The 113,623-nt window shown below is 62.1% G+C and carries 107 protein-coding genes and 1 pseudogene (2 of these 108 only partly in view); 36 read left to right on the top strand and 72 right to left on the bottom strand.

All coding sequences use genetic code 11. The features are described 5' to 3' along the window. Together P3T24_RS03990 and glnT are read right to left on the bottom strand one after the other, a co-directional pair. On the bottom strand, positions 1-501 hold the 5' portion of the coding sequence (locus tag P3T24_RS03990; protein WP_429432614.1) for a class II glutamine amidotransferase. 408 nt of this gene lie to the left of the window's left edge; only the first 501 of its 909 coding nucleotides appear in the window; it begins with the start codon at positions 499-501; its stop codon lies beyond the left edge, outside the window. Positions 502-512: 11 nt separating this feature from the next. Continuing rightward, on the bottom strand, positions 513-1,901 hold the full coding sequence (gene glnT / locus P3T24_RS03985; RefSeq protein WP_429432611.1) for a type III glutamate--ammonia ligase: 1,389 nt from the start codon (positions 1,899-1,901) through the stop codon (positions 513-515). Positions 1,902-2,125: 224 nt separating this feature from the next. Between glnT and P3T24_RS03980 the strand changes: the two genes are divergently transcribed. After that, positions 2,126-2,728: a helix-turn-helix domain-containing protein gene (locus tag P3T24_RS03980; RefSeq protein WP_074268613.1), complete on the top strand. Its 603-nt coding sequence runs from the start codon at positions 2,126-2,128 to the stop codon at positions 2,726-2,728. A gap of 270 nt (positions 2,729-2,998) precedes the next feature. Here the strand turns inward: P3T24_RS03980 and P3T24_RS03975 are convergent, their stop codons facing one another. Then, positions 2,999-3,964 (bottom strand): LysR family transcriptional regulator, encoded by a 966-nt coding sequence (locus tag P3T24_RS03975; RefSeq protein ID WP_429432608.1) that lies wholly within the window; start codon positions 3,962-3,964, stop codon positions 2,999-3,001. A 189-nt stretch (positions 3,965-4,153) separates the two neighbouring features. Here P3T24_RS03975 and P3T24_RS03970 point away from each other — a divergent pair, with 189 nt between their 5' ends. The 3 genes from P3T24_RS03970 to P3T24_RS03960 all read left to right on the top strand — a co-directional run bounded on the left by P3T24_RS03970 (position 4,154) and on the right by P3T24_RS03960 (position 8,407). Continuing rightward, the gene (locus P3T24_RS03970) at positions 4,154-5,341 is read left to right on the top strand and encodes an NAD(P)/FAD-dependent oxidoreductase (protein WP_429432606.1); all 1,188 of its coding nucleotides are present in this window, start codon (positions 4,154-4,156) and stop codon (positions 5,339-5,341) included. 249 nt (positions 5,342-5,590) lie between these two features. Then, on the top strand, positions 5,591-7,192 hold the full coding sequence (locus P3T24_RS03965) for a class I adenylate-forming enzyme family protein (RefSeq protein WP_429432603.1): 1,602 nt from the start codon (positions 5,591-5,593) through the stop codon (positions 7,190-7,192). An 18-nt stretch (positions 7,193-7,210) separates the two neighbouring features. Then, the gene (locus P3T24_RS03960) at positions 7,211-8,407 is read left to right on the top strand and encodes an FUSC family protein (RefSeq protein ID WP_429432600.1); all 1,197 of its coding nucleotides are present in this window, start codon (positions 7,211-7,213) and stop codon (positions 8,405-8,407) included. Here P3T24_RS03960 and P3T24_RS03955 read toward each other — a convergent pair. The 3 genes from P3T24_RS03955 to P3T24_RS03945 form a co-directional block, all read right to left on the bottom strand. Further along, positions 8,370-8,696 carry an HdeA/HdeB family chaperone gene (locus tag P3T24_RS03955; RefSeq protein WP_074268618.1) on the bottom strand — a complete coding sequence of 109 codons (327 nt, stop codon included), beginning with the start codon at positions 8,694-8,696 and terminating at the stop codon, positions 8,370-8,372. The two genes, P3T24_RS03960 and P3T24_RS03955, sit on opposite strands and share 38 nt — an antisense overlap. A 132-nt stretch (positions 8,697-8,828) precedes the next feature. Next, positions 8,829-9,485, bottom strand: a complete 657-nt coding sequence (locus P3T24_RS03950; protein WP_429432597.1) for a response regulator transcription factor — start codon at positions 9,483-9,485, stop codon at positions 8,829-8,831. 318 nt (positions 9,486-9,803) lie between these two features. After that, positions 9,804-11,072 carry a phthiocerol/phthiodiolone dimycocerosyl transferase family protein gene (locus P3T24_RS03945; RefSeq protein WP_429432594.1) on the bottom strand — a complete coding sequence of 423 codons (1,269 nt, stop codon included), beginning with the start codon at positions 11,070-11,072 and terminating at the stop codon, positions 9,804-9,806. A gap of 306 nt (positions 11,073-11,378) precedes the next feature. On the opposite strand from P3T24_RS03945, the gene P3T24_RS03940 reads away from it, so the two are divergent. Beyond that, on the top strand, positions 11,379-11,876 hold the full coding sequence (locus P3T24_RS03940; RefSeq protein ID WP_429432592.1) for a DUF2165 family protein: 498 nt from the start codon (positions 11,379-11,381) through the stop codon (positions 11,874-11,876). Positions 11,877-11,901: 25 nt separating this feature from the next. Here P3T24_RS03940 and P3T24_RS03935 read toward each other — a convergent pair whose 3' ends face one another. Both P3T24_RS03935 and P3T24_RS03930 read right to left on the bottom strand, forming a co-directional pair. Further along, complete coding sequence (locus P3T24_RS03935) at positions 11,902-13,440, bottom strand: DUF4387 family protein (RefSeq protein WP_429432589.1); 1,539 nt, start codon at positions 13,438-13,440, stop codon at positions 11,902-11,904. A gap of 137 nt (positions 13,441-13,577) precedes the next feature. Next, positions 13,578-14,498 carry a LysR substrate-binding domain-containing protein gene (locus tag P3T24_RS03930; protein ID WP_074268621.1) on the bottom strand — a complete coding sequence of 307 codons (921 nt, stop codon included), beginning with the start codon at positions 14,496-14,498 and terminating at the stop codon, positions 13,578-13,580. Positions 14,499-14,707: 209 nt separating this feature from the next. On the opposite strand from P3T24_RS03930, the gene P3T24_RS03925 reads away from it, so the two are divergent. Beyond that, positions 14,708-15,772, top strand: a complete 1,065-nt coding sequence (locus P3T24_RS03925; protein WP_429432587.1) for an alpha/beta hydrolase family protein — start codon at positions 14,708-14,710, stop codon at positions 15,770-15,772. A gap of 98 nt (positions 15,773-15,870) precedes the next feature. Then, a complete protein-coding gene (locus P3T24_RS03920; RefSeq protein WP_429432584.1) occupies positions 15,871-16,473 on the top strand; it encodes a hypothetical protein in 603 nt (200 codons plus the stop codon). 5 nt (positions 16,474-16,478) lie between these two features. Here P3T24_RS03920 and P3T24_RS03915 read toward each other — a convergent pair whose 3' ends face one another. The 12 genes from P3T24_RS03915 to P3T24_RS03860 all read right to left on the bottom strand — a co-directional run bounded on the left by P3T24_RS03915 (position 16,479) and on the right by P3T24_RS03860 (position 28,426). Beyond that, positions 16,479-16,736 (bottom strand): Type 1 glutamine amidotransferase-like domain-containing protein, encoded by a 258-nt coding sequence (locus P3T24_RS03915; protein ID WP_429432581.1) that lies wholly within the window; start codon positions 16,734-16,736, stop codon positions 16,479-16,481. A gap of 92 nt (positions 16,737-16,828) precedes the next feature. Continuing rightward, complete coding sequence (locus tag P3T24_RS03910) at positions 16,829-17,257, bottom strand: YybH family protein (RefSeq protein ID WP_429432579.1); 429 nt, start codon at positions 17,255-17,257, stop codon at positions 16,829-16,831. A 243-nt stretch (positions 17,258-17,500) separates the two neighbouring features. Next, positions 17,501-19,519 (bottom strand): phosphoenolpyruvate--protein phosphotransferase, encoded by a 2,019-nt coding sequence (gene ptsP / locus P3T24_RS03905; RefSeq protein ID WP_429432576.1) that lies wholly within the window; start codon positions 19,517-19,519, stop codon positions 17,501-17,503. 89 nt (positions 19,520-19,608) lie between these two features. Next, complete coding sequence (locus P3T24_RS03900) at positions 19,609-19,992, bottom strand: PTS glucitol/sorbitol transporter subunit IIA (RefSeq protein WP_074268627.1); 384 nt, start codon at positions 19,990-19,992, stop codon at positions 19,609-19,611. A 13-nt stretch (positions 19,993-20,005) separates the two neighbouring features. After that, positions 20,006-21,040: a PTS glucitol/sorbitol transporter subunit IIB gene (gene srlE / locus P3T24_RS03895; protein WP_074268628.1), complete on the bottom strand. Its 1,035-nt coding sequence runs from the start codon at positions 21,038-21,040 to the stop codon at positions 20,006-20,008. Between the two features lie 48 nt (positions 21,041-21,088). Then, on the bottom strand, positions 21,089-21,643 hold the full coding sequence (gene srlA / locus P3T24_RS03890; protein ID WP_429432573.1) for a PTS glucitol/sorbitol transporter subunit IIC: 555 nt from the start codon (positions 21,641-21,643) through the stop codon (positions 21,089-21,091). A gap of 111 nt (positions 21,644-21,754) precedes the next feature. Next, positions 21,755-22,150: a transcriptional regulator GutM gene (locus P3T24_RS03885; RefSeq protein ID WP_429432571.1), complete on the bottom strand. Its 396-nt coding sequence runs from the start codon at positions 22,148-22,150 to the stop codon at positions 21,755-21,757. 162 nt (positions 22,151-22,312) lie between these two features. After that, the gene (locus P3T24_RS03880; protein ID WP_429432568.1) at positions 22,313-23,605 is read right to left on the bottom strand and encodes an acetoin dehydrogenase dihydrolipoyllysine-residue acetyltransferase subunit; all 1,293 of its coding nucleotides are present in this window, start codon (positions 23,603-23,605) and stop codon (positions 22,313-22,315) included. Position 23,606: 1 nt separating this feature from the next. Continuing rightward, a complete protein-coding gene (locus tag P3T24_RS03875; RefSeq protein ID WP_429432565.1) occupies positions 23,607-24,653 on the bottom strand; it encodes an alpha-ketoacid dehydrogenase subunit beta in 1,047 nt (348 codons plus the stop codon). Continuing rightward, entirely contained in the window at positions 24,650-25,690 is a 1,041-nt protein-coding gene (locus P3T24_RS03870; RefSeq protein ID WP_429432562.1) for a thiamine pyrophosphate-dependent dehydrogenase E1 component subunit alpha, read from the bottom strand. Before P3T24_RS03870 ends, P3T24_RS03875 begins: the two co-directional genes overlap by 4 nt. A gap of 35 nt (positions 25,691-25,725) precedes the next feature. Further along, entirely contained in the window at positions 25,726-27,057 is a 1,332-nt protein-coding gene (locus P3T24_RS03865) for an NAD(P)H-dependent oxidoreductase (protein ID WP_429432559.1), read from the bottom strand. A 379-nt stretch (positions 27,058-27,436) separates the two neighbouring features. Continuing rightward, positions 27,437-28,426 (bottom strand): sugar-binding transcriptional regulator, encoded by a 990-nt coding sequence (locus P3T24_RS03860; protein ID WP_429410025.1) that lies wholly within the window; start codon positions 28,424-28,426, stop codon positions 27,437-27,439. A gap of 86 nt (positions 28,427-28,512) precedes the next feature. Between P3T24_RS03860 and P3T24_RS03855 the strand changes: the two genes are divergently transcribed. Next, on the top strand, positions 28,513-29,352 hold the full coding sequence (locus P3T24_RS03855; RefSeq protein ID WP_074268636.1) for a hypothetical protein: 840 nt from the start codon (positions 28,513-28,515) through the stop codon (positions 29,350-29,352). A 34-nt stretch (positions 29,353-29,386) separates the two neighbouring features. After that, a complete protein-coding gene (locus tag P3T24_RS03850) occupies positions 29,387-29,992 on the top strand; it encodes a hypothetical protein (protein WP_074268637.1) in 606 nt (201 codons plus the stop codon). A gap of 20 nt (positions 29,993-30,012) precedes the next feature. Here P3T24_RS03850 and P3T24_RS03845 read toward each other — a convergent pair whose 3' ends face one another. From P3T24_RS03845 to P3T24_RS03820, 6 genes are all read right to left on the bottom strand, one after another. Then, complete coding sequence (locus P3T24_RS03845; protein WP_429432556.1) at positions 30,013-31,971, bottom strand: hybrid sensor histidine kinase/response regulator; 1,959 nt, start codon at positions 31,969-31,971, stop codon at positions 30,013-30,015. 24 nt (positions 31,972-31,995) lie between these two features. Further along, the gene (locus tag P3T24_RS03840) at positions 31,996-33,807 is read right to left on the bottom strand and encodes an ATP-binding response regulator (RefSeq protein ID WP_429432553.1); all 1,812 of its coding nucleotides are present in this window, start codon (positions 33,805-33,807) and stop codon (positions 31,996-31,998) included. Next, the gene (locus P3T24_RS03835) at positions 33,804-34,895 is read right to left on the bottom strand and encodes an ATP-binding protein (protein ID WP_429432550.1); all 1,092 of its coding nucleotides are present in this window, start codon (positions 34,893-34,895) and stop codon (positions 33,804-33,806) included. The genes P3T24_RS03840 and P3T24_RS03835 overlap by 4 nt, the downstream gene beginning before the upstream one ends. Continuing rightward, complete coding sequence (locus tag P3T24_RS03830) at positions 34,880-35,266, bottom strand: anti-sigma regulatory factor (protein ID WP_429286171.1); 387 nt, start codon at positions 35,264-35,266, stop codon at positions 34,880-34,882. The genes P3T24_RS03835 and P3T24_RS03830 overlap by 16 nt, the downstream gene beginning before the upstream one ends. Before the next feature lie 107 nt (positions 35,267-35,373). Beyond that, on the bottom strand, positions 35,374-35,733 hold the full coding sequence (locus P3T24_RS03825) for an STAS domain-containing protein (protein ID WP_074268641.1): 360 nt from the start codon (positions 35,731-35,733) through the stop codon (positions 35,374-35,376). Positions 35,734-35,767: 34 nt separating this feature from the next. After that, positions 35,768-36,685, bottom strand: a complete 918-nt coding sequence (locus tag P3T24_RS03820) for an STAS domain-containing protein (RefSeq protein WP_429410033.1) — start codon at positions 36,683-36,685, stop codon at positions 35,768-35,770. A 376-nt stretch (positions 36,686-37,061) separates the two neighbouring features. Between P3T24_RS03820 and P3T24_RS03815 the strand changes: the two genes are divergently transcribed. Next, the gene (locus P3T24_RS03815) at positions 37,062-38,363 is read left to right on the top strand and encodes an MFS transporter (RefSeq protein ID WP_429432547.1); all 1,302 of its coding nucleotides are present in this window, start codon (positions 37,062-37,064) and stop codon (positions 38,361-38,363) included. A 61-nt stretch (positions 38,364-38,424) separates the two neighbouring features. On the opposite strand, the gene P3T24_RS03810 is transcribed toward P3T24_RS03815, so the two are convergent. Continuing rightward, positions 38,425-39,432, bottom strand: coding sequence for a helix-turn-helix domain-containing protein (locus P3T24_RS03810; RefSeq protein ID WP_429432544.1), 1,008 nt, complete (start codon positions 39,430-39,432; stop codon positions 38,425-38,427). A gap of 398 nt (positions 39,433-39,830) precedes the next feature. Next, positions 39,831-40,667 (bottom strand): CHAD domain-containing protein, encoded by an 837-nt coding sequence (locus tag P3T24_RS03805; RefSeq protein ID WP_429432542.1) that lies wholly within the window; start codon positions 40,665-40,667, stop codon positions 39,831-39,833. Positions 40,668-41,046: 379 nt separating this feature from the next. Between P3T24_RS03805 and P3T24_RS03800 the strand changes: the two genes are divergently transcribed. Further along, positions 41,047-42,756, top strand: a complete 1,710-nt coding sequence (locus P3T24_RS03800; protein WP_429432539.1) for a hybrid sensor histidine kinase/response regulator — start codon at positions 41,047-41,049, stop codon at positions 42,754-42,756. Positions 42,757-42,784: 28 nt separating this feature from the next. On the opposite strand, the gene P3T24_RS03795 is transcribed toward P3T24_RS03800, so the two are convergent. The 3 genes from P3T24_RS03795 to P3T24_RS03785 form a co-directional block, all read right to left on the bottom strand. Next, the gene (locus P3T24_RS03795; protein ID WP_429432536.1) at positions 42,785-43,678 is read right to left on the bottom strand and encodes an alpha/beta fold hydrolase; all 894 of its coding nucleotides are present in this window, start codon (positions 43,676-43,678) and stop codon (positions 42,785-42,787) included. Positions 43,679-43,805: 127 nt separating this feature from the next. After that, positions 43,806-44,234 (bottom strand): VOC family protein, encoded by a 429-nt coding sequence (locus tag P3T24_RS03790; protein WP_429432533.1) that lies wholly within the window; start codon positions 44,232-44,234, stop codon positions 43,806-43,808. Beyond that, a complete protein-coding gene (locus tag P3T24_RS03785; RefSeq protein ID WP_429432530.1) occupies positions 44,231-44,788 on the bottom strand; it encodes a helix-turn-helix domain-containing protein in 558 nt (185 codons plus the stop codon). The genes P3T24_RS03790 and P3T24_RS03785 overlap by 4 nt, the downstream gene beginning before the upstream one ends. A 181-nt stretch (positions 44,789-44,969) precedes the next feature. Between P3T24_RS03785 and P3T24_RS03780 the strand changes: the two genes are divergently transcribed. Further along, complete coding sequence (locus P3T24_RS03780; RefSeq protein WP_083611723.1) at positions 44,970-45,527, top strand: glycine zipper family protein; 558 nt, start codon at positions 44,970-44,972, stop codon at positions 45,525-45,527. 151 nt (positions 45,528-45,678) lie between these two features. After that, positions 45,679-46,185, top strand: coding sequence for a universal stress protein (locus tag P3T24_RS03775; protein WP_429432526.1), 507 nt, complete (start codon positions 45,679-45,681; stop codon positions 46,183-46,185). Positions 46,186-46,267: 82 nt separating this feature from the next. On the opposite strand, the gene P3T24_RS03770 is transcribed toward P3T24_RS03775, so the two are convergent. Beyond that, positions 46,268-47,851: a DHA2 family efflux MFS transporter permease subunit gene (locus tag P3T24_RS03770; protein ID WP_074268650.1), complete on the bottom strand. Its 1,584-nt coding sequence runs from the start codon at positions 47,849-47,851 to the stop codon at positions 46,268-46,270. 259 nt (positions 47,852-48,110) lie between these two features. Here P3T24_RS03770 and P3T24_RS03765 point away from each other — a divergent pair, with 259 nt between their 5' ends. Together P3T24_RS03765 and P3T24_RS03760 are read left to right on the top strand one after the other, a co-directional pair. Further along, a complete protein-coding gene (locus P3T24_RS03765; protein WP_429432523.1) occupies positions 48,111-49,706 on the top strand; it encodes an FAD-dependent monooxygenase in 1,596 nt (531 codons plus the stop codon). A 204-nt stretch (positions 49,707-49,910) separates the two neighbouring features. Continuing rightward, positions 49,911-50,081 (top strand): hypothetical protein, encoded by a 171-nt coding sequence (locus P3T24_RS03760; RefSeq protein ID WP_167379456.1) that lies wholly within the window; start codon positions 49,911-49,913, stop codon positions 50,079-50,081. 140 nt (positions 50,082-50,221) lie between these two features. On the opposite strand, the gene P3T24_RS03755 is transcribed toward P3T24_RS03760, so the two are convergent. From P3T24_RS03755 to P3T24_RS03725, 7 genes are all read right to left on the bottom strand, one after another. Beyond that, positions 50,222-51,784, bottom strand: coding sequence for a methyl-accepting chemotaxis protein (locus tag P3T24_RS03755; protein WP_429433241.1), 1,563 nt, complete (start codon positions 51,782-51,784; stop codon positions 50,222-50,224). Between the two features lie 279 nt (positions 51,785-52,063). Next, a complete protein-coding gene (locus tag P3T24_RS03750) occupies positions 52,064-52,606 on the bottom strand; it encodes a DUF1003 domain-containing protein (RefSeq protein ID WP_074268653.1) in 543 nt (180 codons plus the stop codon). 63 nt (positions 52,607-52,669) lie between these two features. Then, entirely contained in the window at positions 52,670-53,839 is a 1,170-nt protein-coding gene (locus tag P3T24_RS03745) for a GNAT family N-acetyltransferase (RefSeq protein ID WP_429432519.1), read from the bottom strand. A gap of 236 nt (positions 53,840-54,075) precedes the next feature. Then, a complete protein-coding gene (locus tag P3T24_RS03740; RefSeq protein WP_143787699.1) occupies positions 54,076-54,930 on the bottom strand; it encodes a methyltransferase domain-containing protein in 855 nt (284 codons plus the stop codon). Positions 54,931-55,095: 165 nt separating this feature from the next. Continuing rightward, the gene (locus tag P3T24_RS03735) at positions 55,096-55,428 is read right to left on the bottom strand and encodes a hypothetical protein (RefSeq protein WP_429432515.1); all 333 of its coding nucleotides are present in this window, start codon (positions 55,426-55,428) and stop codon (positions 55,096-55,098) included. A 101-nt stretch (positions 55,429-55,529) separates the two neighbouring features. Continuing rightward, positions 55,530-55,679: a hypothetical protein gene (locus tag P3T24_RS03730; protein ID WP_429410062.1), complete on the bottom strand. Its 150-nt coding sequence runs from the start codon at positions 55,677-55,679 to the stop codon at positions 55,530-55,532. Between the two features lie 119 nt (positions 55,680-55,798). After that, positions 55,799-56,701 carry a LysR family transcriptional regulator gene (locus P3T24_RS03725; RefSeq protein ID WP_429433239.1) on the bottom strand — a complete coding sequence of 301 codons (903 nt, stop codon included), beginning with the start codon at positions 56,699-56,701 and terminating at the stop codon, positions 55,799-55,801. A 135-nt stretch (positions 56,702-56,836) separates the two neighbouring features. On the opposite strand from P3T24_RS03725, the pseudogene P3T24_RS03720 reads away from it, so the two are divergent. Beyond that, a pseudogene (locus P3T24_RS03720) lies at positions 56,837-57,820 on the top strand (aldo/keto reductase). A gap of 74 nt (positions 57,821-57,894) precedes the next feature. Next, a complete protein-coding gene (locus P3T24_RS03715; RefSeq protein ID WP_429433237.1) occupies positions 57,895-58,293 on the top strand; it encodes a lipocalin-like domain-containing protein in 399 nt (132 codons plus the stop codon). Between the two features lie 121 nt (positions 58,294-58,414). On the opposite strand, the gene P3T24_RS03710 is transcribed toward P3T24_RS03715, so the two are convergent. After that, positions 58,415-58,780: an RcnB family protein gene (locus P3T24_RS03710; RefSeq protein ID WP_074268657.1), complete on the bottom strand. Its 366-nt coding sequence runs from the start codon at positions 58,778-58,780 to the stop codon at positions 58,415-58,417. 342 nt (positions 58,781-59,122) lie between these two features. On the opposite strand from P3T24_RS03710, the gene P3T24_RS03705 reads away from it, so the two are divergent. Beyond that, positions 59,123-60,433 (top strand): MFS transporter, encoded by a 1,311-nt coding sequence (locus P3T24_RS03705; protein WP_429432512.1) that lies wholly within the window; start codon positions 59,123-59,125, stop codon positions 60,431-60,433. Here P3T24_RS03705 and P3T24_RS03700 read toward each other — a convergent pair. The 9 genes from P3T24_RS03700 to P3T24_RS03660 all read right to left on the bottom strand — a co-directional run bounded on the left by P3T24_RS03700 (position 60,417) and on the right by P3T24_RS03660 (position 69,907). Beyond that, entirely contained in the window at positions 60,417-61,007 is a 591-nt protein-coding gene (locus tag P3T24_RS03700; RefSeq protein ID WP_429432509.1) for a LutC/YkgG family protein, read from the bottom strand. The two genes, P3T24_RS03705 and P3T24_RS03700, sit on opposite strands and share 17 nt — an antisense overlap. Continuing rightward, positions 60,994-62,385: a lactate utilization protein B gene (locus tag P3T24_RS03695; protein WP_429432507.1), complete on the bottom strand. Its 1,392-nt coding sequence runs from the start codon at positions 62,383-62,385 to the stop codon at positions 60,994-60,996. The genes P3T24_RS03700 and P3T24_RS03695 overlap by 14 nt, the downstream gene beginning before the upstream one ends. Continuing rightward, positions 62,382-63,125 (bottom strand): (Fe-S)-binding protein, encoded by a 744-nt coding sequence (locus tag P3T24_RS03690; RefSeq protein ID WP_074268660.1) that lies wholly within the window; start codon positions 63,123-63,125, stop codon positions 62,382-62,384. Before P3T24_RS03690 ends, P3T24_RS03695 begins: the two co-directional genes overlap by 4 nt. Before the next feature lie 270 nt (positions 63,126-63,395). Then, the gene (locus P3T24_RS03685) at positions 63,396-64,127 is read right to left on the bottom strand and encodes a FadR/GntR family transcriptional regulator (protein WP_429432504.1); all 732 of its coding nucleotides are present in this window, start codon (positions 64,125-64,127) and stop codon (positions 63,396-63,398) included. Between the two features lie 217 nt (positions 64,128-64,344). Next, the gene (locus tag P3T24_RS03680) at positions 64,345-65,244 is read right to left on the bottom strand and encodes a LysR family transcriptional regulator (RefSeq protein ID WP_429432501.1); all 900 of its coding nucleotides are present in this window, start codon (positions 65,242-65,244) and stop codon (positions 64,345-64,347) included. A 120-nt stretch (positions 65,245-65,364) separates the two neighbouring features. Further along, positions 65,365-66,138 (bottom strand): SDR family oxidoreductase, encoded by a 774-nt coding sequence (locus P3T24_RS03675; protein ID WP_429432498.1) that lies wholly within the window; start codon positions 66,136-66,138, stop codon positions 65,365-65,367. Positions 66,139-66,264: 126 nt separating this feature from the next. Further along, on the bottom strand, positions 66,265-66,936 hold the full coding sequence (locus P3T24_RS03670) for a lytic transglycosylase domain-containing protein (RefSeq protein ID WP_429432495.1): 672 nt from the start codon (positions 66,934-66,936) through the stop codon (positions 66,265-66,267). Positions 66,937-67,093: 157 nt separating this feature from the next. Beyond that, entirely contained in the window at positions 67,094-68,293 is a 1,200-nt protein-coding gene (locus P3T24_RS03665; RefSeq protein WP_429432493.1) for a pyridoxal phosphate-dependent aminotransferase, read from the bottom strand. Positions 68,294-68,398: 105 nt separating this feature from the next. Then, positions 68,399-69,907: an RNA polymerase factor sigma-54 gene (locus tag P3T24_RS03660; RefSeq protein ID WP_429432490.1), complete on the bottom strand. Its 1,509-nt coding sequence runs from the start codon at positions 69,905-69,907 to the stop codon at positions 68,399-68,401. 527 nt (positions 69,908-70,434) lie between these two features. Here P3T24_RS03660 and P3T24_RS03655 point away from each other — a divergent pair. Continuing rightward, positions 70,435-70,767 (top strand): BON domain-containing protein, encoded by a 333-nt coding sequence (locus P3T24_RS03655; RefSeq protein WP_074268667.1) that lies wholly within the window; start codon positions 70,435-70,437, stop codon positions 70,765-70,767. A gap of 115 nt (positions 70,768-70,882) precedes the next feature. Here the strand turns inward: P3T24_RS03655 and P3T24_RS03650 are convergent, their stop codons facing one another. The 5 genes from P3T24_RS03650 to P3T24_RS03630 all read right to left on the bottom strand — a co-directional run bounded on the left by P3T24_RS03650 (position 70,883) and on the right by P3T24_RS03630 (position 74,425). Then, positions 70,883-71,335, bottom strand: coding sequence for a PA2169 family four-helix-bundle protein (locus tag P3T24_RS03650; RefSeq protein ID WP_074268668.1), 453 nt, complete (start codon positions 71,333-71,335; stop codon positions 70,883-70,885). A gap of 764 nt (positions 71,336-72,099) precedes the next feature. Then, positions 72,100-72,681 (bottom strand): hypothetical protein, encoded by a 582-nt coding sequence (locus P3T24_RS03645; RefSeq protein WP_074268670.1) that lies wholly within the window; start codon positions 72,679-72,681, stop codon positions 72,100-72,102. A gap of 63 nt (positions 72,682-72,744) precedes the next feature. Beyond that, complete coding sequence (locus tag P3T24_RS03640) at positions 72,745-73,086, bottom strand: DUF1488 domain-containing protein (RefSeq protein ID WP_429285700.1); 342 nt, start codon at positions 73,084-73,086, stop codon at positions 72,745-72,747. 320 nt (positions 73,087-73,406) lie between these two features. Next, on the bottom strand, positions 73,407-73,958 hold the full coding sequence (locus P3T24_RS03635; protein WP_429285701.1) for a type 1 glutamine amidotransferase domain-containing protein: 552 nt from the start codon (positions 73,956-73,958) through the stop codon (positions 73,407-73,409). 116 nt (positions 73,959-74,074) lie between these two features. Beyond that, a complete protein-coding gene (locus P3T24_RS03630) occupies positions 74,075-74,425 on the bottom strand; it encodes a chemotaxis protein (RefSeq protein WP_429432486.1) in 351 nt (116 codons plus the stop codon). 300 nt (positions 74,426-74,725) lie between these two features. Here P3T24_RS03630 and P3T24_RS03625 point away from each other — a divergent pair, with 300 nt between their 5' ends. Together P3T24_RS03625 and P3T24_RS03620 are read left to right on the top strand one after the other, a co-directional pair. Next, positions 74,726-75,964 carry a DNA topoisomerase IB gene (locus P3T24_RS03625; protein WP_429432483.1) on the top strand — a complete coding sequence of 413 codons (1,239 nt, stop codon included), beginning with the start codon at positions 74,726-74,728 and terminating at the stop codon, positions 75,962-75,964. Between the two features lie 137 nt (positions 75,965-76,101). Beyond that, positions 76,102-76,776: an HAD family hydrolase gene (locus P3T24_RS03620; protein WP_074268676.1), complete on the top strand. Its 675-nt coding sequence runs from the start codon at positions 76,102-76,104 to the stop codon at positions 76,774-76,776. Positions 76,777-76,812: 36 nt separating this feature from the next. Here P3T24_RS03620 and P3T24_RS03615 read toward each other — a convergent pair whose 3' ends face one another. Further along, entirely contained in the window at positions 76,813-77,442 is a 630-nt protein-coding gene (locus P3T24_RS03615; RefSeq protein WP_429432480.1) for a hypothetical protein, read from the bottom strand. A 338-nt stretch (positions 77,443-77,780) separates the two neighbouring features. Here P3T24_RS03615 and P3T24_RS03610 point away from each other — a divergent pair, with 338 nt between their 5' ends. The 4 genes from P3T24_RS03610 to P3T24_RS03595 all read left to right on the top strand — a co-directional run bounded on the left by P3T24_RS03610 (position 77,781) and on the right by P3T24_RS03595 (position 80,835). Continuing rightward, positions 77,781-78,290: a PRC-barrel domain-containing protein gene (locus tag P3T24_RS03610; protein ID WP_074268677.1), complete on the top strand. Its 510-nt coding sequence runs from the start codon at positions 77,781-77,783 to the stop codon at positions 78,288-78,290. Between the two features lie 99 nt (positions 78,291-78,389). Continuing rightward, positions 78,390-78,788, top strand: a complete 399-nt coding sequence (locus P3T24_RS03605) for a DUF3175 domain-containing protein (RefSeq protein WP_429432477.1) — start codon at positions 78,390-78,392, stop codon at positions 78,786-78,788. Between the two features lie 83 nt (positions 78,789-78,871). After that, on the top strand, positions 78,872-80,191 hold the full coding sequence (locus P3T24_RS03600; RefSeq protein ID WP_429432475.1) for a cation:proton antiporter: 1,320 nt from the start codon (positions 78,872-78,874) through the stop codon (positions 80,189-80,191). An 83-nt stretch (positions 80,192-80,274) separates the two neighbouring features. Beyond that, positions 80,275-80,835 (top strand): FUSC family protein, encoded by a 561-nt coding sequence (locus P3T24_RS03595; protein ID WP_074269480.1) that lies wholly within the window; start codon positions 80,275-80,277, stop codon positions 80,833-80,835. Positions 80,836-80,928: 93 nt separating this feature from the next. Here P3T24_RS03595 and P3T24_RS03590 read toward each other — a convergent pair whose 3' ends face one another. Further along, positions 80,929-81,984: an aldo/keto reductase gene (locus P3T24_RS03590; RefSeq protein ID WP_074268680.1), complete on the bottom strand. Its 1,056-nt coding sequence runs from the start codon at positions 81,982-81,984 to the stop codon at positions 80,929-80,931. Positions 81,985-82,267: 283 nt separating this feature from the next. On the opposite strand from P3T24_RS03590, the gene P3T24_RS03585 reads away from it, so the two are divergent. Continuing rightward, positions 82,268-86,926: a DEAD/DEAH box helicase gene (locus tag P3T24_RS03585; protein WP_429432472.1), complete on the top strand. Its 4,659-nt coding sequence runs from the start codon at positions 82,268-82,270 to the stop codon at positions 86,924-86,926. Between the two features lie 206 nt (positions 86,927-87,132). Further along, a complete protein-coding gene (gene pdeR, locus P3T24_RS03580) occupies positions 87,133-89,136 on the top strand; it encodes a cyclic di-GMP phosphodiesterase (protein ID WP_429432469.1) in 2,004 nt (667 codons plus the stop codon). A gap of 13 nt (positions 89,137-89,149) precedes the next feature. Here the strand turns inward: pdeR and P3T24_RS03575 are convergent, their stop codons facing one another. Continuing rightward, positions 89,150-90,028: a crotonase/enoyl-CoA hydratase family protein gene (locus tag P3T24_RS03575; protein WP_074268683.1), complete on the bottom strand. Its 879-nt coding sequence runs from the start codon at positions 90,026-90,028 to the stop codon at positions 89,150-89,152. Between the two features lie 180 nt (positions 90,029-90,208). Here P3T24_RS03575 and P3T24_RS03570 point away from each other — a divergent pair, with 180 nt between their 5' ends. After that, positions 90,209-90,343 (top strand): hypothetical protein, encoded by a 135-nt coding sequence (locus tag P3T24_RS03570; RefSeq protein WP_429432467.1) that lies wholly within the window; start codon positions 90,209-90,211, stop codon positions 90,341-90,343. Positions 90,344-90,510: 167 nt separating this feature from the next. Here the strand turns inward: P3T24_RS03570 and P3T24_RS03565 are convergent, their stop codons facing one another. Both P3T24_RS03565 and P3T24_RS03560 read right to left on the bottom strand, forming a co-directional pair. Next, positions 90,511-91,614, bottom strand: coding sequence for a malate/lactate/ureidoglycolate dehydrogenase (locus P3T24_RS03565; protein WP_429432464.1), 1,104 nt, complete (start codon positions 91,612-91,614; stop codon positions 90,511-90,513). Between the two features lie 33 nt (positions 91,615-91,647). Further along, positions 91,648-93,111, bottom strand: a complete 1,464-nt coding sequence (locus P3T24_RS03560) for a M20 family metallopeptidase (RefSeq protein ID WP_429285712.1) — start codon at positions 93,109-93,111, stop codon at positions 91,648-91,650. A gap of 153 nt (positions 93,112-93,264) precedes the next feature. Between P3T24_RS03560 and P3T24_RS03555 the strand changes: the two genes are divergently transcribed. Both P3T24_RS03555 and P3T24_RS03550 read left to right on the top strand, forming a co-directional pair. Beyond that, positions 93,265-93,573, top strand: a complete 309-nt coding sequence (locus tag P3T24_RS03555; protein ID WP_429285713.1) for a superinfection immunity protein — start codon at positions 93,265-93,267, stop codon at positions 93,571-93,573. 189 nt (positions 93,574-93,762) lie between these two features. Next, positions 93,763-94,347, top strand: a complete 585-nt coding sequence (locus tag P3T24_RS03550; protein ID WP_429286173.1) for a LysE family translocator — start codon at positions 93,763-93,765, stop codon at positions 94,345-94,347. Between the two features lie 64 nt (positions 94,348-94,411). Here P3T24_RS03550 and P3T24_RS03545 read toward each other — a convergent pair whose 3' ends face one another. The 3 genes from P3T24_RS03545 to P3T24_RS03535 form a co-directional block, all read right to left on the bottom strand. After that, positions 94,412-94,702, bottom strand: a complete 291-nt coding sequence (locus P3T24_RS03545; RefSeq protein ID WP_074268688.1) for a YodC family protein — start codon at positions 94,700-94,702, stop codon at positions 94,412-94,414. Positions 94,703-95,182: 480 nt separating this feature from the next. Next, positions 95,183-96,691 carry an MFS transporter gene (locus tag P3T24_RS03540; protein ID WP_429432461.1) on the bottom strand — a complete coding sequence of 503 codons (1,509 nt, stop codon included), beginning with the start codon at positions 96,689-96,691 and terminating at the stop codon, positions 95,183-95,185. 31 nt (positions 96,692-96,722) lie between these two features. Next, positions 96,723-97,349 (bottom strand): TetR/AcrR family transcriptional regulator, encoded by a 627-nt coding sequence (locus P3T24_RS03535; RefSeq protein ID WP_429432458.1) that lies wholly within the window; start codon positions 97,347-97,349, stop codon positions 96,723-96,725. 205 nt (positions 97,350-97,554) lie between these two features. Here P3T24_RS03535 and P3T24_RS03530 point away from each other — a divergent pair, with 205 nt between their 5' ends. The 3 genes from P3T24_RS03530 to P3T24_RS03520 are packed head-to-tail and all read left to right on the top strand — an operon-like array spanning position 97,555 to position 99,607. After that, on the top strand, positions 97,555-98,148 hold the full coding sequence (locus P3T24_RS03530; protein WP_254369051.1) for a cytochrome b/b6 domain-containing protein: 594 nt from the start codon (positions 97,555-97,557) through the stop codon (positions 98,146-98,148). A 2-nt stretch (positions 98,149-98,150) separates the two neighbouring features. Beyond that, the gene (locus tag P3T24_RS03525; protein WP_074268692.1) at positions 98,151-98,942 is read left to right on the top strand and encodes a molybdopterin-dependent oxidoreductase; all 792 of its coding nucleotides are present in this window, start codon (positions 98,151-98,153) and stop codon (positions 98,940-98,942) included. A gap of 50 nt (positions 98,943-98,992) precedes the next feature. Further along, positions 98,993-99,607 (top strand): hypothetical protein, encoded by a 615-nt coding sequence (locus P3T24_RS03520; protein ID WP_074268693.1) that lies wholly within the window; start codon positions 98,993-98,995, stop codon positions 99,605-99,607. A gap of 106 nt (positions 99,608-99,713) precedes the next feature. On the opposite strand, the gene P3T24_RS03515 is transcribed toward P3T24_RS03520, so the two are convergent. After that, positions 99,714-100,139, bottom strand: a complete 426-nt coding sequence (locus P3T24_RS03515; protein ID WP_074268694.1) for an OsmC family protein — start codon at positions 100,137-100,139, stop codon at positions 99,714-99,716. Positions 100,140-100,591: 452 nt separating this feature from the next. Between P3T24_RS03515 and P3T24_RS03510 the strand changes: the two genes are divergently transcribed. Together P3T24_RS03510 and P3T24_RS03505 are read left to right on the top strand one after the other, a co-directional pair. Beyond that, the gene (locus P3T24_RS03510; RefSeq protein ID WP_429432455.1) at positions 100,592-100,963 is read left to right on the top strand and encodes a helix-turn-helix domain-containing protein; all 372 of its coding nucleotides are present in this window, start codon (positions 100,592-100,594) and stop codon (positions 100,961-100,963) included. Then, a complete protein-coding gene (locus P3T24_RS03505) occupies positions 100,963-102,261 on the top strand; it encodes a type II toxin-antitoxin system HipA family toxin (RefSeq protein WP_429432452.1) in 1,299 nt (432 codons plus the stop codon). The genes P3T24_RS03510 and P3T24_RS03505 overlap by 1 nt, the downstream gene beginning before the upstream one ends. Positions 102,262-102,286: 25 nt before the next feature. Here the strand turns inward: P3T24_RS03505 and P3T24_RS03500 are convergent, their stop codons facing one another. The 6 genes from P3T24_RS03500 to gltA all read right to left on the bottom strand — a co-directional run bounded on the left by P3T24_RS03500 (position 102,287) and on the right by gltA (position 110,354). Continuing rightward, positions 102,287-102,841, bottom strand: a complete 555-nt coding sequence (locus P3T24_RS03500) for a carboxymuconolactone decarboxylase family protein (RefSeq protein ID WP_429432449.1) — start codon at positions 102,839-102,841, stop codon at positions 102,287-102,289. Between the two features lie 36 nt (positions 102,842-102,877). Continuing rightward, positions 102,878-104,224, bottom strand: a complete 1,347-nt coding sequence (locus P3T24_RS03495; RefSeq protein WP_429432446.1) for an aspartate aminotransferase family protein — start codon at positions 104,222-104,224, stop codon at positions 102,878-102,880. Positions 104,225-104,252: 28 nt separating this feature from the next. Further along, positions 104,253-105,302 (bottom strand): C45 family autoproteolytic acyltransferase/hydolase, encoded by a 1,050-nt coding sequence (locus tag P3T24_RS03490; RefSeq protein ID WP_429432443.1) that lies wholly within the window; start codon positions 105,300-105,302, stop codon positions 104,253-104,255. Positions 105,303-105,566: 264 nt separating this feature from the next. Further along, on the bottom strand, positions 105,567-106,427 hold the full coding sequence (locus tag P3T24_RS03485) for a MurR/RpiR family transcriptional regulator (protein WP_074268700.1): 861 nt from the start codon (positions 106,425-106,427) through the stop codon (positions 105,567-105,569). A 78-nt stretch (positions 106,428-106,505) separates the two neighbouring features. Next, positions 106,506-108,779, bottom strand: coding sequence for an amylo-alpha-1,6-glucosidase (locus P3T24_RS03480; protein WP_074268701.1), 2,274 nt, complete (start codon positions 108,777-108,779; stop codon positions 106,506-106,508). A gap of 273 nt (positions 108,780-109,052) precedes the next feature. Then, complete coding sequence (gltA, locus tag P3T24_RS03475) at positions 109,053-110,354, bottom strand: citrate synthase (RefSeq protein ID WP_074268702.1); 1,302 nt, start codon at positions 110,352-110,354, stop codon at positions 109,053-109,055. Between the two features lie 383 nt (positions 110,355-110,737). Here gltA and P3T24_RS03470 point away from each other — a divergent pair, with 383 nt between their 5' ends. Continuing rightward, positions 110,738-111,139 carry a hypothetical protein gene (locus P3T24_RS03470; RefSeq protein WP_074268703.1) on the top strand — a complete coding sequence of 134 codons (402 nt, stop codon included), beginning with the start codon at positions 110,738-110,740 and terminating at the stop codon, positions 111,137-111,139. Positions 111,140-111,177: 38 nt separating this feature from the next. Here P3T24_RS03470 and P3T24_RS03465 read toward each other — a convergent pair whose 3' ends face one another. From P3T24_RS03465 to P3T24_RS03455, 3 genes are all read right to left on the bottom strand, one after another. Next, a complete protein-coding gene (locus P3T24_RS03465) occupies positions 111,178-111,978 on the bottom strand; it encodes an alpha/beta fold hydrolase (RefSeq protein ID WP_429410372.1) in 801 nt (266 codons plus the stop codon). 39 nt (positions 111,979-112,017) lie between these two features. Further along, a complete protein-coding gene (locus P3T24_RS03460; protein ID WP_429410126.1) occupies positions 112,018-113,070 on the bottom strand; it encodes a rod shape-determining protein in 1,053 nt (350 codons plus the stop codon). Between the two features lie 214 nt (positions 113,071-113,284). After that, positions 113,285-113,623: the 3' portion of an alpha/beta hydrolase gene (locus P3T24_RS03455; protein WP_074268705.1), read on the bottom strand. Its footprint extends 330 nt past the window's final position; only the last 339 of its 669 coding nucleotides appear in the window; its start codon lies off the right edge, out of view; it ends in the stop codon at positions 113,285-113,287.

Here is a 113,623-nt window from a genome sequence, read left to right as displayed (position 1 = left end):
ATGGGCGCGGTCGGGCGTTACGGCGGATTCGGTCGCCATGCGTGTGTGGCCCACCAGATGCGTGCCCGTCAGGTTCGCAAAGTCATAACGCCCTGCCACTTGCGATGGAGAGCCGATATCCTTGTACAGATCGATCGAACGGCCGCTCGAGAGCAGATACAGCTTCGGATACTGTTCGCGCAGCCACGTCTTCACGCCGTCGATATCGCCTTGCACCGTCAACACGGCGTGATTGCCTTTCGAGTCGACGCGCGCGGTGACGTCCATCGCCACGTTCAGCGCTTCCACCAGCGGCTGCCACGCGAAGTCCGAGCCCTCTTTCGTAAAGCCCGCGTAGAGGCTCAGCTTGCGCTGGCTCGCGTCGACCGGCTTGCCGAACACTGCAAGGCCCGCCGAGTCCGGTCCGCGCTCGGTCATACCGATCAGCATCGGCACCATCAGTTCGCCCAGCCGCTCGCGCAGTGCAGGCGTCTTCACCAGCAAGCCTACAATTCCGCACATCCTGGTTCTCCTTAAAAGAATTCGAGGTAGGTCTTCAGTTCCCAGTCCGACACGTGGCGCATGTATTCGAGCCACTCCATTCTTTTGAGCTTGAGAAATTCGTCGGCGACGGGGCCGAGCGCATCGCAGATCACGCGGTCGGACTCCAGTGCGTCGAGCGCCTGCTCGAGGTTTTGCGGCAGTACGCCGATGCCGTGTTCCGAGAGCTGCGCGGGCGACCACCCGTAGAGGTTCTCGTTAGCCGGCTCTCCCGCCGACATGCCGCGGTCGATGCCGTCGAGCCCTGCCGCGATGACCGCTGTGGTCGCGAGATAGGGATTACACGAGCCGTCGGGCAGCCGCAGTTCGATACGCTCGCCAGGCATGCGCACCATCGTCGAGCGATTGTTGTTTCCGTAGCTGATATAGGCCGGCGCCCACGTGGCGCCCGTCAACGAGCGGCCCACCACGAGGCGCTTGTACGAGTTCACCGTTGGATTGCACAGCGCGGTCAGCGCCGGTGCGTGCGCGAGCAGGCCCGCGGTGAACTGGTAGCCGAGCGACGAAAGTCCCATGCCGAGCTTGTCCGCCGGATCGGCGAACAGGTTGCGCTCGCCGTCGCCGATCGACATATGCATATGCATGCCGTTGCCCGGAAGGTTCGCGAATGGCTTCGGCATGAACGAGCAGATCATGCCGAGTTCATTGGCGATCTCGGAGGCCGCCATCTTGAAGAACACGTAGTGATCGCAGGACGTCAGGCAATCGGTGTACGTGTAGTTGATTTCGAACTGCCCGTTGGCGTCTTCGTGATCGATCTGATAGACGTCGATGCCTACTGCGCGCATCGATTCGGTGAGCTTTTCCAGGAAGACGCGCGTGCGCGAGAGACCCTTATAGTCGTAGCACGGCTTGGCGAGCGTATCGCTCGGATCGCACGGCTCCAGCGTGCCGGATGCCGAACGGCGCAGCAGCGAAAATTCCGGCTCCAGACCGGTGAAGAGCGTCCAGTTGCGCTCGGTCATCCGCGCAACCGCCTTCTTCAGCGTCACGCGCGAATCGTATTGCCACGCTTCGCCATTTACGTGACCGTCGCAGACGATCCGTGCCAGACCCGGCTGCCACGGCACCGGCGTGAGCGTCGCGAGGTCGCCGACGGCCATATAGTCCGGACCGTTCGGCTCGATGCCGACGCCCCAGATCGCAAACCCCGCGAACCCGGCGCCCGCGGTCAACACGCTCTTCAGATGACTGACCGGCACCGACTTCGCCTTGGCCACGCCGTGAATATCGACAAACTGCGCCAGCACGTACTTCACGCCCCGCTGCGTCAAATAAGCTTGCGCCTCGTCCGCCGAGCCGAACCGGGGCACGCATCCGAGTTCGTTGACCGGCAGCGTGGTCGCATCGTTCAGGTTCATCGCCACTCCTTGCAACAACATTGTTCGTCGATTGGAAAAGCCACACGCCACGCATGTGACCAGGCTATGCGACGCGCTTTCGAACGCCGGTTGCGACGCGCTTCAAACCTGTCTTCAGGCAAACAGCAACTTTATTGGTGAGCAACTATGATTCCCGCAGTGAAACTCTCCGCGCACGGCCAGGCGCTGCAATCTGCTACCCTTTCCCTTTTCATGAGGCCCACATGCAAACCGGTGAAGAGAACAAAACGCCGCTTGAGCGCTACCTGGGTATCACCATTCGCGAGCTACGCCAGCGCCACGGCCTGACGATCGCCCAGGTCTCCGCGCAGGCCGGTATCAGCCGCGGCATGCTCTCGAAGATCGAGAACGCACAGACCTCTGCCGGCCTCGAGGTGCTCAACCGCATCGCCCAGGCACTCGGTGTTTCGCTCTCCATGTTGTTCCGCAATTTCGACGTGCCGCAAGGCGGTGCGCAGCTCGTCAAAAAAGGCGCCGGCATGGAGGTGGTCCGCAAAGGCACCAAACGCGGTCACACCTATCACCTGCTCGCTTACGACCAGGGGCCGCGCAAACTCTTCGAACCTTTCCTGATCACGATGGAGGATGAAGCCGAGCGCTTTCCGGTATTCGAACATCCGGGCACCGAATTCATCCACATGCTCAAGGGCGTGATCGAATACCGCCACGGCCAGCAAACCTACATCCTTCATCCCGGTGACACCCTGACTTTTCAGGGCGAAATACCCCACGGTCCTGAGCGCCTGATCAAGACGCCTATTCAATTCCTGTCGATCTTCGTGTACCCGCAATCGAGTGCCGACTGACCTCCCGCCGCGTTCGGCCATGACCGATGCGCAAACCAATGCAACGTTTGTGCCATGTTTATCTGGGTGAATCAAAAGTTCCCTTTGATAAACGCCTTGGGCGCAATTGGACCTTGTCGGCGTTCAGGCCGAAACACTCGCTGGCTCGTCTGCGGTGCACGGCTTTATTGCGGCTGGTGCGACTTTGCACAAGAACGAGGTATGCGGTTAAGCTGCAGCAAAAGCAATGCTTATACAAAGCGGGATTTTGCCGCGGTCGCGGCCCCGGCTTCAGCGCAACGCGTCCTGGGGGAGGTCGGGCAGCGCACGCGCCAATGAAGGCTGGATTGCGTTGTCCAGCACGCCGCGGGTCAGCATCACGATCTCGCCCGCGAACTGATCCCACTCGCCCTGGCGGTGCAGCAAAAAGAAATCGCGCCGACCGAGGCGGCCAGGCGGCAACGGCATCACCGCGATATCGTCCAGGTAGTGACGGGCCTGCCACAAACACAAGGGTGTCGAAATCGCGAAACCCACGCGTGCCGCCACCAGACTCAGCAGCGGATCGGTGGCGTCGAACTCGTAACGTCGTGGACTGTTGATACCCAGATGCCGGGCGAAGCGCTCGATCTGCTGGCCGATCACCGAGCGCGCCGTGTAGCGGATCAACGGCATTTCCTGCGCCAGCGTGCGCCAGTCGATATTGCGGTGTGCGCTCAGATAGCTGCGCGCCACCACCACCACGAACGCCTCGGAAAACAGCGGCACTTCGACGATCCGTGCATCGCTCAGCATGGTCTGCGTGCAGATCGTGATATCCAGTTCGCGGTCGTGCAGCTGCTTGCTGAGTCCCGGCGTCAGGCCGGACCACATCGAAATCTGCCGCTCCGAATTCGACACTGCGCGGATCAACTTCGGGCCGACGGTCGCCGCGAACGAATCGACACATCCGAGCCGCACCGGCATCTTTCCCGTGTGCGACGCATCGCCGATGCGGGCGGCGACCATCTTCGCATGTTCGAGCAAGGGATCCGCCAGTTCGAGCAGCGCGCGCCCCGCCACGTTCGGCCGCGGCGGCCGGCTCTCGCGGTCGAACAGCGTCAGGCCCTGGTCGCGCTCCAACGCGGCAATCGCCTGGCTGACGGCGCTCTGGCTCACACCGAGCTGCTTCGCGGCGCCCGTCATGGAGCCGCTCTCGCACACGGCGACAAAGGCCTGCAGCGCGCGCAGATCGATCGGGGGCGGGGTTCGTGTCATGGCCTGTTCCGCTCGCATGGGTGACTGACGATGGCCCTGCACGGCACGAGAACATGGTGCCGATCTTCGCAGGCCGCTGTTCAGGACAGGATGAGCAATTGCATTAGCTCATCATAAGTTTGCCTGATACAAAATTGGCGCGCCCAGCGTTTTCCTAGAATTCGCCTTATTGCCCATTCAGATATCCACATGAGCCACTACGATTTCATCGTGATCGGCGCTGGCGTCATTGGCGCGTCGGTTGCCCATCATCTTGCGGCACTCGGGGCGCAGAGCGTGCTCGTCATCGAGCGGGGCACGATCGGCGCGGGCACCACCTCCCAGTCGTCCGGGCTGCTGCGCACGCACTATTCGGTACGCCAGAACGTGGAACTTGCGCGTTCGTCGTGGTGGGCATTCAACAATTTCGCCGAATACGTCGGCGACGACGAGGCGTCCTGCGGCCTCGTCAAATGCGGCTATCTGATCTGCGCGCCCGAGGGCGACAAGCTCGACCCGTTGCGCGCCTCGCTCGCCGCGCAGCAGGACATGGACATCGAAGTGCAGTTGCTCGACAAGGGCGAGGCGCGCGAGCGCCTGCCGATCGCGAGCTTCGACGACGCCGCGCTGATCGGCTTCGAACCGGAAGCGGGCTTTGCCGACGCCTATCTGGTCGCCACCGGCTTTGCCCGTTCGGCGCGCCGGCGCGGCGTCAAGATCATGGAAGGCGTCACGGTGACGGGACTCGTCCGCGAAGGACGCCGGATCACCGGCGTCGAGACGAGCGCAGGCAGTTTCAGTTGCGGCACGCTCATCAGCACGCAGAACATCTGGACACCGGAGCTTGCCGCCTGGATCGGCATGCCGTTACCGGTCAAGCCGGAGCGTCACACGGTGCTCGCCCTCGAATGCGAGGGTGCCGCATACTCGTTCACGATGCCGGCGTTCAAGGACCTGGGCTCGGCCGGCATGCTCTATTACCGCAGCTATGGCGGCAGCCAGATGCTCGTGTCCGAAGGTGTGGTCGGCGAAACACTAAGCTCGCCGGAGACGGAACAAGGGCAGATCTCGCTCGACTATGTCGCTGAAGTCGGCGCCCAGGTCGCCGAACGCTTTCCCGCTTACGAAGCGGCGGGGCTCGCTTCGTCGTGGACTGGCGTCTACGACGTGACGCCCGACTGGAATCCGGTATTGGGCAAGGTCGCCGATATCGAGGGGCTGGTAGTCGGCTTCGGCTTCTCCGGACACGGCTTCAAGCTCTCGCCAGGCATCGGCAAAATTCTCGCCCAGCATGCGCTCGGTCAGCCCACCGACGTTTCTCTCGCACCATACGCTCTCGACCGCTTCGCCAGCGGCGCGTTACTGGTGGGCAAGTACGGCTCCGGCGCGGTCTCCTGATCAGAAAATATAACGGACGCGGGCTAGCGACCCGTCAGTCGTCGCCCGCGGGCCGAAACGAGCGCTTCATCACGCTAACGCGTCTGCTCGAAACGCTGGTCGCAAAACGGCGGTCTGCGACAGCTTGAGCTGCGCTGCAACCCATCCCGCCGCCCATGAGCTAATTCCCCTCTCATTTTCCGAACCCACAATGCGTCACTCCACAGACTGATTCGCGTATCGAATCACACCTCACCCAGCGGAGCGATCATGGAAAGCGGCCGGAATTTATCCTTTCTCTCCTATGTTGATGTCTTGCTCGATCAACTGGAAAAACAATCTGATCGAGCGGTGTTGCGCTATCTCGATCACGACGTCACGGGCGGAACCCTGCGAAGCGCCATCTTTCGCTATGCGCGGGCGCTCGCGGCGCTGGGCGTCGACCGCGGCGCCCTGATTGCAATGCTCGCACCCAATTGCCCGGACGCGCTGGCGATTCGCTACGCAGCAAACCTCCTGGGCGCGGCTACGATGTTCCTGCCGGCGTCCGTGAATGCCGGCAAGCGCACAGCGATGCTAGCCCGCGTACGACCCACGCTCCTCGTTCTCTTCCCGGAAACCGCTCACCTTATTCCCGATCCGGTCGATGGCCACGTGGTCTTCGTCGGTGTGGGCTTTGCGTCTTCATCGCTGGACCGACTCGCGCGAGTGCAATCGGATCTGCCGCTGCGCAGACAACCGAGGCCGGATGACCTCGCGGTAGTCGTCTCTTCGGGCGGCACGACGGGGGTCCCCAAATGCAGCCGGCGGTCCTTCGCCACGTATTCGAAGATGGTCGGCACAGCCAACGACAAAGACCGGCGACAACTGGTCAATGGCCCGCTCGCCTACCTGTCGCAAGTGCTCGTCGATACCACGCTCATCGGCGGCGGTACGGTCGTGCTGAAGCCTCGCTACGATCCCGCAGAGACGCTCGCGACGATCGAATCGGAGCGCATCACCGACGTGCTGCTGGTCGAGCCTCAACTGTTCGAAACAATGGACCACCCGGACGTCTCGCGGCGCGATCTGTCGTCGCTACGCTCCATTGCGCACGTCGGCGGGTCGGCGCCTGCGGTATTGCGGCAACGTGCGATTGCGCGGCTCGGTCCGGTGCTCACCCATATGTACGGGGCGAGCGAAACCGGGCTCGTCAGCATTCTGCCGCCGTCCGCGTACGAAAAGAATCCGGACCTGCTGGATTGCGCGGGGCGTATCCGGCCTGGCGTCGAGGTGCGTTTGCGTCGCGGCGATGGAACGTTAGCGCGTGCGGGACAGTGCGGCACCATGGAAGTCAGGTCGGCCGGTATGGCGGATGGTTACTACCATCAACCCGTCGAGGAAGCACAAAAGTTTCAGGGTGGCTGGTGCCTGACCGGCGACGTCGGATTTATCGACGAGGCTGGTAATCTGCACGTCCTCGGCCGCGCGGCCGACGTCGCGGAAATCGATGGACTGACGATTGCCCCAACCCACATCGAGGATGTCCTATGCCGCTGCCCTGACATTCGCTATGCCGTAGCGCTGACCGCAAGCAATGCTGCCGGCAAATACGTCTGGAGCGCGCTGGTCGTACCGTGGGCTGCTGGGCAACTCGACGTCGCGCGATGCCTGCATCGGCTCAAAACCGAGTTCGGTGCTTTGGTCGCAAACCGGATTCGTATCGTTGTAACCGATCGCGTGCCGCTGACTGAACAGGGCAAAGTAGACCGCACCGCAATCGGGATGATCCTGCAGGAAGACCTGCGATCGGGCCGCGTCCCGTTCCGGGTAGCTCCGCTTCATACCCTGCAAGAACCGGTGGAGGATAATGAGGCGTTTCGCCTGACGTGACCCCTTGTTCATTGGAAGATGATGAGGCTCATCGGCACCCTTGCCCAACTCTGCCGCACGGCTGCCTTCGCGCTCGGGCGTGAACTGGCGGCCTGGAAGCCTTCCAGAGCGCGCGCGACGTTCGCGGCCGAAGCCGTGCTGTCCGTCGCGCTCTCTGTCGCGCTGGCCAACGCGTTGGGTCTGTCCGACACGTGGTGGGCCGCAATCAGCGGCTTCGCGGTCACGCAAACGAGCTTTGCCGGTTCCGTGCAACGTGCCGCCCACCGCATCATGGGCACGGTGATCGGCGCTGCGCTTGGAACCCTGATGGGACCGTGGATTGGGGACCGTCCGTGGCTGTTTGTGCCCGCGTTAGGACTGATGGGCGGTGTCGCGGTGTATGGGGCCAACGGGTCCAAAGCGGCCTACGCATGGATTCTGGGCGGAGTGACTGCCCTGATGGTGACGTATGAAGCACACAAATTCGAGTCCTTCCAGGCGACCGCGTTGTTTGCGGCATTGCGCGTCGCCGAGGTCGCGGTTGGGACGCTGGCTTGCCTGCTGGTAGCAAGCGTGTTCCATTTCGGGCCGAGGTGGTACCGGACGAACAGGAAACCAGTGGAGACGTCAACCGCGCGTGCCGCGGCCGAGTCCACGTCGGGCGAAGCTCCCGCTTCAGCTTCAGCTTCAACACCCCCTTTAGCATCGACACACCCAGCCCGCATGCTGCTGAGCGTGCAGGCTGCAGTGTCCATCACCATCCTTGCGTCCCTGACTTATGTTCTGCACCTCCCGGGTTTCGCGCAAGCCATGGTCACGGCGATCGCGGTCCTGATCGTGCCGCCGGGTCTGGCGGCAGACAGAACACAGCAGCCGGTCATGGAAAAGATGGTGCAACGTGTAGCCGGCTGCCTGCTGGCCGGTGTGCTGGGTGTGGCGCTGCTCCCTCTGATGCACGGGCAAGCGGTGTTGTGCATGCTCGCGCTGTCCATCGGCGTGTGGGCCGGATGCCACGTGCAGACGGGACGCGAAGGAGCAAGCTATGTAGGCCGTCAATTCACCATTGCGTTCATCATGGTGTTTATCCAGGATCACCACTGGTCGTCCGATCCGATACCCGCGCTCATGCGGCTATCGGGAATTGTCATCGGGATTGTGGTGTTGGCCGCGGTGATGCTCGGGATCAAAGGCACTCGACTTACCGATGCGCGAACAGCGAAATCTTTTTGGCCTTGATCATGGACCTGACTTTCGACATAAACGGAGCCTGCGGGTCCTTCGTGCACTCCTCGAGTACCGCCTCTCCCACTGGATGCGCCGTATCGATCACCATGGTGTCGGTTTCCCTGACACCGAGCTTGTCGACGCCGGCGACCCAGTAGATCAATGCGGGCCGGTATGCCTCGTCGACGGCGGTAAAGTCCGCACAGGTCATTTTCGCCGGGCTCACTTTGGACTCTTGCGCACTGGCTGCGAGAGGGATGGCTAAACAGATCACGACTGAGAGGATTTTTGCGGATTTCATTGGACACTCCATATATGCGTTGAATGGGCATTTCTCGTGGCGTTGCCGGATAAGGCTGATTGCCCGATACAAACTTTAAAGCCGCTGAATTAGCCCGGAATTAACACGCTATGGGTCGCAGTCCGAAGAATCTCAATGGACTACTGTCCAACCCATTCCACGCACGTTGCGGATCAGGGACTGGCCGAACTTCTTGCGCATCGCGTGAATCAGCACGTCGATGGCATTGCTTTCCACCTCTTTGCCCCATCCGTATAGCCGGTCTTCGAGCTGGCCGCGCGACAGGACCATGCCGGGCCGCTCCAGAAATGCGTGCATCAATGCGAATTCGCGCGCAGAGAGCGACGACGCTACGCCGTTGCAGCACAACAGGCGTTTGTTAAGATCGAGGTTGAGCGACTCGCCGCCGATCCGCGAGGTCGCATAGCCGGCCTTGCGACGCAATACCGCCCGGATTCGCGCAAGAAGCTCGCGGACTTCGATCAGCTTCAGTACACAATCGTCGGCACCGACATCAAGACTGCGCACACGCGTCTCCAGATCGTCCAGCGCGGTGAGAATCACCACAGGGACGTCGTTGCCCGCCGCACGCAACGAACGTAGCAGATCGAGACTGCCTGCGCCCGACAGGTCGAGATCGAGCAATACGACGGCGTAATAGGCCGTATTGATGGCCACGCTGCCGGCCTTGCCGTCGCGAACCCAGTCGACACTGCAATCCGCATCCTTCAATGCGCGAAGCAGGCTTTCGCCAATCTGAAGATCCTCTTCAACCAGTAAAACTCGCATGATGTCCCACCGTTCTGAATAGCGTTCGCTCCATTTGGGTCGCGCGCTATTGAAACTGGAAATCCCCCTGTTGATTCGCATAACGTATTGTGTTGGGCTTAAATCACCTTGAATTCACGTTTGTGAAGAGTCTTGCGCATCCCCGCGCCTGGTTTTGCCCTGGATCGAATCACGACAAGTGGTCGTCTTGATACTACGGGGCGCAGTGTGCAGGATTTTGGGGAATGGCGAAAATACCGACTGCTGATGCCAATATAAGCAGCGCATATAGCTCGCACTGCCCATGGCGATTTCCAGCCCGCGGAGCGCGGGCTGCCGCTACTGGCAAGCGGATTCCAGTCGCCTCACGACGTTTTCCGAGATCGCCCGCATGACCGCGGGGTCGATGAACTCGTCCGAGTACACGGTGCTTGCGACCAGCAATCCGTCGAAAATCGCCACCGAAACATTGGGGAAATTCTTCAGGCCACACGCATAATCAAAGCCGGTCACTTTCAGCTGCTGCGTTGGCCAACGAAATCGGATCGCCTGCATATCGGAGACATTGAGCGCAACCGGCGGTTGTTGCATTCCGCAAAACAATTTCGGGTAATTCAGGTAAGTATGAAACACTGAACCGTTGGTCGCACCCTCGTGGATATCGTTAAATACGAGTTTCGCAATGTCGAAAAATGGACGATCCAGATCAGGGATCCGTGTGATGAGTCCGGTAATAGCCGTAAACACGAGCTCCGGTGAAGCGTGCGGTTCAAGCCTGCGGCGCATATCCACGCTCGATCGCAGCAGCATCTGCCGTGGCTGCTCCCCCGCCACGTCACGAATCGCGAGGGCAAACGCCGCGAGCAGAAGCGAGTGCACCGAGGAGCCGTGTGCATGGGCTGCGGCGTGAATTCTTTGCATGGCGTCGAACTGGATCACCGTCCGCTCGAGGCGTCGCCTCGGAGGCTCTCCATCTTGCCGCACCCGTGCCCGCGGCGGGATCTTCGCAAATCGCCCCGAATGCGCAATGGGGTCGCACATACGGTCTGCAGGAAGCGCAGCCAGGCTTTGACTCACGGCCGCGTCGAGTGGGCTCGGAAAGGGCTGTGTCTCAAACGCCGGAGCTATGCCGCGCACAATGCAATCGCACATGTAAGCAAGACAGGCATGCAGTTCGACCAGCGAAGTCGCGTCTGTCACCGCATGGGTGCTCAGCATGAAGACGTCGAGCGTATCGTCGCCGGCAATGGCGTGGATAGAGTAGACTTTTTTTCGCGTATCCAACTCGGCATTCAGTAACTTCTCATACAGGACGTCGGCGGAACACCTGTCGGCAGACAACCACGATTCGACTGCCTGCCAGTTGTCCGTCCGCTCCACGAATTGCCCATCCTCGACGACCGCACGGAGAATGCCGTAGCGAGCTTCCAGACACGCTACGGCAGCGTCAAATTGCTCCCGGTTGATCGCGCCGGTGATCGTGCTCCGGCTCACCACATTAGTGTGCGTCTGCATGTAGACCATCTCCGTCGGCGAAGCGCGGCGATATATTTTTCTCGCGGCTCGTGACCGGCTTTGGTAGGTAAGTTCGCAGTTAAGGCTCTGCATGGTGAGCTCCTGGCAAAAAATCAAATGAAAATGGGGGCGGCCGCTCCGACGACGGCGGCATTTTCCTGGCCACGTCTACGCGTTCTGGACCAAGCCGTCGCTCGACGGTCTGATCACGCAGACAATCTAGGCCGCGAATATGAGGTGGGAATTAGAACGACTGGGGCCAGGTGCCGATAATTCGCCGCTAAGTGTCGACGTGAAAAATGCTGCATGCCGCCGCGTGGCTTGCGGCAGGTCTACGAGCGTTCATCAGCCGTTATAAGCTATGGCTCAACAGGACGTTTTCGCCAAAGCGAGGTCATCGTGACTATCCGTGTTTCTAAACTGCTGCTCGTGATGTCCATGGCGCTGCTCGCGTCGCTTGTGAGCTTCGGCAATCTCACCGACTACGGCAGCAACCTCGCGTTCGTGCAGCACGTCTTCCGCATGGACACAATCTTTCCTGGCAGTGCGATCGGTTATCGCGCGATAACGTCGCCAGCCATCCAGAACGCCGGCTATGTGTTGATCATTGCGCTCGAGACCGTGACTGCTGTGTGCTGCTGGATCGGCACGTTCACCATGTGGCGCGCGCGCCGCTCGGACCACAGCGCATTCAACCGGTCAAAACGTTGGGCGATTGCCGGACTCACGCTCGGGTTCCTGACGTGGCAGGTCGCGTTCATGTCGGTGGGAGGCGAATGGTTCGGAATGTGGATGTCCACTACGTGGAATGGCGAAGAAAGCGCGTTCCGGTTCTTCGCGACATTTGCGCTCGTGCTGATTTTCTTGAGTCTGCGCAACGACGATATTGCCGAATAGTCTTGCGCTGTTGTGAAGCGATCTGCTAGCTGTCTGCAAACGTTGGAATGACCAGCCGCTCCAGCATGGATTGCTGTCGAGTGCCGAATTCACCGCGTTCACCAGGCCCGAGCGAGACCGAATTGATCGGCCGCTCCACGGTAATCTTGATCGCGTTGCAGTTGTCGACGAAATAAGTGCCCACGATTGAGGTCAGCTCGACGCCGAGTTCGTCCGCCACCTTGCGCGCGCAGAAGAAATTCGAGCGCAACGCCGCCTCGTACGCGTCCTTCGATACGAACAGCAAGTCGAATGTCATCCGGTTGATCCCTGCGTTCCTGCTCCGGATCACGCGGGCGATGTCCAGCAGACGCCGGCTTCCGGACGGCATCGCTAATGGCGGCACGTCCTCGATCGCGCAGAGAGTCCTGTCGTCGAGATTTTGCGTGCCGGCCGGTTCGCCCACGTCGAAGTACGCTGCTCTAGCCTCCCCTGTCCTGCTCCATTCGCGGCCGTTTGCGCTGTAGTAGTGAACGGGAAACATGCGGTTGCGAATGACGTCCTCGTTTTGAAGAAGGTGATAAAGCGTCCATTCATATACATCGGGCGGATCGGTCGCATTGAGCTCGCGCAGCGCCCCCTTTCTCAAACCCACGCGACGCGCGCCCTCGAGCTTGATGCTCAACGGCCACGGCTTGCCGGTGCGATAAAAGCGGCTCTTGCGAATGCCCGCGCTACGCGCACCGACAGCGAAGAACTCCGTCCTGGCCATCGCGAGCACGCCTTCAGGATAGAACTGCAACTGCGGATGAGCCTGCTCATGGAGCGAATGCGCGGCGAGGGTATACGGCGTACAGGAACGGTTCTCGTCGGGCGCGATAAAGACCGCGCTGCCGTCGTCGAAAATCTCCGCCACAAGACAGTCCGATAACGAGCCGGGTTCGCAAGCCAGCGCGCCGGACTCGAGCATGTGCCCGACGTGATAGGCAAGCCCCGGCGCAATGCCGTGGCGGAGCATATCGGCTGCGAAGAGCGCCGCGCCGCACGAACGGCCCGCGAAAACATACTTCGCGCCGCCGTGCAGCGCTGCAAGTAGCGGATGGATACCCATCTGGCCGACAATCGTACTTTCGCGCAGCGACGCTTCATCGGGTGCGGGACCCGCGCCGAGCGGGCGCAATGCGCCGGCGCGCGCTTCGTCGATCAAGATAGCCGGATCCAGTTCAGACCGGATGACGGCCACTTTCGCACCACGCACGTCGAGTTCTTCGAATACCTCTTTGGCGATCCCGAGCATCCAGTCGAGATTGCGATCGCCACCAGCCATCCCGCAGCTACCGAGAATCACCGGGGCCGCGATACGTTCTGCGGCTTCGACCATCTTGCGAAAGTCGTTTTTGACCGCATCACGCTCGAAGTGTTGGCCACCGCCGGCAAGGTGGTACGGGCTCGCATCCATCGAACCGGCATCGGCGATCACGGCGTCGATACGCCCACCAGCCAGCGCCTTTTGCAGCGATTCCCGCGGGAATCCGGCGCCCAATGCGCCGCATGTGGCGACCACCCGATAGATTAATTTCGCCACACCAAACCTCACGCCATGCATCGGACGACCTCATGTCGTCTCCAGGATGCCAAGGCTCGAGTCTGAGCGTTTTTTCAAAGCGGGAAAAATACTGTCTTGCGATGCGGGTATAAGCGGCCACGATAGCTCGCGACGGATCATTCCCCGGCCGGTTCGACGCCCGGCACCGGGTGCTCGGACAGGTGCTGTTTCACAAAGCCAGCAATGAAATCGCGCACCGCTTCCCCAGCGGCTGCGAGCGGCGTCTCCGCAGAAGAAACGATGCTGGCCGTCAGCGAAACTGCGGGTTCGATGGCTTGCGCGGAAATATTAGCAGGCAGTTCGTCCGTGCCACCAAGCGGCAAGATGGTATCGCCGACACCGGCTTGTACGGCGGCGAGCATATCGGCACTCACGTCGGCTTCAGCCGCGACATGCGGTTCGATTCCCGCCTCTGCGAACAGCCGATCGAGTACAAGCCGCACGATGTTCGGCTGATGCGGCAATACGAGTGGAAGATCCGCGAGTTCGCGAAATGTGATCGATCCAGGCCTGACCGAACCGTTTGCCCGGCGCAGAAGAAAGAGCCGTCGATCGAATAGCGGCACACGGACACAACCCGCATACGGCTCACCTTCGAAGAGCACAGCGAGGTCGATGGCGTGTTCGCGAATGCTCGTAGCCAACTGAATGCTGCCGGCGGACGAAAGCTTCAGTCGCACTTTGGGTAACGCGATGCGGCATGCCGCCATGATCGGCCCCGCCAACTGCGCGGCGAGAGGAAAAGCCATGCCGATGGAAACGCACCCCTCCACTTCTTCGCCGTGTCCACGTACGACCTCAGGCAAGCGCTCGACGCGCCGCAGGATCGCACTCGCCTCCACGTAAAGCCGCTCGCCTGCGGCCGTCGCGTTCACGCCGCGCGCGCTGCGCTGCAGCAGCGATACGCCGAGCTGATCTTCGAGGTCGGCGATCTGCTGGCTCAAGGCAGGCTGGGCGACATGGGCGACCTGTGCCGCGCGCGAGAAACTGCCGGCATCGACGATTGTCACGAAATAACGCAACTGCCGGAGTTTCATCTAGCAGCACCTCGCCGGAGTGGCCGCCATGAAGGCATACGCGCCTCGCGCGTGGTTGTTCCGCATGGCCCGGAACCGCGCCGGCTCGGGTCGGAGAGTTTGCTCGTCGGCTATGAGCAGCAGATTCCTGAAAAGCAGAGCGATCGGCGCTCAACGAGTCTACAGCGTTGCCGGTCGACGTACAATCCGCGCTGTTGGCGCTTTCCTGAATGCCGACGGTTGCTGGCGCTTTGGCCGGCGGCGGTCTTTTGCATGTCGGGGTGACGTCGACGCCAACAAAGGAGACCGCCGTGAGATTAATGGCCGTGATCACCGCTCTTTTTGCCCTGGCTGCCACGCCTGCCTTCGCCGCCGATGTCGGCTTCGAGGAGGTCAAGATAGCGAACGGCGCGGAGCCGCCGCTAACGGCCGGGATCTGGTATCCGACCAGCACCCCGGCGACACCGCACGCGTTGGGCAACGTCACCCAGATTGTGGCGCCGGGCGCTCCGGTCGCGGGTCGTCGCCTGCCGCTGGTGGTGATGTCGCACGGCGGAGGCGGATGGTACGACGGCCATTACGATACGGCACTTGCTCTCGCTCATGCGGGCTTCGTGGTGGCCTCGGTCAGTCACGCCGGCGACACGTTCAATGACCAGAGCCGGGTGTTGCAATTGTGGCGCCGTCCCGCCCAGCTTCACCTGCTGGTCGACTACATGCTTGATGGGTGGCGTGGGCATGGACGGCTGAATGCGGCCCGTGTCGGCGCGTTCGGCTTTTCCAACGGCGGCTTCACCGTGCTCGTGGCCGCAGGCGGGACCCCGGACCTTACCCAGATCGCCCCGTACTGCGACGCCCACCCCGAGCATGACCTCTGCGCGACGCTGAGGCAGGCCGGCGTCGATCCCCGTCTCCAGGCAGATGTTCCGGCCGGCGCATGGGTTCACGATCCGCGCATCAAGGCCGCAGTCGTCGCGGCGCCCGCGTTCGGTTTTGCCTTCGGCCGCGCCGGGTTAAGCAGCGTGCACATCCCCGTCCAGCTCTGGCGAGCCGCCAACGATCGTCATCAGCCGCATCCCTACTACGAGGAAGCCGTACGCGCCGACCTGCCCCGGCCGCCCGAATATCACGTGGTCGCCAACGCAGGCCACTACGACTTCCTGCCACCGTGCGATGCGCGTCTGTCGCAGAAGAGGCCGGAAATCTGCGAAAGCCTGCCGGGCTTCGACCGAGCAGCGTTCCATGAACAATTCAACGCCGACGTGGTGCAGTTTTTCCAGGCAACGCTGCGCTAGTCGATTTCCTGTCTTTTGTGCACTCGCGGTGCGTCGATCCGCGAACTGTCGAGGCTCGCGCTTGTCGGAATTGCATAGACCCGTTACAGGATAAATGGATGGCGCTCTCTGTAAGGCAAATTAAAGCTCCTGCTGCGGTGGCACAGCTAGCCGTCGCGATGCTGCTCAGCGTGAGCAGCGCGTGTTTTGGCCAGGCTTCCGATACTGCCGATACCCCGGATACCGCGCCCGCAAGTGTCGACGTTGCCGCTCCCGAAGTTGCCTCTCCCGAAGTTGCCTCTCCCGAAGTTGCCTCTCCCGAAGTTGCCTCTCCGATTGCTGCCTCCGAAGTTCCCGCCGAGCCGGGATGCTCCTCGGTAGTACTCAGTTGCAATACGCCGTCGCGGCCCATTGCGCCCGAACACCAGCTGCTCGATCCCGCTACGGCGCGCGATCAGGCGCAACGTGCGCAAGCGCAGGCCGATCAAATCGCAGCCGAGCAGGCCTTGCAGCGACGCATCGAGTTCGCGCGTCTGCATCCGAACGCGATCTTTGTGTACGGCGACAAGCCAACGCCACAGGAAAGCGTATCCGATGTCTTCAATCGGACGCTCGGCGTGCCGACGACGACCCTCACCACCTCGACCTTTGACGCGACGGGTCGGAGGACAGAATGCGTGAGTGCCTGTCGTGGGCCGCTTTGCTGTGTCACGACGCCTTAGACGAGCTAAAAATCCACCACTCCGGGCGTGCTATCGCCTCCGGACGGTGGAGTCCAGTGGGGGAATTCCTCGCCGATGTTGGAGGCCATCACCATGCTCCCGGCGCTCAATCCGACGTAGACCAGATCGTGCAGCGACGGCAACAAGTCCGCTAGTTCGGACTGCTGCATCCAGTAAGACAGATACAGGGAATCCCCGCCTCCGACCAGCGCGTTGTGGATGCTCGGGTTTTTGATGCCAGCGGACGTGAGAAGAAATTTCATGATGCCTCTCCTGGCCGTTATGCATGAGTCAAGTCAGACGCTTAAGCAGGAAGCGCCCGCACGACCTGGCGCCGTCTCTCGAACATGCGCTGTCAACGCTTGAAAATAGCCTTCGTCGTATCGAAGTCGATCGGAGACGATGTGTGCTCGTGGATGATTTTCCACGCGTCGCCCTTCCGCCTGAGCGTCAAGCTCATCCGATTGTCCAGCGAGCGCAAATCCACGCCCTCGGCATTAACCGCTTTGTATGTCACGAAGGTGTGGACAACGCCGAGGTCCTGGACGACGGTCGTTTGTGTGTCGCTGAAATCCACGATAACGCGTTCCGTACCCAGCGAGTCGAACCAGGTCACCACCATTTCCCGCCAGGACGCAACGCCGGTGTACGACCATACGCCCCACATGTCGAAGACCGACACGTCCTGGTCATACAGCGCAACGAGCGAGTCGACGCTCTTCGCGAATACCGCAGCTTTGTAGTCGTCAAGAACCTGCAGGATCGGATTGTCGGCTTTGTCCACAGTATTTTCTCCCGGGTTACGTTGGTTTCAAGGTAACGACGATCGACCAACGGCAGGATCGACATCTACCGGAAAAAAATATTCGCTCGGTATTGGAAGCTGGAGGTGCATCGGGCAAATTGCCCCGCGCTCGTGGGGCTGCACGAACGGCACCTTACAGCAGGCCTGGACGTTGACGGCTCTCGAAAGAGCGATTGGATTTTTACGCCGTCACGTGCGATGGACTTTCCTTGCTCACGCGCCCTACAGTTCGCTCACGATCTTCTTCGCCCTCAACACCGACGACGGACTCATACTGAGCTCATTGACTCCCAGGCCGATCAGAACCGGAATCATCTCCGGACGCGCCGCCGCCTCACCGCACACGGCCACGCTGATGTTCGCCTTCTTCGCCGCCTCGCAGACCATGCCAATCGCACGTAGCACCGCCGGATGATCGGTCCTGTACAACGCCGCCAGATTCGGATTGACGCGATCGACGGCCATCACATACTGCGTCAGGTCGTTCGTGCCGATTGAGAAGAAGTCCACCTCGGGCGCCAGCAGGTCGGCGGTGAGCGCAGCGGCCGGCGTCTCGACCATAATGCCCAGTTCTGGCTGCGCGTAGGTCACGCCTTCCTGGGACAGCTCCTGTGCGCAGGTTGCAAGCAACGTCTTCACTGCGCGAATTTCATCGAGGTCGTCGATCATCGGCAACATCACGCGCACATTGCCCACCGCTGCTGCACGCAGCAACGCGCGCAATTGCGGCTTGAACACGTCGGGACGATCGAGGCACATGCGCACGCCACGCCAACCGAGGAACGGATTGTCCTCCTGCGGGAAGACGATGCCGGGCACCGGCTTGTCGCCGCCGACATCGAGCGTACGGATCACCACCGGACGTGGATGAAAAGCCTGCGCAAGCCGGCTATAGACGCCGTACTGCTCCTCCTCGTCGGGCAAGCTGCGGCGATCCATGAACAGCAGTTCCGTGCGGAACAGGCCCACGCCCATCGCGCCGGCTTCGAGTGCCGCGTCGATCTCCGTCAGTGAACCGAGGTTCGCGGCAATCTCGATGTGCCGGCCGTCACGCGTCACCGGAGCGACGTCGCGATACACGCTCAATGCGGCGCGCCGGTTACGGTCCTGCGAAATACGCTCGGCAAAGTCCGCCTGCAGCCCGGACGACGGATCGAACCATACGTGCCCCTGCGAGCCGTCGAGCGCGACGGATGCCGCTTCGCGCAGGCGCTCCTCCGACACCGGCAACCCCAACACTGCCGGGATGCCATGCGCACGCGCCATGATGGCAAGATGCGAAGTCGCGCTCCCCTTGATGCACACGAGACCTTTGATGTTAGCGACACAAGCGCGCGCGAAATCGAGGGCGCCCAGATCGGAGGCCAGCACGATACAGGGCTGGGTCAATGAAGCAAGGCTCACGTCATCGCGCCCGAGCAGTCGCAACGCCACCTGACGCGCAATGCCGCGGATATCGTCGGCACGGCTGCGCACATATTCATCGTCCATCGCGAGGAAAGCGGCGGAGAGTTCTTCGCCCACCTGCAGCGTCGCCGCGGCCGCATCCCAGCCTGACGTGATGCGATCCTTGACGGCGCCGGAAAACTCATCGCTTTGAGCGACGTCCGTCAATGCCTCGACGATATCGCCATGCTGGCTCATCGTTTCGAACTGCGTATCAAGTGCGGCGATCGCTTCGCGAAACGCTACGCCGAAGCGGGCCAGTTCTCCTTCCACTTCATCCGGCTCGATAAACTGCCGCGCCGCACGCAACTCTTCGGGCAAATAGACGAATGCTTCGCCGTATGCCAGACCTTCGCTCGCCGCCACGCCACGCACTGGCGGCTCGCTGACGATGGCCCCCTCCGCTACCAGCGCCTGCTTCTGCTCCTGCTGCTGCGTCTGAGCGGCTTCCGCCAGACCCCCAGCCGCTACAGGCCCGGTTGCCCCAGCCGTTTCCTCCGGGCCGCCATTCCCGTCATGCCGCGCAAGCGCCACCCCCGCGGTAGGCTCCGAGAGAAACTGCAGCAGCCGGCGCACCGCATCGCTTTCGTCCGAGCCATCGGCTCGCAGCAGAATCTGATCGTCCTGTTTGACGCCGAGCAACATGAGCTTCACCGCGCTTTTTGCATCGGCGCACGTCGAGCCGCGAAAGACCTGCAGCGAGCAAGAAAACTCTTTCGCGAGTTTGGCGAACTGCGTGGCGGGACGCGCATGCAGTCCTTCGTTCACCTTGACGACGATTGCGGTTTCTAGCATGACAGGACCTTCTCGTTCACGTAACACATCCAGCCGATTGCACCACTCTGCCTCATGACCGCGCCATTCCGGCATGACCGTCTGCAACATCAAACATCGACAATCTCGATCACGGTGCCGCTTCGGATCCACGCGAGCAATGCATCCGTGTCGACCGGTTGCGCGCAGATTTCGCCGGGACGCTCAGCGGTGCTCGAACCGTTGAAATTGATCACCACGTGACCCATCTCGTTCACCTTGTTCCATGCCGTCGGCCCCACAGCGGTGACAAACGCACTGACTTCGCCGATGCGCAACTGCGACCCCGCACGCGGCGCCTCCGGATGCAGCTGTTCGGCCCGATGCAGCACGGACACCTCGGCGAGTTCAGGCGGCGCGCCATGCGCGTAGAGAATCATCACGCCGCCTTCCAGCAGGTCCCGCACTTCAGGACCGACCTCCGAGATCACCGTCTTGTAGTAATGCATAGTCATTCCATCTCATCCGTTAAAGTGCGAAGCTCGCCGCCCAAGCGATCAGAACCGAAATGGGGCCCATGATCTGCCGGCTGATCAGGACCGCCGGCACGCCGATCCGGATCGTCTCCGGCTTGGCTTCGCCAAGCGCCATGCCGACCGGCACGAAGTCGCAGCCTACCTGGGTGTCGTAAGCGAACAGGGCCGGCAGCGCCATCTGCGGCGGAATCGTGCCGTTGCCGATGGCCGGCCCAATGATGGCCGCGCCGATCACCTGAGCGATCACCGCTCCTGGTCCAAGTATCGGAGAAAGGAACGGCAAGCCGCAAATCGCGGACAGCACGATCAGACCGACGATGTTGCCGGCGAGCGGTGACAGCAGATGGGCGAGACCCGTACCGATCCCGGTCGAATTGATGATACCGATCAGCATCGTCACAAAGGCCATGAACGGCAGCACGTTGCGGATCACCGTATCGATCGCCTTGCGCCCGCTATTGAACAGCACGTTGACGACACCGCCCATGCCGCGCCCGATCCGCGTGATGAAGCCGATCAGGCCGCGCGAGCTTTCGGCTTCGCGCGTGGCAGCGCCGACGACACCGCCACCAGCAGGCGCGGCAAACGGCGAGGTGGAGTGACTCGCGCTACGTGCGGCACTCGCGCGCGCATCGCCTGGCGCATCGTCTTCCACCGCCGTCAGGTTTTCCGGCGTGACGCCCGATACATAGGTATCCTCGGTAATGAATTGCGCCAGCGGGCCGGATTGACCCACTGAGGTCAGATTGATAGTCGGAATCTTCTTGCGCGGATAGACCCCGCAGCGTGCGGTACCGCCGCAATCGATCACCACCGCGGCCATCTCCGATTCGGGCGGCGGCGTACGGAAGCCATCGACCAGCACACCGCCCGTCATTTCGGCAAGTACCCTCGCCAGTTCAGGAATGCTGCCGCCCGTCACGGCGACAATCTTGTTGCGTTCTGCGGTGGGGTGAATCAGGAGCGGGCCACCCCAGCCGTTGGGTCCACGCTCGACCTTCACCGTTCTGTATGCTCTCGTATCCATTTCAGGTCTCCTCAGTCTCGATGTTGGATTGCCGGCGACGGCAGTGCATCACAGTTCGATGTTTTCCCGGTGAGCCAGAATCCGGGTCAACGCTTCAGTCAGGATGCCTTTCAGCAGATTCACAACGAGACCGACGATCAGGTAGAACAGCGCGAGTTTAGGAATGGAAAACGCCAATGTATGGCTTTCCGCCAGCTTGGTGAGACCAGCCGCCACGCCGAGCCAGACAAACAGCTCGCCTGGATTGCAGTGTGGAAAGAGACCGGTAATCGGATGGCACAGCGAAACAGCGGAATCGTAAAACGCGGGCTTATGCTTCTCTTCGAGAAAAACCCCAAACGTATAGGCCATCGGATTGGTCAGGAAGAACATCGCAAGCAGCGGCAACAGCGTATAGCGCGTCACGACATTCTTCGAAAAGAAGCGCGCGAGGCCTTGCACCCGCTGCTCGCCGATCAGGGCGATCAGCGTGTACACCGCGGTCAACAGCACGATCAGCGTGGGCAGGATACCCACTACGAAGCCCACAAACGTTTTACCGCCGGCATTGAAGATGCCGATGAACCCTTCTGCGACATGCGTGAGCCAATCGAGGATGAACATGGCGAATCTCCCAGATAAACCGAAACGATCGCGAAAAGCTCCGCAAGGCGTGATTCAGCGTGACCCGGCGGAACCGGAAACAACAGTTTGCTGAACTATCTAATCAGGGAATCAGGTAGACGCTTGTGCCGCGCGTTGGGCGCGCTCGAGTGCATCGGTGGCAGCCTGCGCAATGCTGCGGCGCAACTTCGAAGTCTTCAGTCGGGCGTTGAACTCGCTCGTCGACAGGCCGGCAAACCCTTCATGAGGACGGAAACGCGTGAAGACCGTGAGACCGGACATGCTGAGGAACTGGCAGACGCGCAGATCGGGGGACAGCACGACGATAGCGACCGCGCCGCGTCCGAGTTTGACCTTGCAGGCGCCGACGCCGAGAAAGCCGCTCTGCCAGCGCTTTGCAGAGTCACGGATCGCGTCGCCATAGCGGCGCATCTGAAACCATGAACCGACCAGCTGCAACGCCCAGAACACCGCCAGGGCGAGTAAGGCACCGCGCACAAAGTCCATCGTCGTCTCCTATGTCCCATGCAACATAGTTATATGTGAACATCTTGTACTTTGGATAATACAATTGTTCATCTGGAATATCATTGGGGAAAACGCCATCCATTCCCCTCTCACTCTTTCATCACGCGCCTTGCCGAACGGTTGCACAAGTCGCATGGTGCGCTATCGTATCGCGACACGCGCGCTCGTGTTCGCCGCCGTTGCAGATGCCATGTTTTGCACGACTATACGGGCCACCTGCGCCTCGGCTTCGACGTACGGTAAATGACCCACACCCGCGAACCGGTGCACCGCGATATGGCCGGGCAAGCCGTCTGCATGCCTAACCGGCAGTATCCGGTCCTGCTGTCCCCAAAGCACGCGTACGGGCATCGTCAGATCGTTGAGCAGATGCCGCAGATCCAGCATTTGGGTGCCGTCGGGAAAGAACGTATCCGCCACCACCGCGAGCCGCTCACGAACCTCGGGGCTCTCCAGTTGCTGCCACGCAGTGGCGATGAAGCCTTCGTCCAGCCGCGCCGGGTCTGCAAATAACTGCTTGAGCCATGGGACGAGACTTGCGCGCCGCGTCGCGTCAGTGAGGCCGCGCAGGAACGGGCCATTGCTCTCGGGTCCCAGACCCGCTGGAGCAAGCAGAGCCAGTGAGCGCACCTCAAGCCGTGAAGCCTTTGCCGAGGTGGCCAGGGCCAAAGCGCCACCGAAAGAATGACCGACCAGGTGACAACGCTCGATGCCTGCGTCGAGCAAGGTGTGCTCGAGCGCCGCAATCATCTCTTCCAGCGACCCCGCCGCCTCTGCCGGCGATTTGCCGTGCGCGGGCAAGTCCACCGCCAGTATGCCGGCCTCCGTCGCGCCCAGGCGCGCCACCGCCTGCGAGAACGGTCGCCAGCTGTTGGATTCCGCAGCGAAGCCGTGCAACAGCACCAGTGGATCGCCGCTTCCCTTGCGTAACGCGATGCTGTGCAGAAGGTGCGTGTGCGGTGCTCCTGTGACTGCCGGCTCTGGCATCTCCTCTAGCATGGCCGCACGCAGCACATCTTGCGCAGCCACACGTCCATGTGGCCCGGACCCCGCAATCCCCACAAGCTGCAACCCGCGTTCGCGAGCAAGGCGCCGCGCCGCCGGGGTTGCCCGCAAAGGTGCTTGCGTGCCAGCGGCAGCGACGTCGTCCTCCGCGGCCCTACCGCCATGCTCACCGTGCTCGACTAACGCCTCACCCGCCGCATAGATCCACGCTACAGCCGTACCCACCGCCACCGACTCGCCAACCGGCGTATTGATCTGACGGATGATGCCGCTTGCCGGCGCATCGATCTCCATGGTCGCCTTGCTGGTCTCGATCTCGAAGATCAGCATTCCTTCGCGTACCTCGTCGCCTTCCTTGACATGCCAGGCGGCGATCATGCCCTCGGTCATGTCCATGTCGACGCGCGGCAAGATGACTTCGGTCGGCATCTCACCCTCTCCCGCCGACGATGCGCCGCGCCGCCGCGACAATGTCGTCGACCTGCGGAACGGCGGCTTTTTCCAGCTCGGGGTTGTACGGAAGCGGACAATCGGCGCCGCCCAGCCGGATCACGGGCGCGTCCAGGTAATCGAAGGCCTCGCTTTCGCAGGCGATTGCAGCGATCTCCGCACCTATACCAAGCTGCTGCACACCCTCGTACACGCAGATCAGCCGCGAGGTCTTGCGGATGCTGGCAATGATCGCCTCGCGGTCGATCGGCCGGATACTACGCAGATCGATCACTTCGGCATCCACACCTTCCTGCTCGAGTTGCGCCGCGGCTTCCAGCGAGCGGATCGCCATGATCGAGGTCGCCACGATCGTGACGTCGCGTCCCGCGCGACGCACGGCCGCCTTGCCGATCGGCACGGTGTAGTAGCCCTCCGGCACCGGCCCCTTGCTCTTGTACAGCAGCTTGTGCTCGAAGATCATCACCGGGTCCGGGTCTTCGAGCGCGGCCAGCAACAGGCCCTTCGCATCGTGCGGGGTGCTTGGCTGGATTACCTTGAGACCAGGCACGTGAGCAAACCAGGCTTCGAGACTCTGGCTGTGCTGCGCGGCCGCACCGGTTCCCGAGCCCGCTGGAAAGCGCATCACCAGCGGCACGGAAGCCTCGCCGCCGAGCATGAAGCGCATCTTGGCCGCCTGATTGACGATCTGCTCCATCGCAAGCGTGGCGAAATCGGAGAACTGGAATTCGTAGATCGGCCGCGAGCCCGTCATGGCCGCGCCCACCGCGACGCCCGCGCCGCCCAGTTCCGAAATGGGCGTGTCCATCACCCGTTCCGCGCCGAAGCGCTGATAGAGGTCGCCCGTGACCTGAAATGCGCCGCCATAGACGCCGATGTCCTCGCCCATCAGGAACACGCGCTCGTCGCGCTCCATTGCAATGGCCATCGCTTCCTGAATCGCCTGGGCGTAGGTCAGTTCCCGCACGGCGTCGTGCGTCTGCTTCTCTTGCACCGCATGCGTGTGTTCAAGCACGTCCGCTGTCATTGCTCGCTCCCACTGGTCGACGCATACACGTAACGGGTCAGGTCGGCCCGCGCCGGCGAAGGACTGTTCTGTGCAAACTCGAGGCCAGCCTCGATCTGCGCTTCGACTTCTTCCCGCAGCGTGGCGATACTTGCGGCATCGAGCAAGCCGCACTGCAACAATTCGTTCTCGAATCGCACGATCGGATCGCGCGCGCTCCACGCGTCGATTTCCTCGCGCGTGCGGTAGCGGTTGCGGTCGCTCTTCGAGTGACCGCGTAAGCGGTAGGTCTCGCATTCGAGCAGCGTGGGGCCGTTGCCCTTGCGCGCATGAGCAACAGCTTCTTCGCTGGCGTTCAGCACCTCGACGAAGCTGTTGCCGTCGACTGTCACGCCCGGCATGTCGTAAGCGAGCGCGCGCTGTGCGATGTGCGTGACCGCCGTGGAACGTTCCACCGACATCGACATCCCGTAGCGGTTGTTTTCGCACACAAAGATCACCGGCAGCTTCCAGATCGAAGCGAAGTTCAGCGACTCGTGGAAGGCGCCCTCGTTATTGGCGCCATCGCCGAAGAAACACATCACCACGCTGTCCTTGCGCTGCCGTTTGATGGACAGCGCTGCGCCCACCGCAATCGGCATCCCGCCGCCCACGATGCCGTTCGCCCCCAGGTTGCCCTGGCTCACATCGGCGATATGCATCGAGCCGCCGCGGCCGCGGCAATAGCCGGTCTCCTTGCCGAAGAACTCCGCGAACATGCGCTTCGGGTCCGCGCCCTTGCCGATGCAATGGCCGTGGCCGCGGTGCGTGGAGGTGATGTAGTCCTTGTCCGTGAGCGGCAGCGTCGCGCCAATCGCGCTCGCCTCCTGGCCGATGGAAAGATGCATGGTGCCGTGGATCAGACCACGCATATATGCCTGCTCAGCGCTCTCTTCGAAACGCCGCACGAGAATCATCTTGCGCAAGGCTTCGCGCAGCGCCGCGGCATCGTGCCGGAACAATACCCCGCGCAGTGCCGTAGCCGGCCTCGTGGGCAATGCCTCTACAATCTCCTGCATGTCCATCCTCCTTGACGGGGCGGTGCACCCGTTCGTTACGCGACCGCGAGCGGCTTGCCGTAGACCATTTCGTCCTGCAGACGGCGCAGCGCGACGATCTGCGAATCGCTGTCCACGGCGCAGTTGCGATAGGTCAGCAGTTCGCCGCGACGAATCGGCTGCGTAACGCGGCCGTTTTCGATCAGCCCGCACGGCACGGCATGCTGCGTGCGCGCATCTCCCACGGTCATGGCCCAGGCGCGATAGGTGTATTCGCCGATCGCGTCGAGCTTCTCGCCCGGTTGCAGGTCTTTCTTGGCGACGGCGCAAACCTCGACGACCGGCACCGGCAACGGCTCCATATCGGCGCGGCGGTACAGCACCGAGCGCGCGCAGGTGAGCGGCACTTCGAGGCTGGTCAGGTGATACGGGCGGTAGAACGTGTAGTACGGCCCCGCGCCGAGCTTCAGGTCTTCCATACGTTCGCGCAGGCGTGGATGCGCCAGTTCCGCGACCACGAACACGCCGGGCGCTACGCCCTTGCCAATGGTGTAATCGACCACGCCCTTGCGCGACAGGATGCCGCCGTCCGCCACCGGGCACAGCACCTTGTGCAACTCCTCGAGCGTCGCCGACGGCCCGTGCATGCCGGGCACGTCCGGCGTGAGACCGGTGGCGTTGCCGATTGCCGCCATCTCGACGGCTGTCTTCGAACCGTCGACGAACTCCACCAGCATGCGCGGATTCATATTGCGGCGTTTGGCCTCGTCCATATAGACGTCGGGGGTCGCGTCGATATTGAGCGGGTTGTTCTTGCCCTTGCCCGCCGCGACGATCGGATAGCCGAGCGCGCTAACGAACTGGATCAGCTCGATGGTCGAGCTCGGTTCGTCGCCCGCGCCCAGCGAATACACCACGCCAAGCCGCTCCGCCTCGCGGCGCAGATAAGCGCCGATGGTCACGTCCGCTTCCACATTCATCATGACCAGGTGCTTGCCGTGCTCCATGGCAAGCAGGCCGATCTGGGCGCCGACCGCGGGCTTGCCGGTCGCATCGATCACCACGTCGATCAGGCCGCTCGTGCAGACCGCGTCGACGTCCTGCGTAATCGCAATCTCGCCGGCTTCGATTGCCTGTTCGAGCGCGCTGCGCGTGTCCACCATCCGGTACCCCGTGTCCGCACCGTTGGCGACTCGCACGGCGGCGCGCGCCGCCTCGGGCCGCAGATCGGCGATCGCGCCAATTTCCAGGCCGTGCATCTGCCGCACCTGCGTCACGATATCCGTGCCCATCTCGCCGCTGCCAATCAGACCAATGCGGATCGGACGGCCGGAGGCGGCACGCTTTTCGAGGTCGGCCGCGAGGCCGCTGGGAGTGATGTTGTGCATGGGCATAGCTCCTGAAATTCAGCGCACGAGCGCACGAAGACGTATCGGCAGGCGCCTGTGCGCCCCGAGATCGAATAGAACTTATGTATTTCACAATAGCACTTTGTTCACTCCAGGGACAAGGTCGAGTTTTGTGCAGGCGGCGTTTTCAGGCTTGGGATTTACCCGTACGCGGACGCGCGCATGCGACGCGGTGATGGCCGTTTCCAGGGTTTATCTGGAGTGTGGGAGTTCAGAGGAAAACGAACGAGCGCACGAATGGGCAGGCGAACGCTGTTTGATGCGGGGAGCGGAGAAAATGGGGCGGATGCCCGTCAGGCGGCGCGGCAAGCAGGCGGATCGGCGCACGCCAGTCCGCCCGCCTTGAGATGCGTGCCGCTCAGCCAGGACCGGCAAGCTTGAGGACGTCTTTCGCGGTGTACTCGTCCGTGATGAGGACAGTCGGCCTGATTATCTTCAGCGCGGCAGCCAATGCCGGCACCTTGCTGGCACCGCCAGCGGCCATCACGCGCACGGGTACCTTCTTGACGATATCGAGCGGCACCGACATCACGCGTTCATTGATCGGATGATCGACCAGCTTGCCGCTGGAATCGAAGAAATTGAACAGCACGTCGCCCACTGCGCCGGCCTTCAACAACGACGCGCGGTCGGCATTGGAGATGAATTTCGACACATGCGCCGTCGCATCCGCCCCCATGCCTGCGGCACCGAGCACAACTGCGTCGAGCGACTTGGCGAGTTCGAAAATATCGCCAAGGCCGCAGCGTTCGATCAGGGTCTGACGCGTGGCCGCGCTATCCACTACCAGCGGTGCGGTCATCAGGTAACAATCCGCCTGAAACAACGACGCAAAGCGCCAGGCGAATTCAGCCGGGTTGAACTTGCGCGCTTTCATGATGCCGCCGAGCAGCGACACCACGGACACGTTCTCCACCGTGCGCTCGCTCATGAAGGCGAGCGAGCTGACCAGGGTCCGGCCCCAGGCCACGCCAATGCGCATGTCAGCACGCACCAGCGACGATACATAGGCGCCGGTCGCCGCCGCGATCGGACCGGTTGCGTCGGCGCCGCGCGCCGATAGCGGCACGACGATCGCCTCGTCGATGCCGAAGCGGCTTTCGAGCAGACGCTCTGCCTCGACACACTCCGCCAGACGATCGCCGATGCTGATCTTCACTTCGTTGCGCTCGCGCGCAGCGGCCAGCAACCGCACGACGGTCACACGCCCGACGCCCAGCTTCAGGGCGATTTCGTTCTGGGTCATTTCCTCGACGAAATACATCCACGCGGCCCGCAAACGCAGACGCCGCGCGGGATTCTGTTCGTCGTTCTCGACGCTTTCCGGGGCAACACTCGCTTTCTGCAACCTCGGCTCCTAAGATGAAAAAAGGCAATCTATGCACTGAACACTTGTGCTATCTTAACTTCAAATGTTGCAACATTGAGACACCCATGGAGTCAAAATCGCCCTTGCCGCAGCATCTCAGCCGCGACATCAACCAGCTCGGGCTCGCGCTGCGCGATTGTGCGCGTCAACTGCGTTACGCGGCACGCAATGTGCCCGGACCGCTCAGAAGCGACCGGCCCGTGGCGCCGCTCGCGTCTTCCGCAACACCGCTCAAGGCGCCCTCCTATCTGTCGCTCGAATCGGTCGCCCATCTGGCGGACGATCTGATCGAAACAGCCGAGTCATTTGCGGGTCACGCTGTACCAACCTTGCAGGACCACTGGAAATCACCGGTTCTGCTGGAACCCCTCACCACTTACCTCGAGATGGCCACCGGGCCCGCAAAGACGCTGCGCAAATTTTCGATGTCGTATTACGCGGCGGCGAAACGGATGATCATGCAAAGCGGCGCAGCCGACGTGCTGATCTTCGAGCACCGCATCTGCACGACGCTCGAACGCATGGGTGCGGCGTTATCGGCGCCGCAAGCGGCCCGCGCGATGTCCTCGCGCAGCGCGCTATGCCTCGCATGCGCGCAACTCGTGTTGTCGCTGCTCGAGACGCAACCGATCCGCAGTACCCGTTTCGAAGTCCTACCGGATGTGAACGCACCGTGGTGGCTCGTCACGGAACCGAACGCCTACGTGTTCCTGATGCTGTCGTTAGTGTCGCTCGCGAAGGACACCTGTACTTCAGGCATTCCCACCGAGCCGGACGCTGCCGTGCGCTTTTTCTCCGACGTGGTGGGTGCACGCGAAACAGCGTTCAAGCAGGCACTCAAGGGCCCCGAACCGCTGCATGCGCTGAGTCACGAAATCGAGTACGCGATCGCCCATCTTTGCTGAGGCCGGCGCTGCACGTCTGCGAGGAGTTGTGCGAATGAGCCAACCGATCTGTAGCATCGAAGGACAGGAAATAGCGACGTGGAAGCGTGTGCAAAAGCTCACGCTATGCCGCCAGCTTTTGCAACGGTGCTGCGACGAGTACCGGGAACGGCACGCATTGCCGGTCGAAATCGACGACCGCAATTTCACCACGGCATTCTTTGCGTGGATCGACGTCGTCGAGCGCAGTGCAGACTATCGGCGTCAGAACGAGCAGGACTACTTCCAGTTTGTGTTCGGCGTGCTGCTGCGCGACTTGCTGCGCGAGAAAGCGATTCACCTGAAGAAAGACGCGTCGACGCAGTTACGTCCGTCGCCGGGAAACATCGCCGACTGGTGGCCGGCCGGTTACGTGCTGACCCACTTTTGCATCGGCACGCTCAAAGCCACCCTGCGTGAACAGTGCGCGGTGGAAGTGCAACCGTCCGACGCGATCTCTCACCCGGCGGTATGGCAATCGTTTCGCGAGAACATGATCGAAGAGCCGGGCCTTGCCATCGCGTTCTTCGACAAGTTCATGGGACTCGAGCCCAACTGGCGCGAGCCGACCCAGATCAATAACCGGCCGGCCGCAGCGCGACGTCCCGCGAAGATCCAGTAGCGTCTACACAAAACGAACGCTTAGGCCTCCGGCACTCCGCTTCCGGACAGACTCGAGGCCTTGGGGAAGCGAGTCTCGATCACCCGGTGGATCTCCTCCACCGCCACCGGTTTGACCAGGTGATAGTCAAAACCCGCGTCGTGGGATCGCTGACGGTCGCCCGCCTGGCCGTAACCGGTGACGGCGACTAGCAGCGCACCGGCGGTGCTATCCAGCTTGCGCATCTCCTGGGCAAGCTGAAAGCCGTCCATACCTGGCAGGCCCAGATCCAGCAATACGATCTCGGGCTTGAACTGCGCCGCGATTTCCAGCGCCTGCGTCGCCTCGTGTGCAATGCGCACGTCGTAGCCGTCCGCTTCCAGGACCATCGACAGTAAAGTCGCGGCGTCCACGCTGTCGTCCACCAGCAGCAGGCGCAACGCCGGTCCTGCGCTCGGCGCTACCGGCGATGCAGCGACGGACTCGGCCGGCAGCGCCGGCTGCCCCGACTGCACGCGGCGCGTGAGCGGCAAGCGCACCACGAACTCGCTGCCCTGCCCGGCGCCGGCCGAGAATGCCTGGATCTGGCCGCCATGCAATTCAACCAGCGTGCGCGCCAACGGCAGCCCGATACCGAGGCCACCCTCAGAGCGCTCCAGCGAGTTCTGCGATTGCACGAACAGGTCGAAGATATGCGGAATCGTCTCGGCGCTCATGCCAACCCCGTTGTCGCGAACGGTGATTTGCACGTCTTCATCTGACTCGCGCACGTCGATCAGAATTTCGCCTTCCTGCGGCGTATATTTCACCGCGTTCGAGAGGATGTTGCCGAGCACCTGCGCAATCCGCACGCCATCGCCGACGATGTAGAGCGAGTCGTCCGGCATCTCGGTCTTCACCGTATGCGCCTTTTTGGCGAGTGCGGGTGCGACGGTTTCGACGGCTGCCTCGATCGCTGCGGCGAGACTGACGTTCTCCTGGCGCAGCGTGATTTTGCCCTGCGTGATACGCGCCACATCGAGCAGGTCGTCGACGAGCCGGCTCAGGTGCCTCACCTGGCGTCCGATCACTTCGCGCATCGTTTCGAAATTCTGCGTGGTGGGCGCACGGCTCGGATCGAGCAACTCGATCGCGTTGCGGATCGGCGCAAGCGGATTGCGCAGCTCATGCGCAAGCATGGCGAGAAACTCATCCTTGCGGCGATCCGCGTCGCGCAACACCATTTCGTTGGCCTTGCGCTCGGAGATATCGTTGACCACGCCGGCTAGCCGATAGATCGAATCACGCGAATCGCGCACTGGAAAGGCGCGCTCGGCAACCCAGCGCATCGTGCCGTTGGGGCGCACTATTCGGTATTCGATCTCGTACGGCGTGCCGCTGACGAGCTCACGGTACGCCGCCTCGACCATGGCTTCGTCCTCCGGGTGAACCCTGCCTGCCCAGTGCGCCGGTCCCGGCTGCGGCAAGGTCGCCGGGTCTCCCCACAAACGATGATAAGCAGGACTGACGTAAAGCAGTTGATCCGTCGCTGGATCGAGCATCCAGAACACGTCGTCGATGTTTTCCGCCATCTGCCTGAAGCGCTCTTCGCTTTCGCGCAAGGCACCCTCCGCGCGGCGCACGCGCAGCAGCGCGCGCACATGTGCGATGAGTTCGGCGGGTTCGATAGGCTCGATCAGGTAGCTGTCCGCGCCGCCGTCGAGCCCTCTGATCCGGTCAATGCTTTGCACCGCCGCAGCAGAGGTCTGCAGCACCAGAATGGCCGCGGTCTCCGGAGAGGCCTTGATCTGCCGGCACACCTCGAAGCCATTGATGTCCGGCAGCTTGACGTCGAGCAGAACCAGGTCGGGCAGCGAGGCGCGCGCGAGTTCGAGGGCCTGAGTGCCATTGGCGGCCTCGATCACCTCGAAGCCGGCACGTGAGAGGATTCGACTCTTCGCATAGCGGGCGCCGTCGTTGTCATCGACATTGAGTATCAGGTTGGCGGTCGCGTCGTTCATGGAAGATTCTTGTCCGTGGATCGGTCAGGGGGCGCTCAGCATCGCGTCCAGCGAAGTGAGCAGTTCGTTGCCCGACAGCGGTTTAACAAAGAAAGCGTCTGCGCCAAGAGATTCGGCGCGGCCGCGCTGGTCCACATCGCTCAGAACGATCACCGGCACGTGACGCTTGCGCGAATCGCCAGCGGCTCGCACCACGCCTTCAACGCGGCCCACAACCGAGTCGTGCTCGCGCAATTCGCCTAGCCAGGACCAACCGTCTTCGCGTCCGGATTCCATATCGATCAGCACGGCGCACGCCGCCGTCATCGCCAGGGTCGACCTGGCTTCCCGCACGGTGGCCGCGTTGGCCGAGCGGTAGCGCGTGTTATGCAGGGACGCCTCATAACGCAGCCGGTCATCCTGACTGGTCGAAACAAAGAGCACCATATCGCGCCCGGTATCGGTATCGCTAGCGAGAGGCGTGCGAGGCTCCGGTCCGAGGATCTGCGGTAGACAGGCCTGAATGGTCGCCGTGAAAGTCGAGCCCTTGCCCAGCTCGCTCACCAGACCCACCGTGCCGCCTAACAGCTTGCAGAGCTTGCTACATAGCGGAAGTCCAAGCCCGGTACCTTTTACATAGGTCTGCAGCCGGTTTTCCACCTGTTCGAATTCTTCGAAAATGCTTTGCTGATGCTCGGGCGCAATACCGATGCCCGTATCCGAAACCGCGAACGTCAACAGTTTCTGATCAGCGTCGTATTGGGCTCGCACACGGACTTCGCCGTGCTCGGTAAACTTTAATGCATTGGATACAAAATTGCGGAGAATCTGCGAAACCTTGCCTTCGTCGGTGTAGACCGGCGGAATCTCATCGCATGGCTCGAACACCAGTTCGACGTCGGCGGTCGGCAAGAGCGGTCGTAGCATGCCGCGCAACGCCGAGAACAGATTAGCCACCTCAAACTCGGCCGGACGCAATTCGACCTTGCCCGCTTCGATCTTGGCGAGATCGAGCAGGTCGTCGACGGTTTCGGAAAGTTCTTCTGCCGCCTTGCGGATGAAGCGCACCTGTTTGGCCTGCTCATCCGTCAAGTCGCCGTCGGTACGGTCCATCAGCAGTTTCGACAGCGCGCGAATCGAATACAGCGGCGAGCGAAATTCATGACTCATGTTCGACAGGAAGCGCGACTTGGCGTCGTCGGCGCGCCGCAGATGGTCGGCGCGCTCGTCCAGTTCCGCGTAGAGCGCAACCACACCGCGATTGGTGTCTTCCAGTTCGCGGGTAAGTCGCGTGAGTTCTTCCTGGCGCTCCTGCAGTTCATCGAGCGCCGCGGCCAGTTCGCGACTTTGCCACTGCATTTCGTCGAACGAACCTCCCGCGCCTGACGTACCGGTTTGCTGGACGAGCACTGCAACCGCTTTGTCGACAGCGAGCGGCGCCTGCGCCGACAGGTGCTTCACCAGCGTGACGACGGCATCGCCGTCCACATCGTCAATCGAACACGCATCCATCAGCCGTTGAGCTGCAAGTACCCCAAGCGGACCCGGAACCTCGCCGGTGCCGGCGTGTTCTGCGCCGGCTGACCGTTCCAGCAGCTTTGCGACAGATATTGCGGGCGCCACCAGACGGATCAACAGCCCTGGTGGTTGAGTCGCCTTCTCAAGCAAAAATTCCGCGCGTCCGCTGGAGGTCGCGAGAAATACAACCCGTGCGACCTCGAGTACGGAGGTTGCGATGCGGATCTGGTCATGCTTTGTGAAAGCGAGCGCTTCGCTGATTTCGCGGGCACGCCGGCGCGCCGCGACTACCGAGAGTTCGCTGTCGAGCGGAAGGACATGCAGCGGCTCGGCCATCATGCGTCCCCGCTGCGCCGCGCACGCGCGACAAATACCGTCACGTCGTCACGACCGCGCGTGAAGTCGCGATAGAGCACTGCCGCAATCAATGCCGGATGACGCTGCGCCAGACCCGGATAGCGGCCCAGGTCCCAGCGCGTTGCAAGACCATCGGAATGGAGAATCAGGAGTCCGTCATAAGGCCAGTCGACCTGAAACTCCTGGGTCTTGCGTATCTGATGACCGACGATGCCCGCGTGCGACACCAGATGGCGATGACTCGACGACGTCCACACGCTCGCCGCGATGTTGCCGACTCCGCAAAAACGTGCGCTGCCGGCGGCACCTTCTCCCGCCTCGGGGGCTGGAATGCTCGCGACGCCGAGGGCGGCTCCGCGTGTAGGCCGCAGCGCTTCATGCGACGCCGCGACAATTTCTGTCACGCTCGCGGCGCCGCGTCGCGCAAACGTCTCCGTGGCGGCGAGTGCTGCTGTGTTGGCAAGCGGACCGTGCCCCAGGCCGTCGGCAACCAGCACCTGGAATTCGCCGTCCGCGTAGCCGCAAATCCACGCATCGCCGCATAGCGTTTCGCCGTGCAGCGGCAGATTGATCGCGCCGTACACAATCGGCGATGGGTTGTCTGGCACGCTCGCATCCGCCCCCGCGGCCCACATCACGATACGCAGTGCCGTACCACGGTCTGGCACGCTCCAGATGTCGAGCTCGTCGCTGAGCCGTTGAATCGCACCCATGCCGTTGCCGGGACTGCCGGCCGTCGTGTAGCCGTCGACAAAACAGGCGTGCAGATCGAGGATGCCGGGGCCGTTGTCTATCGCGAGCAGTTCAACGCCATAACGGGCAGGCAGCGGTGAGCCGGATCCGCTCTCGCGGACAATCGGCCGCACCAGCAGTTCGCCGCGTTGCGCATGTTTGAGCTGATTGGTCGCGCACTCGGTCACGATGATCGCCAGCTTGCCGAGCACTGTGTCGTCAAAGCCGACGCTATACGCCACTTCATTGATGCCACGCCGCGCAAACGAAATCGAGCTGGGATCGCTGATCTCGAACCGCCGCTGGGTCACGCTCAGCCCATTCAAAACGGTTTCCATTTGGTCACCGAAATATGTGTACCTTCGCCTGGCGCCGAACGGATATCGAACTCATCGCACAGCCGCTTGGCGCCGCCGAGGCCGAGACCCAGACCGTTGCCGGTGGTGTAGCCGTCGGACAGCGCTCGCGAAATATCTGCGATACCAGGTCCGTTGTCGATGAACTCGAGCCTCAGGCCAATACGGCCATTACGGTGCAACGTGTATAAGTGTACGTCGCCTCCCCCGCCATATATCAGCGTATTGCGTGCGAGTTCGCTGGCCGCGGTCACGAATTTCGTCTGATCGATCAGCGAAAAACCGTGGGCCACCGCCTTCTCGCGCACGAAACGCCGCAACCGCACGATCTGTTCGTCCGAGCGGATCGGCATGATCTCGTCAGGCGGCTGACCGTCAGCGCCTACCGGACCCGCAGTCTTGTCGTCGCTGAGCATGGAGGATAGTGGGCTACGCTCGGTTGTCTTGCCGGGGATCGCGCTCAAAGCGGTGATGTACCAGTCAGGAGCGCCATGCCTTTTTCAACGTTCAGCGCAGTACGCACGCCGGGGAGCGCCAGTCCGAGTTCGACCAGCGTGATCGCGACGGATGGCTGCATGCCGACCACCACGGTTTCAGCGTCGAGCACACGGGCCATCGCGGCCGTGTCGCCGATCATCCGGCCGATGAACGAATCCACCACATCCAGCGACGAAATATCGATCAGCACGCCTTTGGCGCGGTCTTTGACGATACGGCTCGTCAAATCGTCCTGCAGCGTCATGGCGAGACGATCGTGCATGTCGACCTGAATGGTGACAAGCAGGAGTTTGCCCATCCGCAGAATCGGAATGCGTTCCATTGTCGTGGTCCGGTTGAACCCGCGTGAGCCGGCGTCAGTCGCCGGCGAACTGGTTGCCGCGCAACGGACCGGGTGCGCCGGGCGCTTCGCCATGCGTGCCCGTGCCCGAGACCGACTTGCCGGTGCGGTTCAGCGCCACGACGAATGCGTCCGCGAGCGTAGCCTTGGTGATGACGTTCTGCAGATTCACCCCGAGGTGAACGATGGTCTGTGCGATCTGCGGACGGATACCGCTGATGATGCAATCCGCGCCCATCAGCCGGGCGGCGGCCACGGTCTTGAGCAGATGCTGCGCAACGAGCGTATCGACCGTGGGCACGCCGGTAATGTCGATGACCGCGATTGCCGCGCCCGTCTCGACGATCTTTTGCAGCAGACTTTCCATCACGACCTGGGTGCGCGCGGAATCGAGCGTGCCGATCAGCGGCAACGCCAGAATTCCGTCCCACAACTGCACGACCGGCGTCGACAGTTCGAGCAGTTCCTGCTGCTGACGCACGATGACCTGCTCGCGGCTGCTCTGGAAGACTTCGGTGGTGTAGAGGCCCATCGCATCGAACAGCGTGCTGATAGTCCAGGTGAGCTCGGTGAGACTGGCAGGGTCGGCCGCGAGTTCGGTACGCAAGCGGGCGAAGAGCGGTTCCTTCAGCGAGAACACGAACATGGCGGTCTCGACCGGCGTAAAGCCTTGCCGCGCGCGCTGCGTCGAAACGTCCGCGAGAAAGCCGCGCACTTCGTCCCACGCTCGAGTCTTGAAGTCCACGCGATCGGACGACTCGAGCGCCGAGCAGACGACGGCGACGAACTGTACGAACTGGTCACGCAACTGCACTTCGGTGACACCGCCGCGGCGCGAAGCAATTGCATACTGCTGCGCCACCCATTCGCCGAGCAACTCGTTTTGTCGTTCATTGAAGAGTCGGGCGAGACGCGATCCGCCAAGCGTTTCCATACAGTGTCCCCAGTCGATGATCAGCTGAAGGCGCAAGGCGCCGGCAATGTCGTTTTGCTCGCGCCCTGACCAACCGCTCAAAAGGCGCAATGGACTTTAACATGCGCCAGGGCGCCCTCACAATGGCACATGCAGATTGCTGCGAGCCTTGCTGGACAGGGCCGACGCCGATCGCAACCGGCCTTCGTGCCAGGTCGAATGTGCCTGAAGCCGAATGAACGATGGTTTAAAAGGTAACAATTACCTCGCAATTCGAGGACTCTGCCGAACTTCAAATGCGCGCCCGTGATATGTTGCGGTGCACCTTGCAGTGAGCCCGCATTTTGCGACTCGAAGCTCACGCATCCACATTGACCACTCCAGAAAAAGAATGCGCATGCCTCCTGTCGCGACAGGCGACGAACCGGACAGTAATCAGGAAGATCGCCGCGAGCTGCTCAAGGCCGTGGTCGCAGCATCGCTCGTAACCGGCTTCGAAATGTTCGATTTCACCGTTTACGGCTTCTTCGCAGCAATGATCGGAGAGCAGTTCTTTCCCGCACGAGACCCGTTGACGTCGCTATTGCTCGCAGTCGGCACGTTCGGTGTGGGCTTCTTCATGCGCCCTCTTGGCGCGATGATGATCGGCGCGTACGCGGACCGCGTGGGGCGTCGCGCCGCGATGGTCAGGACAACCTGGATGATGGCGGCAGGCACCACTGCGCTTGGACTGTGTCCGCCGTTTGCGACGATAGGCGTGGCGGCTCCGCTCATTGTCGTCGCGGGCCGTTCGCTGCAGGGTTTTGCACTAGGCGGCGATCTTGGCGTTGCCGCGAGCTTCGTGATGGAGACTGCGCCCGCAGCGCGCCGGGGCTATCTGCTCAGCTGGCAGTTCACCAGCCAGGGCGCCGCCGCATTGCTCGGAGCAAGCCTGGGAGTGCTACTCAGTCACACACTGTCTCCTACAGCGTTTACCGCGTGGGGCTGGCGTGTACCGTTCCTGATCGGCCTGCTGATCGCACCGGTCGGTTTGTACGTTCGCCTTCGGCTTCGCGAAGATCCGCCTCGTGGCGCCACGGCCGCAAACACCAGAATGCCGTTGGCGGAACTGTTTCGCGCACACGGCACAACGGTTATCCTGGCCACGCTGATGTTGATGGGGCAAACCCTGCCGGTCTACACGACCGTCTACTACATGCCAAGCTATGTGACCCGGGTGATGCATATGCCCGCCATCACCGGCTACCTGGTATCGGCGTGCTCGACCGTGCTGCTTGTCGGCATTCCTCCCTTTGCCGGGCGTCTCACCGACCGTCTGCGGCGCCGCAAGCCACTGGCGCTCATCAGCTCGGCGGGTATGGCTTTGCTGGTCTATCCCGTGTTCCTGCTGATCACCCACGCGAAAAGCGCGTTGCCTATCCTGTGCGGTGTCGGGTTGATTAGCGTCCTGCTGGCGCTGGGCGCCGGCGTGACCACCCTGCTGGTACTGGAAGCGCTTCCTGTCAAGGTGCGAGCCAGCGGCATGGCGGTTTCACATGCGCTCAATGTCGCCGTGTTTGGCGGCACCGCTCAATTCATCGTGACGGGACTGATCAAATGGACCGGCGATCCAATGTCTGCGGCATGGTATGTGGCGCCGGCGTGTGCGGTGAGCTTCTGTGCGTTGATGCTGTTCCGGGAGCGGCCGCGCGAACCCTGACCGACAGAGACGGCGCTTGCGTTGGCCGTGCACAAACCGGCCGTGCGTCAGCCAGCCGTGCCTAGGTCGCCTCTGCAGCCAAAGCCCGGAAATCCTGCGGCGCCATATCGAAGGCCCGCCGGAATGCCCGCGTAAAGTCCGAAGCGCTTTTAAAGCCCACGCCGTAGGCGATCTCCGTCACCGTCGCATGCGGGTAGCGCGTCAGATCTTCGGCTGCGCTGCGCAGCCGGAGATGACGGATATACGCGCTCAGACCGCCCTCATGTTCAAACAGGCGATACAGGCTCCTGCGCGGAAACGGCAGCGCGCCGAGCACGCTCTCGGGCGAAAGCGTCTCTTCGTAAAGGTGCGACTTGATATAGCGCCGCGCCTCATCGAACATGACCGACCGGGCCGCCGCGCGAGCATTGCCGCTCAGCCCCGCGTCCTTGCCGAACCCCGCGACGAGCAGTTGCGCTCCCGCCCGGATGGCGCTGTCCGCTTCGCCGGCACTCATGCTGCCGATGTTCTGCGCGAGCGCCGACACGTGCCTGACGATCATCCCCGCGAGCGGCGCTGCAGCGGAAAGCGTACGGCAGTGGATAGCTTCCGGATCGGGAAAGACTTCCTGCACGAGTTCGCCGGGTACAAAAAACGTCAGCACCCTGCAATCGTTGCGCTGCATGCGCACGGGCTGACCCATATCCAGTGCAACGATCCTCGCAACAGCAGGCGTCTCTTCGCGCTGCCTGGGTAGGGCGATGTTCGCGATTCCGCCCTCCAGAAATACGTGGAAGACGAAGTCACGCACGGTGTCGACCGAGATCCGGGCCAGCGAGCGATCGAGCACCATCAGATCGGAGCGGCAGTCGGTGAATACCAGATCGCCGACCTGATAACGGTCGATCGAAGCTCGGAAGGGCCTTTCAAGATCGGACCGCGAGGGCAGGACGTCAATAACATGGCCGACGCGATCGCGCCAGGCGAGCAAACGCCGCTGCGGAGGTTCCGCCTGCACATTGAAATGGCTGTACGCAATGCCCTGTTTCATCGGGCGGCGCAGATCAGCCGGATTAACGCGGGAGTTCATGTAACGCAATTCTTGTACTGGAATGGTCCCCCAGAGGTCTGCTGGGGTGGTCGCTCCTGAAATTTAACCGAAAAATTCACCTTGCATGAATTTTTCCCAAACTGGAGGACGAAAAAGAATTCGCCCGGCGTTAAAACCAGCCGGGCGAGTTGCGCAGACGATACAACCAGGCCGCCAATGCGACATATGAACTCTCTCAGGTTCTGGCATAGCCCTCGGAATGGCCAGATCCTTCGCCGACCGTAACCGGTCTGTTTTTCTTATTTTGTTTTTAATTTTTTAGACGGATTGCTCATTGGGTCTCTCCGCCCGCTCTAGCAACCGGACGCCATTCTGACCGTTTTTTACTGGCAGGCTTGACCGTGCGTGCCAGTTTTTGGGAATTTTTTACTGCCCGTTCATAGCAGCTTCGCCGCGGCGCGAACCCGGCGCTTGCGCTGCTTTTCCAGGGCCGCCAGAGCCGTAGCGACAGATCGGCTATTGCTGAACAAGTCGCGGCTACTGCTCCGTAACAGCTCTTCGCTCGCCACCACGTCGTTCAGTGCGCCGAACCGCTTCTGGAGCTTCTTCAAGCCCTTCAGCGTTTTCAACTGCCTGCTAGACAGCAACGGCTCGAAAAACTCGAGCAGGTAGCGAACCTTCTTCCCTGCCTTGCGGACGTCGTGATACGAGGTGTATTCGGCGCCCTTAGCGTCCCGGGCGCGGCGCATACGTTTGTGGAGCGATTTCTCCGCGGCCGCCACGCGCTTGCGGGCAAACTTCTTCAACGACGTGGGTTTGCGCGTTTGACGCAAGGTGTCGTTCGCATCGTTCAGGGCGTCCTGCAATTCCGAATTGATGCCGGCATGAGCCAGCCTCTCCCGGCTGTCGCTTAGCGCAGCGGCGCGTGCGGAAAGCAGGCGCTCAGTCGGCGCCCGCTTCTCGCCCAAGGCTTCATTCAGCAACTCGATCAGGATGTCCCAATCGCGGGTTCTGCCGGCCGCGCCTGCGAGAGACCTGAAACGCTCTCCCTGCCGCTCCTCGAGTTCCTCGCCAAGCAGCGGCCGGTAGGCCCAGAGCAGCGTTCGCAGGCGCCTGAGCGCAACCCGCAGCCTGTGCAGCACCTCGGCGTCGGAGTCCGAGCGCAGCGCTGCAGCAGATGAATTCGCCTCGTCAATCAACGGCCTGGCATAGTCCGAAAAATGCGCTTCAGCGGCATCGGGTTCGGCGGAGCCCGGTTCCTTATTCGTTTTCATCTCGTCTCCTGCTGGTGGCCGACCGGTTTCTTCGGTCACGGCATCCTGCATGCGGGGCACGTTTGATATCGTAAGCAACCTGCGTACCCACACGCAAGCCGCCGCAGCGAAGGCGCGCTCGCAGGCGTTCCGGGTTAACCCGTCGCGGATAACCCAATTCCTCGACGCTCGCCGTGACCAGAGTACCGACAACGTGTATGTGGACTCACGCCCGCTGCGCGCTAAAGCCTCGTACAATCTTCTTCGGATCGGTTAGCCATTCCTTGTCTTCTGCCAGACGTGCCTTTGCCGCGAGATGTCATCCTATCGTCCTGCGGGGCTTCATGCAGCCTTCCCATCGCAACAATTCACCTGCCCTTTCTCAGCGCGCCTCGATGCCATGGAAAGCAATCACAGAACCGCACAGCCGGATGAACTCCGCATGCGTTCCGCGCGGCCGGCGGACCACGCCGCGGAAAACCGTGTATTGCTGAGGCTCGCGCGCGCCCAGTCGGGATCGCGCGAGCGGCTCTTGCAGGAGATAGCCGACGCCGCCCTGTCGCTCTGCGATGCGGGTAGCGCCGGCATCAGTCTCATGGAAGGCGTCGACGCCGGGCGGCACTTTCGGTGGCTGGCCGTGGCCGGCTTATGCGTAGGCTTGCAAGGCAAAACGACAGCATGGCACGAATGTCCGTGCCGGCTGGCGGTGGAATCCGCAGAACCCCAATTATTTCTTCGCCCGCAAGATAGCTTTCCCAGCCTGCAGTTTCCCGGCGTGGAGATTGTCGAAGGACTCATCGTTCCGATTCCGACTGAGAACGGGCTCGTCGGCGCGATATGGGTGATGTCGCACACCCCGGCACGCCAGTTCGATCTCGAAGACGTGCGCCTGCTCTCGGACCTGGCGGTCTCGGCCGGTGCCGCGCTGACCACCGTGGATGCCCGTGACACCGGCGAGGAAAGCGAGCGCCGGCATAGCGAATTCATAGCGATGCTCGGACACGAGCTTAGAAACCCGATGGCGCCTATCGACAGCGCGGTCGGCGCAGCCATCAAGCTCTGTGCGGAAAACGAAAAAGCGGTTGAAGTCCTGACCATTGCGCAGCGGCAGATGAGGCATCTGCGAACGCTGGTCGACGACCTGCTCGATGCCGCGCGACTGAAGCATGGCAAGCTCGCCATCAAACATAGCGATACCACACTCAACGAAATTGCCTTCGATGCCGTGACCGCAGTCAAGCATCACATCCAGTCGCGGCGCCACTCACTCCGGTTGACCGGTCTCGAGAAGCCGGTGCCCGTCCGCGCCGATCACATCAGGCTAAGCCAGGTGCTCGGCAATCTGCTGTCCAACGCCGCGAAGTACACGCCGGTCGGCGGGACCATCGAACTGGCGGTAAAGATCGTGGCCGAAGATCGCGAACCGGAACAGAAGGACGTGGTTGTCATCGAAGTAAACGACAACGGCATTGGCATCGACAGCGCGGTCCAGCCGCACGTCTTCGAACTTTTCGCCCAGTCCGCACGCGGCAATGCCCGTTCCGAAGGTGGGCTGGGAATTGGTCTTGCCGTGGCCAAGCGCATGGTCGAACTTCACGACGGGACGATCTCGCTGCAAAGCGGAGGCAGTGGGCGGGGCACTTCGGTCACACTGCGCCTGCCCATCCTGAGCGTCCGCGACGAATCAGCGGCCACGGGCGATACGACCGAATCGCTCGGTCTCGGATCGGTGCGTCTGCTGCTCGCCGACGATAACGCGGATGCATTGCAGTCGCTCGGCATCCTGCTGGAGCTCGACGGACATCACGTCACGATGTGCGACTGCGGACGCGAAGCGGTGCGTCTGATCAAGGAAGAATTGCCCGAGGTTGCCATCATCGATGTCGGCATGCCCGGCATGGATGGCTTCGAGGTCGCCCATGCGGTACGGTCCGACAGCCAGCTCGACGACGTCCTGCTCGTGGCGTTGACCGGCTATGCCGCGGAGTCCGATAAGTCCCGGGCGTTGGCAGCGGGTTTCGACTATCACCTCACCAAGCCGTTGTCGCTCGACAAGCTGCGCTACATCCTGGCGAATCGTGCCGGCGGAAAGCTCGGCGGCATTGTCTGACCGGGCGGTATCGCGTCTTCTTCTCTCCTCAACCCGCCCACGCGTTGACGTCGAGAATTGCGCTGGCGAACGCTTCCGGCGCCTCCTGCGGGAGATTGTGACCTGCATTCGGCACGACGCGGTTCTCGTGGCGCCCGGTGAACTGCTTCAGGGACGCCTGCCCTCCTCCCTGCGGCGTAACGCCATCGGCGTCGCCCTCTAGCGTGACCGTTGGTACGGTGATCGACGGTGTGGACGATAAGCGCCGCTCCATTTCATCAAACTGGGGATCGCCATCGACGAGTCCGTAACGGTGCCGATACGAATGGATCACCACGTCGACGAAGTCCGGATTATCGAAGGCGGCCGCCGAGCGAGCGTAGGTATCGTCGTCGAAGCGCCAGGTGGGCGACCATAACGACCACAGCAGGCGGCAAAACTCGAAGCGGTTTTCGGTCAGTCCAGCCTGGCCGCGCTCGCCATGAAAGTAATACTGGTACCACAAGCGATATTCCTTTTCCGGCGTACTCGGCCGCATGGCAGCAGCGATATTCTGGATGTTGTAGCCGTTGACCGAGACAAGGCCGCGCGCTCTCGACGGATGTAGCGCCGCCACGATGCATGCGGCGCGGCCGCCCCAGTCATATCCGCCCAGCACGGCCCGTTCGATCTGAAGCGCATCGAGCAGCGCCAACAGATCCGCGCCGAGTGCGGCCTGCTGGCCCGAACGAAGTGTGGTCGAATCGAGAAAGCGCGTTGGCCCATAGCCGCGAAGATAAGGGGTGATAACGCGCGCGCCTTTGGCCGTCAGGCGTGGCGTCACTTCGTCGTACGCGTGGATATCGTAGGGAAAACCGTGCAGCAGAATAACCGGCCATCCTGCGCTATCGCCTTGTTCGTCATAGGCAATCTCGAGCAGATTGGTTGCAATGCTTTTAAGCATGACGCCTCCAGAGCGGCAAGACTAAACAATAAAGCGTTCAGCCGATTATGCCGGAGGATGCAAAGCGTCTGCGGCCAGGACGTAAGCGCGTTTCTCGCCGGACACTGAGGTCGACGCAACGACCCGGTTACGCCGATGAGGCAGCGTTCGCCGGCGCGGACTGGATCATCTTCCAGCCGTTGCCAGCGGGATCGCGGAAACCGGCATCGATGCTGCCGTAGCGCTCTATCGGTTCCTGGGTGAATTCCACGCCGCTCGCTTTCAGACGCTCATAGCTGGCGCGGCAGTCGGCCACTGCGAGGACGAGAGGCGGCATCGCCCCCTTGGCGACCATCGCGCGCAGGGTTTGCGCGGTGGCTTCGTCGTGAATCGGCGGCCCGGGCGTGAACAGCCCGAGCTGGAACGACGGCTGTTCCGGATGCTGGACCGTGAGCCAGCGATAGGAACCGTTACGCACGTCCGTGTGGACATTGAATCCGAGTTTGTCGACGTAAAACGCGAGCGCTTCGTCCTGGTTGTCGACATACAGGCCCACTACATTGATACCCTGGTTCATGACACCTCCTTGATGGATGGCCGCACTGTACCTTTGACCACGCGGCGGCGCTTCTCCAAAACTGCGATCGTCAGATCCGGGCGTTGCGCGGCCTTCACGACACAGGCAGGCATGCGGTCAAGTCCAGGCAGGTTGGCGCGGGCCTCGAGGCGCATGGCACTGGGGCTGCGTCCGGTGATGTCGTGGAATGTGCGGCCGAAAGTGCCGAGGCTCTCCCAACCTGTCGCGAAGGCAATTTCCGTGATGCTTAGCTCGGTGTCGCGCAGAAGCGTGGTCGCCTGCTCGATGCGGCGAGTCAGCAGGTAACGGTGTGGCGGAACGCCGAAGGCCTGCTTGAACGAGCGCGCGAAATGGGCTTCGGAGACGCCGCTGACCTCGGCCAGCCGCTTGACGGGCCATGCCTCGTGCGAGGCGGCATCCATGCGGTCTTTGGCGCGCAGCAGACGGCGCAGCAAGGCGGGGTCTTGCAGGGCGTTGGCGTTGACATCGACGGTGGCTGCTTCGGAGGATCGGGCGAGCGGTCCGCCGCTGTGGTCTGCCCGGTCCCTTGGCATGGCGTCTCCTTGCGCTGCGGTTGCGGTTCGAAACAACGATTATGCACGTTCAACCGTGCGTCCCCGAGTCATCGAGCAGCGCTGAGGTCCAACCCACAACACACAGCGCTCAGCATCAGCCTAATTCGCCGCTAAGTTTGCCCCCTCAAGATGGCGTCATCGAATAGAGGAGGCAAACATCATGAAGCTCGTACGAATCACTCGCCTGGCCCTGCCCGTGGGGCTCGTCGCCATTGCGCTCACCGGCTGCGCCGTTATTCCGCCGTCCGGCCCGTCAGTCGTCGCACTGCCGCCCAGCGGCAAACCGATGAACGTGTTCCAGCAGGAAGACTACACCTGCCGCGACTACGCATTCCGTTCCGACAATGCCGGCGCACCGGCCCATAGCGCAATACCGGAAGGCGTCGGCAGTACGGCCGTCGGCACCGTGGGCGGTGCGGCCGCCGGCGCGCTGCTCGGTGCAGCAGCGGGCAATGCCGGCATCGGCGCAGCAATCGGCGCGGGCGCGGGCCTGCTGTTCGGCAGTGCTGTTGGCGCAAACAACACGCAAGCCACCTCGGCCAGCCTGCAGTCGCGCTACGACGCCGCCTACGCGCAATGTATGGCGTCAAAGGGCAACACCATTTCCCAGCCGGCCGTCTATAGCACAGTGCCGGCCTACGCTCCGCCGCCTGTCGCAGTTGTGCCGGCTCCTGTTGTTTACGGCTACCCGCAACGCTACGGCTACTGGGCTTACTGAGCGGGCCTACTGAGCGGGCTTACCAGGCGAACCTGCTGAGCGCCCGCGCTAATTTCCTGCTCACTCTGCCGCGCGATGATGCGGCCATGGATCACGCAGAGCACCAACCTGTTGCCGTGCCCTGCCTGGCAAATACTTGAGGATACCTATCATGTTCAAGAAGATTCTCGTTGCAGTCAGTACAAGTTCCGCCGATAGCGTCCTGGCACCCGCCATCGAAGCCGCGCGAAAGTACGATGCGCAAGTTGTTGCACTGCACGTAGTCGATCCATCGCCCAGCTATATCGGGGGTGCGGACTGCAACTTCGGCCTGATCGTCGAGGCCATGGAAGCACACGGACACCGGGTCGTCACGCACGTCAGGAGTGTGCTGGATACTCATGCGCTGCCGGCGGAAGTCCGCATGGTGACGCTGCCGTTTTCGGGCATGACGGTGGGTCGCGCGATTGCCGCCGTCGCGGAAGAGACCGGCGCTGACCTGATTCTTCTCGGCAGGCGAAGCGCGTCGCGGTGGCACTGGCTGAGCGAAGACGTGGCAGCGGAGGTGATGCGCCACTCCAGCCAGCCAACGCAGATCGTCAGCGACAAGCCCGTGGCCAATCCGGCGCGCCGTGGCGGCAGACGCTGGATCGATGTGACGACCGCCGGCACCTGGTAAGGCGAGTACCTCACCGGTCGGTCGTCACATCTGCATCGCCGCTATTCGAAGTTTCGCACCGTGCCGCAAATCCCGGCCAGGCTCAATGCGCGGCGGACGCTTCTCCAGAGTCCGCTCCGCCCTTCGCCGGCCGGGTGATCCAGATCAGCGGGATGATGAGGATGAAAATGAACGTGGACGCATAGAAGAAGTCGTCCAGTCCCATGACCGCAGCCTGACTCGTGACCATCGATTCAAACATTGCGTGCGCGGCCCCCACGTCCAGATGTAGTTGCGATTGCAACGATGCGATGGCTGAATTGAAAACCGGATTGTCGATGTTCGCCTGCTCCATGAGTCGAACGTGATGCACGGCAGTGCGGTGGCCCCAGACCGTGCCCGCGATGGACGTGCCGACCGCGCCACAGAAAATACGCGCGAAATTGGAAAGCCCGGCCGCCGCTGGAATGCGTTCAGGCGGCAGTCCCGAGAGGATGATCGACACGAGCGGAACGAACCACAAGACGGTCGGAATGCCCTGCAGCAAAGTGGGTATCACCAGATGCCACGCGTCCACCGTACTCAGATACTGCGTGCGCATGAAAAACACGCCCGCCAGACCCACGAAAGCGATGGACACCAGCGTCCGGGCGTCCACCAGCTGCAACATGCGCCCGATAAAAGGCGAAAGCAGAACCGTGAAAATGCCGACAGGCGCGGTGACGAGACCCGCGTCGAAAGCCCGATAGCCGAGGTACTCCTGCATCCACTGCGGCAACAGCACGAGGTTGCCGAAGTACAGCGCGTAGGAGACGGAAATCGCAATCGTGCCGCTGCTGAAATTGCGCAACGCGAAGAGCCTGAGGTCGACGACCGGATGCTTCTCGGTCAGCTCCCACACGAGGAAGAACGCAAAGCTGACGAGCGCAATCAGCGCCAGCGCAACGATGAACGAAGACGAGAACCAGTCGAGGTCCCGTCCCTTGTCGAGCATCACCTGAAGCGACCCGACCCATGTGACGAGCAGCGCGAGACCGACGGTATCGATCGGCAGTTTTCTGGTCGGCGTTTCGCGCTTGCGGTAGATGAACCAGGTGGCGCTGGCGGCGATGAAACCAACCGGAATGTTGACGTAAAAGATCCAGGACCAGCTGTAGTTGTCCGTGATCCAGCCGCCCAGCACCGGCCCCGCGATCGGGCCCACGGTGGCCGTCATCGCCCAGAGGGCCAACGCCATGTTGGCCCGGGCCTTCGGGTAGGAGCTCAGCAAGACAGCCTGAGACAACGGAATGAGCGGGCCTGCCACGAGTCCCTGCAGAATCCGCGCGCCCAGCAGGAACGGCAGGTCCGGGGCGATGCCGCAGAGCCACGAGGCAAACACGAACATCAGGATCGCGCCGACGAAAAGCCGGATCTGACCAATCTGCTGCGTGAGCCACCCCGTCAGCGGAATGGACACCGCATTGGCGGCCGCGAAGATCGTGATGACCCACGTCCCTTCGTCGACGGACACCCCGAGGTTGCCCGACAGATTGGGGACCGCGACGTTCGCGATCGACGTGTCCAGAACCGTCATGAAAGTCGCCAGCGCCACGACGATCGTGGCGATCACAAGCTGGCCGCCTCGTAGTGGCGGATGTTGGACGGGTGCTGCGGGTGAGGCGGGAGGGGTCGATTCCTGCGTCATAAATCGTGGCTTGTGGTGTGGGCAAGGACGGCGAACCTGCGTATGGTACGCGCTTCCGTCACATTTATTAAATACTTACACCATTATGCGGCTTTGAAAAAGATTTGCAATCGGGCCTTTCACCAAGGCGGCATTGTTCGCGGCGTCAGCGGGTAGCGCAGGCGTGCCGTTTGCGTGGGCTGAAAACGGGCTTTACCGGATGGGTCATCCGGCATCTACTCTTGATGCCGATACCCACCAATCTCGGGAGGAATTCGCCATGGAGCAGCACACCCCTGTTTTGATCGTCGGCGCGGGGCCGACGGGATTGACACTGGCGCTGACGCTGCGTCGTTACGGCATTGCAACGCGGGTGATCGACAGGCTCGAGAAGCCTGCGGACCTGTCGAAAGCACTCGCCGTATGGCCGGCGAGCCTCGAAGTGTTGAGCAGCCTCGGCGTCGGCGCGGCGTTCGACGAGGCGGCCGTAGCGATGAGCGCGGTGACGTTCGGCGACGGCGCGCGGCGGCTTGCGCGCGTGTCGATGCACGACGGCATCGACAGCGCCCATCCCAACCCCCTTCTGCTCCCGCAGTCGCAAACCGAAGCGATCCTCACGGCGAAGTTCGTCGATATGGGCGGCGTGATCGAGCGTGGGGTGGAACTGACCGGGCTTAGCGAAGCATCCGACGCAGTGACCGCGACGCTGCGGCATGCCGATGGACGAATCGAGAACACGACTGCCTTGTGGTTGGTCGGCGCCGACGGCGCGCGCAGCGCGGTGCGGCATGCACTCGATATCGCGTTCGAGGGGGACACGGAACCCGACACCTATCTGCTGGGCGACGTGCGCATCGACGGGGTCGATCTCGACCGGCACAGCATCCACATCTGGTGGCACGGCGGCGGCACGGTCGCGCTGTTTCCGTTCGCTCATGACGTATGGCGGGTGATCAGCCGCCGCGTCGACGATGAAGCGGCGGCGCGCGGCGAAGAGCCGCCGACCCTCGATGAACTGCAGCAGAAGATCACACGCCACGGGCCGCCGGGCGCGACGTTATCGGAACCCGGCTGGCTGTCCACGTTTCGGATCAACGAGCGACTCGCGGCGCGCTATCGCACGGGTCGCGTATTTCTCGCGGGCGACGCTGCGCACATTCACAGTCCCGCAGGCGGCCAGGGCATGAACACCGGCATTCAGGACGGGGCGAACCTCGGCTGGAAGCTCGCCTACGTGCTTCAGGGACGCGGCGACGCCGCGACGCTGCTCGATAGCTACGAGGCCGAACGGCGACCGGTTGCGCGCAACGTGATCGCCAACGCGGCAAGACTGCTGCACGTCGGCATGGCGCCGCATCCGCTTGCGCGTCTCGCACGCGACGCAGCAGTGTCCGTGCTCGATCACGTGCCGGCATTGCAGGAGCGGTTGCGTACCGAGATGGCCGAAACGGAAGTGACCTATCACGACGGCCCGCTGGTTGCGCTCGCCGAAAGTGCACGTCATCCGTCGCGCGGCTTTCCCGGCACACGTGCGCTGGATCTGCACTGGGCCCATGCAGCCGATGGATCGCCGCGCACGCTATGGCCTCTGCTGGATGTACGGCACACGTTGATCGCGTTTCGCGAAGGCAGCGAAGTGTCGCGTGCCGAGACGCTGGCTGCTGCGCATGACGATGCGGTCCAGGTTGTGGCGCTCGATGCTGCTGACGACCCTTCCGGCGACGCGCGTCGACGCTACGGGTTCAAAGGCGCAGGGTGGGTGCTGATCAGGCCTGACCAGGTGGTTGCGGTACGTGGTGAGTCCGAGGACGTGGCTTCGCTAGAGCGTTATCTGAAGAACGTTGTCGGCTTGCGGGTGGGTGACGGGACACATTAGTTAGTGGCGTTGGCCGCGTTGGCGGCGTCGGCAAGAGTCCGGCTTCGGGCCTCGGCCTTCAGCTCGCCTCCTCAGGCGCGGAATCTGCTACTCAACAAACCGGCTGGTAACTCGCGCTGGCCCCATCATTCGACGACCGCACCGGGATGAAGCGCAACATGGCAGGCAGCCCGTCGCAGCCGTCGACCACAAAAGGAGAACACGATGACCCTGGTCATTTATCTAGTGGGCTGGATCGTTCTGATAGGCGGCGTCTGCTGGGCGCTCATCGCCATGCACGTCTCGCAGCACACGATCGAAATCGTCGCGGTCATCATGCTCGGCGTCGCGATCATCACGGGCGCCACCCGGACCCGCAACCGGGACCGTTCGTAGCGAGCGGTATCGCGCAGGGAGTCAACGATCGCGGCAGAGATCGCAGCGTAATCGGCAGCGGTTCAGAGGCAGAGGAGGAAGAGAAGATTGCGGGACGCCGCCATACGTCGCACTCTGCGGACGTCCTGCGTGCCGACGCTCTACGGCGCCGCGTAGGACCTCTCGCTATCGACACTGAAGACCGACACCGCATCGCGCAGCGCTTGCGCCTGCTGCGCCAACGCCTGCGCCGCAGCCGATGCCTGCTCGACGAGTGCCGCGTTTTGCTGGGTGACTTCGTCCATCTGGGTAACCGCGGTATTCACGTGCCCAATGCCGATGCTTTGCTCCTCGGACGCGGCAGCAAGCTCGTTCATGATGTCGGTCGTGCGCCCCGCGGAGGATACGATTTCATCCATCGTGCGGCCCGCGTTTTCGACCAGCTTCGATCCCGTATCGATCCTCGTCACCGATTCCGTGATCAGATCCTTGATTTCCTTCGCGGCGCTCGCGCTTCGTTGCGCGAGTGCACGGACCTCGCCGGCTACCACGGCGAACCCGCGGCCCTGTTCGCCGGCGCGCGCGGCCTCGACCGCCGCGTTGAGCGCCAGGATGTTGGTCTGGAATGCGATCCCTTCGATGACGCTAATAATCTCCGCGACCCGCGCCGAGCTTTCGGCAATCTCTTGCATGGTCGCAACGACGCGCCCAATCTCTGCACCGCCGCGTTGCGCAACGCCCGAGCCCGCGCCGGCCAGCTGGCTTGCCTGCTTGGCGTTGTCCGCGTTGTGGCGTACGGCGCTGGTCAACTGTTCCATGCTGGACGCCGTTTGCTCCAGGGAAGCGGCCTGCTCTTCCGTTCGCTGGGACAGATCGGTGTTGCCTTGCGCAATCTCGCCGGCCGCCACGGAAATGGATTCGCTCGAGCTTTTGATGCCTCGGACGATGCCCGTCAACTGCTCTTTCATGGTGGCAAGCGAATGCATCAGGCTCGTGTTGTCCCCCGCCTTCAACCGCACGGCGACGCGCAGATTGCCGGCTGCAATCGCGCTCGCCATGGCCGCGGCCTCGCCAGGTTCGCCGCCGAGTTGCCGCGCGAAGCCGCGGGCGATAAAGAGCGCCACGCCCAGCGCGACAGCAGCCGCCGCGACGATCAGACCGACCACCAGCGCGATCGCAGTGTGGTACGCCTCGTCGGCCACCTTCCCTTCTTGCGACGTGCCTTGCTCATTGATAGCGACGATCTTGTCGATGTCTTTCGCGATGGCATCGCGAACCGTCCCGGACTGTCCGGTCAGGACGCTCATGGCCTGCTGCGGATTGCCCGCTTTCGCCGCGGTCCGAACCTGCTGATCGAGGTCCATGTACTGCGACATCAGGAGCTGGATGTCCGCAAACGCCGTCTTCTCCTCCGGTTCGGAGATGAGCTTTTCGTATTCCGCACTCGCGCTGCGGAACGCCTCGATGCGCGGCGCCATCCTCGCATCCACCGCCTGCGCCTCGGCAACCTTGTCGGTTGAGGCCATGCGGAACTCGGAGAGACGGATCTGGTTCAGAGCGTTCTGCATCCGCAGACTGCTGCTAACACTGGCTGACCATTTATCGCGAAGCGCTGCGACGTGGTCATTTTCGGCGCTCACCTCGTAGAGCGAAAACGCCCCTAGCCCGATCAGCAGCAGGATAACCATTGCAAAGCCTGAAACAAGCTGCGTCACGACTCTCATGTTCTTAAGAAACGGCAAGATAACGTCCTCATTTGCTGTGACTGACAGAACCGGGCGCCGACTCGTTTCGCGGCGTCGCGACACATCCCGCAAGCAACACGTGATCAGGAGACCCGTTGCGCTACGTGGAAAACGAAGGCGACACTATTCCGGTTCCACTCAGTGCGGTGGCTCGAATTGTCAAGGTCTCCATGTTTTATCGGCAAATCGCTTCAATTCTTTAAGCGGCGACCAGTCGGCCGCCCTCGGAAAGACTTACGTGTTCTTTCCCCGCCGCGCTTACCTTGCCGACAGCACCTTCGCGTGCATTTCGATGGTCAGCGCCTCGATCCTCTGGCTCAGTTGCCGCGTGATTTCCGTGAGTTCGGTGTTCTGCTTCAACAGCGTGGCCATCTGTGAGGTGTGCTCAGCCATCTGCAGTTGCCGCTCTTCGGCGGACTTCGCGATCGCTTCCCGATGCTGGGCGTCCGCATCTGCGAGTGCCTTGTCGCGGTCGGCCTGACGCGTCTGCGCTAGCAGGATCAATGGCGCCGCGTAGGCAGATTGCAAACTGAAAGCAAGATTGAGAAGGATGAAAGGATAGACGTCGAATTTGGTAACGCCCGTCATGTTCAGGATGACCCAGATTGCGACGATCAGGGTCTGCCCGAGGAGAAACGTAGGCGTGCCGAAGAAGCGCGCGAACGCTTCGGCCTTGAGCGCAAACCAGTCGTCTCCGAAGGTCGACGTTACATGGTTGTAAGGAAGGTGAAACCGCAGATGCGGCCAACGCTCGTGTTTCGGGGACGACTTGTCGGCTTTGGCTTGATCGAATGGCGTCATGATGTTGAACTCGCTCTGGGTGGAAAACGCGTCAATCTACATGAGCGAGATGAAATTCGCCTCCTACAGTCGCTTCGTTAAAACCGCCGCTATCTTCCGATACACGCGTTCCGCCAGCGCCCATAACAACGGCAACTCGATCAACCGCCCGCGCAGATTCAGCACGAGCAGTAGCGATTCATGCCGCGTCACCCGATCGGCCCAACGCGCTTTATAGTCGCCGTGCAGCGGCCGGAAATCGAAGTCGCGGCCATTCGCGTGCGCCCATTGCGCGAGAAACTCGACGAGCAGATTCCCCACCGAAAACGTCCCGAAGGCCTCGTCATAGGTCGTGATGAAATACTCGACGGTCCGCGTGCCGACGAGGTTGACCGAAGCCGCTACCGGCCGCCCATCCACCGTCACGAATGCGACGAGCGGGACGTTAGACAGGTCTGTGCGCCGCGCCAGCGCAATGAAAAAATCGCGCACCTGATTGTCCATCAGATAGCGCGACCCGATCCCGCGCGCAACAGCCCAATTGCGTTTGTTTTCAAACAGCCACGTCAGCGTGCTTTGCGCTTCGTCGGCCGTGCGGCACCATCCGAAACTTACGTCGCCCTGCCGGCGCAGCCGCTTCACACTCGAACGCAAGGCGGAGCGCAGCGTGGCGTTGCGCGTCGCGAGGAAGTCGTCCCATGACGGATAGGCGCGCAGTCCGATCGCGTATCCTGGCAACTCGCGCCAGCGCGGTGGCAGCCGTCGCCGCACCCACGAGCCAGGTGCAACACTCAATGCGTGCTGCAATGCGCTGCCGTTTTCGACCATCGGAATTTCGAGCACATCCGCATGAATCCGCATCATCGCAGCGACCGTGGCCGGGTAGAGCTCAGTACGCCGCGTGTCTTTGATCAACGGTCCGCCGTATTCTTCGCCGCTTCCGCAACCAAGCGAATGCGCGAGCCGCAGCGCTCCTTTGCGAGTAATCGCGACCGGCCACAACGCGAGCAATTCGTGCGCGCCGTACACCATCGCGACTTCGATCACCGCACCGCTCGCCAGCGCGCGTTCAACCGCAAGCTCGCAGTATTCGAAACTACTGAACGGGGAATGCGCTTCTGCTGTCGCGGACAACGCGCACCATTGTGGCTGCAACGCGCGAAATGCAGCGAGCGTCTCGCACGATCGTACGTCGTATCGGAACGAAGCTGTTGGCGATGAGGGTTCGAGCATCGCGGCCGTGGCTGTAGACACTGGACTCCTGAATTATTTTGCAGCGCATGCCCCGTGGCGGATTTGCCGTCCTGCCATAACGGGCAATTTACGCGGAGGGGTAAAGGTGGTCTGGCGGCAGCGCATAGTGTCGAACGAAAAGCAAACTCGCGCGACCTATGGTTTCGGCCGTTTCTGGATTTTGGCGGACAAGACCTGGCGGAGCGCCGGGCAATGTGCAGGCATGGTCGCGCGCCGCGCCGAATGGCCGTTCGACGCTATTCAACGGCCGCGCTGAGTTTGTCTTTAGTCGTAATGCGACGATTGCGGTCGGCAAAAGCATCGGGCCGCGCACCGCGCACGCTTTGCCAGATGACGACGCCTTCCCGCTCCTCCGGTCCGAAACCCAGTTCGTGCTGATCGTAGTCGAACATCGTCGCAAACCAGCGCTTTAAGTGTTCCGAACCGTCGAACACATCGCCGCAGACCGGGTTGTCGTAGACGAGGAAAAGATGCTGGATTGCGCCGTTCGCGAGCGCCTCTTCGAGCTTGTGCAGCAGCGTGGTCATCAGTTCAGGGCCGAACGGATTGAACATGAACACAACTACGTTGCCAGACGGCACAGCCATGTCGGCGACATTCGCAACGACCGCGCGGATCGGCGCACGTGCCGGAAAGCGTCGCGCAATGGCGGCCGCGTTTTCGTTCGCGGTCTTCACGAGGTCGACGCTGATGTCGTAGCCCAGTACCCGCGCGAACGGATACTCGGACGCGACGATCAGTGGCCGGCCCTTGCCACAGCCGATGTCGACGAACGTATAGCCAGCGATATCGCCGAGCGTATCGAGCGCACGACGGATGATGGTCGGCTGTGAGCCCATGTAAGGACTCAGTTGATCGGCAAGGAGCGGATCGCGCTGCAACGCGAACGCGTCCACCAGGCCGCTGGTATCGATACCAAATTGCAGGTCGAAGGGATGACGGCGCAGACAGCCCGAGTACACCGCGCGCAGCAGCGGCACGCGAATGCAGATGCGGCGCAACTGTGGCGTTAGCATTGCGCGCTGCATGAAGTCGGGCAGTTTCGCTACGCCATTCAGGAATGGCTGTTTAAGCGTGCTTCTTAGAGTCATTCGGAGGCGCCGTCTGGAGTGTTCCGGGAAATCCCGGATCCTCCAGACATGATCGCGCCGTCAGGCGACAAGCTGCCGCCATAGGTTGGTTGTAATGCGACAAGACAACGTTGGCGGTCGCGGCCCGCGGAACCCGTTAGTCACGAGTCCACGGGCCGCACCGTTTCAAGGCCCGCGCACCCGGTGGAACAAATGCATCGCGAGATCTTGCAGCCATCCGGCAAGGATCACCGGCCGCTTGAAGGATCGACTTTCGATTGCGCGACCGGGACGTGAGTCAGCCGGCGAGTCTTCCACGTCAGCCTGAGTGCCCGGGCTTCCATGCGCCCAATATTCGAACGGATAGAACATCCGTGATCGCGCTATCGTCATCGCTCGCTCGGCTTCATGCCGGGCGTGGAAGTCGTTGTCGACGCTTGACCCGGCGGGACGCCGGGTCGGGTAGATCGTTTGGATGGACTCGCCGTCACGGGCGGGGGTCGATGTTTTCGTGTTCATAGATATCTCCGTTAGTAAGGTCGGAAACGGAGACGGTACAAACAAAACAGGCCTCATCCGTTTCCGGAGAGGCCTGTTGATCGACGCTTGTACCTGTAAATCTAAAGCGAACGAGCCTCCCCCAGGGTGTCCTTGCGGAAACCCTCGCCGCCTTGCAGCGCGAATGCTGGGATGAGGTTCGAGATCATGAGGCCGAGTTTCTCTTTGAATGCGTGGTCTGTCAATTGATGCATGTTGTGCTTGTGCGACATTTCAACGGATCGTGTCGGATGTCGCGAAGCGATCCGATGCGTAGGACATGAAATGCCGTTCGTCATCACCTTTGTTTCCCCGGTCAAGACTCGATATGAGCAAGCGGTAAAGCCAGAGACTATTGCGACCGGCTCGCCCACTCACGCACCGCCTGAACAAACAACCTGAGTGCGATCGGCGGATGACGATTGGCGGGATAGTAAAGACACGTCCCAGGAAACGACGGACTCCACTCAGGCAGCAGATGAACCAGATGGCCCGACGCCAGGAGCTCGGCGACCTGATACTCGGGCACCCAGGCGATCCCGATGCCGGCCAGCGCTGCTTCGACCATCAGGTTAAGGCTGCCGAGTGTCATCGGCCCGTCGACATCGATGCTCGCTGTTTTGCCACGATGCTCGAGATCCCAGCGGTACAGCGCTCCGCTCTCAAAGCGAAAGCGAATGCAACGGTGCTGCTTCAGATCGTGCGGTTCTTTTGGCGACTCATGACGCGACAGATACTCAGGCGATGCCACAGCCGCGAACCGCATGTCCGGTCCGAAGCGAATCGCGATCATGTCGCGCGGTACGTCCTGGAGCACTCGAATGCCGGCGTCGAAACCGTCCGCGACAATATCCACCAATCGCGTGTCCACCACGAACTCGACATGGATGTCTGGATAAGCCGCGAGAAACTCCGGAAGCACATGGCGCACGAGCGGCCTTGCCGCCGACTCCGATGCGCTAATCCGGATCGAGCCCGACGGACGATCGCGCGTGGAAGCAACCTCGTTCACCGCGTCTTCAAGGTCGGCGACGGCAGGACCAACGCGCCGCAGAAGTTGTTCGCCGGCTTCGGTGAGCGCGACGGACCGGGTCGTGCGATTGAACAGTCGCACGTTTATCCGCTCCTCCAGACCTCGCATTGAATGGCTCAGCGCCGACGGTGAGACTCCGAGCGCGCGCGCCGCTGCGCGGAAGCTTCGATGCTCGGCAATGGCAATGAAAGCAGTCAGCTCGGACAGGCCGGCACGCGGCATAGTTGAATTCTCCTCAATATGCTGTACAAGTCTAGCCTGATTGTTGAGCAACATACAACAGCCTAAGATACCTTCATACACCGCACCGCCCCTCGGGGCAGGCGGCCGCCCGCAATTTTCGAAGGGAGAATGGACATGCAAAAACGCACACTGGGAAACAGCGGTCTCGAGGTATCGACGCTCGGTCTCGGCTGCATGGGTTTGAGTTTTGGCTTTGGGCCAGCCACCGAAAAGTCCGCAGCCATCAAGGTGATCCAGACCGCCTTTGAACGAGGCGTCACGTTCTTCGATACCGCCGAATGCTACGGCCCGTTCACCAACGAGGAGCTGGTGGGCGAAGCTCTTGCTCCGATGCGCGACGAAGTGGTGATCGCCACGAAGTTCGGCTTTCAGGACGGCGATTCAAAGCTGCCGACCGACAGCCGGCCGGAGCGCATCCGTGCCGTGGCCGAGGCTTCGCTGAAGCGTCTGAAGACCGATCGCATCGACCTGTTCTACCAGCATCGCGTCGACCGGAACGTGCCGATCGAAGATGTGGCCGGCGCCGTCAAGGATCTGATCCAGCAGGGCAAGGTCAAGCACTTCGGCATGTCCGAAGCGGGTGCCCAATCGATCCGCCGCGCGCATGCCGTGCAACCGGTGGCCGCGTTGCAGAGCGAGTATTCGCTGTGGTGGCGCGAGCCGGAGGAAAGTGTGCTTCCGACGCTCGAGGAACTCGGGATTGGCTTTGTGCCGTTCAGCCCGCTAGGCAAGGGCTTTCTAACTGGTGCGATCAACGAGACCACCGCCTTCGACCAGGGCGACTTCCGCAACATCGTGCCGCGTTTCTCGGAAGAGAACCGTAAGGCCAATGCTCATCTGGTCGAGGTGCTCGGACAGATCGCCGACGGCAAGGGTGCGACCCGTGCGCAGATCGCGCTTGCGTGGCTGCTTGCGCAAAAACCGTAGATCGTGCCTATTCCTGGGACGACCAAACTGCATCGGCTGGAAGAGAACATCGGCGCCGCCGCGGTCGAACTGTCGGGTAACGATCTGTCGGCGATTGAAGCGGCGCTTACGCAGATCAAGGTAGTCGGGGATCGTTACCCGGCGCAAATGCAGCAGCGCGTGGATCGCTAGAGCGTCGAAGGGTTCAGCGCGCGCTGCAACGCGCTGACACAGTCAGAACCCTGCGAACCAAGGTTAGCCGTCGCATTCTCCATCACAACCCGCTTCAATTGCGCCAAAGCCGGCGGTGCATCTGCGCGCCCGGTATGCAAAACAAGGGACTGCTGCTGATCGACTCTCAGGGACACTATTCGCTGCAGATTTTCAAGGCGGAACGCCCGCAATTCGCTTCGGGCGACAAGGGCGCGGGAACACCGGCCGAGTACAAAGAGGCCGTCATGGGTTCCAGCACTCACTTCGGTACGATCAGCGTCGGCCCGGTTAATGGAACCTTGACGGTCCATGTAGAGAACGCGTCCTTTCCCAATTGGGAAGGACAGTCGCAAAAGCGAAGCTACGAACTTAAGGACGGTGAATTGAGCTACCGCGTGACACCTCGCCCGAATGGCGATGTGCCGATTTCGGTGTGGCGACGGGTGGACTGAAGGGGATCAGGCAAACAATCACAGCAGGTCTGCCGCTCGAGACAACGAACGGCAGACCTCACAACCGATAGAACGCAAACCTGTTGCCGGCATCGGCAACCATCGTTCTCAGCCCGGTCGCTTAATGCGCGTTGAGCAGGACGCTGGCAATAACGCCGGTTGCGACGGCGGCGAGCACGTAGTCGCCGTTCACACCGACCCACTGATATCCGCGCGGCGGCGCTTGCAGGCCATGGTCATGCCAGTCGTCGACCACGTAGTTACGATCGCGGTACTCCGCCGGCAACCGTTCACCCTTGTGCCAATCGTTGTGCGGAACCGGACCGCCCGGGCCGCCCATCGACGCCTCATGCGGTGCAGGTCCGCGGCCATGTCCACGCTGAACCGGGCGCTGGCCGTGATCATCATTGTGCGGCTGGGCAATAGCGGCAACGGACGTACCCAGTAACGATACGATCAAAAACGGTACGGCAAATGTCGACTTCATGGTTTCGCCTCAGAGTGAATGACGGAATAGCGGTTTGGCGCTCCAGCTCCAGACGGGGCGAAGCGCCAGTTGCGTCTTGACCCTGTCGCTATGCGAAATGGATCGTCTGGCGGTGGGGTCAACGTCGGACGCCGACAAATGATGTCATAAGAATGCATGCTGGCTCAAACCGATCGGCACATTTCGGCTGCTTCGAAGCGCGTTCTAAGAATGTTTGACATTCGACGCTACCACCGCGACCACATCAATTGTGTGAATTGCAGCAATTGCTTCGGGTACCTGACCTGGGCCAACATGTGTTGCACCAGAAACAGCACCCTTGCATGGCTCCCGACGCATACGATGAAACCGGTCAACGAATCCTGGATCCGCGACGCGGCGGCCGGTCTGCCGTCCACGCCGCCTATCGCAGCACACCCTGCCTACCCTGCAAGTACCTCCGCAACTGCAAGCACACCGGCACCCGCCGGCGGCCTGCAGGCGACCGCCATCCTGCTGTTCGGCTACGCGATTCTGATTACCGGCAATGGCCTGCTGGGCACGCTGATCTCGCTGCGGCTGATCCAGCAGCAGACGCCGTCGCTGGTGGTCGGCGTAGTGCAATCGGCTTATTACATCGGCTTCATGGTCGGCGCGCTATGGGGCGGCGGCCTGATCGGGCGGGTCGGACATCATCGCGCCTTTGTCACGTTCGCCGCGGTCTCGGCGTGCTGCGCGCTCGGTTATGCCGCGTGGAGTTCGGCCGCGACGTGGGCTGCGTTGCGCTTTGTGATGGGCTTTTGCCTCGTCGGCATTTTCACGGTGGTGGAAAACTGGCTGCATCAGTCGGCCAGTAACGCGCAGCGAGGACGGGTGTTTTCCGCGTACATGATCACGAACTATCTGGGCGTCGGCACGGGGCAGTTTCTGATCAGCCTCGCCGATCCGGCCGGCTTCGCCCTTTTCAGCCTCGTCAGCGCGCTGTTTTCCGCTTCACTGATACCGGTTGCACTGGTCGGTAACGCACCCGTGCCGACTGCTCCGATAGAGGCTCCTGAGAGCAGCGGCGGTTCGCGTCTCGCACGCGGACTCTCGGGCTTGAGCACGATCTACAGATGGGCGCCGCTCGGAGTATATGGCTGCCTCGCGGCCGGTCTGCTGAACAGCGGCTTCTACACAATGCAACCGGTGTTCATGCGCCGGCTCGGCTATTCGGTCACCGACGTCTCGCACTTCATGGGCTTCGCACTGCTCGCGGCGCTCCTGCCGCAATGGCCGGTTGCGAGGCTCGCCGATCTGTTCGACCGGCGCATCGTCATCCTGTCAATTACTGCGCTTGCTGCGGTGTGCAGCCTGCTGCTGTTCGTGCTGCCTGGCGGCACGCTGGTCGAGGTGCTTGGGTACGTGTATGTCAGCGTGGTGTTCTCGCTGTACGGCGTGGTGACGTCGTACGTCAACGACTGCATTCCGGCCGGCCAGCGTATCGCCGTCAGTGCCGGGCTGCTGCTGATCTTCTCGCTGGGCGCGAGCGTGGGGCCGACTTTGGCGTCGGCGCTCATGGGACTCGCAGGTCCAGGCGGCCTCTATCTGTTCACGTTGCTTGTGACCGGCACGCTCGCGGGCCTCGCGCTCAGCAGTTTGCGCGCGACCCCTAGCGTCAATGCGGCGCGCTGAGCCACACCACCGTCAACGACCGCACGCCTTGTGCGCCGCGAATCAGCACACCTTCGATATCGGCCGTGGCCGACGGCCCCGTTACCAGCGCCGCATATCGAGCACGCTGAAAATCCGGCCGCCGGTAGACGTCCTGCAATCCATCGATCATCTGTGCAGGGTCGAGCAGCACGACCAGATGCTGCACGATATAGCCGATCGCATTGACCACGTATTCCTGCTCGCTGAACCACACCGAGCCGGTCTCCGCGACGCCAAAGCGGGCCCGCACGACGCCCACGTCGATGTCCTGCAGCGACACCGGTGGTGTGTCGGCGCTCAACGGGCGCGTGCCCGGTACTTCGGACGTAGCCGAACACACCGAGGCCTCCGCGCCGAAACGCTCGCGGATCAACGCAAGCACGTCGGCGCCCGAAGCGGCCTCGACACACGTTCCGCCCATGCCCGCCAACGCCGCAGTGAAACGCGCCCGCAGGTCGCCGCCGGTCGATGCGAACAGCGGCACCTCGGGACGCTCGCGCGCCTCCGGCTGTGCCGCGCGTACCTTCGCGAGAAAAGCCTCACGCGTTGCCATCGCCACCTCCACGATTCTTCCGGTACCACGCGTGAAACGTCAGCTTCGGCGCTTCCGGCAATTCGCGCTGCCGGCCCCAGATATTGAGCGGGTTATACAGCACGAAATTCGGCAGCCGCCGCAATGCGCCGCCCATCGACGACACCGTCGCCCGGTACAGCGTTGGACTCGCCAGCAGACGCCCGGCCATCTTCAACACTTCCTGCTTCACGAACGGCACTTCATGGCGCTCGGTAATCACCTGCCGCCACTTGTAGATCTGTTCATGGATATTGATCTTCACCGGGCAGACGTTCGTGCAACTCCCATTGAGCGTGGAAGCAAACGGCAACGCGCTATAGCGTTTCAGGTCGTAGGTCGGGTTGATGATCGCGCCAATCGGTCCTGAATACGTACCACCGTATGAGAGACCGCCGCTGCGCCGGTACACCGGACAGGTGTTCATGCACGCACCGCAGCGGATGCATTTGAGCGAATACCAGAACTCCTGCATCGCAAGCCGCTCCGAGCGGCCATGATCGACGAGGATATAGTGCATCTCGGTACCGGGACGCGGTGCGCGGAAGTGCGACGTGTATTGCGTAATCGGCGAGCCGAGTGCGCTGCGCGAAAGCATGCGCACAAACACGCCAAGGTCCGAGACCTTCGGAATCAGTTTTTCAATGCCGATCGAGGCAATATGCAGCGGCGGCACGTTGGCCGACAGGTCCGCGTTGCCCTCGTTGGTACAGACCACCACTGTGCCCGTTTCCGCCACTGCGAAATTGCAGCCCGTCATGCCGGCCGTTTTCTCACGCACAAAATACGGCCGCGTATTCATCCGCTGGCTTTCGGCGAGGTAGTGAATATCGCTGTTCTCGGGATCGGTGCCGATCGTGCGGCCGAACAGTTGCGCGACATCGGCGCGCAGCTTGTGCACGGCGGGCACCACCATATGGCTCGGATCCTGGTGATCGAGTTGCTGGATGCGCTCACCGAGGTCCGTCTCCATCACCGTGATGCCGCGCGGCTCGAGATATTCGCGCATCGCACACTCGTCCGTGAGCATCGACTTGCTCTTGACGAGCGTCGTCATGCCGCGTCCGGACATGATCTGGTAGACCAGCTCGTTGTGCTCCTCCGCGGTTGCCGCCCAGTGCACGGTCACGCCGTTCGCTTCCGCCGCGGACGCGAACTGTTCGAGATACTCGGACAGATGCGACAGCGTATGTTCCTTGATGCCCGAGGCCAGCTCGCGCAGCGTTTCCCATTCGGCGATGTTGTGCGCCTGCGCGTCGCGCTTTTCGCGCAGATCCCAGAGGCGCTTGTCATGAAACGCCACATGCTCCGTCTTGGCGATGAAAGCGCCCGCGGCTTTTGCGTGATCGATCCGGCTCATTCGCGTGCTCCGTTCAAAACCTGCGCGATATGGATAAAACGTGCGTCCGCTTTCATCCGCTCCGCGCAACCTTGCTGGTGCATCAGGCAAGACATATCGCCAGAGACGATGTACTCCGCGCCGGCGTTCAGGTGATCGCGAACCTTGTCCTGCCCCATGCGGACCGATACCGGCTCTTCCGTCACGGAGAAGGTGCCGCCGAAGCCGCAGCATTCATCGGGACGGGCGAGCTTGACGAATTCGATGCCTTTGACGCCCTTCAGCAAGGCCAGCGGTTTTGAAAACGGCGTGCCGGCGATTTCCGAGACCGACGCCTCTTTCAGATGCCGCAACGCGCTGCAGCTGTTGTGAAGCCCTACCCGATGTGGAAACTCAGCCCACGGAAAGTCACGGGCGCCGACCACGTCGTGCAAAAACTCGACCAGTTCATAGGCGACGGCGCGTACCTTCTTCACCTCGGAGGTTTGCTCGATTGCAGTCAGATGCTCGCGCACGTGATGAATGCAGCTCGACGAAGGTCCGACGATGTAGTCGTATCCCGCGAAATTGCGCGCAAAGACCTTCTCCGCGCCGGCCGCTTCGGCCTGGGCGCCGCTGTTCGCCATCGGCTGGCCGCAGCAGGTCTGCTCCTGGGGATAGTCCACCTCGATGCCGAAGCGCTCAAGCAATTCAAGGGTGGCGATGCCTACTTCCGGATAGAACGCGTCGATAAAGCAGGGTATGAAAAGAGCGACTTTCATGGAATCGAGGGGCCGGCATATTTGAGGGGACGAAGCGCTGCGCTCCGCATGCGGGCGCATGTGCCTACTCTACTGCGGATTCCAGTCCGGCGACGTGCTGCTGGCCGCCCAAGTACGCTTTTTGTATGACTGGTCTTGTTGGTCTGACCAAGAATATAAGGAAGTTGGAGAAACGTGTCAATTTAGGCGCCAGCCTTTGGGTGCCAGCCTTGACGCGACCGCAATGGACTGGACGTACCGCGCCCTCAGCGTGAGTACCGTCCCGCGGCATCAGGATGGCTTGGCCGCCTCTTCTTCATACAGTTCGCGTACGAAAGTCAGATGGCGCTCGGCGGCCTTGCGCGCCTTCTGGGCGTCGCGTGCCATCACGGCGTCGAAGATCGCCTGATGCTGCGTCAACAGTTGACGCTCCTTGGCATCGTCGTAATCGATCAGCCGATGGTATTGCCGCATCCCTTCCCGAATCAGCGTGTGGATACCGTGGATGACATGCGCGAGCGCGACGTTATGCGTCGCATCGGCGATAGCCAGGTGAAAGGCGGCGTCCAGCTCCGGCAGGTTCGTGCGGTCGTCGGAGAGCGAGCAGGTTTTCAGTTCTTCGAAAGCGTTGCGGATCTTCTTGAGATCGGCAGCGGTGGCGCGCTCGGCTGCGTACACCGTCGCGATCGATTCAAGCCCCTGGCGCAGTTCGAGAATGTCGGCGCTGGTGCGCGGATTCTGCAGCAGCAGCTCCGCCAATGGCTTCGAGATGATCGGCGCCGTCACGTCCACCACCGTAAAACCGCCCCGCCCCGAGGTCTCGATATAGCCGTCCGCCTCCAGGCGGATCAGCGCTTCCCGCAGCGATGGACGCGATACGCCCAACTGGGTCGCCAGATCGCGCTCGGCGGGCAGGCGGTAGCCCGGCATCAACGCGCCGTCCGAGATCAGCCGTTTGATCTGGTCGGACACGACGTCGGACAGCCGTTTGCGCGTGAAGGACTGGATCGGATGAAATTGCATGGGCAAGGTCGTAGCGGTAGAGGGTATGACGCGCTGCGTTGGTGGACAAGGCCGGCCGGCGCGTCAGGGGTGGCTTCTGGAGACGGCGGCCGCAACTGCCTGGGGCAATTATAGCGTCCGCTCTTTATGGCACCTGAGAGGCCATGAGAGCGGCCGTTGCCGTTAGCACACACCGCGCTTGAATGGCGCCGGTTAAAGAACCCCGCTAAAGCACCCTTCAATCGAACCGGCTCTGCAACAGACTGATCAACCAGCTCACAAACGCTTCGACCCGATCCGCGCGGTGCCGCCAATGCGGATAGATCGCCGAGACCTGCATCGGCGCCGCGCGCCATGCGGGCAACACTTCGATCAGTTCACCCGCTTCGAGGTGCTCCTGCACGTCGTAGCGCGGAATCTGAATCAACCCCAGGCCCGACAGGCAGCAGGCGATATAGGTTTCCGCGTTGTTCACGGCAACCCGGCTGCGCATCGGCATATTGATGGTCTGCTCGCCGCTTCGATACTCCCAGGCGGCGATGCGCGCGCCGCCTGCCGACGCGTAATCGATCGCCCAGTGCTTCGGCAGATCCTCGGGTGTGTTCGGCACGCCATGCCTGGCCAGATAGGCGGGACTGGCGCAGTTGATCAGCGTCAGCGCACCAAGCGGCCGGGCGACGAGGCTCGTGCTGTCGAGCGGTCCCACGCGGATCGCGCAATCCACGCCCTCCTGAACCAGATCGATCGGCCGGTCAGTCGAGCCCAGCATCACCTGTACGTTCGGATAACGCTCGAAGAAGGCCGGTAATGCGGGCGCCACGAGCCGCCGGGCGATCCGGCTAGGCACGTCGACGCTCAAACGCCCCGCGATCTCGGTGGGCGCCTTGCGGAACAATCCGTCGATCGCATCCGCGTCCGCGAGCCAGCTACGGCTGCGTTCGAGCAGCGTCTGTCCGTCCGGGGTCAGTTGCACGAGCCGGGTGGTCCGGTGCAACAGACGCGCGCCCATGCGCTGTTCCAGTTGCTGGACGGCGAGCGAGACCGTCGCGCGTGGCAGGTTCAGCGCGTTGGCTGTCTTGATGAAACTGCGCATATCGGCGACATGCACGAAGACCCGCAGCAGGTCGACCTGATCCATTGAAGTCCGGCTCCATTTGCTTTGTCACGAACCAGACTGAAGCATGAATGCTGCATAGGCACAAGCAACGTCAAAGACTCCGGAAGCCAAGGCATAGGTCGAATGCGCCGGGCCTGACAGTTAGCGCGTCGTATAGCCGCCGTTGGCAAAGATCGTCTGCCCTGTGATCCACCAACCGTCGGTGACGAGGAATTTGACAATCGGTGCGATATCGCCGATTTCGGTCAGGCCGCTTTTCGTCGATTTGCTGAGAGCGGCGGCGGTCGCGTGATAGGCAGCGGACTCTTTTGATTCAGCCGGATAGAAAAACGGCGTATCCATCGGACCCGGGCCGATCGCGTTCACCGAGATGCCGCGCTCGCCGAACTCCTTCGAAGCAGCGCGCGTGTAGTGTTCGATCGGCGCCTTGCTGCCGGGATAGATCGAATAGAACGGCGTGTAAGCCGACAGCAGCGAGGTCACGATAGTAACGACCTTGCCGTTATCCGCCAGCTTCTTGCCCGCTTCCTGCAGAAAGAAGAACGCCGCCTTCGAGTTGACTGCGAAGATCGTGTCGTAGTCGTGCTCGGTCACTTCGACCATCGGCTTCTTGATGACCATGCCCGTGGTATTCACCGCGATATCGATCTTGCCGAACTGCTTCAGCGCTTCGTCGAACAGCCGTGTGACGTTGGCGGGCTGGGTCAGGTCGCCCTGCACCGCAATCGCTTTCGCGCCGGCGGCCTGCACGGCGGCAACGGTTTCTTCCGCGGCGCCGCGGGTCGCATCGCTGTTGTAGTGCACCGCGACCGCAGCCGCGCCACACTTGGCGAGCTCGCGGGAAATCAGCCCGCCCAGGTTCTTCGCACCGCCTCCGATCACGACCACCTTACCGTTGAGAGAGTGATCTGCCATGACATCCTCCGGGACATTGAGTGGGGAGTCACAGTATAGGAGCGGCAAGCGCCGCTATTGGCCGGTCGCGGCTGGATGGAAAGTCCAGCAAACGCGAACAATCTGCGCGAAGCAACAAGCAGCGCTTCAGCGCGGTTCGACCAGCGCGACCTTCACGAATCCATCGGGCTGCGCCTGCAATCGCGCGGAGAACTGCTGCATATGCAACGCCACGCGCCGCGCGTAGCCTTTGCCGCCGCCGCTGTAGCGCGACAAGGCCTCGTTGAGATCGCCACCCGAGGCGTCCAGATAGCCGCGCAAGATCGACGAGCCGATGGTCACGTTGACGACGGGGTCGGACAGATCCTTGCCGCCCGACACCAGTTGCGGATGCGCCGAGGGCAACACCTGCATCAGACCTTTCGCGCCGGCGGTGCTGACCGCGCGTCGGTTGAAGCCCGATTCGGTGGCGATCACGCCGAGCAGCAGCACCGGCGACATCGCAAAGCGATTCGCCGCATCGAGCACGGCTTGCGCGATGGTGGTGGATTCACCGCGCGCCACGCGAAATTGTCCCGACAGGATAGTTGCAATTTCAACCAGTGCCGATGCGTTGGAGCCGTCAGGCGGTTGGCTCGCCATGACCGGGGCAGCAACGTGCGGTGCGTCGAGCATTGGCGCATCCGTGATACGCGGCGCTTCGGCCGCCTGCATCGCGCTCGCAAATGACAGTGTCAACGCGCCGAGCGTCAGGCCCACTATTCGTGTGGCCCGTGTGGTGCGGTTTTCCCTTCCCCTGTTCGTCTGGCTGTTCTGCATATCGCCCGCTGGCTATTCGCGTGCGATGAACAATACGTGGAACGACGTATCGGGCGAACAAAAACCTGTCCGCCCGACGTAAACAGGGCATCAAAACACAGGGCATCAAAACAAGGCATCAAGATCGCAGCGCGAGAATCGCTGCGGCAAGACCGCCTCAGCCGGCGTTCAGCGCCGGTGCCCGGACCTGCAGACCCGCGACGAAGGCCGCGATCCGGTCGCAGGCTTCGGCCAGACGCGCTTCGTCGACCACAAAGCCAAGCCGCACGAAGCCGTTGGCCGTCTCGCCGAACGCGCTGGCGTCGAGCAGCGAGACACCCTGAGCGCGAAACAGTTGCCAGGTGAATTCGACCGTATCGAGACCGCAGCCGCTGACGTCGACCATCATGAACATGCCTGCTTCGGGCAACAGGCAGCGCAGTCCGTGCACTTGGCTCAAGCGCTCATACACGACGTCACGGCGGCGCCGGTAGACTTCGCGCATATCCGCGACGATCTGCGCCTTTTGCTCGAACGCCACAAGCGCGGCCTCCTGGATAAACCCAGGCAGGCCATACAGCATGCATAACGCGAGCCGCCCGAGATGCCCGATCAGCTCCGCCGGCCCGATCGCCCAGCCTACGCGCCAACCCGCCATCGCATGCGACTTCGAGAGGCTCGCGATCGTCACGGTCCGTTCGGCCATCCCTTCGAGCGAGGCGATACTGACGTGCTCGCGCTCGAAGGTGAGATCGGCATACACCTCGTCGGACACGACCCACAGATCATGCTGGCGAGCGAGTTGCGCGATGCGTTCCAGATCGGCACGCGGCATCACGACGCCGGTCGGGTTACACGGAGTGGCAAAGAAGATCGCTTTGGTGCGCGGCGTGATAGCCGCTTCGAGCGCATCGCAATCCAGATGAAAACCACGTGCCGGGTCGACGGGCACAGGCACCAGCGTAGCGCCCGAGGCCCGCACACAGGCTTCGTAGGTCAGATAGAGCGGCTCCGGCACGACCACTTCGTCGCCGGGTTCGCAAAGACACAGCGCCGCGGCGAAAATGCCGTTCTGCGCGCCGGCGCACAACATCACGTTTTCGACGCCGACGGAACGGCCAGTGGTGCGGGTGTGTTCGCGGGCAATCGCCGCCCGTAGCGGCTCACGCCCAACCACCGTGGTGTAGTGCGTGTCGCCGCCGCGCAGCGCTTCGACTGCCCTTTCGACGATCGCCTCAGGTGTCGCGAAGTCCGGATCGCCGACGCTCAGCACGATCACATCTTCGCCTCTCGCCCGCGCCTGTTGCGCGGCATGGTGAATTTCCCACGCGGACGTGCGCTTGCCCTGCAGGCGCTCGACCAGACTTGAATACTTCATCCCCACTCCTCACGGCAAAACCTGTCCGGCCATCAATGTAATGGGGAGTGGGCAAAACGTCCATCGTTGCAAACAATGTGCAAGGGAGAAGTCTGCGCGATTTGCTCAGAGCTGACGACGCAACTCAGCCGGCGGCACCTTCATCAGATGGCGGTACTTTGCCACTGTCCGCCGTGCGACCAGCACGCCCTGCTCGGCGAGCATGCGAGCCAAGGTCACATCCGACAGCGGATCGTTGGTGTTTTCCGCGGCGATCATTTCCTTGAGCAGCGCACGGACAGCCGCAGCCGAACAGGTGCCGCCACTTTCGGTGCCCAGTTCGCGCGGGAAGAAATGCTTGAATTCGAAGATGCCTCGCGGCGTCGCCATATACTTGTTGCCCGTCGCGCGCGAGATGGTGGATTCATGCAAGCCGAGTTCTTCGGCAACGTCACGCAGCACCATCGGTTTAAGCGCGATCTCGCCGTACTGGAAAAACGCCTTCTGATGCGCGACGATGCATTCGGCCACGCGTTGAATCGTATCGAAGCGCTGTTGCGCATTGCGGATCAGCCAGCGTGCCTCCTGCAGCTGCTGTGCAAGCGGCGAACGGCTTGCACCGGCTGACTGCGCGAACAGCTCGGCATACATGCGGTGAATCCGCGCGCGCGGCTGCACAGCCGGATTGATATTCACAATCCATTTGTTACGCACCTGGCGAACGATCACGTCCGGCACGACATAGTTGTCTTCCGTGCGGCCATAAAAATTACCTGGCTTTGGATCGAGTTTGCGCACGAGAGCACAAGCCACGCGCAGTTCTTCCGCCGAGCAACCAATCTGCTTTTGCAATTCGGCCTGCTCGCGGCGCGCAAGACGTTCGAGATGATGCTGGACGATCTGCAGGGCGACATCGCGACCCGGCACGTCGACGGGCATCGCATGCAGTTGTAGCTCGAGACACTCGGAGAGCGAACGTGCGCCGAGTCCCGGACGATCGAGCGACTGCACGAGGCGCAGCGCCACCAGCAATTCCTCTTCCGTCAAAGCCGGTTCGAGTTCGACGATTGCGGCCAGATCCGCGAGATCCTGGCGCAGGTAGCCGTCGTCGTCGAGCGCTTCGATCACGAACCGGGCAACTTCGCGGTCACGCTGGTCGAGGCGGTACAGCCGCAGCGCGTCGTGCAACTGTTCGCGCAGCGAAGGTTGGGAGCGGGCCCATTCGGCCGGGTCGCTGCCCTCGGAATCGCCGTTCTGGCGCGACGAGTTGCGGCTAAACGAGTCACCGGAGAATTCGCCTGAGAAGTCACCGGACGACATGTCGCCCGACGATTCATCCGACGCCATGCTCTCACGCGAATCGGCTACTGCACTGTCGAGCATCGTATCGGGCTCGCTCGCGCTGACGGTGTCGCCAGCCGCAACCGGGATGCTATCGTCGCCGGTCGAAGAGGTTGCGAGCGCAACGTCTTCCGTGTCGGTCGCGTCGTACTCGAGAAATGGATTGGTGTCGAGCGCAGTACGCAACTCCTGCTGGAACTCGAGGGACGATAACTGCAATAGCCGCACTGACTGCTGCAACCGCGGAGTCAGTGCCAGTGATTGCCTTGTGCGTAGTTCAATTGAAGGCGGCATTGTAGTCAGTCCTTGGGATAGTTCTAAAAAAGAGGCTTGGCACTACCAGAGCAACTGTCGTACCAGCTCGCGCAAACCGCTGTTTTTTCTCATCTTTGCTTTTTCACCAGGCTCAGGCAGGCCGCTTGCGGCGCCATTTTTTACAATTGGCCGGAAAAATGCGCAGCGGACGGCGACGCCTTTTACAGGCCCGCTCCGCGGGCCGCCACGCCAGTCCCGGCAGGCTTACACGCCCTCCAGGCGACCCATGTCCGCCCTTTGCGAAGCAAATGCGCACCGTTGGGCACACTCCTTGCGGCTATGGTCGTGTGGACGGATAAACCTCAGTCAAATGACAAGCGCGCCGCGCCAACGCAGCGCAACCAGCGTCAAGTGAATGAGTCGCGTATCCGGTGTCGATTAACGGCCCTGACGGAACCGTAGCGGCAACGATCCCACGCGTGTCATCGGCGGCTGGCATCCAGTTGCGATCGACCGCATAGGTAACAAGACCGCATCTCTTATCAACAACACGAAGGAGCAGTTATATGAAGACCATCCATTTTCTGAAGACCGCTGGCGTCGCTGCCTGTGTCGCTTTCGCCCTGAACGCCTCGGCCCAGACCAATGCACCGTCCGCCAGTTCGGAAACGATTGGCCAGCACGTCGACGACGGCACCATCACCACCAAGGTGAAGGCCGATCTGCTCGGCGCCAAGAACGTCAAGTCGACGCATATTCACGTGAAGACGCGCCAAGGCGTGGTGTGGCTCACGGGTACGGTGCCGACCTCGGATGACAAGTCCGCTGCAGCGGAAGTCGCGAAAGACGTCGATGGCGTGGCGAGCGTGAAGAATCATCTGAAGGTGGTGGCCGAGTAAAGCCGCCAGCAACTATTCGTTCGGACATCGCTTCGGCGGTGTCCTGATGAAAAAGGGGCCATCCGCGTTGCGGACGGCCCCTTGCTTTTGGGCTTTTAATGCGCGGCGTTTGGGCTTAGTGCTTGGCAGCCGCGTACTGGTCACGCAGATCGCGAATGCGATCGTGATTCAGCAGAACGCCCTGATACTGCTTTTCCACCACGATTCGCACGTCGGCCGGCAACTCCTTGTCGAGTGCGTCGTGATAATGCTTCTTCGCTACGTCCTCGCCCTTTTCGCAGTCTGCGAGAATCGAGTGGTCGTCACGACCGGCCACGGCGCTTTTAACGTCTGTCCAGCCGCGATGGAGCGCACCGCTCACGGTGCCGCCAGTTTCCGGCTTGCCGCCCAGTCTCTGGACCAGGTCCTGCAACTCGCGTGCACCGCGTGTGCAGTCGTCGGCACGCGAGACAAAGAGCGACTTGAGTTGCGCATCGTGCGCGTCTTCGGCAGCCTTGCGAAAGCCACGCTCGCCGTCCTTCGATGTTTCAACCAGATCGTTCAATACAGCGGTCACGTTGGTAGACATTGCATTCCTCCGTTTCATAGTTCATCGGCCCACTGCCGGTGGCAGCGGCTCCCATTCAATGCCGCATGACGTGTGCCCGGGCTGGGCTCGCGGGCGTCCTCACGGTGGGTGTGGCGCGATAGCGCATACAAGCCTCCGCGGCCCGCGCTTGCCCCCAAACTACCTTTGGCAAAGTTACCCAGCCGCGTAAATGTTGCCCGGCGGCAATCCTGCGCAGATGCCCGGCGCGGCGCCAAACGTCCCTCGAACTGGCTTCGGACGGCCTTCTACCGGGCCTGCGAGCGAATGCAATGCAATGGCATAGATGTTGCTGTATCGATGGTGCTGCCCGCACCGGTGTGCGCCTCCTGCGAGACAGGACGAGCCCTCCGCAATCGAAAATCAATGGGCACGCAACGACAAAGGGAGCCTCATTATGAAGATCAGGAGAGCCGAGTTTCTGCTGGCTGTGGCAATCGTCACGTCAGCTGCTGCCGTGCAGGTCCGTGAATACGTACTGAGGACTGCGCCGCAAAGTGCCGCACAAACAATGAGCTGCGGCACAACGCACCAGGGATTGGCGCCAGCGGCTTGCGCGACTGTGCGCGGCGAACGTTCGGTGGACGGAGCGGCCCACCCACAGCAAGCGGCCCTACGTATCTGGGTATAAGAAATCCGGGCTATAAAGAAAGCGCGGCGGCCGCATCGATTGCGGTCGCCGTTTCCTTATGCGCGGGCCATGAGTAGCCCTGCGTTATTTGTGGCCCCGTCGTCGTTGAGCTCGCTTAGGCGTGCTTCTCGTTGAGTTCAGGCATCGTTTCCGGCGGACGCGTGGGATCGAAATCGGCCCAACGGCCGCGTTGCCAACGTCCGTTCGCACGTTCGATTGCCGCACCGCCCGTATCGCGCAAGATACGCGCAGCGTCGTACTGGCTATCCGGCGAAACATGTACCGCGAGCAGCACACCTGAATCGCGCGTTTCGTGCTGCTGTGTCCCGTGGCGCCCTAACCTGCCCCCGCTGCGCGTATGCGACATGGCACCGACCAGCGAGCCGACATAGGCGCCCACTCCCGCTGCGATAACCGATACGAGCAGCGGCGCCGAAAACACGGTAAAGATGCCGACGCCCACTGCCGCGCCCAGCACAGCGCCGATCGTCACGCCCTTGCCCGCGCCTTTGGGCGCCTCCGCGGAACCGGCGTCTGTGGCGGTATCGCCGCCAATCGGATAACGCGCATGCTGTCCGGTCGGATTGACGAAAAATAGCGTCACGTCCTCCTCGACGAAACCGCTGTTGAAAAGACGTTGGGCTGCATCTTCAGCGGCCGGAAAAGTCGTGAAACGTGCTGCGACGATGAGTGACATAGATCCTCCTTTCATCGCGGAAAAATGATTACAGACATACCCTTTCGCGGTCCTGACAAGTGTCTACCGGTCGTGGCCGGATTCCATTCCCTCGACGCGGAACAGTCCGCTATGCAGTATTACGCTTGCTCCTTCGCTTTGGTCAAGCGCCTCTGCGCACACCGAATGAATCCGCCGGCGGCCCTGCCTGAATGCGCCAAGCAAGGCGTCCTCGAGCGCTGACTCCGCGCCGAAATGATCCTCCAGCGCCTCCGCTGTGATTGCACAAATAACCGGTTCGCCGTCGACGCGTGCCGTGAACTGCACGGTCAGACTCGAGCCGTCGAACCCCGGTGCTTCGTCAGGAAAAGTAATGCGCATGGTGGCGTCCTCGTAGGCGGGCCGCGGCAGAATAATGGCGTTCATGGCGCGCTCGGTTCGAATGTCTTCACGTGGGGCCTACTCGGGTTTCCGGTGGCAAACTGTTGAGTATCCGCAGTGCGCTGTGGGCCGGTCTGCGGAGAAGTCTGAGCCGCAAAAACCCGCACGCCGGGCTTCGCCTGGCTGGCGGCACCAGCTTGCGTCTGCATAGCGGCCAGCAAGGCGGCGCCCAGTCCCATCGCCGCGATCATGGCTTGTATGGAATACCGGAATCTCATGCACTTTCTCCCAGTTCATAGGGCCGATTGCGGGCCAGCCATTGCCACCGGCTGACCCGTTTCAGGGGCTCAACGCAATAGCCATTCTTAAGCGGCCTTGCGCTTGGTCAGTTGCGCGATCAACGTTCTGTTGAAGGCTGGCAGATCGTCGGGTTTGCGGCTGGTGATGAAGTTGTCGTCCTCCACCACTTCCTGATCGACCCATGTACCACCCGCGTTGCGAATATCGTCCTGCAGGCTGGGCCAGCTCGTCACCGTGCGGCCTTTGATGATGCCCGCCGATACCGGCAGCCATGTGCCATGACAGATCACGGCGATCGGCTTGTGCGCGCTGTTGGCGGCCTTCACGAAGGCTTGCGCCTGCGGCAGCGAGCGAATCGCGTCACCGTTCACCACGCCGCCAGGCAGGACGACAGCGTCGTATTCGGCTGCGGTGGCCTTGTCAAACGTGGTGTCGACTGCGACCGAGTCGCCTTTATCCACATGTTTGAAGCCCTGGATCTTGCCCGGCTTTGCCGAAATCACATGGACCGTTGCGCCGGCCTCGGCGAGCGCGCGTTGCGGCTCCAGCAGTTCTGCCTGCTCAAAGCCGTCTAATGCGAGGACTGCTACCTTGCAGCCTTGAAGTGACTTAGCCATCAATGTTTCTCCTTTGCGAGCATGAAAATGAATCGACCGACGCTGCGCCGGGTCTCGCCTTGAACTCGTTCACTCCGTTTCCAGAGGTATCGAGCAAGAGCTGTGCCCGTGCAACATCAGGCGGGACGCGCTGCATCCGGATCGTCGGGATCGTCTGATACGTCGGGCGCAAACGAGTCGTCGACGCGGTCCGGTTCGATGTCCGCGTCGGGATAGAGCGTGGCGTCGCCGTCCGCGGCGGCGCGCTCGCCGGTGCCATGGCGGTCCGTGTCGCTGCGGAGTTCGGCGTCGCCGGTTTCAAGCGCGTGGTTGTCGAGTTCCGAGTCCACATCGAACACGTGACGCTTCGCGCCGGCCACGTCGCTGCCACTGTCGGAGGAGTCGCTCGGGCCCAACGCGCCGGTCGAACTGGCCGTCTCACGAACCTCGTGTTGCGGTTCTTCATCAGGATTCAGGGTGCTGCTCATTTCAACCTCCTTGGGTTTTCGACAACTGCACTGAAGCGCCGCAAGGAGTGTTCCGCACGCGGTGTCGCGGACGGGCACTGCCCTTGCTTGAGGCGAGTGCATGGATCGCCTGGTTGATCGACGTGTTGAGGTTGAGTCGGACAGGCTGAGTTGATAATTGAGTTGATAAATGAGTCCACCTGGCTGCGCCACTTACTACATGGATTAAAGGCAACCATGACCGCCCCGCCCCGATCTGCCCGACATCAGTCCGCGACCATCGCTGCCAGCACAAGCGCGACGGCAGCAACGCAAAGCACAATGCCCAGCGGCTTGCGGCACGCCGACGACACACGTCCCGGCTACTCGCGCAAGCTGCTTAAAGAGGGCTTTGCCTATTTCGATGTCGCGGGCAAACGGATCGAGGATGCCGATGAAATTGCCCGTATCAACGCGCTGGCAATTCCCCCTGCTTATGCCGACGTCTGGATCTGCCCTGACCCGCGCGGCCATATCCAGGCAACTGGCCGCGATGCACGCGGACGCAAGCAGTACCGCTACCACCCGCGCTGGCGCGAAACGCGCGACGCCGACAAATACGAACGCATGACGGCATTCGGCCGGGCCTTGCCAAAAATTCGCGCGCGCGTGTCACGCGATCTGAAGCTTCGCGGCATGCCAGGCGACAAGGTAATTGCTGCCATCGTGCAGTTGCTCGACTCCACGCTGATCCGGATCGGTAACGCCGAATATGCACGCGACAACCAGTCATATGGGCTGACGACGTTGCGCAAAAAACATCTGAAAGTGGAAGCCGGCCGGGTTCGCTTCCGTTTTCGCGGCAAGAGCGGTATTGAGCACGACGTGACCATCGACAATCCACGCGTGAAGCGCATCGTGCTTCGCTGCGCCGAGTTGCCCGGGCACGATCTGTTTCAGTACGTCGATGAGGACGGTACGCGTCACACGGTCGGCTCGGCCGAGATCAACGACTATCTGAAACGCGCGAGCGATGCCGATTTCACTGCCAAGGATTATCGGACGTGGGCTGGCAGCGTGTATGCGTTCGCCGCGCTGCGCCGTCTGCTGTGCGATAGCGCGGCGGAGGCAAGGCGGCATGTGGTGGCGACGGTGAAAGAAGTGGCCGCGCTGTTGCGCAATACGCCAGCTGTGTGCAGACGCTGCTATATCCATCCGGCTGTGATTACCGCGTTCGAAGCCGATGAACTGCAAGGCATTGCGAATTGCCGGCCGCGGCGAGGTCTGCGCGTCGACGAAGCGGCTTTCGCGATCCTGCTCTCGCGCAGCGCAAAGCAGGCGGCGCGACAGGCAGCTAACGGTTCGCGCAAGCGCCGCTCGTCGAGTGCTCCGGCCACCACGACGCTCGCGCGCGAGGCGGTTGATACGGCGAATTCCGTGAGCGACGCACAACTCACCGCACTCCTTACCAAATCTCGCGCCATGAGGAAATCGTCGGGCACGCCGAACGCGCCACGCGTCACGCGCGTGCGCAATTCGGCCCGCACGGCGTCGCGGCAGGCCCGGCCGACTACGACGTGACGGCTCACCTGGCCGGCCGCACCTGGCCGGCCGCACCAATTTCCACCCCCGCTTTCGCTCGCAAAGGTGCACCATAGTGCCTCGTGGATTTCGTCACTTTCCTGGCACTATCGCTCAACCGTTTTCGGAGGAACACCATGCGCATCCAGACCGCCTTTCTGTTCGATCTCGACGGCACGCTCGTCGACAGCGTTTATCAACACGTCCTTGCGTGGAAGCAGGCGCTCGATCAGGAAGGAATCGAACTGTCGGTATGGCGCATCCATCGCAAGATCGGCATGAGTGGCGGCCTCTTCACGAACCAGCTACTGCGCGAGACGCGCAGCGAAATGAGCGCGGAGCGCATCGAGCACTTGCGGCACGCGCATGCCGAGGCCTACAAAAAACTGGGCAACCAGGTGCGGCCGTTACCCGGCGCTCGCGAACTGCTCGCCGCTCTGACCGAGAGCGGCACACGCTGGGCCATCGCGACGAGCGGCCGCATGGAAACCGCCGCCGTAAATCTGGCTGCGCTCGGGGTCGATCCTGAGAAAACGGTGGTCGTTACGCGCGACGCCGTCAAATACGCCAAGCCCGATCCCGATTTGTTCATTGCCGCGGCGCACCGCCTGGGCGTGCAGATTGAACAAAGCGTGGTGGTGGGCGACAGCATCTGGGACATGCTGGCCGCGCAGCGCTGCCGCGCGTTGGGAGTTGGTGTGCTGTCGGGTGGCTACGGTCAGGATGAACTCGAACGTGCCGGCGCGTTGCGCGTCTACGAAGACCCCGCCGATCTGCTGCTGCATCTCGACGAGGTGGCCGCACGGCCGTGACGGGCTAGTTCTCGTGTCGTCTTCGCGCCGCTGCGGCTACCACGGGCTGCACGGTGCGATGACCAGCATCGCGACATCGGTGGCAATCAGGCCGAGGATAAACATGGTGCTGGACATCGCACAGATTCTCGACAAAAACCAGTCGCGTTCGGCCCGTGTGCCCTTGAGGGCTGCGGGGAAGCGCCACGGAATGTGCGCGGTACGCCACAGGTTGCGCCATGCCACGAATGTGCCAAACGCGGCGAATATCAGGCAGACGACGCTCGCCACGACGACCGTCAGCGGTGTCCAGGCCATGGCGTGCACGACGAATAGCGGCGCGCCGGCCACACAGCGCTGCCCGAGCACCATCTCGGCGATGCTCACCTGAGCAAGCCAGGCAAGCGGCGTCACGAGCAACGCGATCAGAATCTGCAGCGCGCTGATTTGCTGCGGAGCAGACTGGGTCGCGGAACGCGTTGCATCCGGGTGTTGGGACTGCGGGGAGTGTTGGGACTGCTGCGCCTGCTGGATCTGCGCCTGCTGGATCTGCGCCTGCGGGGTCCTGACCGGTTGTGCGGACGCCGGCTCACGCACAACGGTTCGGCCGGTCGGGGATTGGCTGTCGGTGTCACGGCGAGGACCGTGACACGAGGGGGCGCGCGCATTGAATCTGTCCGCGGTCATGCTGATTCCGAAAAAGATACGGTGTTTACTGCCCTGGTTGCTGTGCAACGCAGCAAGAAACGGGCCGATTTAGCAAACTACCGAATACGTGCCCTGCCGCGGCCATATTTCGTCCGCGACGCCTCAGCCACCGTCGCCCATCGCGCAAGAATTGCAATCTGCGCGACGCTTTTTACGCGCTGTGTCATGGGTTGCGGAGCAGACCGCAGAAGCCGCCGGGCGCTCGCACAATGAAAGCGTATGGAAAGCAAGCTCGCGAGAGATATCCAGCGACGCGTCATCGAAGGAACAAGCGTTGCTGTGATGAAGGGACATCAATCTGTCCTGGGAGACACATCATGAGCATACTCAACGAAACCCGCACGAGCACCGGTGCTGGCGCCGGCGCGAAGATCGTCGGCAAAGGCAGCCGTAGCGCTGACGGGCCCGGACCGGACGTGATGGCAGCGGCCACGCTCGACGGCAACAAGGTTCTCAGCAGCGAAGGCGACGACATCGGCAAGGTCAAGGACATCATGCTGGACGTACGCTCGGGGCGCATTGCGTACGCGGTCCTGTCGAGCGGCGGCTTCCTCGGCATGGGCGACAAGCTGCTCGCCATTCCCTGGGATGCGCTGACCCTCGACACGGAACGCAAGTGCTTCCAGCTGGGCATGTCGTCGGAAAGCATCAAAAACGCGCCAGGCTTCGACAAGGATCATTGGCCGTCGATGGCCGATCAGACATGGGCAACCTCGGTCCACCAGTTTTACGGCAGCGAACCGTACTGGGGCCGCGACGATCTCGGTGTCGGGGCGACTCTGCCGGGCGGTGCGGAAGCGCCTGAGGCCGGTGGCGTCAAACTGTGACCGGAGGGTCAACCTGATGGCGGCGCTGCACCGGGTGGCGCTCCACCGCTTAGCGTTCCACCTGGTGGCGCGCCCACTCTTCATACGAGGCACAACATCATGGTCAGCAAAAAATCGAGACGCCCGGTGGCCCGCGCAAAGTCCGGGCGACCGCCCCGCCAACGTCATGCGCGGGCCACCGCAAGCCGCCATGCGAAAACAGGCGGTGCCCAGCAAGCGAGCCGTTCGAACCGCTGGTCGCATCACGTCATGGAAACCAGCGACGCCATGGACATCGAAGCGAACGTCTTCAAGACCGGTAGCGCGGAGTCGATTGCCGAGTCGTTGAAACGCTCTTCGACGCATAGCCGGCGACGCAAGGGCACGCCCTTCCAGTCGGCCATGTCGATGCTTAATTTCTATATAAATCGCGCCGGCAAAAACCTGCCCAAAGGACGCCGCGCCACCCTCGAGCAGGCCAAGCGCAAGCTGCGTATCGCTTTCGGCCGCTCCCCGTAACGCGCGTTACGCCTGGCGGATCGGCGCTGGTTCGGCGCAAAGCCTCCGTTGGCCCCGCCAGCGCCCCGCCTCACCGGATGCCTATGGACGAAACACTCTGGTTTCTCATCGTCGGCGGCGTGCTCGTCTTTATGGGCGTCGCCGCGACCACTTTCAGGCGGCTGCCGGTCAGCGCCGCCATGTTCTATCTGGGCATCGGCTACGCACTCGGGCCGGCCGGAGTGAACCTGTTGCACCTCGATATCGTCGGCGACGCGCATTTGCTGCGGATCATCACCGAGATCGCCTTGCTGGTCTCGCTGTTCGCCATCGGCCTGCGATTGCGCGTACCGGTCTTCGACGCCCTGTGGTGGCTGCCGCTGCGCCTGGGCGCTCCAGCCATGCTCCTGACGATCCCCTTGCTGATGCTGTTCGGAGTCTACGTGCTGCGCCTCGACTGGGGGCCCGCCCTGCTGCTCGCCGCGATTCTTGCGCCGACCGATCCCGTGCTCGCCCACGACGTGCAGGTTCACAACCCAGGTGACCGCGACCTGTTGCGCTTCGCGCTCTCCGGCGAAGGCGGCCTGAACGACGGGATCGCGCTGCCGTTCGCAATGCTCGGCCTCGCGCTTTGCGCGGCTCCGCCTGGCTCCATGACCACGGCGTTAAGCTGGCGTTTTGCCGCCACAGCTGTCTGGGGAATCGCGGGTGCGGTTGCGATTGGCGCCGCGCTCGGCTGGGCCACGACGCACGCCGTCACCTGGCTGCGGACCCACCACGCGCAGGCGCTCGGCCTGGAAGGGTTTTTTGCACTGGGACTGATCGAACTGTCGTTTGGCGCCGCCCAACTCGCCTATGCCTACGGATTCCTTGCGGTGTTCGCAGCGGGCGTCGCGATGCGGCGCGTCGAACACCAGGCGAGCGGCGAGCGCTCGCCGCGCAGCACGATCGGCACGGTCGATTCCGAAGACGTGTCCGCGACCGCCGCGGATCCGGACAAGGCCCACGCTTACATGACCGAATCGGTGCTGGGCTTCACGATCGAGCTGGAGCGGATCGCCGAAGTGGCCATCATGGCCATGATCGGCAACGTGCTCGCTACTCTGCGCGCGCCGCTTTTCACGTGGCAGAGCGCGGCGCTGATCGTTGTGCTGTTTCTGCTGGTGAGACCCCTCGCGGTCGAGCTATCGTTGCTGGGCTCGCGGGCGTCGCAGGCGCAACGCCGTCTGATGAGCTGGTTTGGCATTCGCGGCACGGGCTCCTTTTACTACCTCGCCTATGCACTCGAACACGGTCAGGCAGCGCAGATTCTGCCGCTGGCGCCGCTGGCACTTGCAGTCGTGACGGGCTCGGTCGTCATACATGGGGTCTCGGCGACGCCGCTCATGAACTGGTACCACCGCGCGCGCGGCCCGGATCCATGAAAGTGCGCCGGAATACGGTTGGGCCCCGCAATGAGTCGATAGAATATCCAGCTGTTCACCCAGTCTCTATGCGACAAGGCCTCATGACGGAATCTCCCCAGACCCGGCGCGCAGCGCAGGCAAGCGCCGCCGATTCACTATTCGCATTCCTGAAATCGCTGCCGCTGCCCGATCGTCTCATTGAGGGTTGCGTGATGGCGCTGCAGGCGGTAGCGGGCGCCAGCATTGCGTTTACAATCGCCCGCGCCTTGCACACCCATCAGCCGTTCTGGGCCGCCATCACCGCGATTGCGGTGAGCCAGCACAACTACGTCGACACCCGCAAACTCTCGCGCGACCAGTTTCTTGGCGCGATGGTCGGCGGCGTATGCGGCCTCGCCGGCACGCTGCTCGGCGGCGGCTATTTCGTCGCGTATATGGCGACAGTGGCGGCCGCGATCATCATCTGCTGGGTGGCCAATATCGGCAGCGCGGCGCGTCTGGGCGGCATCACCGCCACCATCATGTTGCTGGTGCCGCGCATCGGACCACCATGGGAAGTCGCGCTGATCCGCCTCGGCGAAGTCACGATCGGAACGGTCAGTGCGTTACTCGTGTGCCGCCTGATTCATAGCATCGAGCAGCGCTGGTTCGTCAAGTCATAAGCGGCGCGACGCAGCCGGGCTTGCAATTGCCTTGAATTGCAACCACTGTGCCCACTGCACTCGCACCGCAAACGTCCCCCAACGCTGAACCGCTTACTTCAGCGAACGCCGGCTGCTTTCCTTCACCTGCGCGCGACGCGGCTCGCCCTGACGCTCCAGCATCCAGCCCGGATACTCGGCCGGCAACTCACTGACGGCATCGAGTTTCGCCAGTTCGTCGGCGTTCAGTTCGACCTTGGTGGCGGCGATATTGTCGTCGAGCTGCTCGACCTTCTTCGCACCGACGATCACCGTGGTCACCGCACGCTGATGCAACAGCCAGGCGAGTGCGATCTGCGCGACCGACACCCCCTTTGCCTCGGCGATGCCGCGCATCGTATCGATACAGTCGTAGGCGCGCTCGCGATTCACCGGCGGAAAATCGAACGTGTTCCGGCGGCTGCCAGCCTCGCCTTGCTGCTCACGCCCGTATTTGCCGCTCAGCAGGCCACCCGCGAGCGGGCTCCAGACCATCAGTCCGAGCCCTTCGCTATGCAGCATCGGCACCAGTTCGCGTTCGAGATCGCGGCCCGCGAGCGTGTAGTACGCCTGCAGCGTTTCGAAGCGCGCGAGGCCGAGACGGTCGGCGATACCCAACGCCTTGACGATCTGCCACGCGGCCCAGTTCGACACGCCGACGTAGCGCACATGGCCGTGCTGAACCAGCGTATCGAGCGCACGCACCGTTTCTTCGATCGGCGTGGCCGGATCGAAGCCGTGGATCTGGTAAAGATCGATGTGATCGAGTTGCAGACGTTTGAGGCTTGCCTTGATGCCGTCCATGATGTGATAGCGCGAGGCGCCGCGCGTGTTGGCGGATTCCGCCGTCGCGCCGAACACCTTGGTGGCCACCACGACCTGGTCGCGCGGCACCTTGAGGTTCTTCAGCGCGAGGCCGGTGATCTGCTCGGACAGACCTTGCGCATAGACGTCGGCGGTATCGATAAAGTTGATGCCGGCGTCGATCGCGCGACCAACGAGACGTTCGGCGTCGGCCTGTTGCAGATCGCCGATCTGACGCCAGATGCCTTCGCCGCCGCCGAAGGTCATCGTGCCAAGACAAAGTTCGGACACAAAGAGGCCCGTGCGGCCTAGCTGGTTATAGCGCATCGTTATTGCTCCGACTGGTTGGGGGGAAACCAATGAGAATACTGCACGGGGCGAAATCCAGCAGCGGCGGCGACAAGCAGATGACCGGCGCGTCATACTCGTTGTCAACGGTGCAATCTCTACTCGCCGCCATCTGAAAAGCAGCAAAACCTGCCGCTTTACGACGCTTCAGTCCACATGGCGCGCCGCCCGAAAACCTGCGAGACTGGGCCCTGGTTCCTCACATCGCGCGGCGTGCGCCGCTCCTCTGGATATGGCCGGTCGCGCCCCCATCTACGGCAGCATGACTCCCGCCGTTTCTCCCTCTCCCGCCTCTTCATCGACCGGCGTGCTGGACAGCTTTCATCCGGCGGTGGCCGGCTGGTTCCTGAAAACGTTTCCGGCGCCTACCGATGCCCAGGTGGCCGCATGGCCGTCTATCCGCAGCGGCCGCTCGACCCTGGTCGCCGCCCCGACCGGTTCCGGCAAGACGCTCACCGCGTTTCTGTCGGCGCTCGACGATCTGGTCCAGCAAGGGCTCGCCAATGGCGGCGCGCTGCCGGACGAAACACTCGTGGTCTACGTGTCGCCGCTTAAGGCGCTTTCAAACGACATACGTCTGAACCTGCAGCTGCCGCTCGAAGGGATCTCCGCCGAACTCGCGCAGCGCGGCCTGCCGCCGCTCGAGATCCGCACCGCCGTGCGCACCGGCGACACCACCCAGCAGGAGCGCACCGCGCTACGCAAGCGCGCTCCACACATCCTCGTGACGACGCCGGAATCGCTGTACGTATTGCTTGGTAGTGACTCCGGGCGCCGCATGCTGTCGACCACCCGCACGGTGATCGTCGATGAAATCCATGCGCTCGCCGGCAGCAAGCGCGGCAGCCATCTGGCGCTCAGCCTGGAACGGCTCGACGCGCTATGCGGCCGGCGTCTGCCGCGCATCGGCCTCTCCGCGACACAAAAGCCGATCAGCGCGGTCGCGCGGTTTCTGGTGGGCGGTGCGAGTGTGGACAGCGCCGAACCGGCCGATTGCGCGATCGTCGATGTAGGCCACGTGCGTGCCCGCGATCTCGCGCTGGAAATTCCACCGGTACCGCTCGAAGCCGTCATGGCCAACGAAGTCTGGGAGCTCGTGTATAACCGGCTCGCCGAACTGATTGCGCAGCACCGCACCACGCTGGTTTTCGTCAACACGCGCCGCATGGCGGAGCGTGCCGCGCGTCATCTGACCGAGCGGCTCGGCAAGGAAGCCGTGGCCGCACACCATGGCAGCCTCGCCAAGGAATATCGCTTCGACGCCGAGCAGCGTCTCAAACGCGGCGATCTGCGTGTGCTGATCGCCACGGCGTCGCTGGAACTGGGCATCGATATCGGCGATGTCGATCTGGTCTGCCAGATGGGCTCGCCACGCGCGATCGCGCCGTTTCTGCAGCGCGTCGGCCGCTCGGGACACCACGTGGGCGGCATGCCGAAAGGGCGGCTATTCCCCACCTCGCGCGACGACCTGATCGAATGCGCGGCCTTGCTCGATTGCGTGCGGCGCGGCGAACTCGACGCCTTGCAGATACCGCGTGCGCCGCTCGACGTGCTGGCCCAGCAGATCGTCGCGGAAGTCTCGAGCGCCGAGTGGAGCGAGGATGCGCTGTTCGATCTGATGCGGCGCGCCGCGCCCTATGCCGATCTCGCACGCGAGCAGTACGACGCGGTGCTGCGGATGCTCGCGGAAGGCTATACGAGCCGCCATGGTCCGCGCGGCGCTTATCTGCATCGCGACGCAGTGAGTGGAACATTGCGCGGACGACGCGGCGGCAAGCTGGTCGCGGTGACGTCGGGGGGCACCATCCCCGAGAACGCGGACTATGCGGTGATTCTCGAGCCGCAGGCCGTCAATATCGGCACGGTCAACGAAGACTTCGCGGTCGAGAGTCTGGCAGGTGACGTTTTTCAGCTCGGCAACGCGTCGTATCGTATCCAGCGCGTGGAAGCCGGCCGCGTGCGGGTGGAAGACGCACAAGGGCAGCCGCCGAATATTCCGTTCTGGCTCGGCGAAGCGCCGGGGCGTAGCGATGAGCTGTCGTTCGGCGTGGCGCGTTTGCGGGCACAGATCGATCAGTTGCTCAGTGACGACGATGATGATGCCGTTGCAGGCGGCGCTAAGGGCGCCAAGGACGCAACAGGCGCTACGGAAGCAGCGACGGAGAAGAAATCAGCCAGCGCGAAGACAGCGGCCGTCGCAAGTCTCGCCGCAACCCGACGTACCCAACGCCGCGAACGCGCGCTTGCCATTGTCGATTCGCCCACGGCTTCCGGTTCTGACTCACTTCCACAATTGCGTGACGTGGACGCGGACGTGACCGTGGCGGACGCGCCCGCACGCGCACCGTTATCCAATGCACCCCGCCTCGAACGCGCCATCGCCTGGATGACCGCCACGCTCAATCTCGACGAGCCGGCCGCACGCCAGATCGTCGACTATCTGGCGCGCGCCCGCGCCGCCTTGAGCACGCTCCCGACGCAAAACACGCTGGTCATGGAGCGCTTCTTCGACGAATCGGGCGGCACCCAGCTCGTGATTCACGCGCCATTTGGCAGCCGTCTCAATCGCGCCTGGGGCCTCGCGTTGCGCAAACGCTTTTGCCGTACCTTCAACTTCGAATTGCAGGCGGCCGCCACCGAGGACGCCATCATCCTTTCGCTGACCGGCAGCCACAGCTTCGCGCTCAATGAAGTCTGGCGCTATCTGCATTCGAACACGGCCGAGCATCTCCTGATTCAGGCGTTGCTCGATGCGCCGCTGTTCGGCGTGCGCTGGCGCTGGAACGCAACCACCTCGCTCGCCCTGCCGCGCTACAGCGGCGGCCGCAAAACGGCCCCGCAACTGCAGCGCATGCGCAGCGAGGACCTGCTGGCAGCCGTGTTTCCCGATCAGGTGGCGTGTCTCGAGAATATCGTCGGCGAACGTGAATTGCCGCATCATCCGCTCGTCGATCAGACCATCGACGATTGCTTGCACGAAGCAATGGACACCGAAGGCTGGATCAGCCTGTTGCGCCGGATGGAACAAGGCGAGGTAAAACTGATTACGCGCGAATTGCCGGCGCCCTCGCCGCTCGCGGCCGAAATTCTCACCGCCAAGCCCTACGCGTATCTGGACGACGCGCCGATCGAAGAGCGTCGCACCCAGGCCGTGCTCAACCGGCGCTGGTCCGATCCCGCCTCGGCTGACGATCTCGGCGCGCTCGATGTCGATGCAATTGCCGGCGTGCGCGAGGAAGCCTGGCCGCAGCCGCGCAACCTCGATGAAATGCATGAGGCGCTGACCGGACTCGCGTGCGTCAGCGATACCGAGGCCCAACAGAATCCGGAGTGGTCAGGATGGCTTACGACCCTGGCGGAATCGGGCCGGGCCACCCGGCTGCAAAACCGGGCCGGTGCCGACCTCTGGCTTCCGGCGGAGCGGCTGACCTGCCTCGCCGCCATCTATCCGGACGCCGCCTTCACGCCGCCGATCAGCGCGCCCAAAGGTTTTACCGACACCTGGAGCGAAGAGGAAGCGCTCGTCGACGTGATCCGCGCGCGGCTCACCGGCTTCGGCCCGTTACCGGTGGCCTCGACTGCCGGCTCTCTGGCACTGCCTTCTGTCGCCGTCGAGCAAGCCTTGACCGCGCTCGAGGCGCAAGGCTATGTGATGCGCGGCCGCTTCACACTGGGCGCGTCCGCAGAAGAATGGTGCGAACGGCACCTGCTCGCGCGGATTCATCGCTACACCGTGCGGCGTTTGCGCCGCGAGATCGAGCCGGTGGAACGGCACGATTTCATGCGTTTCCTGTTCGAATGGCAACATCTGACGCCCGCCACACGCGGTGAAGGGCGCGACGCGCTCGCGGCGGTGCTCGATCAGCTGGCCGGTTTCGAGGCGGCGGCCGGTGCCTGGGAAGAAGACATCCTGCCCGCCCGTCTCAAGGACTATTCGATCACGATGCTCGACGAACTATGCCGCTCCGGCAAGCTGGTCTGGACGCGTCTGACCGAACGTTCGCGCGCAACCAGCGGACCGGTGCGCAGCACACCGATCGTATTGTTGCCGCGGCGCGACATCGGTCTATGGAGCGCTTTGATCGATCAAAGCAAGCAGCCCGAACTTTCATCGCACGCGCAAAGTGTTTATGACGCGCTTATTAAACACGGTGCGATGTTCTTCGACGAGTTGGCGAGCGACACGCGTCTGCTTGGCATTCAGCTGGAATACGCATTAAGCGAACTTGTTGCGGCAGGACTCGTGAATTCGGATAGTTTTGCCGGGTTGCGTGCCTTGCTGAAACCGGCCGCGAAGCGCAACGCGCATCACAGCAACCGGCGCCCGCGTGCTGGTGCGCTGATCGGAGGCATGGACGACGCGGGCCGCTGGGCGTTGCTCCAGCGCCGCAGTGCGCTTGCCGTCGAGGAAGGCGCGGCTGCGACGCCACCGTCGCAATCCATCGGTCGCGCTTCTTCCCTTGCGCCCGAAGTCCTCGAGCACCTGGTCATGACTTTGTTACGCCGTTATGGCGTCGTGTTCTGGCGGCTGCTCGCGCGCGAAGCCGAATGGCTGCCGCCGTGGCGCGACCTGCTGCGCGTCCTGCAGCGGCTCGAAGCGCGCGGCCAGGTGCGCGGCGGACGCTTCGTCAACGGTCTTTCGGGCGAGCAGTTTGCGCTGCCCGAAGCGATCCCGTTGCTGCGCGAGGTGCGCCGCCATGCCGACGACGGCACTTTTGTCTGCGTGGCCGGCACCGACCCGTTAAATCTGGCTGGCACGTTGTTGCCAGGCGACAAGGTGCCCACGGTGGCCGGCAATCGCGTGTTATACCGGGATGGCGTGGTGGTGGCGACGCTGGTAGCGGGCGAATTTACATATCTGACGCATGCAGAGGGCGACGCGCGGGAACAAATGCGCATCAGAATGGCGCGCCGTCATTAATGTCGCCATTAATTAATGCATTGCCATTAATATCTAACCTATGTCTAAAGGATCATAGTACCTTGCCGTTATTGTTAACGACGCTCAGTCACGGCCATCTGGATACAATGAAGTCAGTCTTTCAGCTGAAGTAGACTGCTTGCCCCCCGCCGGCCTGACTATCCGAGCTGGCGGCCCGCAGGCATGCTTGCCCGGGGATAACACTTATGAACGACGACCAACACGACCAGGTGCTCTATGCCCAGTTCGGCACAAGCAGCCCTTGCTGGCGTCTGTCCAAAGACAGCAACGCGCTCGAACTGACGCCGGTCACGGGTGACATGCCGGCCAACGCCGCCATCTCTCTCACCCCGCAACAGGCCGGGCAGATCCGCCGCCTCGCAGGCATCACTTCCCATCTGGTTCTGGACGTGCGCCTGTTCGGCCAGCCGCTCAAGCTGCATCTGGTCGGCAAGAAACTCAGCGGCAATCTGTGGGCGGGCACCGCGTCAGCCTATGAGGACACCGAATCGGTCGCGCGCGATCTCGTGCATGGCCTGTCGTTCGCCGAGCAGGTGGTGTCGGAGGTGAACTCGGTCGTGGTGATCGTCGATCGCAATGGGCGCATCCAGCGCTTCAATCGCCTCGCCGAAGAACTGACCGGCATGAAAGAGGAAGACATTGTCGGCCGCAGCGTCTGGGCTCTCTTCATGTCGTCCGAGGCAGGTGCGGCGTCGAGCCAGAATATCGCCGGCTTTTTTAACCGCGGTGTCTCCTACGAAGTCGAACGGCTCGTGAAAACGGTTCACGGCGAGCGGCTGTTTCTGTTTCGCAACAAGTTCGTGCAAAGTGGCAGCGGCGTCAACGAGCAATTCCTGATCTGCTCGGGCACCGACATCACCGAAGAGCGTCGCGCGCAGGACCGTCTGACCGAACTGGCCAATACCGACTCGCTCACCGGCCTCGCCAATCGCAACGCGATTCAGGACAAGGTCCGCGCGGCAATCTCGAGCGCGGCTGTCGACGAGTCGGTCGGCATCCTGTTCCTTGACCTCGACAACTTCAAGAAGGTCAACGACCACTACGGCCATGTATTCGGCGACCGGCTGATCAAGGATGTGTCGGCGGCCATCAGCACCTGCCTGAACGAGGGCGACACGCTCGCGCGGCTGGGTGGCGACGAGTTTATCGTGCTGGCCGCGAACGGCAGCCTCGAGTCCCTCGAAGCCACCGCGCAGCGCATTCTGGAGCGCCTGCGCACGCCCTTCAGCCTGGGCCTCGTCGAGGTCTACACCGGTTGTTCGATCGGCATCGCGCGGTGCCCGGAGCACGGCGACAGCCTCGAGTCGCTGATCCGTTCGGCGGACACCGCGATGTACGTCGCCAAGGATGAAGGCAAGCGGACCTACCGGGTGTTTTCGCAGGAGATGGACCGCAAGGTGGCCGAGTATATGTGGCTCGATACCAATCTGCGGCGCGGTCTCGAAGAGGGCCAGTTCACGCTGTACTACCAGCCCAAGCTGTCGCTTGCCACGGGTGCGGTAACCGGCGCCGAGGCGCTGATCCGCTGGAATTCGCCCGAGCGCGGCCAGATCATGCCGACCGAGTTCATTCGTTATGCCGAAGAATCGGGACTGATCGGCCATCTCGGCCGCTGGGTCATGCAGACCGCAGCCCAGCAGGCCGCGCGCTGGAAAGCCGCTGGGCTCAACCTGCGCGTGGCGATCAACGTGTCGGCTCGCCAGCTGGTCGATACCGCGGTGGTCCGGCATTTCGCCGAAGCGCTCCAGCAAGCGGGGCTCGATCCGTGCCTCGTCGATCTCGAACTCACCGAGAGCTGCCTGATCGAAGACGAAGCCGCGGCAATCCAGTTGATCACGCAGTTCCGCCAGCTTGGCGCGCAGGTGCATCTCGACGACTTCGGCACTGGCTATTCGTCGCTGTCGCAACTCGGGCGCATTCCGCTCGACGTCATCAAGCTCGACCGCAGCTTCGTGCGCTCGATCAACGCCGACAAGAAAGCCCAGGCGCTGGTGCGCTCGATGGTGGCAGTGGCCCAGGAGCTGAATTTCAAGGTGGTCGCTGAAGGCATCGAAACCGAGGCGGAAGAAGCATTCATGAAAGGGCTTGGGGTGGAATACGTACAGGGCTTTTTGTACGGCCAGCCCATGCCGGCCGCGGAATTCGAGCAGTGGTTGCACGACCGGCAGAAGCTCAGGCTGATCGCCTGAGCCTCCGTCCGAGTCAGGCGATGCTGGCGCTAGTCTGGCGCATGCTCGCGGTGCGGCGGTTCTGCAACATGACCAGCCGTTCCATGAAAGCCAGATCTTTTTCTTCAATCGTGAACGCGGCCTCGACCCAGTCTTCGGTAATTTCCATCAGCTCGGCGCGCGAAAGCTGCAGTACGCGTTGACGTGCCCGCAGCATAGCCCGGATGCCATTCATCTTGGGGCGCAACGTGTCGATAAACGTACGCGTCGCCACATAGGCCTCGCCCGGTTCGAACAACTGGTCGACGAGCCCCTTGCCCGCGTACCACTCGGCCGTGTGCGACTCGCCAATTCCGATCAGTTCTTCCGCGAGCCGCATGCCGGCCTTGCGCGCTACCAGCGAATACCCACCCATGCCCGGGAACAGATTGAATGCAATCTCCGGGAAGCCCATTCGCGCATCGTTCTGCGCGAGCAGGAAGTGATGTGCGAGGGCGGCTTCGAACCCGCCCCCCAGCGCGGTCCCCTCCACCATCGCAATCGAGATCGCACCGGTATCGAAGCCGCGTGCTGCGGCATGCACGCAATCGACACACGCTCTGGCATACGACATCAAGGCTTGGCGCCGGCCAGCGCGGATCGTCTCGGCAAAAAAGTCGAGATCGCCGCCGACGTTGTAGATCGACGGAATCAGCGACCCTGTCACCCAGAAGTCGATCGGTAAGCCGGACTCGCGCGCGGCCTGTGCCAGGCTGAGAATATCGTGCACCAGTTCAAGGTTAAAACAGGGACGCGGCTGAGCACGCAACATCATCCACATGATGTTGCGTCCCTCTTCGTAATAGGCAGAAATCTGCGACAGGTTTCCGGCTTCGAGGAACGGACGGCAGGCGTGATGATTGTGAAGATTCATTTTGAACGGTCCTTTAAGGTTAAACGGCGGCAATGCAAGTCGAGCCTAAAGCAGACCTCAATGAGCTGGGAGCGGGTTTGCTAACGGACGAACGCAAGTTCTCCTCACATTCCCTCCGGGAAAGGGTTTCCGGGTGAGTTCCAAACGGGAGGCCACACATCTGGCCGCAAACGATTGCCCGTGAAAAAACACACGGAAATGCTTGTGCCAAACCGCCGGAAAAGCCGGTGGAGACTGGATGTGGAATTTATTGCCGGCGGCGAGAACGACGGTAAATATTTACTCCCAGGCAATGCAATCGAAAATGCTGCTTGAGGTAATCTTTAAGTCGTGGTGTGTGGGAGAGAGAACATTCCCACCGCATAACGAGAGGGGTTATGCGTGTTTAAGGACGCGGCTGAACAAAAAAGTCGAGGCGCTAACGCCTTACAGCGATAGCGGCAACGACGGTGATGGCGACGCTATTCGCGACAACCAGGCGGTTATTGCAGATGCGTGGCCCAGCGTTCGATCTGCTCAGCCGGCATGCCAACCGCGAGCGCGGCGGCACAAATCTGTTGCCAGCTGGTGGGGTCGACCGGCACGCCGTGCGTCTCACGGTCGGCTCGCGTGAGCCGCTCGGCTTCGCCGGGTTCGAGAATGCGCTCGGTACCCGTTGCAAGCGGCGAAGCCTTCACCCATTCGATAAACGCGTCGGCTTCGGCCTCGGCGTTCGGGGCGTCGAACGCGGCGGGATCGATGATCACCGACAGCATGCAATTGATGATGGCGTGGTTCGTGCCGAGCGTATCGGCATGGCTCGTGAAGCCTCCCGACAGCGCCCCGCCGAAGATCTCGCACATCGACGCCAGCCCGAAACCCTTGTGACCGCCAAACGGCAGCAGCGAGCCGACCGGTGGCTCTATCATCACTTTCGGCTCGAGCGAGGGGCGTCCTGCGTTGTCGATCAGCGCGCCAGGGGGCACCTGTTTGCCCTGGTTGTAGGCGACCCGGACCTTGCCGAAAGCCACCGCGCTGGTGGCGAAATCGAGCACCAGCGGCGGCCTGCCGCTGCGCGGATAGGCGGCGCAAAACGGATTGGTGCCGATGCGGCGGTCCGTTCCGCCGAACGGCGCGACGAGCGGATCGCCCGCCACATTGACGAAGTGAAACGAGACGAGTCCGGCGCGCGCGCACTGCTCCGCCCAGTGACCGATGCGGCCAATATGATGCGCGCCGTGCAGACCCACGGCGCAGATGCCGAGACGTTTCGCGCGCTCGATGCCGAGCTCCATTGCCTCATACGCGATGACCTGGCCGAAACCCTTGACGCCGTCGATGGTCAGCACTGCGCCGGCATCGCGCACGACCTTGGCATGCAGATTGAGTTTGAGTTCATTGTCGCCCACCGATGCCACATAGCGCGGAATCATGCTGACGCCATGCGAGTCGTGACCGGTCAGGCTCGCTGCGAGCAGGTGGTCGGCGACCAGCTCGGCCTCGCGCGGCGAGCTGCCGGCCTGCTCCCAGATCGCCCTCACATAGGCATGCAGCGTTTCGGCGGAAATTCTTGGGAAAGACGATTGGGCCACGCGGGGATCGTTCATTCGCAGTATCTGGGAGCTGGGTTGGGGTTCAGGTTAAGGCGCCGCTGCAATGACATCGGCAACCGCGGCCGTCAACTTCTTGCCGTAGGGCACATGCAGAAACTCGTTCGGTCCGTGCGCGTTCGACTTCGGTCCGAGCACGCCGCACACCATGAACTGCGAGTGCGGGAAGCCTTCCTTCAGCACGTTCATCAACGGGATAGTACCGCCCTGCCCCATATACGCGCAGTCTGCGCCGTAATGCTGGCGCGACGCGTCGTTGAGTGCCGAGGCGAGCCACGGGGCCAGCTCGGGGGCGCTCCAGCCGGTTGCGGCGCCCGCGTCGGGCTTGAACGTCACCTTGGCGTTGTAGGGCGGCTCGAATTCCAGCAGCGCTTTCAGCTCCGCGACCGCCTTCGCCGCATCGAGAAGCGGCGGCAGACGCAGCGAGAGCTTGAACGCCGTGCGCGGGCGCAGCACGTTGCCGGCGTCGGCGATGGCGGGCAAGCCCGCCGCTCCCGTCACCGACAACGACGGACGCCACGTCGAGTTGAGCAGCGCCTCTTTCGGATCGGCGGTGGTAGGCAGCACCTGGCGGCCGTCCTGGCCGCAGGCCCATGGGATTTTCTTCCACACGTCGTCACCCAGAATATGGGCAGTCGCCTCGGCTTCGCGCAGACGGTCGGCAGGAATCGGGCAATGGAAGCCCTTCGGCAGCAGATTGCCGTTCGAGGCATCTTCGAGACGGTCGAACAGTTGCCGCATGATACGGAAGCTCGAGGGCGTGATGCCGCCGTAGCCGCCCGAGTGAATCCCTTCGTCGAGCACATGGACTTCCAGATCGCCCGCCACCAGGCCACGCAACGAGGTGGTCAGCCACAACTGGTCGTAGTTGCCGGCACCGGAGTCAAGGCACACCACCAGGCCCACTTTGCCGAGCCGCTCGCGCAGTGCGTCGACATACGGCAGCAGATCGTAGCTGCCCGATTCCTCGCAGGTCTCGATCAGGCCGACGCAGCGCGGCCGCTCGACGCCTTGCGCGTCCAGCGCAGCCAGTGCGGTCAGGCTTGCGTAGATGGCGTAGCCGTCGTCCGCGCCGCCGCGGCCATACAGCTTGCCGTCTTCAAGTTTCGGGGTCCACGGCCCGAGGTCGTTGCGCCAGCCGTCGAATTCGGGCTGCTTGTCCAGGTGGCCATACAGCACGATGGTCTCGGTGCTGCCCGAGCGCGTGGCCGGCGACTCGAAGAAGATGACCGGCGTGCGGCCCGGCAAGCGGATGACTTCCAGCTTCAGGCCCTTGACAGGCTGTTGCTCTGCCCACTGCGCCGCGTCCGTCACCACGCGCTCGATAAAACCGTGCTTGACCCAGTCCGCGTCAAAGCCCGGGCTCTTGGCCGGGACGGCAATATAGTCGGTCAGCGCCGGCACAATTTCATCGTTCCATTTGCGATCCACGAATTCGCGCAGCGTATCGTGGTTGATGGTCTTGGCCTGCTGGGCGGTGTCGTCGGAAATCATGATGGCTGTCCGGTCGGTCGGTCAAAACGCACATGATAGACCTCTCCGTTGCCGTCCTGAAGTCCCCCGTTCGGCCAGGGTGTCGAGAATGGCTGCGCGCATGGCACAATCGAGAGACAATCGAAAGATTCGGACTAAACCGGGAGTACCGCGATGGGAGGCAACACGCTCGTTCAAGCGGTCGCCGCTGTCGTCGCGCTGGGTTTGTACTTCCTGCCGGCGATCCTCGCCGACCGCCGCAAGCGCCACGATCTGCTGACGCTGGCCTTGTTCAATGCATGTCTGGGCTGGACCGGGTTCGGCTGGCTGGCCGCGCTTTATTGGGCGCTGCAGCCGAATCCTCCGAAGGACGTGGCCGAAGAAGTCGTGCAAACGCGGCGCGTGGTGCGGATGCGCAACTTCTCCGCGGCGCTGGTCCAGCGTGTGCAAAGCCGGGCGACCCGCAACAAGACCGGACGGTGACACAAGCGGCACAAGCCGCGGGACCCGCCGCTGCGCAGGACGTTGCAGGCGCCACATACGCCTGCCGCTTTGGCCGCCTTTGCACCGCCGCAATGAGTCACACACGCCGTTACGCACACGTCACTTTCATGGAGCCATTCAGTGCCTGAACTCGCAAAACTGCTGACCTTTGCCCTCGTCTCGCTCGGCATGGCGCTCACGCCTGGCCCGAACATGCTCTACCTCGTCTCGCGCTCGATCTGCCAGGGCCGTACCGCTGGTCTGATTTCGCTCGGCGGTGTGGCGCTTGGCTTCGTGTTCTATATGTTCAGCGCCGCGCTCGGCATCACCGCCCTGCTGCTAGCCGTGCCATTTGCGTACGATGCGCTGCGCTTCGGCGGCGCGCTCTATATGCTGTGGCTCGCGTGGCAAGCCGTCAAACCGGGTGGCCGTTCGCCGTTCATGGTGCGCGACCTGCCGGCGGACAGCCCGCGCAAACTGTTTGCCATGGGTTTCGTCACCAATCTGCTGAACCCGAAAATCGCGGTGCTGTATTTATCGCTGCTGCCGCAGTTCATCGATCCGCAACACGGCAACGTGCTCGAGCAATCGCTGGTGCTGGGGTCGGTGCAGATTGCGTTTAGCCTGACGATCAATGCGATGGTGGCGATGATGGCGGGTTCGATCGCCGTGTTTCTCGCCAGACGGCCCGCCTGGATCCTCGCCCAGCGCTGGCTGATGGGAACGGTGCTCGCGGGACTGGCAATTCGGATGGCAACCGAGGCGCGGCGCTAACAGGCCAGAGGCAGGCCGCCTTGCGCGCGACCCGATGGGTCGCGCGAAGAGACGTTAAGGTGATTTACTCGGAACGCGAGCTGGAATACGCACTGCGCCCGAAGGAACGCAGCGTCACGGAGCCGGCAGGAATCGAGCGTGGCTCGAGCCGCACATGTTCCTGCTCGAACATCTGCTGGCGCAGTTCACCGTGCTCGTCGAACCACTGGCAAATTACCCAGTCGCCCGAAGTTAGCGCGACGGGACCGGCATAGGTCACCGTCATTCGCGGCCCACCCGTTTTGAGCGTGACCACGTCACCGACGCTCAGTGGCGCGAGTGGTGTATCAAATGCATCGAGGGTAGCGGTCAGCATATCAATCCCCGGAATGAAAACGTTGATCTGTTTTAGCCCATTGTCTCAGCCAGCCTACTGGCGGAAGATTTTAAAAAGTTTGCCAAGATTAACAATTGAATATCCCGTCTGCAAGTGATTTTTATTGATACCGTTTTCACGCCGACGAGAATCGAATTTCGATCATCGGCTCACTCACTGAAACAATGATCGTTTCGCTAAAACCTCATCAGCTAACGCCTATCCCCCGCCCGACGGACCTGAGCGCGGGAACAAATTACGCAGGCTCAAAATATTCAAAGTAAAACATGCCGGGGTTGATTTGTCAGACATTGCGATTTGATTCCAGTCGCCATGCGACCGGTCACCCGGTTATTTTTATCAGATCATTATTGCGAAAATCATCTGTGAACTGAACAGCCATCCATGAATATCACCAATGCAGGGCGAAGTGCATTAAGTCGGTGCAGTGTCATATTCCTGTGGTAAACGACAATGGCATCAATGGCGGACCACGCGTCGCTGATGCTGCACCAGCAGCACGCTCAATCCAATACACACCAGCATCAATAATGCGTTGATTCCGAGGCTGTACTGGAAGGCATGCGCGTAGGCACCCGGCGTCGCGCGGCCGCCCAGCACGCCGAAGAACGCCCCGCTGATCGCCGCCGTGCCGAACGCCGAGCCGATCTGCAACGTCGACGACGCCACGCCCGAGGCCAGACCGGCCTTCTCCGGCGCGACTTCCGCGAGAACGATCCGCATGATCGACGGCAGCAGCAGGCCCTGCCCCACGCCGGCGCACACCAGCCCACAATAGAACAACAGGTCCGGCGTAGCAGCTTGAGTGGCCGACCAGCCGGTGACCGTAAAGCCGATCGCCATCATCGAAAACCCCAGTGTCAGCACATGACCGCCGATGCGCCGCACCACCGCCGGCGAGGTCAACGGCCCGATCACGAAACCGATCGCAAACGGCATGATGGCGACGCCGGAAGCGAGCGGCGTCCAGTGCAGACCCGTCTGCAGGAAGATGCCGTAGGTCAGAAAGAACGCGCTGTTGCAATAGAACAGGAACGCCAGCACGAGACCGAGCGCAAATGCCGGATTGCGGAACAGCTGCAGATCGACGAGCGGGTGGCCGCCGCGGCGCTCGAGGCTCCGCTCGGTGGCGATAAAGAGGGCAAACACGGGCACGCTCAACGCGAACATCACGAAGGTCCATGCGGGCCAGCCGGCTTCGCGGCCGTGCGTCATCGGGTAAATGACGAGCAGCAGCAACAGCGAGAGCAGACCCACGCCCTTCAGATCCACGCCCGCGCGTACCGCCGGCTGACTCTCCGGCACGAACTTCCAGCTACCGATAAACGCCAGGATGCCGACCGGGATGTTGATCAGAAAAATGACCCGCCAGTCGAGACCGAATGGACGGTAGGTAATCAGCGCGCCGCCGCCCAGTTGGCCCACGATCGACGAAAGTCCGAACACGAAGCCATAGAAGCTCATGACACGCGTCTGCTGGGAAAGCGGCACCACCGCGCGGACGGTCGCCAGCACCTGCGGCGCCATCACCGCAGCAGCCATGCCCTGGACGATCCGCGCGATCACCAGCACGTGGCCGTTCGGCGCCAGGCCGCACAGCGCTGACGCCACCACGAACCCAGCCATGCCGGTCATGAACATGCGGCGACGCCCGAACAGGTCGCCAAGCCTGCCGCCCGTGATCAGCAACACGGCGTATGAGGACGCGTAGGCGGAGACGATCAGCTGCAACTGCGCGTCGGTGGCGCCGAGCCCCGTGTGGATCGCCGGCAGCGCCAGATTGACAATGAAGTAGTCGAGCGGCGCGAGAAACGCGCCGACGAACAGCACGGCCAGCGCGAGGCCCTGACGCTCGAAGCGCGGCGGCGCTTCGGCGGCGCTGATCGGACGGGCGGCATTGGATGCGGCGCTAGCGCCACCGGGAACCGCCAGGGTCACCGGTGCGGACTTCATGCATTCGCTATTCATGACCGTTTGTTCAAAAATTAGATAAAAAAATTTACACGAGCGCGCGCATCGCCACGTCGACGATGTCCGTCAACTGGTCCTCGTCATTCGCGACCCTGCCCAGCACGCGCAGTCCCTGCATGATGCAGAGCAGAAATTTGCTGACCGCTTTTTCGTCGAGTGTCGAACTGAAGGCGCCACTCGCCTGGCCGCGAATCACCGCACCCGCGAGCAGCGTCGCCATGCGGCGCTGGATCGAGCCGATCCGTTCGCGCAGCGCGGTATCGTCTGCCTGCATTTCCAGCGCGGTGTTCGTAATCAGGCAACTGCGTTGCTGCGTAAGTGAACACGACGTCTTCGCGCAATGCAGCAAGGCGTTGCGCAGCGACTCCTCGGGCGGCAGCGGCGCGTTCAGACGCTCCGCCAGGCGGGCAACCGAGCCATCCGCGTAGTGGTCGAGCGCCGCCAGCATGATGCCGTGCTTGTCGCCGAACACGCCGTACAGGCTACCGCGCAGCAGGCCGGTAGCCTTGCACAGATCGTCGATCGAGGTGGCGTGGTAACCGTGGCGCCAGAACACATCGCTCGCATGGGCCAGCACCGTAGATGTGTCGAACTCACGCGGGCGCCCTCGGGCGCTCGTGGTGCGGGGTTTCTTCGAGGTGGCAGGCTGGCTCATGGGTTTGGATATTATGACTATCCATTCAACAAATCAAGCGCGCTGGCGGTGGGGTCTTTCGGACGCCTGCGACGTCACGCCCCTCTTAAGAAAAATTCTTCGGCCTCGGTGGAATAGCCCCGGCCAAACGGTGTTAGCCCTCTCGACGCCGGCAAATGCGTCCACGCCCTCCCCCACGTGAATGGCCAACAACCACGAGATCGCTTTGAGTCACACCACGATTCAACCCATCTGGGTCCGCATCACACACTGGATCAATGCGCTGGCAGTCGTCCTGATGGTGATGAGCGGCTGGCAGGTCTATGACGCCTCGCCGATCTTTCCCGCCTTGCAGTTTCCGCCTGCCATCACACTAGGCGGCTGGCTCGGCGGCGCCCTGCTTTGGCACTTCGCGGTGATGTGGCTGCTGGTGGCGAATTTCCTCGTCTACGTGGGTCTCAATCTGGCGTCCGGACGCCTGCGCCGTAAACTGCTGCCGCTCACCTTCCGCTCGCTCGCCGCCGATATCGTCGCAGCCGTGCGCGGCCGTCTCACTCATGGCGATCTCTCGGTCTACAACTCGATCCAGAAGCTCGCCTACCTGGTAGTGATCGTCGATATCGCGCTGCTGGTGCTGTCAGGGCTGGCCGTGTGGAAGTCGGTGCAGTTCCCGCTCCTGCGAACGCTGATGGGCGGCTACGACAACGCGCGCGTCGTGCATTTCGTCTGTATGAGCGTGCTGGTGGCCTTTTTCGCCGTGCACGTCGTGATGGTCGCGCTGGTGCCGCGCTCGCTGCTCCTGATGATCCGGGGACGGTAGACATGGCGATTCGCAAGCGCAACGCACAACCCGGCACGACGCTCGCCTCGCATGGCGACGCGATCCTGAAGGATGCCCACCGCGAACTGAAGGACCCGGCGCGCCGCCTGCTCGGCAAGCGGATCCTCTCGCTCGGCGGCCTCGCCTTGCTGTCGGGCTGCGATCTGAGCACCGACAAATCGGTGAACACGATGCTGCGCAAGATCTCGTTCTTCAACGACGACGTGCAGGCGCTGCTGTTCGATCCGAACCACATGGCGCCGACTTATCCGGAATCGATGATCACGCGGCCGTTCCCGTTCAACGCGTTCTACGACGTCGACGATGTGCCGGAAGTCGACGCCGCCACCTACCGCCTTCAGGTGGGCGGCCTCGCGAACGGCAAGCGGGTCTGGACGCTCGATGAACTGCATGCGTTACCGCAAACGGACCAGATCACGCGGCATATCTGTATTGAAGGGTGGAGCGCGATCGGCCACTGGGGCGGCGTGCGCTTTGCCGACTTCCTGAAGCGCTCCGGCGCGGATACGACGGCGCGTTTCGTGTCGCTGCATTGTGCCGACAACTACTGGACCAGCATCGACATGCCGACAGCCCTGCATGCGCAGACGCTGCTCACGCTGACCTACGACGGCCAGGTGTTGCCGCCGAAATACGGCTTTCCGATGAAGCTGCGCATGCCGACCAAGCTGGGCTACAAGAATCCGAAGCACATCGTTGCGATCACCGTGACGAATGAATATCCCGGCGGTTACTGGGAGAACCAGGGCTACAACTGGTTCGGCGGTTCCTGAGCAGCATCCCTGTTTTTCAAGTCAACCCACACTCAATCTACGGAGATTCCATGTCTATCCGCCTGAAACTTGGCGTTACGCTTGTCTCGCTCGCTTTTGCCGGTGTCGCGCTCGCGCAGACGCCCGCGGTCAAACCGTCGCGAATTCGCGGCGAAGTCGTCTCGCTGAATGGCGATGTCCTGCAGGTGCATCGCCGCAGCGGCGATACGGTCTCCATCAATCTGGCGCCGACCGTCACCGTCTCTGCCGTCAAGGCAATGCAACTGGCCGATATCAAGCCGGGTTCGTTTATCGGCACGGCTGCCACCACGGGCACCGACGGCAAGCTGACCGCCACCGAAGTGGTGGTGTTTCCGGAATCGGCTCGCGGCACCGGTGAAGGCCACTATGCGTGGGACCTCGGTCCTAACAGCTCGATGACGAACGCGAATGTCGACCAGGTGGCCGAAGGCACCAGCGGCCGCGATCTGAAGCTGTCGTACAAGGGGGGTAACAACGTGGTGACGGTACCGCCGAATGTGCCGGTCGTGACCTTCGTTCCGGCCACTCGCACCGACCTGACGGCCGGCAAGAAAGTGTTCGTGGTCGCGACGCCTGCGGCGCAGGGTGCGTTCCTGGCGCAACGTGTGGTGGTTGAGAAGGACGGTGTGGCGCCGCCGATGTAACTCTGTCTGTCAACTCTGTCTGTCAACGTGACAACTCGGGTGTGCGGCGCCAAACGGCGCCACACACCCGCTCTCAGACTCTCATTGCTGCTTCACCGGTTCGCGCTCAGGTTTCGAGCGTCGCATCCATGGTGATGGTGGCCTTCAGTACTTTCGAAACGGGACATCCCGCCTTGGCGTCCGCCGTGGCTTTCTCAAACGCCGCCCGGTCGCCGCCGGGGATCTTCACCTTGACGTCAAGGTGAACCGCGGTGATGGCGAACCCGCCGTCGGCCTTGTCGAGCGTCAGGGTTGCCGTGGTGCCGATACGTTCCGGTTTGATATTCGCCTTGCCCAACTCGGCCGATAGCGCCATGGAGAAGCACCCGGCGTGTGCAGCCGCGATCAGTTCTTCCGGGTTGGTGCCGATACCGTCTTCGAAACGTGTCGCAAACGAATACTGGGTGTCCTTGAGAACCCCGCTGTCAGTAGAAATCGTGCCTTTCCCGTCCTGCAGGCCGCCTTGCCAGACCGCTGATGCCTTGCGCTTCATCGTTCTCTCCTGTTGGTGCCCTGTCAGCGCTGCTGTGCTATCCCATCATGGCGCCTGCCGCAACGGTCACGCCCGGATTCTTGCGGGCTCGGCGCCGGTCGATGCATGCCACGCAGCGCGACAGACGCGGGCGTAGACCGGTCTTCATCATAGGCGCTTCTGGAGATCGGTGCGGTCAAGTGTTTGGCAGGGTCGCGCGAGGGCCGTCGCGATCAACATAAAGCCAGTGGCGGATCAAGGGCGAGTGCGCAAGCAGCCTCGGAGCCCCTGTTTGCATAGCGGCGGCGGCCTCGCACCCCGACGTCGGATGCCTAGGTGCAAATTCGACCAATCCAACCTTGCATCAGATCATTAACGGTCATATATAGCCTTTATTCTATTTTATAGATTCACATGTGACCTATAATCTATAATTTTCACGAGAAACCCGATTTCAGTCTATAATCAGTCATATGGAACCGTTAAATTCTCCTATAAAGTCACATACGACTGCAAAAGCGGACGCACTTCCTTTGCCGGTTCGTCGTGGATTAAAAAAACTCGGTGCGGACATCGCGTTGGCCCGTCGTCGTCGACGCATCTCCACGCAATCCATGGCGGAACGCCTGCAGGTTTCGCTAAAAACCTTGCAGCGGCTTGAGAAAGGCGACCCAACAGTTGCCGTGGGCACGGTTGCGAGCGCAATGCTCGTATTGAGCGAGTTGGAGCGCTTTACGAACCTTTTGGACACTGCCGGAGACGATGTTGGCCTAACCCTGATGGATCAAAACCTTCCCAAACGTATCCGCAGCAAGAAGACCACCTCATCGTCAGGGGCCCTGTAATGGCTGCACCCGTCGAGCGCACAGTCAGCGTAGCGTTGGGGTCGTCGGCATTGCCCGTCGGCCAACTGACTTATGCGAAACTGGGATCCCGTGAAAGCTCGGCGTTCGTCTATGACACAAACTGGCTTCAAGACGACTCTCACTTCGCAATTTCTCCAGACCTTGTCCTGACCACCGAACGGCAGTTCCGCAAAGCTCCCACCAGAAACGACTCCGTCTTTCATTTTGCGATCGCGGACACCGAACCTGACGGCTGGGGCTGCCGGGTCATTGCGCGTGACCACGCAAAGCGACGCAAGCGCGCGCAGGAACAGGGTAAAAACTTTAGTGGTGCGCTGACCGAGATGGACTACCTGCTTGGCGTCGATGACGAAAGCCGGGTTGGAGCGATCCGCTTTGCGAACGACCAGGGGATATTTCAGCGCACGATGGAGGACGGCGGCCACCGCGCTCCTCCGCTAATCGAACTAGGCCAGCTACTGGGCGCGTCACGTGCGGTCGAAAGCGGTACTGAGACTGAAGCTGACTTGCGTTATCTACGCGGGCGCGGAACGTCGCTCGGTGGAATGCGGCCCAAATGCACGATAGTCGACGACGACGGGCATCTCGCCATTGGCAAGTTTCCAAGCGTTCAGGACGAGCGCGCGGTTACGCGCGCCGAAGTGCTTGCCCTGCGCCTCGCGCAAACGGCCGGTATCGACACGTCACACGCGCGCATCGTGCTATCCGACAACGTGCCGGTTACGCTGATCCGTCGCTTTGACCGCCATAACGGCGGCCGGATTCCGTACCTGTCGGCAGCGTCGCTACTCCAGGCGTCGCGCGAAGAAGATCACTCGTACACCGAGATCGCAGAACGGATCCTGGTTGTCAGCGACGATCCGCGCAGAGATCTGACTGAGTTATGGCGCCGGATCGTGTTCAGCATGCTCATCACCAATGTGGACGATCACCTGCAAAATCATGGTTTCCTGCACGTAGGGCATGGGCAATGGCGTCTTGCCCCTGCGTTTGATCTCAATCCGATGCCAGACAAGGATCGCGAACTCAAGACATGGCTCACGGAAGAATCTGGACCGAGTGGTTCGATCGAAGAAGCCGTCGCGGCGGCCAGGCATTTCCATCTGGCTGACAGCGCGGCTCTTGATCTACTCGGCAACATATATCTTGCAGTACGTTCATGGCGGGAGATGGCACTCTCGAAAGAAATCGGCATGACAGCTCGCGAAGCGGACGAATTCGAACCCGCTTTCGAACACGCCGAACTCGCGGCGGCCAGGAGACTGCTAGAACGTTGACCATTGCCTCGTTTCCTGCTCGCGCTTACTCCCCAAACGGCAACGTCTCCTGCCCTTCCGCCCGCATTCCGAACACATTCAACGTCATCGCCACGAGCGCGTAATACCCCAGCAAGCCGACCAGGTTGATCGTGACCTCATGCCCAAAGCGCTCCACGGTTGCCGCATAGGTCGCGTCGGACACCCGCTTCGTGTCATACAGCTCATTGGCAAACGCGTAGATCAGCGCGTCTTCAGGATTGGCAAAAGACGGCCGCTGACCCAGGCGAATCGCCTCCGCCTCGGCCTCGGTAACGCCAGCCTGTAACGCAATCGGATAGTGTATGTACCACTCGGACTGCGCTTGCCAGCGCGCGGCCGTCACCAGAATTGCCAACTCCGATAAGCGCAGCGGCAGGCCAGTCCGGTAGCGGCAAAACGCCCCCAGCCGTTGCGCCTGCTGCGCGAGTTCGGGACTGTGAATCCAGCCCAGAAACGGACCATTCAGATTCCCACGCGGACCGGACAATATCTCGTCGAGTACGGCCTTCTGCTCAGGCGTGGCATGCGCTGCATCGAAACGCGGCAAACGTTCAGTCATGGAAACTCTCGCAAGTAATGAAGCGGCGGTCCACTCTCAGGACACCGCGCGCACGTCGGTTGAATGAAGCGCGCCGTCAATCGCGTCGGTGAGACGGCTCACAATATTGTCGATATCCTGCGCCGTGCAGATAAACGGCGGCGCCAGCAGCACATGATCGCCACTTTTGCCGTCCACTGTGCCACCCATCGGATATACCATCAGCCCGCGCGCGAAAGCCTCGCGCTTGATCGCTGCATGCAGTTTGAGCTTCGCGTCGAATGGTGTCTTGCTCTCCCGCTCCTGCACCAGTTCGACACCCACAAACAACCCGCGCCCGCGCACATCGCCGATATGCGGATGCTGCGCGTAGTGCTCGCGAAGCTGTGCACGCAACTGTTCGCCACGCGCCTGCACGTTCGATAGCAGATTGTCCTCAGCGATCACGCGCTGCACTTCGAGTGCGGCGGCACACGCGGTTGCATGCCCAATATACGTATGACCGTGCTGGAAAAAGCCTGAGCCGCCGACGATCGTATCGTAGATGCGCTTGCTGACCAGCGTTGCGCCGATCGGCTGATAGCCAGCTCCCAGACCCTTCGCGATCGTCAGCAGATCCGGCGCTACACCGTCCTCTTCGCAGGCATAGAGATACCCGGTGCGCCCCATTCCCGACATGATCTCGTCGAGAATCAGCAGCACTCCATAGCGATCGCAAACAGCGCGAATCTTGCGGAAATATTCACGCACTGGTGGCACTGCGCCTGTAGTAGCGCCGACCACCGTCTCCGCGACAAAAGCGGCCACCGTCTCGGCGCCCAGTTCGAGGATTTTCTGTTCCAGCTCATCCGCCAATCGCTGCGCAAAGGCCTCTTCGGTTTCGTCAGCGCGCTGCTCGCGATACGCATAGCACGGGCTGACATGATGCGCTTCGATCAGGATCGGCAGAAACGGCTCGCGGCGCCATGCATTGCCGCCAATCGCCAGCGCCCCCAGTGTATTGCCATGATAGCTCTGGCGGCGCGCAATGAAATGACGCCGCTGCGGCTCGCCCTTCTCGACGAAGTACTGGCGCGCGAGCTTCAACGCCGCTTCGATCGCCTCCGAGCCGCCCGACACAAAATACACATGATCCAGGCCGGACGGTGCGCTAGCCACAAGCCGGTCCGCGAGTTCTTCCGCCACCTGCGTCGTAAAGAACGACGTGTGCGCGTACGGCAATTGCTGGGACTGACGCCTGATGGCGTCGAACACGCGCTGGTTGCTATGACCGAGGCACGAAACGGCGGCCCCGCCGCACGCATCGATATATCGTTTGCCGGCGGCGTCGATAATCTCGATGCCATCGCCAGCTACGGCGACCGGCAAGACCTGCTTCGGTGCGCGGTGAAACACGGTGGACATGATAGGTATCCTTATCGCTTGATCGCGGTCAGAAGGCGGCGTTCGAAGGCGCCGTCCGTGGAATAAACGTATCGAACGCACGTTGCCCCTGACGATAGACCTGCATCGCCACACCGTCCGCTTCGATGCGAAACAGCGCGGTGGCCAAGGTGTTTTCGTCGTCGGGGTCGTGTGGGTCGTCGCGATAAATGGGCAGTCCCGAAGGTTCCTGATCGCTTAGAACGCGCAGCAGTGCGTCGTCTGTTACTGGTGCGCCAAGCCTCGAAAGCAATGCATTCACACGCGCCTGACGGTCGCGGGAGGACTCGGTGATGATTTGCCCTTCACCATCACAGCCGTCGTGAATCATATGATTCGCGTGACCGAAACGAGAGGTATCGGCAACCACCGAGCAACGCCGTGCCGTTGCTTCAACACTCACCAGACGCGAGTCGCCCACACAACCTAGCGTGTGATGAAAGCCGCTCGCACGTGGCATATCGCGCAACAGCGCAACGGCCTCGTCGAGCGAGTGTGTATCAAGCACGGCGCGCGCGAGGATCATGCGGGGCACACCCACCGCCGGTACGCGGATGCGCAAATTGTTGATGGCCTGCACGAGGCCCGCGCGGCTGGCGGCAAAGGTATGTCCCGGCAATGAACCGGGGTAATAGAAACTCATGAAGCCGGGCTTGCCGGCAGGCTGAACGTCTACGAGAAAGCATCGTTCGCGCAAATACGTATCGCCGTCTTCGTTGTGCGCGATGAAACGCGCATTGCCTGACGCGGCTGCCAGCGTCGTGCAGCCGTCTGGCGCGTTGTGGATCAGTTCGCCGCGGCAGTTCCACAGAAACACATCTTCTACGGGCCATGCCAGACCCGCAGCCATACCGTCCAACTCGGCAACCAGCGCCGGGAAATACGCTTCAGCTGCCCGCCGTAGCGCTTCCACGAATGGATGGCCACGCCACCGGCTCACCTGCTTCCACGCAGCGCTTTGCTGCATGTACGCCGCCATCACCGGCCGCGCCAGTTCGCCCAATCTGTAGCCGATGTCATCCGGTTGCCCAGTGACACGAAAGAGACTCCATTCCTGCATTGACGGTTATGCCTCGCTTAAACCCGGGTTGCTGTGGCGCCGCAACATGCAGCAGTGACCCGCTCACAGGTGCGGCGCGTTGAAAAGACGCCTCCAGCCACGATGACGTCGATTCAACACTCGATTCCAATTTATACCTCTCAACAACATATGTTGTCAATATAGTCGAGCATGTATCGAACGGAGCGAGCGGCACAAAAAACAGAGTAAAAGGCGCGGATGTGGCGGAGTTGCAGGTCAGCAGCAGCCCCGCTCCGCGCATCCTCAAGGCACGTAAGCGCCCTTCGCATGCAGCGAGCGTTCGGCAATCTCAAGTTGCTCGACCGCGTCGGCGCCTTCAAGCGCCAGCAGATGCGCGACCAGCGATTCCGCAATGGCGGTGGCCGCGACGAGCGAAGGAAAAAACGAAGGGCTTTCGTGTGAAAAAATCAGCACCTTGTCGGCGTTCAGCGCGATCGGGGACACCGCGCTATCGGTAATCGCAATCAGCTTGCTGCCCTTCTCGAGCGCCGCCTCGGCCACGCGGGCTGCCTCCACCGAATAAGGTGCGAAGCTGATCACGACAGTCGCACTATCGCGTTCGATGGTGCGCAGCTGCATCTCCAGCGTACCGGCCTCGCCCGTCAGCAACGACACCGACGAGCGGAACAATCGATACCCATACACCAGACCAAATGCCACCGCATAGCAGGAGCGAAAGCCCGCCACGTGCACATGCGGCGCGCGACGCAGCAACCGCGCGGTTTCAACGGTGACACGCGTGTTATGCGCGGCCGTGACATCGAGATTGTGTTGTTGCGCCACCAGCAGATCGTGCGCCAACGCATCTTTGGCATTGGTCTTGACGAGTGAACGGGCGCGGCTGGCGAGCGGCTCGGGCCGCGTACGCACGCGCGCCACGAACAGATTGCGCAGTTCGTTCCAGCCGGGAAAACCGAGTTGCTGCGACAGCCGCACGAGCGAGGCGGGTTGCACCTGAGCCCGCTCGGCCACCTTGCGCATGGAAGAAACAGCGACTTCGTCGGGATGATCCAGCAGGAACGCGGCTCCCATCTGGAATTGCGGACTGAGTTCAGAGAAGCGCGCCCGGATCAGGGCGGCGAGCTGGTCGAAACTGTCGGGCATGCGATGGACCAGGGAGTAAGTTGACAACAAATGTTACCACCCGGAACACCGCATGCACCACCTACCCAGGACCCGCGTTTACAGCAATGCCACGACCCGCACATCGCCCTGTTCCGCCGAGGCGACCACCTTGCCCGCGACGCGCCGGAAGGTGATGGTCACGCTCGAATCGCCGACACGCATATCGCCGATTTCGAGCCAGTCGATACCTTCAGGCAGCATCGGCTGTTCGATCAGGACTTCGCGCTTCGCCGCATCCACGGTTACACCGAGGCACGCTTCCAGCATCATGAACGGCGAGCCGGCCGCCCATGCCTGTGGCAGACACGCGACCGGGTACGCAGTGGGCGGCTCGCCGCGCCGGCGCGGGAAGCCGCAGAAGAGTTCGGGCAGACGCATGTCGAAATTGACCGCCGCCTGGAACAGCGCCTGCAGCAGATTCACCGCGGTCGCCTTGCCGCCGTAGCGTGCCACGCCGCGCGCGCAGAGCGCGTTGTCATGCGGCCAGACCGAGCCGTTGTGATACGCCATCGGATTGAAACGGGCCTGTCCTGCAGCGAGCGTACGCACGCCCCAGCCAGTGTGGAACAGCGTCGACTGCAGACCGCGCACCACGGCCTCGCCGCGCTCGCGTGACGGCAAGCCGAAGGCGAGCAGATGGCCGGCATTCGACGCCATCACACGGCACAGTTCACCATGGCCGTCCAGTGCAATGCCGTAGAAACCGAACTCCTCCATCCAGTACTTCTCTTCCACGCATTGGCGAATGCCCTTCGCGCGTTCGCTGTAACCGGCGGCCTCGTCCAGCAGACCGCGCAGCCTGGCGAAATGCGCCATGGTGTCGAACGCTGCGCTCGCATAGGCTTGCACCTCGACCAGCGCAATCGGCCCGTCAGGGAAGCGCCCATCTGCGTGAAAGACCGAATCGTGACTGTCTTTCCAGCCCTGGTTCGCAAGACCGCCATCCGATTCGCGCTGATAGTCGAGCAGGCCGAAGCGGTTCTTGTCGCACACGCCTGAGACCCATTGGGCCGCGCGCACCAGCGCCGGCCACAACTCGTCGATCAGACCCAGGTCGTTGGTACGTGCCACGTAGGCACCGGCCAGCACGATAAACAGGGGCGTCGAGTCGACCCCGCCGTAATAGAGCGCAAACGGCACTTCGCCGGTGGCGGCCATTTCGCTCTTGCGCATCTCATGCATGATCTTGCCGACCGCCGCGTCGCGAAACGCCGAATTCTCGCGCGCCTGATGCTCGGCAAGAAAGCGCAGGACGCCACGCGCCAGTCCCGGCTGCAACCAGAGCGTTTGCAGCGACGTAATCAGCGCATCGCGGCCAAACGGGGTCGAAAACCAGGGGATGCCGGCATACGGGTAAGGACCGGTTTCCAGATCGGTGGTGAGCAGTCCGAGATCGGCAAGCGAGCGGTCGATCCACGCGTTAAACAGCGGATTGCTCGAACGCACGCGCGCCGTCGCACGGCGCCGCTCGCGCATGACCAGGTGGGCATCGACCAGCGCCGCGCGCACGGCAGCGCGTCCGACGCGCGGACGTGCTGCATCGATCTGCGTGAGATGCGCCTCGTTCAGCGAATGAACGGACTTTGCGACGTCGGCATTGGTAGCGGCCTGCTCTGCCTCCACCTCGACATTGACGGCGAGATAAATCGATACGCAGGCTTGCGCCGGCAATTGCACCGTGTAGTCCGCGCGGTTGGCAAAGAGCTTGTCCGGAGTCGGCGAAAACGCAATGCCGACGTTGCGTGCGACATTGTCGAGCCCGACGTAGCTGAGCAGCACCTCGCCGTTTTCGACGCGCGCCGGTTCGATCTTGCCCTGCTTGTCGCGTTTCAGACCACGCACTTCAAACATGTCGCGGAAATCGCTGGCGAACGAAATGGAAAGCGGCACGACGGCATCTTTCGTGCCGTAGTTGGTCAGTTCGATCGCTTCGTTGAGCACCGTGCCGGACAGTACACGCACGCGCTCGACGTGGATCACACCCTCGGGCGTGCTGTCACCGCCCAAAGGCGGCAACGGCCGGTTGGTCAGGTGCGCCGTGAACGCAGTGTTATCGCTGCTGACACTGCCTGAAAGCAGCGACGGTGCACGCCCGCCGAAGGTCAGCCGCAGTTGTGAGAGGACCCGCGTGTCGTTGACGAACAGGCCGTCGTCGTGGCCGGTAATATCGCCTAGTGGGTCGTTGACAATAAAGGTGTCGCCCGACTTCAGCACGAACTGGTTCGCGCTAGCGACGTTGAGGTTTTCCGGCGGGATAAATGCGCCATCCGGTTCGTGTTCGACATGGTCGACGCCGCCTGAGAGTCCGCCAAGGGCTTCGGGTTGCTGCATCAGCTTGCTCCTGTGCTATGGGCTTCGTTCCGATTGTAGAGGGTCTGCGCCCGTCGAACGAACTTAACACAGGTAGGTGGTGGATTTACGCCGGTAAGCTATTTCGAAGGCGTAACAAAACGCTACGAACGATGCGCCGGACCGGTGCATATGCGCGGTGGCACGCGTCATGCAGTTTTGCCGTAAACGGACTGCGGGCGTTGCCTCGTATCTGGAGACAACGCCCGCAGAGCGTCCGCAATCAGGCGGCACTCAGGCCATGCCGGCGGTCAATCAGCGCTGCGCGATCGGCTTGGCTTCACGCGGCGTGGAGCCGACAAACAATTGACGCGGACGGCCAATCTTCTGCTCCGGATCCGCAATCATTTCGTTCCATTGTGCAATCCAGCCCACCGTACGTGCCATCGAGAAAATACACGTGAACATCGCGGTCGGAATACCCAGCGCGCGTTGCACGATGCCCGAATAGAAATCGACGTTCGGGTACAGCTTGCGCGACACGAAGTACTCGTCTTCCAGCGCGATCTTTTCCAGCGCCATGGCCAGCTTGAACAGCGGGTCGTCGTGCAGGCCCAGTTCTTCCAGCACTTCGTGGCAGGTTTCGCGCATCAGCTTGGCACGCGGGTCGTAGTTCTTGTACACGCGGTGACCGAAGCCCATCAGCTTGACGCCCGAGTTCTTGTCCTTCACCTGCTTGATGAACTCAGGAATGTTGTCGACCGAGCCGATCTCTTCCAGCATGTTCAGCGCGGCTTCGTTCGCGCCACCGTGTGCCGGGCCCCACAGGCAGGCGATACCGGCTGCGATACACGCAAACGGATTCGCACCCGACGAGCCGGCCAGACGCACCGTCGACGTGGACGCATTCTGTTCGTGATCGGCATGCAGGATCAGGATGCGATCGAGTGCGCGCACCAGCACGTCGTTGACCTTGTACTCCTCTGCCGGGTTCGCAAACATCATGCGCATGAAATTCGCGCTATACGACAGCTCGTTCTTCGGATACACGAACGGCTGGCCAACCGTGTATTTGTACGCCATCGCCACCAGCGTCGGCAGCTTGGCGATCATGCGAATCGCCGACACCTCACGATGCTGCGGATTGTTGATGTCGAGCGAGTCGTGATAGAACGCGGACAGTGCGCCGACAGCGGCCACCAGAATCGCCATCGGATGCGCGTCGCGACGGAAGCCGCGGAAGAAGAAGTGCATCTGCTCGTGCACCATCGTGTGCTTCGTGACGGTCTCGACGAACTCTTCCTTCTGCGCTGCGTTCGGCAGTTCGCCGTTCAGCAGCAGGTAGCAGGTTTCGAGAAAGTCCGCATTCTCCGCAAGGTTATCGATCGGGTAGCCGCGGTACAGCAACTCGCCTTTGTCGCCGTCGATATAAGTGATCGCCGAGTTGCACGCCGCCGTCGACATAAAGCCGGGGTCATACGTGAACTTGCCGGTCTGGCTGTACAGTTTGCGGATGTCGATTACGTCCGGGCCCAGCGTGCCCTTGTAGATCGGAAAATCGACGGTCTGGTCGCTGTCGGAAAACTTCAGCGTTGCGTGTGTCTTAGAGTCGTTCATCTACGTGTTCCTTTTTTGCTATCACATCGCACTCGTGCCGGACTACGAAGGTTCTAAAGCCGGCTCAGGCTTTGCATTTTACGGCTACCTCGTCCATTAATTGCGGCGATTGGCCACAACAATCCATCTCGACCTAAGCAACATTCGTTGCGAATCGTATTAAATCCAATTCATTCCTACGAATATTGGCCAGCTAGACTCAGCCAGCCAACTGAAAGATAGCGTAGTTATTGCAACAATGTTTTGCTCTGCCTAAGCAGCAGAAGCGCGCGCCGTCTGAGATACTCGTTGCGTGTGTTGCTTCCCCTGCAAAACACATCGCTGTCTTTGGCCCGCCGTTCGCGGCGGGCCTTTTTATCCAGTCTGAAGAACAGGATTACCAGATGAACGCATCGCTCGAAACGCTGTTTCCGGATCTCAACCACACCGAAGACAGCATCGTTACCGCGCTGAACCATCAGGACATCGTGGTGGCGTTGTCCGCAGCACTGAAGACGCAAAACGTCGCCGTGCTGCATATGCTTTATCCGCGTACCGACGCGCGCACGCACAGCAGCCTCGACGAACTCGTTTCCAGGCTCAATAGCCACGGCCTGCATAAGGTCGCCGGACTGGTGGCCAATGAAGCGCACTACCTGGTGTTCAAGGAACCGGTCAAGGCGTGGAAAGCCTTCCAGGAAATCCGCAACGACTCGCTCGCGATCGGCGTGCATCTGTACTATCACGGTCTGGTCGGCGAAGCAGCCGAGCGCGCGCTCGACGCTGACGCGCATCGCAAGGCTTAATGCTGGATTAGCTGAACTGGCTGGCTGAATCAGCCGGTTCAGCGCTGTGAGGCGTGGCCGCCCACGCTGCGGATAAATTCGTCGATATAGCGATTGAACGCAGCAGGGTGCGCCAGATTCATCCCGTGCGATGCGCCGCGCACCGTCTCGCGCCGCGCATCCGGCAACCACGATGCGAGCGCAGTGGCGGTGCGTCTGAACATCTCGGGACTCTTCTCCCCGTCGATCAATAGCACGGGGCAGCGAACCTGCGCGGCATCTTCCGGCGTATAGGCCGGCAGCGGATCGCGGAACTGGCGCGCCAGGGTGTGGGCGTTGTCGATCGCCATCGTGCGGAATGCCAGCGTGCTTTTCGCCCAGAAGCCAGGACGGCTCACCGAATCGACGAACAGTTGCAGGCCCGCGTCCACATTGCCTTCTTCGATCAACTGAGCGGCCCGCGCCCGCAATGCATTGACCGTTTCCGGCAGGCTCGCAACAGGCCGCCCTGCAATCTGCAACGGCCCGCCCGGGTCGGCGAGCGTCACCGTGCGCGCATGCTGCGCGTGGCGCCGCGCAAAATGAAACACCACGCAGCCGCCGCGCGAATGCCCCACGACATGTGCCGGCCCAGAGCCCAGGCGCTCGATGAATTCGGCCAGTTCGTCTGCGTGATTGCTCCAGCTGAACGGCATGTCGGCCGGCGTATCCGTCACCGGCCAGTAATGAGTGAGGCTCACCGCTACGCAGCGGTAATGCTTCGCCAGTCCGTCGAGTTGTGGCTGCCAGTAGCGGTAGTCGCACAGCGAGCCGTGCACGAACAGCAGCAGTTCGCCCTCGCCTGCTTCGACGTAGGGCATGCGCAAGCCATTGGAGAGCTCGATATTGCCCGTCACGCGTTATTCGTAGACGAGTTCGTCCAGCAGGCCGGCTTCCGCTGCCGTCCCCGCACCGCGCACCGCGCATGTCAGCGGTTCATCGGCGATGCGCACGCCGAGTCCGAGTTCGGCGGTCAGACGACGTCCCAGGTTGGCGAGCAGCGCGCCGCCGCCGGTCAGTACGATGCCCGAGCTGGCGATATCGGTTACCAGTTCGGCCGGCGCGCATTCGAGCGCCGTTTTCACGGCGCCGATCACCTGGCGCAACGGCCCTTCGATGGCATCGGCGATATCGTGGTTGTTCAGTTCGACCGTGCGCGGCAGGCCGTCGTCGACGCTGCGTCCGGTGGCATTCATGCGCTCCATCGGCACGTCGCGCATGGCAGAGCCAATGGTCTTTTTCACGTGTTCCGCGGTCTGCTCGCCAAGCAGCACCCCATACAGCGAGCGAACGTAGTTGATGATAGCCACGTCGAACTGGTCGCCGCCGACGCGAACCGAGCCGTTATAGGCCATGCCGCCAAGCGCGATCACCCCGACTTCCGTCGTGCCGCCGCCGATATCGACCACCATCGAACCGGTTGCCGACGATACCGGCAAGCCCGCGCCGACCGCCGAAGCCAGCGATTCGCCGATCAGGCTCACTTTCCAGGCCCCCGCCGCCACGGCGGCTTCCTTAATGGCGCGACGCTCGACCTGGGTTGCCCCGGCCGGTACGCAGATCGTGAATGCAGCACGGCGGCCGAACAGCGGTCTGGGCCGGGCCATCTCCACGAACTGGCGAATCATGTGTTCCGCGGCGGAAAAGTTGGCGATCACGCCGTGGCGCATCGGCCGCACCGTCTCGAGATTGTTGGGCGCGCGGCCGAGCAGTTGTCTGGCCTGGGCGCCCACTGCCGCCACCCGCTTCTGGCCGGCTTCGGGCTGCTTCTGGAAGCACACCACCGACGGCTGATTGAGGACGATGCCGCCGTCGTCGGTGTAGATCAGGGTATTGGCCGTGCCGAGGTCGACCGCCACGGTGTGACGGAACAGTCCCCTGAACAGTGGATGATGCGGCTTCGGTCTGGCCATATGAAGGCTCTGCGTTTGTCGTTATCGCCCTTGCGGGCGCTGCGATGAATCCCCGTTGTACCGCACCAAGCCCACCCAACACCCCCGCGGGTGCAGCAAGATCTTTATGCAGCGCGCGTGATTTTCGCGCTATTGAACCATTAACGGCAAGTAGAACAAATTCTTTAGGCTTACTTTATTTTCCATTTCATTTCGGACCGAGTTTCGGCCTGTTTCAAGGGGCCTTTGCTCCCAGTGCACGGACGAGCGCATCGCGTCCCAGTACCAATCCTTCGCCCGAAATCGTATGACCAATGCCGGGCAACGCAAATGCGCCGACCGCATAACCGGCATCGCTGAACGCATGGGCCGCGCGCTCGAGTTCGAGGACCGGGATCACCGCATCTTCGACTCCGTGCACCAGCGTCAGCGGCGTGCGCGCCTGCGTGGTGATGCGGGAAGCAAGGCGTCCTGAATACGCTACGACGGCAGCGGGCGCGTCGTCGCTCGTCGCCGCGTGATGAAGCGCCATCATCGAGCCTTGCGAGAAACCCACCAGCGCAAGCTTCTCGAA

Source organism: Paraburkholderia sp. GAS33 (assembly GCF_050436645.1).
GTDB lineage: Bacteria > Pseudomonadota > Gammaproteobacteria > Burkholderiales > Burkholderiaceae > Paraburkholderia > Paraburkholderia phenazinium_B.
This window is presented reverse-complemented; position numbering and strand designations above follow the sequence as displayed.

Bases quoted from the DNA above. Each gene is read 5' to 3' on its own strand.
- glnT (WP_429432611.1), bottom strand. From the start codon at position 1,901: ATGAACCTGAACGATGCGACCACGCTGCCGGTCAACGAACTCGGATGC.
- P3T24_RS03980 (WP_074268613.1), top strand. From the start codon at position 2,126: ATGCAAACCGGTGAAGAGAACAAAACGCCGCTTGAGCGCTACCTGGGT.
- P3T24_RS03975 (WP_429432608.1), bottom strand. From the start codon at position 3,964: ATGACACGAACCCCGCCCCCGATCGATCTGCGCGCGCTGCAGGCCTTT.
- P3T24_RS03970 (WP_429432606.1), top strand. From the start codon at position 4,154: ATGAGCCACTACGATTTCATCGTGATCGGCGCTGGCGTCATTGGCGCG.
- P3T24_RS03965 (WP_429432603.1), top strand. From the start codon at position 5,591: ATGGAAAGCGGCCGGAATTTATCCTTTCTCTCCTATGTTGATGTCTTG.
- P3T24_RS03960 (WP_429432600.1), top strand. From the start codon at position 7,211: ATGATGAGGCTCATCGGCACCCTTGCCCAACTCTGCCGCACGGCTGCC.
- P3T24_RS03955 (WP_074268618.1), bottom strand. From the start codon at position 8,696: ATGAAATCCGCAAAAATCCTCTCAGTCGTGATCTGTTTAGCCATCCCT.
- P3T24_RS03950 (WP_429432597.1), bottom strand. From the start codon at position 9,485: ATGCGAGTTTTACTGGTTGAAGAGGATCTTCAGATTGGCGAAAGCCTG.
- P3T24_RS03945 (WP_429432594.1), bottom strand. From the start codon at position 11,072: ATGCAGAGCCTTAACTGCGAACTTACCTACCAAAGCCGGTCACGAGCC.
- P3T24_RS03930 (WP_074268621.1), bottom strand. From the start codon at position 14,498: ATGAAACTCCGGCAGTTGCGTTATTTCGTGACAATCGTCGATGCCGGC.
- P3T24_RS03925 (WP_429432587.1), top strand. From the start codon at position 14,708: ATGCCGACGGTTGCTGGCGCTTTGGCCGGCGGCGGTCTTTTGCATGTC.
- P3T24_RS03920 (WP_429432584.1), top strand. From the start codon at position 15,871: ATGGCGCTCTCTGTAAGGCAAATTAAAGCTCCTGCTGCGGTGGCACAG.
- P3T24_RS03915 (WP_429432581.1), bottom strand. From the start codon at position 16,736: ATGAAATTTCTTCTCACGTCCGCTGGCATCAAAAACCCGAGCATCCAC.
- ptsP (WP_429432576.1), bottom strand. From the start codon at position 19,519: ATGCTAGAAACCGCAATCGTCGTCAAGGTGAACGAAGGACTGCATGCG.
- P3T24_RS03900 (WP_074268627.1), bottom strand. From the start codon at position 19,992: ATGACTATGCATTACTACAAGACGGTGATCTCGGAGGTCGGTCCTGAA.
- srlE (WP_074268628.1), bottom strand. From the start codon at position 21,040: ATGGATACGAGAGCATACAGAACGGTGAAGGTCGAGCGTGGACCCAAC.
- srlA (WP_429432573.1), bottom strand. From the start codon at position 21,643: ATGTTCATCCTCGATTGGCTCACGCATGTCGCAGAAGGGTTCATCGGC.
- P3T24_RS03885 (WP_429432571.1), bottom strand. From the start codon at position 22,150: ATGGACTTTGTGCGCGGTGCCTTACTCGCCCTGGCGGTGTTCTGGGCG.
- P3T24_RS03880 (WP_429432568.1), bottom strand. From the start codon at position 23,605: ATGCCGACCGAAGTCATCTTGCCGCGCGTCGACATGGACATGACCGAG.
- P3T24_RS03875 (WP_429432565.1), bottom strand. From the start codon at position 24,653: ATGACAGCGGACGTGCTTGAACACACGCATGCGGTGCAAGAGAAGCAG.
- P3T24_RS03870 (WP_429432562.1), bottom strand. From the start codon at position 25,690: ATGCAGGAGATTGTAGAGGCATTGCCCACGAGGCCGGCTACGGCACTG.
- P3T24_RS03865 (WP_429432559.1), bottom strand. From the start codon at position 27,057: ATGCACAACATCACTCCCAGCGGCCTCGCGGCCGACCTCGAAAAGCGT.
- P3T24_RS03855 (WP_074268636.1), top strand. From the start codon at position 28,513: ATGGAGTCAAAATCGCCCTTGCCGCAGCATCTCAGCCGCGACATCAAC.
- P3T24_RS03850 (WP_074268637.1), top strand. From the start codon at position 29,387: ATGAGCCAACCGATCTGTAGCATCGAAGGACAGGAAATAGCGACGTGG.
- P3T24_RS03845 (WP_429432556.1), bottom strand. From the start codon at position 31,971: ATGAACGACGCGACCGCCAACCTGATACTCAATGTCGATGACAACGAC.
- P3T24_RS03840 (WP_429432553.1), bottom strand. From the start codon at position 33,807: ATGATGGCCGAGCCGCTGCATGTCCTTCCGCTCGACAGCGAACTCTCG.
- P3T24_RS03835 (WP_429432550.1), bottom strand. From the start codon at position 34,895: ATGGAAACCGTTTTGAATGGGCTGAGCGTGACCCAGCGGCGGTTCGAG.
- P3T24_RS03830 (WP_429286171.1), bottom strand. From the start codon at position 35,266: ATGCCGATCCGCTCGGACGAACAGATCGTGCGGTTGCGGCGTTTCGTG.
- P3T24_RS03825 (WP_074268641.1), bottom strand. From the start codon at position 35,733: ATGGAACGCATTCCGATTCTGCGGATGGGCAAACTCCTGCTTGTCACC.
- P3T24_RS03820 (WP_429410033.1), bottom strand. From the start codon at position 36,685: ATGGAAACGCTTGGCGGATCGCGTCTCGCCCGACTCTTCAATGAACGA.
- P3T24_RS03815 (WP_429432547.1), top strand. From the start codon at position 37,062: ATGCCTCCTGTCGCGACAGGCGACGAACCGGACAGTAATCAGGAAGAT.
- P3T24_RS03810 (WP_429432544.1), bottom strand. From the start codon at position 39,432: ATGAACTCCCGCGTTAATCCGGCTGATCTGCGCCGCCCGATGAAACAG.
- P3T24_RS03805 (WP_429432542.1), bottom strand. From the start codon at position 40,667: ATGAAAACGAATAAGGAACCGGGCTCCGCCGAACCCGATGCCGCTGAA.
- P3T24_RS03800 (WP_429432539.1), top strand. From the start codon at position 41,047: ATGGAAAGCAATCACAGAACCGCACAGCCGGATGAACTCCGCATGCGT.
- P3T24_RS03795 (WP_429432536.1), bottom strand. From the start codon at position 43,678: ATGCTTAAAAGCATTGCAACCAATCTGCTCGAGATTGCCTATGACGAA.
- P3T24_RS03790 (WP_429432533.1), bottom strand. From the start codon at position 44,234: ATGAACCAGGGTATCAATGTAGTGGGCCTGTATGTCGACAACCAGGAC.
- P3T24_RS03785 (WP_429432530.1), bottom strand. From the start codon at position 44,788: ATGCCAAGGGACCGGGCAGACCACAGCGGCGGACCGCTCGCCCGATCC.
- P3T24_RS03780 (WP_083611723.1), top strand. From the start codon at position 44,970: ATGAAGCTCGTACGAATCACTCGCCTGGCCCTGCCCGTGGGGCTCGTC.
- P3T24_RS03775 (WP_429432526.1), top strand. From the start codon at position 45,679: ATGTTCAAGAAGATTCTCGTTGCAGTCAGTACAAGTTCCGCCGATAGC.
- P3T24_RS03770 (WP_074268650.1), bottom strand. From the start codon at position 47,851: ATGACGCAGGAATCGACCCCTCCCGCCTCACCCGCAGCACCCGTCCAA.
- P3T24_RS03765 (WP_429432523.1), top strand. From the start codon at position 48,111: ATGGAGCAGCACACCCCTGTTTTGATCGTCGGCGCGGGGCCGACGGGA.
- P3T24_RS03760 (WP_167379456.1), top strand. From the start codon at position 49,911: ATGACCCTGGTCATTTATCTAGTGGGCTGGATCGTTCTGATAGGCGGC.
- P3T24_RS03755 (WP_429433241.1), bottom strand. From the start codon at position 51,784: ATGAGAGTCGTGACGCAGCTTGTTTCAGGCTTTGCAATGGTTATCCTG.
- P3T24_RS03750 (WP_074268653.1), bottom strand. From the start codon at position 52,606: ATGACGCCATTCGATCAAGCCAAAGCCGACAAGTCGTCCCCGAAACAC.
- P3T24_RS03740 (WP_143787699.1), bottom strand. From the start codon at position 54,930: ATGACTCTAAGAAGCACGCTTAAACAGCCATTCCTGAATGGCGTAGCG.
- P3T24_RS03735 (WP_429432515.1), bottom strand. From the start codon at position 55,428: ATGAACACGAAAACATCGACCCCCGCCCGTGACGGCGAGTCCATCCAA.
- P3T24_RS03730 (WP_429410062.1), bottom strand. From the start codon at position 55,679: ATGTCGCACAAGCACAACATGCATCAATTGACAGACCACGCATTCAAA.
- P3T24_RS03725 (WP_429433239.1), bottom strand. From the start codon at position 56,701: ATGCCGCGTGCCGGCCTGTCCGAGCTGACTGCTTTCATTGCCATTGCC.
- P3T24_RS03710 (WP_074268657.1), bottom strand. From the start codon at position 58,780: ATGAAGTCGACATTTGCCGTACCGTTTTTGATCGTATCGTTACTGGGT.
- P3T24_RS03705 (WP_429432512.1), top strand. From the start codon at position 59,123: ATGAAACCGGTCAACGAATCCTGGATCCGCGACGCGGCGGCCGGTCTG.
- P3T24_RS03700 (WP_429432509.1), bottom strand. From the start codon at position 61,007: ATGGCAACGCGTGAGGCTTTTCTCGCGAAGGTACGCGCGGCACAGCCG.
- P3T24_RS03695 (WP_429432507.1), bottom strand. From the start codon at position 62,385: ATGAGCCGGATCGATCACGCAAAAGCCGCGGGCGCTTTCATCGCCAAG.
- P3T24_RS03690 (WP_074268660.1), bottom strand. From the start codon at position 63,125: ATGAAAGTCGCTCTTTTCATACCCTGCTTTATCGACGCGTTCTATCCG.
- P3T24_RS03685 (WP_429432504.1), bottom strand. From the start codon at position 64,127: ATGCAATTTCATCCGATCCAGTCCTTCACGCGCAAACGGCTGTCCGAC.
- P3T24_RS03680 (WP_429432501.1), bottom strand. From the start codon at position 65,244: ATGGATCAGGTCGACCTGCTGCGGGTCTTCGTGCATGTCGCCGATATG.
- P3T24_RS03675 (WP_429432498.1), bottom strand. From the start codon at position 66,138: ATGGCAGATCACTCTCTCAACGGTAAGGTGGTCGTGATCGGAGGCGGT.
- P3T24_RS03670 (WP_429432495.1), bottom strand. From the start codon at position 66,936: ATGCAGAACAGCCAGACGAACAGGGGAAGGGAAAACCGCACCACACGG.
- P3T24_RS03665 (WP_429432493.1), bottom strand. From the start codon at position 68,293: ATGAAGTATTCAAGTCTGGTCGAGCGCCTGCAGGGCAAGCGCACGTCC.
- P3T24_RS03660 (WP_429432490.1), bottom strand. From the start codon at position 69,907: ATGCCGCCTTCAATTGAACTACGCACAAGGCAATCACTGGCACTGACT.
- P3T24_RS03655 (WP_074268667.1), top strand. From the start codon at position 70,435: ATGAAGACCATCCATTTTCTGAAGACCGCTGGCGTCGCTGCCTGTGTC.
- P3T24_RS03650 (WP_074268668.1), bottom strand. From the start codon at position 71,335: ATGTCTACCAACGTGACCGCTGTATTGAACGATCTGGTTGAAACATCG.
- P3T24_RS03645 (WP_074268670.1), bottom strand. From the start codon at position 72,681: ATGTCACTCATCGTCGCAGCACGTTTCACGACTTTTCCGGCCGCTGAA.
- P3T24_RS03640 (WP_429285700.1), bottom strand. From the start codon at position 73,086: ATGAACGCCATTATTCTGCCGCGGCCCGCCTACGAGGACGCCACCATG.
- P3T24_RS03635 (WP_429285701.1), bottom strand. From the start codon at position 73,958: ATGGCTAAGTCACTTCAAGGCTGCAAGGTAGCAGTCCTCGCATTAGAC.
- P3T24_RS03630 (WP_429432486.1), bottom strand. From the start codon at position 74,425: ATGAGCAGCACCCTGAATCCTGATGAAGAACCGCAACACGAGGTTCGT.
- P3T24_RS03625 (WP_429432483.1), top strand. From the start codon at position 74,726: ATGCCCAGCGGCTTGCGGCACGCCGACGACACACGTCCCGGCTACTCG.
- P3T24_RS03620 (WP_074268676.1), top strand. From the start codon at position 76,102: ATGCGCATCCAGACCGCCTTTCTGTTCGATCTCGACGGCACGCTCGTC.
- P3T24_RS03615 (WP_429432480.1), bottom strand. From the start codon at position 77,442: ATGACCGCGGACAGATTCAATGCGCGCGCCCCCTCGTGTCACGGTCCT.
- P3T24_RS03610 (WP_074268677.1), top strand. From the start codon at position 77,781: ATGAGCATACTCAACGAAACCCGCACGAGCACCGGTGCTGGCGCCGGC.
- P3T24_RS03605 (WP_429432477.1), top strand. From the start codon at position 78,390: ATGGTCAGCAAAAAATCGAGACGCCCGGTGGCCCGCGCAAAGTCCGGG.
- P3T24_RS03600 (WP_429432475.1), top strand. From the start codon at position 78,872: ATGGACGAAACACTCTGGTTTCTCATCGTCGGCGGCGTGCTCGTCTTT.
- P3T24_RS03595 (WP_074269480.1), top strand. From the start codon at position 80,275: ATGACGGAATCTCCCCAGACCCGGCGCGCAGCGCAGGCAAGCGCCGCC.
- P3T24_RS03590 (WP_074268680.1), bottom strand. From the start codon at position 81,984: ATGCGCTATAACCAGCTAGGCCGCACGGGCCTCTTTGTGTCCGAACTT.
- P3T24_RS03585 (WP_429432472.1), top strand. From the start codon at position 82,268: ATGACTCCCGCCGTTTCTCCCTCTCCCGCCTCTTCATCGACCGGCGTG.
- pdeR (WP_429432469.1), top strand. From the start codon at position 87,133: ATGAACGACGACCAACACGACCAGGTGCTCTATGCCCAGTTCGGCACA.
- P3T24_RS03575 (WP_074268683.1), bottom strand. From the start codon at position 90,028: ATGAATCTTCACAATCATCACGCCTGCCGTCCGTTCCTCGAAGCCGGA.
- P3T24_RS03565 (WP_429432464.1), bottom strand. From the start codon at position 91,614: ATGAACGATCCCCGCGTGGCCCAATCGTCTTTCCCAAGAATTTCCGCC.
- P3T24_RS03560 (WP_429285712.1), bottom strand. From the start codon at position 93,111: ATGATTTCCGACGACACCGCCCAGCAGGCCAAGACCATCAACCACGAT.
- P3T24_RS03555 (WP_429285713.1), top strand. From the start codon at position 93,265: ATGGGAGGCAACACGCTCGTTCAAGCGGTCGCCGCTGTCGTCGCGCTG.
- P3T24_RS03550 (WP_429286173.1), top strand. From the start codon at position 93,763: ATGGCGCTCACGCCTGGCCCGAACATGCTCTACCTCGTCTCGCGCTCG.
- P3T24_RS03545 (WP_074268688.1), bottom strand. From the start codon at position 94,702: ATGCTGACCGCTACCCTCGATGCATTTGATACACCACTCGCGCCACTG.
- P3T24_RS03540 (WP_429432461.1), bottom strand. From the start codon at position 96,691: ATGAATAGCGAATGCATGAAGTCCGCACCGGTGACCCTGGCGGTTCCC.
- P3T24_RS03535 (WP_429432458.1), bottom strand. From the start codon at position 97,349: ATGAGCCAGCCTGCCACCTCGAAGAAACCCCGCACCACGAGCGCCCGA.
- P3T24_RS03525 (WP_074268692.1), top strand. From the start codon at position 98,151: ATGGCGATTCGCAAGCGCAACGCACAACCCGGCACGACGCTCGCCTCG.
- P3T24_RS03520 (WP_074268693.1), top strand. From the start codon at position 98,993: ATGTCTATCCGCCTGAAACTTGGCGTTACGCTTGTCTCGCTCGCTTTT.
- P3T24_RS03515 (WP_074268694.1), bottom strand. From the start codon at position 100,139: ATGAAGCGCAAGGCATCAGCGGTCTGGCAAGGCGGCCTGCAGGACGGG.
- P3T24_RS03510 (WP_429432455.1), top strand. From the start codon at position 100,592: ATGGAACCGTTAAATTCTCCTATAAAGTCACATACGACTGCAAAAGCG.
- P3T24_RS03505 (WP_429432452.1), top strand. From the start codon at position 100,963: ATGGCTGCACCCGTCGAGCGCACAGTCAGCGTAGCGTTGGGGTCGTCG.
- P3T24_RS03500 (WP_429432449.1), bottom strand. From the start codon at position 102,841: ATGACTGAACGTTTGCCGCGTTTCGATGCAGCGCATGCCACGCCTGAG.
- P3T24_RS03495 (WP_429432446.1), bottom strand. From the start codon at position 104,224: ATGTCCACCGTGTTTCACCGCGCACCGAAGCAGGTCTTGCCGGTCGCC.
- P3T24_RS03490 (WP_429432443.1), bottom strand. From the start codon at position 105,302: ATGCAGGAATGGAGTCTCTTTCGTGTCACTGGGCAACCGGATGACATC.
- P3T24_RS03485 (WP_074268700.1), bottom strand. From the start codon at position 106,427: ATGCCCGACAGTTTCGACCAGCTCGCCGCCCTGATCCGGGCGCGCTTC.
- P3T24_RS03480 (WP_074268701.1), bottom strand. From the start codon at position 108,779: ATGCAGCAACCCGAAGCCCTTGGCGGACTCTCAGGCGGCGTCGACCAT.
- gltA (WP_074268702.1), bottom strand. From the start codon at position 110,354: ATGAACGACTCTAAGACACACGCAACGCTGAAGTTTTCCGACAGCGAC.
- P3T24_RS03470 (WP_074268703.1), top strand. From the start codon at position 110,738: ATGAACGCATCGCTCGAAACGCTGTTTCCGGATCTCAACCACACCGAA.
- P3T24_RS03465 (WP_429410372.1), bottom strand. From the start codon at position 111,978: ATGCCCTACGTCGAAGCAGGCGAGGGCGAACTGCTGCTGTTCGTGCAC.
- P3T24_RS03460 (WP_429410126.1), bottom strand. From the start codon at position 113,070: ATGGCCAGACCGAAGCCGCATCATCCACTGTTCAGGGGACTGTTCCGT.